The sequence below is a fragment of the Nonomuraea fuscirosea genome, assembly GCF_003001935.1.
Classification (GTDB): Bacteria; Actinomycetota; Actinomycetes; order Streptosporangiales; family Streptosporangiaceae; genus Nonomuraea; species Nonomuraea fuscirosea.
In genome coordinates this window covers 57,672-171,798 of sequence record NZ_PVNG01000020.1, presented here as the reverse complement: position 1 = coordinate 171,798, position 114,127 = coordinate 57,672, and the positions used below count along the sequence as shown (strand labels likewise).

General features: G+C 70.3%; 109 protein-coding genes (1 of these 109 running past the window's edge). 39 read left to right on the top strand and 70 right to left on the bottom strand.

The window, feature by feature from the left end; all coding sequences use genetic code 11:
• Positions 1-229, top strand: the 3' end of a protein-coding gene (locus tag B0I32_RS38960) for an ABC transporter ATP-binding protein (RefSeq protein WP_245956300.1). The gene continues 524 nt to the left of window position 1, outside the view; 229 of the gene's 753 nt are visible here — the last part of the coding sequence; the start codon falls outside the window, past its left edge; the stop codon is at positions 227-229.
• A 42-nt stretch (positions 230-271) separates the two neighbouring features.
• The gene (locus B0I32_RS38955; RefSeq protein WP_106248274.1) at positions 272-2,761 is read left to right on the top strand and encodes an ABC transporter permease; all 2,490 of its coding nucleotides are present in this window, start codon (positions 272-274) and stop codon (positions 2,759-2,761) included.
• Between the two features lie 119 nt (positions 2,762-2,880).
• Here B0I32_RS38955 and B0I32_RS38950 read toward each other — a convergent pair whose 3' ends face one another.
• The 5 genes from B0I32_RS38950 to rph form a co-directional block, all read right to left on the bottom strand.
• Positions 2,881-3,150, bottom strand: coding sequence for a hypothetical protein (locus tag B0I32_RS38950; protein ID WP_106248272.1), 270 nt, complete (start codon positions 3,148-3,150; stop codon positions 2,881-2,883).
• A 35-nt stretch (positions 3,151-3,185) separates the two neighbouring features.
• Positions 3,186-4,079 (bottom strand): toxin glutamine deamidase domain-containing protein, encoded by an 894-nt coding sequence (locus tag B0I32_RS38945; protein ID WP_106248270.1) that lies wholly within the window; start codon positions 4,077-4,079, stop codon positions 3,186-3,188.
• Positions 4,080-4,197: 118 nt separating this feature from the next.
• Positions 4,198-5,880, bottom strand: coding sequence for a molybdopterin-dependent oxidoreductase (locus B0I32_RS38940; RefSeq protein ID WP_425438132.1), 1,683 nt, complete (start codon positions 5,878-5,880; stop codon positions 4,198-4,200).
• Positions 5,881-5,927: 47 nt separating this feature from the next.
• Complete coding sequence (gene rdgB / locus B0I32_RS38935) at positions 5,928-6,518, bottom strand: RdgB/HAM1 family non-canonical purine NTP pyrophosphatase (RefSeq protein ID WP_106248267.1); 591 nt, start codon at positions 6,516-6,518, stop codon at positions 5,928-5,930.
• Positions 6,515-7,234 (bottom strand): ribonuclease PH, encoded by a 720-nt coding sequence (gene rph / locus B0I32_RS38930; protein ID WP_106248266.1) that lies wholly within the window; start codon positions 7,232-7,234, stop codon positions 6,515-6,517. The genes rdgB and rph overlap by 4 nt, the downstream gene beginning before the upstream one ends.
• Before the next feature lie 53 nt (positions 7,235-7,287).
• Between rph and B0I32_RS38925 the strand changes: the two genes are divergently transcribed.
• On the top strand, positions 7,288-8,541 hold the full coding sequence (locus B0I32_RS38925) for an MFS transporter (RefSeq protein ID WP_106248264.1): 1,254 nt from the start codon (positions 7,288-7,290) through the stop codon (positions 8,539-8,541).
• 79 nt (positions 8,542-8,620) lie between these two features.
• Here B0I32_RS38925 and B0I32_RS38920 read toward each other — a convergent pair whose 3' ends face one another.
• The 3 genes from B0I32_RS38920 to B0I32_RS38910 form a co-directional block, all read right to left on the bottom strand.
• Complete coding sequence (locus tag B0I32_RS38920) at positions 8,621-9,373, bottom strand: MBL fold metallo-hydrolase (protein ID WP_106248262.1); 753 nt, start codon at positions 9,371-9,373, stop codon at positions 8,621-8,623.
• Positions 9,370-10,194, bottom strand: coding sequence for a glutamate racemase (murI, locus tag B0I32_RS38915; RefSeq protein ID WP_106248261.1), 825 nt, complete (start codon positions 10,192-10,194; stop codon positions 9,370-9,372). The genes B0I32_RS38920 and murI overlap by 4 nt, the downstream gene beginning before the upstream one ends.
• Before the next feature lie 103 nt (positions 10,195-10,297).
• Positions 10,298-11,089, bottom strand: a complete 792-nt coding sequence (locus tag B0I32_RS38910; protein ID WP_106248259.1) for a thioesterase family protein — start codon at positions 11,087-11,089, stop codon at positions 10,298-10,300.
• A gap of 103 nt (positions 11,090-11,192) precedes the next feature.
• Between B0I32_RS38910 and B0I32_RS38905 the strand changes: the two genes are divergently transcribed.
• Together B0I32_RS38905 and B0I32_RS38900 are read left to right on the top strand one after the other, a co-directional pair.
• A complete protein-coding gene (locus B0I32_RS38905; RefSeq protein WP_146178480.1) occupies positions 11,193-11,519 on the top strand; it encodes a hypothetical protein in 327 nt (108 codons plus the stop codon).
• An 85-nt stretch (positions 11,520-11,604) separates the two neighbouring features.
• Positions 11,605-13,548: a hypothetical protein gene (locus B0I32_RS38900; protein ID WP_106248256.1), complete on the top strand. Its 1,944-nt coding sequence runs from the start codon at positions 11,605-11,607 to the stop codon at positions 13,546-13,548.
• Positions 13,549-13,753: 205 nt separating this feature from the next.
• Here B0I32_RS38900 and B0I32_RS38895 read toward each other — a convergent pair whose 3' ends face one another.
• From B0I32_RS38895 to clpS, 5 genes are all read right to left on the bottom strand, one after another.
• The gene (locus B0I32_RS38895; RefSeq protein ID WP_106248255.1) at positions 13,754-14,701 is read right to left on the bottom strand and encodes a PLP-dependent cysteine synthase family protein; all 948 of its coding nucleotides are present in this window, start codon (positions 14,699-14,701) and stop codon (positions 13,754-13,756) included.
• Position 14,702: 1 nt separating this feature from the next.
• Complete coding sequence (locus B0I32_RS38890; protein WP_106248253.1) at positions 14,703-14,975, bottom strand: MoaD/ThiS family protein; 273 nt, start codon at positions 14,973-14,975, stop codon at positions 14,703-14,705.
• 140 nt (positions 14,976-15,115) lie between these two features.
• Positions 15,116-15,517 (bottom strand): M67 family metallopeptidase, encoded by a 402-nt coding sequence (locus tag B0I32_RS38885; RefSeq protein WP_106248252.1) that lies wholly within the window; start codon positions 15,515-15,517, stop codon positions 15,116-15,118.
• 9 nt (positions 15,518-15,526) lie between these two features.
• On the bottom strand, positions 15,527-16,051 hold the full coding sequence (locus B0I32_RS38880; RefSeq protein ID WP_106248398.1) for a DUF2017 domain-containing protein: 525 nt from the start codon (positions 16,049-16,051) through the stop codon (positions 15,527-15,529).
• Positions 16,052-16,094: 43 nt separating this feature from the next.
• Complete coding sequence (gene clpS, locus B0I32_RS38875; protein WP_106248250.1) at positions 16,095-16,388, bottom strand: ATP-dependent Clp protease adapter ClpS; 294 nt, start codon at positions 16,386-16,388, stop codon at positions 16,095-16,097.
• Between the two features lie 46 nt (positions 16,389-16,434).
• Here clpS and B0I32_RS38870 point away from each other — a divergent pair, with 46 nt between their 5' ends.
• Together B0I32_RS38870 and B0I32_RS38865 are read left to right on the top strand one after the other, a co-directional pair.
• Positions 16,435-17,718 carry a nicotinate phosphoribosyltransferase gene (locus B0I32_RS38870; protein ID WP_425438131.1) on the top strand — a complete coding sequence of 428 codons (1,284 nt, stop codon included), beginning with the start codon at positions 16,435-16,437 and terminating at the stop codon, positions 17,716-17,718.
• 15 nt (positions 17,719-17,733) lie between these two features.
• Complete coding sequence (locus B0I32_RS38865) at positions 17,734-18,303, top strand: nicotinamidase (RefSeq protein ID WP_106248247.1); 570 nt, start codon at positions 17,734-17,736, stop codon at positions 18,301-18,303.
• Positions 18,304-18,326: 23 nt separating this feature from the next.
• On the opposite strand, the gene B0I32_RS38860 is transcribed toward B0I32_RS38865, so the two are convergent.
• Positions 18,327-18,704 (bottom strand): STAS domain-containing protein, encoded by a 378-nt coding sequence (locus tag B0I32_RS38860; RefSeq protein ID WP_106248246.1) that lies wholly within the window; start codon positions 18,702-18,704, stop codon positions 18,327-18,329.
• Positions 18,705-18,897: 193 nt separating this feature from the next.
• Positions 18,898-19,122, bottom strand: a complete 225-nt coding sequence (locus B0I32_RS38855) for a hypothetical protein (protein ID WP_146178479.1) — start codon at positions 19,120-19,122, stop codon at positions 18,898-18,900.
• Positions 19,123-19,743: 621 nt separating this feature from the next.
• Between B0I32_RS38855 and B0I32_RS38850 the strand changes: the two genes are divergently transcribed.
• From B0I32_RS38850 to B0I32_RS38835, 4 genes are all read left to right on the top strand, one after another.
• Complete coding sequence (locus tag B0I32_RS38850; protein WP_342751830.1) at positions 19,744-20,751, top strand: hypothetical protein; 1,008 nt, start codon at positions 19,744-19,746, stop codon at positions 20,749-20,751.
• A gap of 4 nt (positions 20,752-20,755) precedes the next feature.
• Positions 20,756-21,907: a hypothetical protein gene (locus B0I32_RS38845; protein ID WP_106248242.1), complete on the top strand. Its 1,152-nt coding sequence runs from the start codon at positions 20,756-20,758 to the stop codon at positions 21,905-21,907.
• Positions 21,908-21,939: 32 nt separating this feature from the next.
• A complete protein-coding gene (locus B0I32_RS38840; protein WP_219912224.1) occupies positions 21,940-22,464 on the top strand; it encodes a GNAT family N-acetyltransferase in 525 nt (174 codons plus the stop codon).
• 102 nt (positions 22,465-22,566) lie between these two features.
• Complete coding sequence (locus tag B0I32_RS38835; protein ID WP_106248240.1) at positions 22,567-23,676, top strand: helix-turn-helix domain-containing protein; 1,110 nt, start codon at positions 22,567-22,569, stop codon at positions 23,674-23,676.
• 62 nt (positions 23,677-23,738) lie between these two features.
• Here B0I32_RS38835 and B0I32_RS38830 read toward each other — a convergent pair whose 3' ends face one another.
• The 6 genes from B0I32_RS38830 to B0I32_RS38805 form a co-directional block, all read right to left on the bottom strand.
• Positions 23,739-25,487, bottom strand: a complete 1,749-nt coding sequence (locus B0I32_RS38830; protein WP_181308270.1) for a DEAD/DEAH box helicase — start codon at positions 25,485-25,487, stop codon at positions 23,739-23,741.
• A gap of 124 nt (positions 25,488-25,611) precedes the next feature.
• Positions 25,612-26,133 carry a hypothetical protein gene (locus B0I32_RS38825; protein WP_146178478.1) on the bottom strand — a complete coding sequence of 174 codons (522 nt, stop codon included), beginning with the start codon at positions 26,131-26,133 and terminating at the stop codon, positions 25,612-25,614.
• An 868-nt stretch (positions 26,134-27,001) separates the two neighbouring features.
• A complete protein-coding gene (locus B0I32_RS38820; RefSeq protein WP_245956298.1) occupies positions 27,002-28,405 on the bottom strand; it encodes an MFS transporter in 1,404 nt (467 codons plus the stop codon).
• Positions 28,406-28,431: 26 nt separating this feature from the next.
• Positions 28,432-29,361, bottom strand: coding sequence for a zinc metalloprotease (locus B0I32_RS38815; protein WP_106248237.1), 930 nt, complete (start codon positions 29,359-29,361; stop codon positions 28,432-28,434).
• Between the two features lie 75 nt (positions 29,362-29,436).
• Entirely contained in the window at positions 29,437-29,697 is a 261-nt protein-coding gene (locus B0I32_RS38810; protein WP_106248236.1) for a DUF3039 domain-containing protein, read from the bottom strand.
• A gap of 163 nt (positions 29,698-29,860) precedes the next feature.
• The gene (locus tag B0I32_RS38805) at positions 29,861-31,456 is read right to left on the bottom strand and encodes an MFS transporter (RefSeq protein ID WP_106248235.1); all 1,596 of its coding nucleotides are present in this window, start codon (positions 31,454-31,456) and stop codon (positions 29,861-29,863) included.
• Positions 31,457-31,607: 151 nt separating this feature from the next.
• On the opposite strand from B0I32_RS38805, the gene B0I32_RS38800 reads away from it, so the two are divergent.
• Entirely contained in the window at positions 31,608-32,222 is a 615-nt protein-coding gene (locus B0I32_RS38800) for a TetR family transcriptional regulator (protein WP_146178477.1), read from the top strand.
• Positions 32,223-32,272: 50 nt separating this feature from the next.
• On the opposite strand, the gene B0I32_RS38795 is transcribed toward B0I32_RS38800, so the two are convergent.
• On the bottom strand, positions 32,273-32,851 hold the full coding sequence (locus tag B0I32_RS38795; RefSeq protein WP_106248232.1) for a YqgE/AlgH family protein: 579 nt from the start codon (positions 32,849-32,851) through the stop codon (positions 32,273-32,275).
• A gap of 112 nt (positions 32,852-32,963) precedes the next feature.
• Here B0I32_RS38795 and B0I32_RS38790 point away from each other — a divergent pair, with 112 nt between their 5' ends.
• Positions 32,964-33,476, top strand: coding sequence for a hypothetical protein (locus B0I32_RS38790; protein WP_106248231.1), 513 nt, complete (start codon positions 32,964-32,966; stop codon positions 33,474-33,476).
• A 13-nt stretch (positions 33,477-33,489) separates the two neighbouring features.
• Here B0I32_RS38790 and B0I32_RS38785 read toward each other — a convergent pair whose 3' ends face one another.
• Positions 33,490-34,101: a TetR/AcrR family transcriptional regulator gene (locus tag B0I32_RS38785; RefSeq protein WP_326629487.1), complete on the bottom strand. Its 612-nt coding sequence runs from the start codon at positions 34,099-34,101 to the stop codon at positions 33,490-33,492.
• Positions 34,102-34,356: 255 nt separating this feature from the next.
• On the opposite strand from B0I32_RS38785, the gene B0I32_RS38780 reads away from it, so the two are divergent.
• The 4 genes from B0I32_RS38780 to B0I32_RS38765 all read left to right on the top strand — a co-directional run bounded on the left by B0I32_RS38780 (position 34,357) and on the right by B0I32_RS38765 (position 38,735).
• The gene (locus B0I32_RS38780; protein WP_106248228.1) at positions 34,357-35,106 is read left to right on the top strand and encodes an IclR family transcriptional regulator; all 750 of its coding nucleotides are present in this window, start codon (positions 34,357-34,359) and stop codon (positions 35,104-35,106) included.
• A gap of 74 nt (positions 35,107-35,180) precedes the next feature.
• The gene (gene glpK, locus B0I32_RS38775; RefSeq protein ID WP_106248226.1) at positions 35,181-36,656 is read left to right on the top strand and encodes a glycerol kinase GlpK; all 1,476 of its coding nucleotides are present in this window, start codon (positions 35,181-35,183) and stop codon (positions 36,654-36,656) included.
• Between the two features lie 10 nt (positions 36,657-36,666).
• Entirely contained in the window at positions 36,667-38,217 is a 1,551-nt protein-coding gene (locus tag B0I32_RS38770; protein WP_106248225.1) for a glycerol-3-phosphate dehydrogenase/oxidase, read from the top strand.
• Between the two features lie 20 nt (positions 38,218-38,237).
• Complete coding sequence (locus tag B0I32_RS38765) at positions 38,238-38,735, top strand: hypothetical protein (RefSeq protein ID WP_106248223.1); 498 nt, start codon at positions 38,238-38,240, stop codon at positions 38,733-38,735.
• Between the two features lie 195 nt (positions 38,736-38,930).
• Here B0I32_RS38765 and B0I32_RS38760 read toward each other — a convergent pair whose 3' ends face one another.
• Genes B0I32_RS38760 through B0I32_RS38745 form a run of 4 tightly spaced genes read right to left on the bottom strand, consistent with a single transcriptional unit; the run spans position 38,931 to position 42,512 of the window.
• On the bottom strand, positions 38,931-40,340 hold the full coding sequence (locus B0I32_RS38760) for an NAD-dependent malic enzyme (protein ID WP_106248221.1): 1,410 nt from the start codon (positions 40,338-40,340) through the stop codon (positions 38,931-38,933).
• Positions 40,341-40,396: 56 nt separating this feature from the next.
• Positions 40,397-41,026 (bottom strand): cytidylate kinase-like family protein, encoded by a 630-nt coding sequence (locus tag B0I32_RS38755; RefSeq protein ID WP_106248220.1) that lies wholly within the window; start codon positions 41,024-41,026, stop codon positions 40,397-40,399.
• 9 nt (positions 41,027-41,035) lie between these two features.
• A complete protein-coding gene (locus B0I32_RS38750; protein WP_106248218.1) occupies positions 41,036-41,977 on the bottom strand; it encodes a tetratricopeptide repeat protein in 942 nt (313 codons plus the stop codon).
• Positions 41,961-42,512: a MarR family winged helix-turn-helix transcriptional regulator gene (locus B0I32_RS38745; protein ID WP_106248216.1), complete on the bottom strand. Its 552-nt coding sequence runs from the start codon at positions 42,510-42,512 to the stop codon at positions 41,961-41,963. The genes B0I32_RS38750 and B0I32_RS38745 overlap by 17 nt, the downstream gene beginning before the upstream one ends.
• A gap of 231 nt (positions 42,513-42,743) precedes the next feature.
• Here B0I32_RS38745 and B0I32_RS38740 point away from each other — a divergent pair, with 231 nt between their 5' ends.
• From B0I32_RS38740 to B0I32_RS38730, 4 genes are all read left to right on the top strand, one after another.
• Positions 42,744-44,471, top strand: a complete 1,728-nt coding sequence (locus B0I32_RS38740) for a hypothetical protein (protein WP_106248214.1) — start codon at positions 42,744-42,746, stop codon at positions 44,469-44,471.
• Between the two features lie 61 nt (positions 44,472-44,532).
• Positions 44,533-45,204: a DUF4230 domain-containing protein gene (locus tag B0I32_RS38735; protein ID WP_106248213.1), complete on the top strand. Its 672-nt coding sequence runs from the start codon at positions 44,533-44,535 to the stop codon at positions 45,202-45,204.
• A gap of 149 nt (positions 45,205-45,353) precedes the next feature.
• A complete protein-coding gene (locus B0I32_RS58180; protein WP_181308268.1) occupies positions 45,354-45,506 on the top strand; it encodes a hypothetical protein in 153 nt (50 codons plus the stop codon).
• A gap of 251 nt (positions 45,507-45,757) precedes the next feature.
• Entirely contained in the window at positions 45,758-46,243 is a 486-nt protein-coding gene (locus B0I32_RS38730; protein WP_106248211.1) for a hypothetical protein, read from the top strand.
• Positions 46,244-46,289: 46 nt separating this feature from the next.
• Here the strand turns inward: B0I32_RS38730 and B0I32_RS38725 are convergent, their stop codons facing one another.
• A complete protein-coding gene (locus tag B0I32_RS38725) occupies positions 46,290-47,477 on the bottom strand; it encodes an acetyl-CoA C-acetyltransferase (RefSeq protein ID WP_106248209.1) in 1,188 nt (395 codons plus the stop codon).
• An 85-nt stretch (positions 47,478-47,562) separates the two neighbouring features.
• On the opposite strand from B0I32_RS38725, the gene mce reads away from it, so the two are divergent.
• The 3 genes from mce (at position 47,563) to B0I32_RS38710 (ending at position 50,833) form a co-directional block, all read left to right on the top strand.
• Positions 47,563-47,985 carry a methylmalonyl-CoA epimerase gene (mce, locus tag B0I32_RS38720; protein ID WP_106248208.1) on the top strand — a complete coding sequence of 141 codons (423 nt, stop codon included), beginning with the start codon at positions 47,563-47,565 and terminating at the stop codon, positions 47,983-47,985.
• Between the two features lie 204 nt (positions 47,986-48,189).
• On the top strand, positions 48,190-49,494 hold the full coding sequence (locus tag B0I32_RS38715; RefSeq protein WP_106248206.1) for a DivIVA domain-containing protein: 1,305 nt from the start codon (positions 48,190-48,192) through the stop codon (positions 49,492-49,494).
• Between the two features lie 142 nt (positions 49,495-49,636).
• The gene (locus B0I32_RS38710) at positions 49,637-50,833 is read left to right on the top strand and encodes an AI-2E family transporter (protein ID WP_245956297.1); all 1,197 of its coding nucleotides are present in this window, start codon (positions 49,637-49,639) and stop codon (positions 50,831-50,833) included.
• A 135-nt stretch (positions 50,834-50,968) separates the two neighbouring features.
• Here B0I32_RS38710 and B0I32_RS38705 read toward each other — a convergent pair whose 3' ends face one another.
• Positions 50,969-51,718 (bottom strand): alpha/beta fold hydrolase, encoded by a 750-nt coding sequence (locus B0I32_RS38705; RefSeq protein ID WP_281262651.1) that lies wholly within the window; start codon positions 51,716-51,718, stop codon positions 50,969-50,971.
• A 253-nt stretch (positions 51,719-51,971) separates the two neighbouring features.
• Between B0I32_RS38705 and B0I32_RS38700 the strand changes: the two genes are divergently transcribed.
• Positions 51,972-52,421, top strand: a complete 450-nt coding sequence (locus B0I32_RS38700; RefSeq protein WP_146178476.1) for a CAP domain-containing protein — start codon at positions 51,972-51,974, stop codon at positions 52,419-52,421.
• A 50-nt stretch (positions 52,422-52,471) separates the two neighbouring features.
• Here B0I32_RS38700 and B0I32_RS38695 read toward each other — a convergent pair whose 3' ends face one another.
• The 4 genes from B0I32_RS38695 to B0I32_RS38680 form a co-directional block, all read right to left on the bottom strand.
• Complete coding sequence (locus B0I32_RS38695) at positions 52,472-53,230, bottom strand: SDR family NAD(P)-dependent oxidoreductase (protein ID WP_106248203.1); 759 nt, start codon at positions 53,228-53,230, stop codon at positions 52,472-52,474.
• A 183-nt stretch (positions 53,231-53,413) separates the two neighbouring features.
• The gene (locus B0I32_RS38690) at positions 53,414-56,668 is read right to left on the bottom strand and encodes a LamG-like jellyroll fold domain-containing protein (protein WP_106248201.1); all 3,255 of its coding nucleotides are present in this window, start codon (positions 56,666-56,668) and stop codon (positions 53,414-53,416) included.
• A gap of 173 nt (positions 56,669-56,841) precedes the next feature.
• Complete coding sequence (locus B0I32_RS38685; protein WP_106248389.1) at positions 56,842-57,546, bottom strand: alpha/beta hydrolase; 705 nt, start codon at positions 57,544-57,546, stop codon at positions 56,842-56,844.
• An 11-nt stretch (positions 57,547-57,557) separates the two neighbouring features.
• Positions 57,558-57,848: an ATP/GTP-binding protein gene (locus B0I32_RS38680; protein ID WP_106248199.1), complete on the bottom strand. Its 291-nt coding sequence runs from the start codon at positions 57,846-57,848 to the stop codon at positions 57,558-57,560.
• Between the two features lie 91 nt (positions 57,849-57,939).
• Between B0I32_RS38680 and nucS the strand changes: the two genes are divergently transcribed.
• From nucS to B0I32_RS38665, 3 genes are all read left to right on the top strand, one after another.
• Entirely contained in the window at positions 57,940-58,602 is a 663-nt protein-coding gene (gene nucS, locus B0I32_RS38675) for an endonuclease NucS (RefSeq protein WP_106248198.1), read from the top strand.
• A gap of 302 nt (positions 58,603-58,904) precedes the next feature.
• A complete protein-coding gene (locus B0I32_RS38670; RefSeq protein WP_106248196.1) occupies positions 58,905-60,374 on the top strand; it encodes an aldehyde dehydrogenase family protein in 1,470 nt (489 codons plus the stop codon).
• A 144-nt stretch (positions 60,375-60,518) separates the two neighbouring features.
• The gene (locus tag B0I32_RS38665; protein WP_245956296.1) at positions 60,519-61,061 is read left to right on the top strand and encodes a TetR/AcrR family transcriptional regulator; all 543 of its coding nucleotides are present in this window, start codon (positions 60,519-60,521) and stop codon (positions 61,059-61,061) included.
• 113 nt (positions 61,062-61,174) lie between these two features.
• Here the strand turns inward: B0I32_RS38665 and B0I32_RS38660 are convergent, their stop codons facing one another.
• From B0I32_RS38660 to B0I32_RS38645, 4 genes are all read right to left on the bottom strand, one after another.
• A complete protein-coding gene (locus tag B0I32_RS38660) occupies positions 61,175-61,492 on the bottom strand; it encodes an STAS domain-containing protein (RefSeq protein ID WP_106248193.1) in 318 nt (105 codons plus the stop codon).
• An 82-nt stretch (positions 61,493-61,574) separates the two neighbouring features.
• Positions 61,575-62,768: a sensor histidine kinase gene (locus B0I32_RS38655; RefSeq protein ID WP_106248191.1), complete on the bottom strand. Its 1,194-nt coding sequence runs from the start codon at positions 62,766-62,768 to the stop codon at positions 61,575-61,577.
• Positions 62,769-63,881 carry an ABC transporter permease gene (locus tag B0I32_RS38650; protein ID WP_106248189.1) on the bottom strand — a complete coding sequence of 371 codons (1,113 nt, stop codon included), beginning with the start codon at positions 63,879-63,881 and terminating at the stop codon, positions 62,769-62,771.
• Entirely contained in the window at positions 63,878-64,774 is an 897-nt protein-coding gene (locus B0I32_RS38645) for an ABC transporter ATP-binding protein (RefSeq protein WP_106248188.1), read from the bottom strand. Before B0I32_RS38645 ends, B0I32_RS38650 begins: the two co-directional genes overlap by 4 nt.
• Positions 64,775-64,996: 222 nt before the next feature.
• On the opposite strand from B0I32_RS38645, the gene B0I32_RS38640 reads away from it, so the two are divergent.
• Entirely contained in the window at positions 64,997-65,587 is a 591-nt protein-coding gene (locus tag B0I32_RS38640; protein ID WP_106248186.1) for a cob(I)yrinic acid a,c-diamide adenosyltransferase, read from the top strand.
• Between the two features lie 31 nt (positions 65,588-65,618).
• On the opposite strand, the gene B0I32_RS38635 is transcribed toward B0I32_RS38640, so the two are convergent.
• The 24 genes from B0I32_RS38635 to thrC form a co-directional block, all read right to left on the bottom strand.
• Complete coding sequence (locus tag B0I32_RS38635) at positions 65,619-65,999, bottom strand: DUF2550 domain-containing protein (RefSeq protein ID WP_106248184.1); 381 nt, start codon at positions 65,997-65,999, stop codon at positions 65,619-65,621.
• 30 nt (positions 66,000-66,029) lie between these two features.
• Positions 66,030-66,431 carry a F0F1 ATP synthase subunit epsilon gene (locus tag B0I32_RS38630; protein ID WP_106248183.1) on the bottom strand — a complete coding sequence of 134 codons (402 nt, stop codon included), beginning with the start codon at positions 66,429-66,431 and terminating at the stop codon, positions 66,030-66,032.
• A 69-nt stretch (positions 66,432-66,500) separates the two neighbouring features.
• The gene (gene atpD, locus B0I32_RS38625) at positions 66,501-67,949 is read right to left on the bottom strand and encodes a F0F1 ATP synthase subunit beta (RefSeq protein ID WP_106248181.1); all 1,449 of its coding nucleotides are present in this window, start codon (positions 67,947-67,949) and stop codon (positions 66,501-66,503) included.
• A 1-nt stretch (position 67,950) separates the two neighbouring features.
• Complete coding sequence (locus B0I32_RS38620; protein ID WP_106248180.1) at positions 67,951-68,853, bottom strand: F0F1 ATP synthase subunit gamma; 903 nt, start codon at positions 68,851-68,853, stop codon at positions 67,951-67,953.
• Positions 68,854-68,856: 3 nt separating this feature from the next.
• Positions 68,857-70,506: a F0F1 ATP synthase subunit alpha gene (gene atpA / locus B0I32_RS38615; protein WP_106248179.1), complete on the bottom strand. Its 1,650-nt coding sequence runs from the start codon at positions 70,504-70,506 to the stop codon at positions 68,857-68,859.
• A 23-nt stretch (positions 70,507-70,529) separates the two neighbouring features.
• On the bottom strand, positions 70,530-71,339 hold the full coding sequence (locus tag B0I32_RS38610) for a F0F1 ATP synthase subunit delta (protein WP_106248177.1): 810 nt from the start codon (positions 71,337-71,339) through the stop codon (positions 70,530-70,532).
• Complete coding sequence (locus tag B0I32_RS38605; RefSeq protein ID WP_219912223.1) at positions 71,339-71,899, bottom strand: F0F1 ATP synthase subunit B; 561 nt, start codon at positions 71,897-71,899, stop codon at positions 71,339-71,341. Before B0I32_RS38605 ends, B0I32_RS38610 begins: the two co-directional genes overlap by 1 nt.
• A gap of 31 nt (positions 71,900-71,930) precedes the next feature.
• Complete coding sequence (gene atpE / locus B0I32_RS38600) at positions 71,931-72,161, bottom strand: ATP synthase F0 subunit C (RefSeq protein ID WP_106248174.1); 231 nt, start codon at positions 72,159-72,161, stop codon at positions 71,931-71,933.
• A 70-nt stretch (positions 72,162-72,231) separates the two neighbouring features.
• Positions 72,232-73,029, bottom strand: coding sequence for a F0F1 ATP synthase subunit A (gene atpB / locus B0I32_RS38595; RefSeq protein WP_106248173.1), 798 nt, complete (start codon positions 73,027-73,029; stop codon positions 72,232-72,234).
• Between the two features lie 67 nt (positions 73,030-73,096).
• Positions 73,097-73,312, bottom strand: a complete 216-nt coding sequence (locus B0I32_RS38590; RefSeq protein WP_245956295.1) for an AtpZ/AtpI family protein — start codon at positions 73,310-73,312, stop codon at positions 73,097-73,099.
• A gap of 65 nt (positions 73,313-73,377) precedes the next feature.
• Positions 73,378-73,800, bottom strand: coding sequence for a Cg1360 family ATP-synthase-associated protein (locus B0I32_RS38585; protein WP_106248169.1), 423 nt, complete (start codon positions 73,798-73,800; stop codon positions 73,378-73,380).
• Positions 73,801-73,930: 130 nt separating this feature from the next.
• Entirely contained in the window at positions 73,931-75,223 is a 1,293-nt protein-coding gene (locus B0I32_RS38580; RefSeq protein ID WP_106248168.1) for a glycosyltransferase family 4 protein, read from the bottom strand.
• Between the two features lie 57 nt (positions 75,224-75,280).
• Positions 75,281-76,546 (bottom strand): serine hydroxymethyltransferase, encoded by a 1,266-nt coding sequence (locus B0I32_RS38575; RefSeq protein WP_106248166.1) that lies wholly within the window; start codon positions 76,544-76,546, stop codon positions 75,281-75,283.
• A 327-nt stretch (positions 76,547-76,873) separates the two neighbouring features.
• Positions 76,874-77,233 carry a hypothetical protein gene (locus B0I32_RS38570; protein WP_106248165.1) on the bottom strand — a complete coding sequence of 120 codons (360 nt, stop codon included), beginning with the start codon at positions 77,231-77,233 and terminating at the stop codon, positions 76,874-76,876.
• Positions 77,233-80,640 carry a hypothetical protein gene (locus B0I32_RS61140; RefSeq protein ID WP_181308262.1) on the bottom strand — a complete coding sequence of 1,136 codons (3,408 nt, stop codon included), beginning with the start codon at positions 80,638-80,640 and terminating at the stop codon, positions 77,233-77,235. The genes B0I32_RS38570 and B0I32_RS61140 overlap by 1 nt, the downstream gene beginning before the upstream one ends.
• 88 nt (positions 80,641-80,728) lie before the next feature.
• Positions 80,729-81,376, bottom strand: a complete 648-nt coding sequence (locus B0I32_RS38545; RefSeq protein WP_106248158.1) for an L-threonylcarbamoyladenylate synthase — start codon at positions 81,374-81,376, stop codon at positions 80,729-80,731.
• A gap of 119 nt (positions 81,377-81,495) precedes the next feature.
• Complete coding sequence (prmC, locus tag B0I32_RS38540) at positions 81,496-82,350, bottom strand: peptide chain release factor N(5)-glutamine methyltransferase (RefSeq protein ID WP_106248156.1); 855 nt, start codon at positions 82,348-82,350, stop codon at positions 81,496-81,498.
• On the bottom strand, positions 82,347-83,399 hold the full coding sequence (gene prfA, locus B0I32_RS38535; protein ID WP_106248154.1) for a peptide chain release factor 1: 1,053 nt from the start codon (positions 83,397-83,399) through the stop codon (positions 82,347-82,349). Before prfA ends, prmC begins: the two co-directional genes overlap by 4 nt.
• A gap of 85 nt (positions 83,400-83,484) precedes the next feature.
• Complete coding sequence (gene rpmE, locus B0I32_RS38530; RefSeq protein WP_106248153.1) at positions 83,485-83,703, bottom strand: 50S ribosomal protein L31; 219 nt, start codon at positions 83,701-83,703, stop codon at positions 83,485-83,487.
• 154 nt (positions 83,704-83,857) lie between these two features.
• The gene (locus tag B0I32_RS38525) at positions 83,858-84,493 is read right to left on the bottom strand and encodes a response regulator (RefSeq protein ID WP_106248151.1); all 636 of its coding nucleotides are present in this window, start codon (positions 84,491-84,493) and stop codon (positions 83,858-83,860) included.
• A 59-nt stretch (positions 84,494-84,552) separates the two neighbouring features.
• Positions 84,553-85,821, bottom strand: coding sequence for a sensor histidine kinase (locus B0I32_RS38520; RefSeq protein WP_219912222.1), 1,269 nt, complete (start codon positions 85,819-85,821; stop codon positions 84,553-84,555).
• Between the two features lie 143 nt (positions 85,822-85,964).
• Positions 85,965-88,022 carry a transcription termination factor Rho gene (rho, locus tag B0I32_RS38515; RefSeq protein ID WP_106248149.1) on the bottom strand — a complete coding sequence of 686 codons (2,058 nt, stop codon included), beginning with the start codon at positions 88,020-88,022 and terminating at the stop codon, positions 85,965-85,967.
• 457 nt (positions 88,023-88,479) lie between these two features.
• Positions 88,480-89,385, bottom strand: a complete 906-nt coding sequence (gene thrB, locus B0I32_RS38510; protein ID WP_106248148.1) for a homoserine kinase — start codon at positions 89,383-89,385, stop codon at positions 88,480-88,482.
• 39 nt (positions 89,386-89,424) lie between these two features.
• The gene (gene thrC, locus B0I32_RS38505; protein WP_106248146.1) at positions 89,425-90,483 is read right to left on the bottom strand and encodes a threonine synthase; all 1,059 of its coding nucleotides are present in this window, start codon (positions 90,481-90,483) and stop codon (positions 89,425-89,427) included.
• A gap of 246 nt (positions 90,484-90,729) precedes the next feature.
• Here thrC and B0I32_RS38500 point away from each other — a divergent pair, with 246 nt between their 5' ends.
• A complete protein-coding gene (locus tag B0I32_RS38500; RefSeq protein ID WP_245956294.1) occupies positions 90,730-92,130 on the top strand; it encodes a glycosyltransferase family 2 protein in 1,401 nt (466 codons plus the stop codon).
• A gap of 34 nt (positions 92,131-92,164) precedes the next feature.
• On the opposite strand, the gene B0I32_RS38495 is transcribed toward B0I32_RS38500, so the two are convergent.
• From B0I32_RS38495 to B0I32_RS38470, 6 genes are all read right to left on the bottom strand, one after another.
• Positions 92,165-93,922 carry a glycosyltransferase family 2 protein gene (locus B0I32_RS38495; RefSeq protein WP_106248143.1) on the bottom strand — a complete coding sequence of 586 codons (1,758 nt, stop codon included), beginning with the start codon at positions 93,920-93,922 and terminating at the stop codon, positions 92,165-92,167.
• Positions 93,919-95,004, bottom strand: coding sequence for a glycosyltransferase family 2 protein (locus tag B0I32_RS38490; RefSeq protein WP_106248141.1), 1,086 nt, complete (start codon positions 95,002-95,004; stop codon positions 93,919-93,921). Before B0I32_RS38490 ends, B0I32_RS38495 begins: the two co-directional genes overlap by 4 nt.
• A 191-nt stretch (positions 95,005-95,195) precedes the next feature.
• Entirely contained in the window at positions 95,196-96,485 is a 1,290-nt protein-coding gene (locus B0I32_RS38485) for a homoserine dehydrogenase (RefSeq protein WP_106248140.1), read from the bottom strand.
• Positions 96,482-97,864 (bottom strand): diaminopimelate decarboxylase, encoded by a 1,383-nt coding sequence (gene lysA / locus B0I32_RS38480; protein ID WP_106248138.1) that lies wholly within the window; start codon positions 97,862-97,864, stop codon positions 96,482-96,484. Before lysA ends, B0I32_RS38485 begins: the two co-directional genes overlap by 4 nt.
• A 124-nt stretch (positions 97,865-97,988) precedes the next feature.
• A complete protein-coding gene (locus B0I32_RS38475; protein ID WP_106248137.1) occupies positions 97,989-98,612 on the bottom strand; it encodes an anticodon-binding protein in 624 nt (207 codons plus the stop codon).
• Positions 98,613-98,622: 10 nt separating this feature from the next.
• A complete protein-coding gene (locus tag B0I32_RS38470; RefSeq protein ID WP_245956293.1) occupies positions 98,623-100,467 on the bottom strand; it encodes a hypothetical protein in 1,845 nt (614 codons plus the stop codon).
• 70 nt (positions 100,468-100,537) lie between these two features.
• Between B0I32_RS38470 and B0I32_RS38465 the strand changes: the two genes are divergently transcribed.
• Positions 100,538-102,172, top strand: coding sequence for an asparagine synthetase B family protein (locus B0I32_RS38465; protein ID WP_106248135.1), 1,635 nt, complete (start codon positions 100,538-100,540; stop codon positions 102,170-102,172).
• Between the two features lie 263 nt (positions 102,173-102,435).
• Positions 102,436-104,148 carry a maltose alpha-D-glucosyltransferase gene (gene treS, locus B0I32_RS38460; protein WP_106248134.1) on the top strand — a complete coding sequence of 571 codons (1,713 nt, stop codon included), beginning with the start codon at positions 102,436-102,438 and terminating at the stop codon, positions 104,146-104,148.
• On the opposite strand, the gene B0I32_RS38455 is transcribed toward treS, so the two are convergent.
• The 3 genes from B0I32_RS38455 to B0I32_RS38445 are packed head-to-tail and all read right to left on the bottom strand — an operon-like array spanning position 104,135 to position 107,630.
• Positions 104,135-106,402 carry an ABC transporter permease gene (locus tag B0I32_RS38455; protein ID WP_106248132.1) on the bottom strand — a complete coding sequence of 756 codons (2,268 nt, stop codon included), beginning with the start codon at positions 106,400-106,402 and terminating at the stop codon, positions 104,135-104,137. The genes treS and B0I32_RS38455 overlap by 14 nt on opposite strands.
• On the bottom strand, positions 106,399-107,127 hold the full coding sequence (locus B0I32_RS38450) for an ABC transporter ATP-binding protein (protein ID WP_106248131.1): 729 nt from the start codon (positions 107,125-107,127) through the stop codon (positions 106,399-106,401). The genes B0I32_RS38455 and B0I32_RS38450 overlap by 4 nt, the downstream gene beginning before the upstream one ends.
• Positions 107,124-107,630, bottom strand: coding sequence for a PadR family transcriptional regulator (locus B0I32_RS38445; RefSeq protein ID WP_106248129.1), 507 nt, complete (start codon positions 107,628-107,630; stop codon positions 107,124-107,126). Before B0I32_RS38445 ends, B0I32_RS38450 begins: the two co-directional genes overlap by 4 nt.
• 129 nt (positions 107,631-107,759) lie before the next feature.
• Between B0I32_RS38445 and B0I32_RS38440 the strand changes: the two genes are divergently transcribed.
• The 7 genes from B0I32_RS38440 to B0I32_RS38410 all read left to right on the top strand — a co-directional run bounded on the left by B0I32_RS38440 (position 107,760) and on the right by B0I32_RS38410 (position 114,120).
• Positions 107,760-109,007, top strand: coding sequence for an ABC transporter substrate-binding protein (locus B0I32_RS38440; protein WP_245956292.1), 1,248 nt, complete (start codon positions 107,760-107,762; stop codon positions 109,005-109,007).
• An 8-nt stretch (positions 109,008-109,015) separates the two neighbouring features.
• Complete coding sequence (locus tag B0I32_RS38435; protein ID WP_106248128.1) at positions 109,016-110,341, top strand: ABC transporter substrate-binding protein; 1,326 nt, start codon at positions 109,016-109,018, stop codon at positions 110,339-110,341.
• A 12-nt stretch (positions 110,342-110,353) separates the two neighbouring features.
• Positions 110,354-111,730, top strand: a complete 1,377-nt coding sequence (locus B0I32_RS38430; protein ID WP_106248126.1) for an ABC transporter permease — start codon at positions 110,354-110,356, stop codon at positions 111,728-111,730.
• A complete protein-coding gene (locus B0I32_RS38425; RefSeq protein ID WP_106248125.1) occupies positions 111,727-112,626 on the top strand; it encodes a carbohydrate ABC transporter permease in 900 nt (299 codons plus the stop codon). Before B0I32_RS38430 ends, B0I32_RS38425 begins: the two co-directional genes overlap by 4 nt.
• Before the next feature lie 84 nt (positions 112,627-112,710).
• Positions 112,711-113,388: a uracil-DNA glycosylase gene (locus tag B0I32_RS38420; protein ID WP_106248123.1), complete on the top strand. Its 678-nt coding sequence runs from the start codon at positions 112,711-112,713 to the stop codon at positions 113,386-113,388.
• 10 nt (positions 113,389-113,398) lie between these two features.
• A complete protein-coding gene (locus tag B0I32_RS38415; RefSeq protein WP_106248121.1) occupies positions 113,399-113,719 on the top strand; it encodes a hypothetical protein in 321 nt (106 codons plus the stop codon).
• 110 nt (positions 113,720-113,829) lie between these two features.
• Positions 113,830-114,120 (top strand): MTH1187 family thiamine-binding protein, encoded by a 291-nt coding sequence (locus tag B0I32_RS38410; RefSeq protein WP_106248119.1) that lies wholly within the window; start codon positions 113,830-113,832, stop codon positions 114,118-114,120.
• The last annotated feature ends 7 nt before the right edge of the window (positions 114,121-114,127 follow it).

Below are 114,127 nucleotides of genomic sequence, written 5' to 3'. Positions count from 1 at the left end.
CGACGAGCCGACCGGGAACCTGGACTCGCGCAGCGGCGCCGAGGTCCTGTCGTTCCTGCGCACGTCCGTGCGCGAGCTGGGCCAGACCATCGTCATGGTCACGCACGACCCGGTGGCGGCCGCGTACGCCGACCGGGTGGTGTTCCTGCGGGACGGCGAGCTCGTCACCGAGGTCAACGCGCCGACGCCGCAGTCCGTCCTGGACACCCTCGTCCGGCTGGAGGCATGAGATGCACCGCGTCGGAGACCCTCGTCCGGCCGGAGGTGTGCGGTGCTGAGGGCCGCGCTGGCCGGGCTGCGCGCGCACCGGCTCAGGCTGCTGCTCACGTCCCTGGCGATCATGCTAGGGGTGGGCTTCATCGCGGGCACGTTCGTGCTGAACGACACCGCCCAGGCCGGCTTCGCGCAGCAGGTGACGGCGGACGCGGACAAGGTGGACGTGGCCGTGCTGCCCGGATCGGCGGGCGGCAGGCTGCCGGAGAAGGTGCTGGAGCGGATCCGGGCGCTGCCCGGCGTGACCCGGGCCGAGGGCCTGATCCGCGGCGGCGCGCCCGTGCTCGGTAAGGACGGCAAGACGGTGGGCGACGTCCCCACCACCGCCCTGTCGATCGTCACAGGCCCGCTCGACCGCACGAACGTCGTCGCCGGCACCGGCCCGGGCACCGACGACCAGGCCGCCGTGCTGGACGAGAACACCGCCGCGGCCCAGGGCTTCCGTCTCGGCGACACGATCACGGTGCTGGACCGCAAGGAGACCGCGCATCAGTTCAGGCTGGTCGGCCTGATCGACACCGGCGTGGACCAGACGCTCGGTTACACCGGCGCGGTCGGCTTCACCACGGACGTGGCCCGGCGCATGACCGGCGCGAAGGGGTACGCCGAGATCGACGTCGCGGGCGGCGGGCCGGGGCTGAAGGCGGCGGTGGCGGCGGCCGCCGGCGGCGCGTACCAGGTCAGGACGGGCGCGGAGCTGGCCGGCGACCTGGCCAGGGCGGCCGGGACGGAGATCGGCATGCTGACGACGGGGCTGCTGCTGTTCGGCGTCGTGGCGATGCTGGTGGCCGCGCTGGTCATCTACAACACCTTCGCCATCCTCGTCGCCCAGCGGACGCGGGAGATGGCGCTGCTGCGCTGCGTCGGGGCCACGCGGGGGCAGGTGTTCGGCTCGATCGTGCTGGAGTCGGCCGTCGTGGGCGCGCTGGCCTCGGCGCTGGGCCTGCTCATCGGGTACGGCCTGGCCGCGGCCACCCTGGCCGTGCTGCGCGCGTTCGACTCCCCGCTGCCCACGAACGCGGACATCGCGCTCACGCCGGCCACGATCGCGAGCGGCCTGGCCGTCGGCCTGCTGGTCACGGTCGGCGCGGCGCTGCTGCCGGCCAGATCGGCCACGCGGGTGCCGCCGATCGCCGCCCTGCACGGTCAGAGCGAGGAGCCGGCGTTCCGCGCCGGTCCGGCACGCGGCGTCCTCGCCGCTGTCCTGCTGCTGGCGGGGCTCGGCACGACCGCGGCGGGCGCGTTCGTCCTCGTGCCGGGGCAGCAGGTCTCGATGCTCGTCGTCATGGCCGGGGGCGCGCTGACGTTCCTGGGGGTGCTCGTGCTGGGCCCGGTGCTGGTCAGGCCGCTGAGCGCGCTGGTGGGCTGGATCCCGCGCCGGCTGTTCGGGGTGCCGGGCCGGCTGGCGGTGGACAACTCGGGCCGCAACCCGAAGCGGGCCGCGACCACCACGGTGGCGCTCACCATCGGGGTGACGCTGATGACGCTGATCTCGGTCGTGACCGCCTCCACCCGGCTGACGATGACGGCCAAGCTGGACGAGCAGTTCCCGATCGACTATCTGCTGGCCAGCCAGCAGCGCGACGCCGTCATCCCGCGCTCGGTGGCGGAGGGGCTGCGCGGCCGGCCGGAGCTGGCGTCCGTGACGCAGATCCGCCAGGCCGACGCGACGGTGGCGGGCCGGAGCATGACCGTCGGCACCTTCAGCGGGCCCGTCGAGCCGTACGTCGTCTCCGGCTCCATGAGCGGTTTCGGCGCGGGCCGGGCCGCGCTGGAGGACTCCTCGGCCGCCCGGCTCGGCGTCGGGGTGGGCGACACGGTGGCGCTGCGGACCGAGCGGGCCGGGACGGTGTCGCTGGAGGTGGTCGCGCTGCTCGACGGCGACCAGTCGTCGCTGCCGCCGGTCACGGTCGCGGAGCGCTCCTTCGACGCCTACTTCGGCGCGGTGCCCGACTCGCTGGTGATGATCGGCATCGGGGACGGGGTGGCGGCCGAGCGGGCCCGCGCGGTGGTGGACGCCGCCGTCGCCGCCTATCCGACCGTGCGGGTGAGCAGTTCGACGGAGGTACGCGGGCAGTTCGACGAGGCCCTCGACATGCTGCTCATGATCATCACGGGGCTGCTCGGGCTGGCGGTGCTGATCTCGCTGCTGGGGATCGCGAACACGCTCTCGCTGTCGGTCCACGAGCGGACCAGGGAGTCGGCCATGCTGCGGGCCCTGGGGCTGACCCGGCCGCAGCTGCGCCGCATGTTGTCCATCGAGGCGCTGGTGCTCGGGCTGGTAGGGGCGCTGGTGGGCGTCGTGCTCGGCGTCGTCTTCGGCTGGGCGGCGATGCGGGCGATGTTGGACGGGGCCCGGCTGGCGGTGCCCGTGACGTCGATCGTGCTGCTCGTGGCGCTGTCGGGGGTGGCGGGCGTGCTGGCGGCGGTGCTTCCGGCCCGGCGCGCGGCGCGGGCGTCGATCGTCGCGTCCCTCGCGGCGGGGTGAGACGGACGAAAGCCCCGTAGTCGAATAAAGCAGAAATATCCGGATAGAAGGCACAGGGAGGTCGGGCGTCTCATGGGGGCGGCGCCCGGCCTCGATCTCACCCTGACCTACGATGGGAGTCAGCGTGGGGTGCGGCCCGGCCAGAGTTCGGCCACGGTCTCCGGGTCGAGCAGCGGCCTGGCCACCACCTCGCCCGTCGCCCGGTCGATGACCACGCATCCGCCCCCGGCCGTCTCGGGCAGCCTGGCGGGATCGTCGGGCTCCAGGTCACGGATCCAGGCCACGTAACCGCCGTCGAACGCGTACACGCCGACCGGCAGGGGCTCCTCCCGCACGCGGGCCCCGTTGAAGTACTCCTCGGCCAGCGCCCTGGCCTCCTCCATGGTCATCGCGCCTCCCCCGTCGTCATCGCGCCATCCCGTGGTCATCGCGGCCGGCCCGCGCGGTCGAGGATCACGCAGAACACCCCGGTCACGGTCCGGTACGGCGGCTCGACCGACATGTGACCCCGCTGAGCGTCGATCCAGATCACCTCTCCGTCGAAGTTGACCGCGTTCCAGGCGTGCGAGCCGCCCCCGGGCCAGCGCACCACGATGACCGCGGCGGCTCCGTGGCCCGCGTCCAGCAGACGTCGTTCGATCATCGGGTACGCGTGCCGCCCCTGGCCCGCGTACTGCAGCCGCTGGCCGGCCCAGCGCTCGATCCTGGCCACGCTGCCCCGCTCCCCGGTGAGCGCGGGCCGCCCGATCCGGTCGTACTCGGGCAGCCTCGGCGCGGCCGTCGCGGGCTCGCCGTGCCAGGTGGACAGCACGGCCAGCGCGCAGTCGGCGGCGTTGGAGGCGCGGAACGGGTCGTCGGCGGGCCCGGAGCCGTTGATCAGCCGCACCCAGGTGCCGCGCGGGTCGGGGAAGCGGGCTCCCGGCCGCAGCGCGTCGGCCAGGTCCCGTTCCACCTGCGGGTCGGGCTCGGCGAGCCCTCCCGGCACCCCGTACGGGCGGCTGCGGGCCAGGCTGGGCGGGCGGTGCGGCAGGTCGAACCAGTCGTATTCGGGCGGCTCCAGGACGGACAGGGCCTCGCCGCCCTCGGAGCGGCACTCGTGCGGCCCGGGAACGCGCTCATGGGACCCATGGCGACGCTCATAGGGCCCGATCTCGGGCCCGGCGTCGGGTTGGTGGTCGTCGGATGCGGGATGGCGTTCGTCGGGGGCGGGCTCGGCGGCCCGCTCGTAGTCGAGCCACCGCACCCCGTCCGCCACCATCGGGTTGTAGGCCACCCCCGGAAGGGCGCGCGGGACACTCGGCTTGCGCTCGCGGAACACGGCCTGCCTCCTGTCATGCTCGACGAACGATCGTAGAGGCGACACGGAGGCGAGGAGGCGGAGTCGGCGAAATCCTCCGCCCCGATCATCCCGCTTACCTGGGCAAACGCCGCAAACCTCAGCGCACCTGGACGGTGACGGTGTGCCAGCCGGTCGCCCCGTCGGGTGCGGGCGGCGCCGGCCGGTCGGTCTGCGTACGCCCGTGGGCGTCGGTCGCCCGCACCTCGAGCGTGTGCTCCCCCGTCGTCGCGTCCCAGTCGATCGACCACTGCCGCCACGTGTCGGGCCCCGGCACGGCGGCCAGCTTCGCCTGCCGCCACTCCCCCCGGTCCACCCGCACCTCGACGGCGTCCACGCCGGTGTGCTGCGCCCAGGCCACGCCGGCGATCGTGGTGCGGCCGGCCTGCAGCGAGTCGCCGTAGCCCGGCACGTCGATGCGCGACTGCGTCTTGATGGGGCCCTTCTCGGACCAGCCTCTGGGCGTCCAGTACGCCTCGTCGGCGTCGAACCTGGTCACCTTGATGTCCACCACCCACTTGGTGGCCGAGACGTATCCGTACAGACCGGGCACCACCTGACGCACGGGGAAGCCGTGGTCCACCGGCAGCACCTCGCCGTTCATCGCGACCGCGAACAGCGCGTCGCGGCCGTCCATCACCACGTCGGCCGGGGTGCCGCAGGTGAAGCCGTCGGCCGAGGTGGACAACAGCATGTCGGCGTTCGAGCGCAGCCCCGCCTGGCGCAGCACGTCGGCCATGCGCACGCCCAGCCAGCGGGCGTTGCCCGCGTAGGGGCCGCCGACCTCGTTGGAGACGCAGGTCAGCGTGACGTCGGCCTCGGTGAGAGGCATCTTCAGCAGGTCGGCGTAAGTGAGCTCGACCGGGCGGTCCACCAGCCCGTGGATGCGCAGGCTCCAGTCGTTCGGATCGACCTGAGGGACGACGAGGGCGGTGTCGACGCGGTAGAAGTCACTGTTGGGCGTGACGAACGGCGACAGGCCCCGGATGCCGAGGTCCGTGCCCGCGGGCAGCGGCTTGGCGGGGGTGGCCGGCTTGGGCAGCGCCACGCCCACCCGGGCGGCGTCCACGGCCTGACGCCCGCCGAACTGCCGGCCGAGCAGGGCCGCCGCGCCGGCGACCGCCACTCCTCCCACGGCCCCGGTGATGAGCCGCCGCCGATCGAACGCACGCAGCCCGTCACCCGCCCGCATCACGGCGGGCCGCTCCACCACCGGCTCGTCCTCCGGCCGGCCGTCAGCCGCCGCGGGCCCGGCCACCGGAGCTCCCACCGTGGCGGCGGGGGCCGGAAGCGTGGCGGCCGGGGCGAAGGCGGTGTCCGGAACGTTCGCCGGGATCGGGCCGCCGGACGCGCGGCGTACCAGCCAGGACAACGCCCAGCAGCCGACGGCCACGCCGATCACGGTCGGAACGGCGTCGAGGGGCCCGGCGTCCGGCCGGGTCAGCACCGCGAGGAGCCCGACCACCCCGAACGCGGCCAGCCCCGCGAAGCCGTAGGCGAGCCGGCGGCGGGCCAGCACTCCGATGAGCGCGGCCACGGCGGCGAGCACGACCAGCACCCCGCCGATGAGCACGGCCTTGTCGTTCTCGCCGAACGTCCTGATCGCGAAGTCCTTGAGGGGGGCGGGCGTCAGGTCGACGGCCGCGTCGCCGACGGCCACGACGGGAAACGTCGCAGGCCCGACGAGCCCGGCCGCGAGCTGCGCGATCCCGAGGGCCACGCCTCCGGACACCAGTCCCGCGAGGGCTCCCGCCCAGGCCGGCACCATTACATTCCTCTGCACACTTCCGAAGGTACGTCTCCTGCGGCGACGGACTTCTTACGCGATGGTTACGAGCCGAGCACCTCGCGCACGATCGGCGCCAGCCCGCGGAAGGCCCGGCCCCGATGACTGATCGCGTCCTTCTCCTCCGGCGGCATCTCGGCCGTCGTGCGCTCGTCGCCGTCGGGCACGAAGATCGGGTCGTAGCCGAACCCGTTGGACCCTCGCGGCGTCGTGACGAGGCGGCCCGGCAGCGTGCCCTCCACCACCCGGTGCTCGCCCGACGGCAGCGCGAGCGCGGCGGCGCAGGCGAAGTGGGCGCTCAGCTTGCCGGCCGGCACGTCGGAGATCTGGGCCAGCAGCAGGTCGAGGTTGGCGCGGTCGTCGCCGTGGCTGCCGGCCCAGCGGGCGGAGAAGACGCCCGGCATGCCGTTGAGCACGTCGACGCAGAGCCCCGAGTCGTCGGCCACCGCGGGCAGGCCGGACCCCTTGGCCACGGCGTGCGCCTTGAGCAGGGCGTTCTCCTCGAACGTGACCCCGGTCTCGGCGACCTCGCCGATCGCGGGGAACTCCTCCAGCCCGACGACGTCGAACCCGGACAGGATGCGCCGCAGCTCCGCGATCTTGCCCGCGTTACGGGTGGCCAGCACGATCCTCATGACCCCAGGGCCTCCTGCTGGATCAGGGTCAGCTCCTCGCAGCCGGCCACGGCCAGGTCGAGGAGCCGGTCGAGGGCCGCGCGGTCGAAGGGCGCGCCCTCGGCGGTGCCCTGCACCTCGACGAAGCTGCCTTCGCCGGTCATCACCACGTTCATGTCGGTCTCGGCCGCGACGTCCTCGGTGTAGCAGAGGTCGAGCATCGGCACCGTGCCGACCACGCCGACGGACACGGCCGCGACCGAGCCGATGAGCGGCTCTCCCGGGCACATGCGGCGCTCGCGCATCCAGGCGACCGCGTCGGCGAGCGCGACGTAGGCGCCGGTGATCGCCGCCGTCCGCGTGCCGCCGTCGGCCTGAAGGACGTCGCAGTCGAGCAGAATGGAGTTTTCTCCCAACGCCTTGTAATCGACGCAGGCGCGCAGCGAACGCCCGATCAACCGGGAAATCTCGTGGGTCCGGCCGCCGATTTTGCCGCGGACCGATTCACGATCGTTACGAGTATTGGTCGCTCGCGGCAACATCGCGTATTCGGCCGTAACCCACCCCTGGCCACTGCCTCTGCGCCAGCGCGGCACGCTGTCCTGGACCGACGCCGCGCACAACACCCGGGTGCCGCCGAATTCGACCAGCACCGAACCTTCGGCGTGGGTCAGCCATTGCCTGGTGATGGTAATGGGGCGGAGCTGGTCAGGGTTGCGGCCATCCTGTCTGGACATGCAGATCACCCTATCTCCGCGGCACGACACCCTTGACCAAATGTGTCGGTCACATGGATCCTTACGCAATGACAACGGGGGTGTTGCGAAACCCTGACTTCCTCCGATTCCTCAGTTCGCACGTCGCGAACGAACTCGGAGCGAATATTTCCCGCGTGGCACTTCCGCTGGTGGCCGTGCTGGCTCTGCATGCCGGTCCCGCGGAGGTGGGGGTGCTGTCGTCGTTACAGACGGCGGCGTTCCTTCTGCTCGGGCTGCCCGCGGGCGTGTGGGTCGGGCGGATGCGCAAACGCCGGGTGATGATGGTGTCGGACCTGGCGAAGTTCGTGCTGCTCGGCAGCATTCCGGTGGCGTCGGCGCTGGGGCTGCTGACGATCGAGATGATGTTCGTGGTCGCGCTGCTGGCGGGCGTGGCCCAGGTGTTCAACGACGTGGCCGACCAGACGTACCTGCCCGATCTGATCAGCGCCGCGCAGCTGACCGACGGCAACGCCAAGCTGGAGGTGGTCCGCGCGGGGGCGTTCCTGGCCGGGCCCGGCGTGGGGGGCACGCTGGTGCAGCTGCTGAGCGCTCCGCGCACGATGCTGGCCACCGCGCTCGGCGCGCTCGCCTCGGTGCTGCTGCTGTCCACGATCAGGGCGCCGGACAAGCCGCCCGCCGACGTCGAGCGCACGCCGCTGCTGCGGGGCATCGGCGAGGGGCTCGCGTACGTGTGGCGCAACCGCCTCTTACGGGCGTTCGTGGCCTCGTCGGCGATCGGCAACATGTGCGTGAGCGGCGTGCTCGCCCTGTCGGTGCTGTTCCTGGCCGAGACCGTCCAGCTGAGCCCCGGCGCCGTCGGGGCGCTGCTCATGTCCGGTGGCATCGGCGGCCTGCTGGGCGGCCTGACCAGCAACTGGGTGGCGCAGCGGGTAGGCAGCGCCAGGATGACCTGGCTGGCCGTCACCGTCGGCGCGCCGTTCGGCCTGCTCCTGCCGATGACGCAGGCCGACTGGCGGGTGGTGTTCTTCGCGCTCACCTCGATCATGATCTCTTGGAGCGCGACACTGATGAACGTCGGCCAGATCACCTACCGCCAGCTGGTCACCCCCGAACAGCTGCTCGGCCGGGTCAACGCCTCGGTGCGGTTCATGACCTGGGGCATCATGCCGCTGGGCGCGCTGATGGGCGGGCTGGTCGCGCAGCAGGTGGGGGTGCGGCAGACCCTGTGGGTGCTCATGGCCGGGCGGCTGCTGGCGTTCGTGCCGCTGCTGTTCTCGCCGCTGCCGCGGATGCGCGAGTTCTCCGAGGCCCGGGCCAGATCCTGAACGGCCGCTCCGTGACCGGCCTCGGCTTCGCCGCGGCTCGGCTCGGGGGCTTCACGACTCGGCTCGGGGGCTTCGCGGCTCAGCTCAGGTCGTAGACGACCCCGCTGCGGGCCAGCTCGACCGGGCCGCCGTAGCCGCCGCCGCACGCCTCCTCCAGGACGGTGGCCTGGTCGTTCCAGGGGACGAGGTGGGTCAGCACCAGCTGGCCGACGTCGGCCTTGGCGGCGTGCTCGGCCGCCTGGCGGCCGGTCAGGTGCAGGCCGGTGGGCAGGTCGGGGCCCTCCACGAACGACGCCTCGCACAGCAGCAGGTCGGCGCCGGCCGCCAGCTTGACCAGCTCGTCGGTCTCGCCCGTGTCGCCGGAGTAGGCGACGCTCGTGGTGCCGTTGGCGACGCGGAAGCCGTAGGCCTCGACGGGGTGGTTGACCAGGCCGGCGGTGAGGGTGAACGGCCCGATCTCGAACGCGCCGGGCGTCAGCGTCCGGAACTCGAAGGCGGTCTCCAGGCCGGGCTCGTCCGGCATGCCGTACGCCGCCCCGAGCCGCCGGGGCGCGTCGGCGGGCGCGTAGACGGGGATGAGGGGATAGGGCGCTCCCGGCCCGTAGGTGCGGGCCACGTGATAGCCGCAGATGTCGAGGCAGTGGTCGGCGTGCAGGTGGGACAGGCAGATCGCGTCCACGTCGTAGATGCCGACGTGCCGTTGCAACGCGCCCAGCGACCCGCTGCCGAGGTCGAGCAGCATCCTGAACCCGTCCGTTTCGAGGAGGTAGCAGGACGCTGGGCTGTCGGGGCCGGGGTAGCTCCCGGAACAACCGACGATGGTCACCTTCATGTGGGCCTCCCGTTATAGGTAGTACCCCCCACTGGTGCGACTTCGACCACGTCGATCTCCGGGCCCAGGAACCGTCGCCCGAGCCGGGCGAAGAGCAGGGAGTCGCCGGTGGCGCGGAAGCGGTGCCGGGGGGTGGCTCCGCCGCTGGCCGCCAGGTCGCGGTCGTGCAGGATGCGGTAGACGTCCTTGGCCGTCTCGTCGGCGCTGGAGATCAGCGTGACCCCGTCACCGGCGACGTACGAGATCGCGCCGGTGAGCAGCGGGTAGTGGGTGCAGCCGAGGATGATCGTGTCGCATCCCGCGGCCCTGACGGGCTCGAGATACTCGCGGACGACCTCGATGAGCTCGTCGCTCATCGTCTCTCCCCGCTCGACGTACTCCACCAGGCGTGGGGCGGCCACGCCGGTGAGCTGTACGTCGGGCGCCGCGGTGAAGGCGTCGTGATAGGCCATCGAGGCGATGGTGGCCCTGGTGGCGATCACGCCGACCTTGCCGTTGCGGGTGGCTCGCACCGCGCGCCGGGTGGCCGGCATGATCACCTCGACGACGGGCATGTCGTAGCGCTCGCGCGCGTCGCGCAGCACGGCGGCACTGGCGCTGTTGCACGCGATCACGAGCATCTTGACGTTCTGCTCGACCAGGTGGTCCATGACCTCCAGTGCGTACGCGCGAAGCTCGGCGATCGGCTTCGGCCCGTACGGCTGGCGAGCCGTGTCGGCCACGTAGGTGATGGACTCGTGAGGCAACTGGTCGATGATCGCCCGGGCGACCGTCAAGCCGCCGACCCCGCTGTCGAAGATCCCAATACTCGCGTCCGGCACGCATAAGAGGGTAGGCGACCTGCACGATCAACACTGCGTAAGAATGCTCACAGGTACGAGCCGTGAGCCTGACGCGGTGTTGTCTTGGTCACATCATGGCCGGTCAGCCCCTGCCCACCCGGGCCAGCTGGCGGGCTTGCGCGACGAGGCGGCCGGTGGAGTCGCGCACCTCGACCTCCTCGTCGAACCAGCCGTCGGAGACCAGCCGGCCGCTGCCGAGCAGGGTGAGCCAGCCGGGTGCGGGCAGGGCGCGCAGGTGCCAGGTGAGGTCCACGGTGGGCGCCCAGCCGCGCGCGCCGGCGGAGAAGACGACAGGTGGGAGCGCGTCGACGGCCAGGGCCAGCACGTACGGGTCGGGGTCCTGGGGCTCGGTCATCCTGAAGTAGGCCCGCGACTCCGGCCGGCCGGAGGGCTCGCCCTTGAGCCAGCCGATCGTGGGCGGGTCGAAGCGCAGCTCCATCTGGGCGTTCAACGTCATCCCCGACTCGGGCTTGGGGTCGGGCAGTTTGGCGCACTCGTCAATGTGAGGCATCTCATAAGTTGCTCTATCGCTATAAATCGGCTCGACGTCGTTCAGCGTGGCCGTGGTGATCAACCCCTCGATCTGCGCGACGCCGTCCTGCACGAGGGTCGCCCGGGCGAACGCGACCGTCCGGCCCGCCTTGAGCGGCTCGATCCTGACCTGCGCCGGGCCCGCGACCGGCGCCTTGAGGAACTGCGCCGTGGTGCTCACCGGATGCTCGAACGGCGAGGCGTCCACCGCCGCGCGCAGGATCACGGCCATCAGGTAACCGCCGTTGAGCGGGCCGCCGATCGCGTACCCGGGGTCGAGGCACACGTCGTAGGTGTTCTCGTCGGCCCTGATCGCCTGTGTGGCCTCGTCGAACTTGGTCATTCCCGCCCGCCTCCAGTCTGGAACCATGTTCTAGAGACTCTAGAGCATTCGCCCATCAGCGCGCCTACCTGCGAAAACATGATTCGGCTGACAACGTTTGATCATGGCAAGTGTCACCGAACTCCTGGGTCAGTCCGTTTGGGACTCCAACGGGGTGTGGGTCGGATTCGTGGTGGACATCCGGGTCGTCAGGCACAGGGGCGAGCTCCAGCAGAGCCACACCGTCTACGGGCTGGTCGTCTCCATGCGGCGGGCGCCGCTGCTGCTCGGCCTCACCCGCGATCGCCAGGGCCGATCGGCCTGGTTCTCCCGGACGCTGGCCCGCATCGTGTACGCGGGATGCACGTTCGTCCCGTGGGAGAACGTCCTGGATTACGGGGGCGGGGAGGTCCACATCGACGTGCTGAGGAAAGAACTCAACCGGGTCTAATTTCGACTTCAGCACATTGCAAGCGCCCGTCTAGCAACATCAGCTACCTTCTCTGTGGTCAAAAGTCCACATTGTGAGTTGAGTGATGTCTGCGAACAATCCCCCCTATGGCCAGGATCCTGACCGGACCACGGCGTACAACTGGAACCAGGGGCAGCAGCCGGAGAGCGCGCCGACGGCGCAGTATCCGGGGCAGCCGTACCCGCCGCAGCAGCCGTACCAGCAGCAACAGTACGGCCAGCAGCAGGCGCAGGGGCAGGGTGCCTACGGGCAGCAGGCGTCCTACGGCCAGCAGCCCTCTTCCGGTAACCAGTACGGCCAGCAGCAGCCCTCTTATGACGCCCAGTACGGCCAGCAGGGCCAGTACGGCGGCCAGCAGGCCCAGGGCGGCGGCTGGCAACAGCAACCGCAGCAGGGCTGGCAGCAGGAGCAGGGCGGCTGGCAGCAACAGCAGCAGCAGCAGGGACAGCAGGGCGGCTGGCAACAGCAGCCCCAGCAGGGCTGGCAGCAGGAACAGGGCTGGCAGCAGCAGGACCAGTACGCCCAGGGCGGCTGGCAGCAGCAGGGCCCCGAGGGCTTCGGCCCGGCCGAGCCCGCCAAGAAGGGCCGCAAGAACTGGGTGATCGCCATCGCCGCGGCGCTCGCTGTGGTGGTTCTGGGCGGCGGCGCGGTGTGGGCCGTGGGCGCCTTCGGCGGCGGCGGCACGCAGCCGAACGACGTCCTGCCCGCCAACTCCATCGCCTACGCCCGGCTCGACCTCGACCCGGCCGCGAACCAGAAGCTGGCGCTGTTCCAGCTGGCCAGGAAGTTCACCGTCACCAAGGACAGCTTCTCCGGCGAGGACCCGCGCAAGGCGCTGTTCGACACGCTCAACTCTGACGGCGACAGCAAGGTCGACTTCGCCAAGGACGTCGACCCGTGGCTGGGCAGCCGGGTCGGCTTCGCGGCCGTGCCCTCCGGCAAGGAGGAGCCCGACTTCGCGGTGGCCATCCAGGTCAAGGACCAGGAGCTGGCCAAGGGCGGCATCGCCAAGCTGATGAAGGGCGAGAAGTACGGCATCGCCTTCCGTGAGGACTACGCGCTGCTGAGCACCACGCAGGCGCTGGCCGACAAGTACGCGCAGGGCGAGGGCAGCCTGTCCGACAACGCCGAGTTCAGCGACGACATGGGCGCCGTCGGCGAGCAGGGCGTGCTGTCGTTCTGGGCCGACATGGGCGGTCTGCTCGACCTGGCCAAGAAGGAGGTCACCACCGACCAGCAGGCGGCCCTCGACATGATCAAGGACGCCAGGTTCGCCGGCGCGCTGCGCTTCGACAGCGCCTACGTCGAGCTGGCCGGTCTCGTCAGGGGCGCCAAGGGCATGACCCCCGAGGGCGACCTGCCCAAGGCGGCCCTCGGCACCCTGCCCGCCACCACGGCCGGCGCGCTGTCGATCTCCGGCCTGGACCAGGTCGTCAAGAAGCAGTGGGCCGAGATCGAGAAGCAGGCCGCGGCGGCCGGCGGCACGCAGGTCAAGCAGCTGCTCCAGCAGGCCGAGACCTCGCTGGGGTTGAAGCTGCCCGACGACCTGGCCACGTTCGTGGGCCAGAACCTCACCGTCGCCGTCGACAGCGAGGGCCTCGACAGCGACCAGATCAAGGGCGGCGTGCGCATCGTCACCGACCCGGCCAAGGCGCAGGCCGTGCTCGACAAGGTCACGAACGCGCTGAGCCAGAGCGGCCAGCCCGCTCCCCAGATCGCCAAGGTCGCCGGTGACGGCGTCCTCGCGGTGGCGACGACGGACGAGTACGCCAAGAAGCTGGCCGGTGAGGGCACCCTGGGCGACTCGGAGACGTTCCAGACGGCGATCCCGAACGCGGACGACGTGAACTACGCGCTCTTCGTGGACCTGGACAAGGTCGAGAAGCTCTACCTCGCGTCCATGCAGGGCGACGACAAGGCCAACGCGCAGGTGCTGCGGGCGGTCGGCCTGAGCGGCACGCAGAGCGACACCGAGGCGACGTTCTCGCTGCGGCTGCTGTTCAACTGACCCGCTCGTCCCCTGGACGACGAGAGGCGGCCGGTCCTGCCGGACCGGCCGCCTCTTCGCGTTCCGGACGAAGCCGTCTGTCCGGGGAAGCGCGCCTTCGCGAGGATCAGGCCGCCTTCGCGAGGGTCAGGTCGCCTTCGCGAGGGTCAGGTCGCCTTCGCGAGGGGGAGGCCGCCTTCGCGAGGGGGAGGCCGCCTTCGCGAGGTCAGGCCCAGAGCTGGCCTTCGAGGCGGTCTTCCGCTTCCTCCAGCGTCCCCTCGTACGCGCCCGTGGACAGGTATTTCCAGCCACCGTCGGCCACCACGAACGCGATGTCGGCGCGTTCGCCCGCCTTGACCGCCTTCGCGGCCACGCCCAGCGCCGCGTGCAGCGCGGCCCCGGTGGAGACGCCGGCGAAGATGCCCTCGGTGGCGAGCAGTTCGCGGGTGCGCCGCAGCGCGTCGGCCGAGCCCACCGAGAAGCGGGTGGTCAGCACGGACTCGTCGTAGAGCTCGGGGATGAAGCCCTCGTCCACGTTGCGCAGCCCGTACACCAGCTCGCCGTAGCGCGGCTCGGCCGCGACGATGCGCACGCCGGGCACCCGCTCGCGCAGGAACCGCCCGACCCCCATCAGGGTCCCCGTCGTGCCCAGCCCGGCCACGAAGTGGGTGATGGTGGGCAGGTCCTCCAGCAGCTCGGGGCCGGTGCCCTCGTAGTGGGAGCGCCAGTTGGCCGGGTTGCCGTACTGGTAGAGCATCACCCACGACGGGTTCTCGGCCGCGAGGCCCTTGGCCACCCGCACGGCCTCGTTGGAGCCGCCCGCGGCCGGCGAGGAGATGATCTCCGCGCCCCACATCCGCAGCAGCTGGCGGCGCTCCTCCGAGGTGTTCTCCGGCATCACGCAGATGAGCTTGTAGCCCTTGAGCTTGGCCGACATGGCCAGCGAGATGCCGGTGTTGCCGCTGGTGGGCTCCAGAATCGTGCAACCCGGCGTGAGCCGGCCGTCCTTCTCGGCCTCCTGAATCATCCACAGGGCCGGCCTGTCCTTGATCGACCCGGTCGGGTTGCGGTCTTCGAGCTTGGCCCAGACCCGCACGTCGGCGGAGGGCGACAACCTCGGCAGCCCGACCAGGGGCGTGCGGCCGACCGAGTCGATCAGCGAGTCGAACCGCATGTCATCCGCCGGCGACGGCGGGAAGGACGGTCACCGTGTCGCCGTCGGACACCGGCGTGCCGAGGCCGCCGAGGAAGCGCACGTCCTCGTCGTTCAGGTAGACGTTGACGAAGCGGCGCAGCGCGCCCTGGTCGACCAGGCGGTCCTTGATGCCGGGGTGGGCCGACTCGAGGTTGCTGATCAGCTCCTCAAGGGTGGCGCCCTCGGCGTTCACGGCCTTGGCCCCGTCGGTGTAGTTACGCAGGATGGTCGGAATGCGAACCTCGATGGCCATCGCGGTCAGTCTCCTCAGAAAGGTCGTCGTCCCATCGGCATGCAACGCCGACGGCTGGGTGCGGATTCCAGCTCAGGAACAGTCGTAGAGGACGACAACCGGAGTGTGTGCGAACAGGAAGCTCTGCACAGGTCTGGCCATCATGGGAGAAACCTTACCTCTTCCTCCGTGATCGCACCTTCGAGGATGCGGTAGGAGCGGAACTCCACCTCGTTCTCGTCCCGCGTGGAGACCAGGACGTAGTGGGCGCCGGGCTCGGAGGCGTACGAGACGTCGGTGCGCGACGGGTAGGCCTCGGTGGCGGTGTGGGAATGGTAGATGACGACGGGCTCCTCGTCCCGCTCGTCCATCTCGCGCCAGACCTTGAACTGCTCCATCGAGTCGAAGCGGTAGAAGGTGGGCGAGCGCTCGGCGTTCTCCATGGGGATGAACCGCTCAGGCACCCCGTCGCGGCCCGCGATGACGCCGCACGCCTCGTCGGGATGGTCGGCCCGCGCATGCGCGACGATCTTGTCCACCAGTTCCTGCGAGATCGACAGCATGCCCGGAAGCTACCAGAGGGCCCGGACCAGGCTGTCCTGGAGGTAGGTCAGCCAGTCGTAGGTGACGTAGGCCGGGTAGCGGGGGTCGTCCTCGGACATCACGGCGACCTCGTCGTGGACCTCCTCCGTCACGTCGAGCTTGGTGCCGAGCGTCAGGCGCAGGTCGTTGAGCGCGCGCAGCCACGCCTGCGCCTCCTCAGGCGTCAGCTCGGCCCGCCCCGCCCTGGCCGTCTCGTGGACGGTCCGCGCGTCGGCCCGCTTGCCGTCGCGCAGCGTCGCCTCGGTGTAGCGGCGGAACTCGGCCGCCTCCTTCTCGTCCTGGTACGCCGACGGGAACAGCCTGGCCAGCACCGGATCGGACGGCACCGCGCTGTCGCCGATGCCGAGCGCCCGTTCCAGCGGGTCCTCGGAGGTCTGCCCCGGCGAGACGATGCCGAGCATCATGGAGACGAGCGAGCGCAGCAGCGAGACCTCCGCCGGCTCGAACACGGTGACGACCGCGCCGTCCTTGCCGCGTGAGAATCCAGAAGTCACCAGTGCCACCTCACTGACCCCGACGCCGGCCGCGACGCGCGCCTCATTTGTTCGAGTCCGGCTGGACCGTCGCCCACAGGCCGTAGGAGTGGAGAATCTGCACATCCCTTTCCATCTCCTCGCGCGTGCCGCTGGACACGACCGCCTTGCCCTTGTGGTGCACGTCCAGCATCAGTTTCTCTGCCTTCTCCTTCGGATAGCCGAAGACCGTTTGGAAGACATAGGTCACGTAGGACATGAGGTTGACCGGGTCGTTCCAGACGATGGTCACCCACGGCAGATCGGGCCGGACGTCCGATGACGGACGCTCGACGGTGATTGGAGCGGTGCTACCCACATCCCCGAGTCTGCCCTATCTGGGCCGTAGTCTTCGAGTCGTGACAATGACCATGAGCACTGCGTTGCTCACAGATCACTATGAGCTGACGATGTTGCAGGCCGCCCTGCGCAGCGGCGCGGCGCACCGGCGCGCGGTTTTCGAGGTGTTCGCGCGCCATCTGCCAGGTGGGCGCCGCTACGGCGTCGTCGCAGGAACGGGACGTGTCCTCGACGAGCTCGAACGCTTCCGTTTCGGTGACGAGGAACTCACCTTTCTGCGAGAGCATCGTGTCGTCGACGACAGCACTCTGGCGTTTCTCGCCGATTACCGGTTTTCCGGGAACGTCTACGGCTACCGCGAGGGCGACGTGTACTTCCCCGCCTCCCCGATCATGGTGGTGGAGGGCACGTTCGCCGAGGCCGTGCTGCTGGAGACGGTCACGCTGTCGATCCTCAACCACGACTGCGCGATCGCCTCCGCCGCGTCCCGCATGACGAACGCGGCCGGCAAACGGCCGCTGATCGAGATGGGCTCGCGGCGCACCCACGAGGCCGCCGCCGTGGCCGCCGCCAGGGCCGCGTACATCGCCGGGTTCGCCTCCACCTCCAACCTGATGGCCGGGCACCTGTACGGCGTGCCCACGGCCGGCACGGCGGCGCACGCGTTCACCCTGCTGCACGACTCGGAGCGGGCCGCGTTCGAGGCCCAGATCGCCACGCTCGGGCCCGAGACGACGCTGCTGGTCGACACGTACGACGTGGCGGAGGCGGTACGCACGGCCGTGGCGCTGGCCGGCCCGAAGCTGGGCGCGGTCCGGATCGACTCGGGCGACCTCGCGGCGGCGGCGCAGGAGGTGCGCGAGCAGCTCGACGCGCTCGGCGCCTTCGACACCCGCATCCTGGTCACCTCCGACCTCGACGAGTACGCCATCGCCGCCCTGGCCGCCGCCCCCGTGGACGGCTACGGCGTGGGCACCTCCCTGGTGACCGGCTCGGGCGTGCCGACGGCGGCGCTGGTGTACAAGCTGGTGGCCAGGGAGACGGCCGGCGGCAAGCTGGAGGCCGTGGCCAAGCGCTCGGTGGGCAAGCCGTCGCGCGGGGGCCGCAAGGAGGCGTACCGGCTGCTCGACGAGGCGGGCCACGTCGAGACCGAGCTGATCACCACCGGTGGCCTCGTCCCAGAAGGCGGCATCCCCCTCCTGCACGAGCTGGTCCGCGACGGCGAGGTCATCGGCCGCGAACCCCTGAACGCCGCCCGCGAACGCCACGCCGCCACCATCGCCGCCCTCCCCCAGGAGGCCCTCCACCTCGGCCGGGGCTATGCGGCCATCCCCACCGAATTCGCCTGACGTATCGTTTTCCCCATGGGCAACGCGCTGATCATCGTGGACGTGCAGAACGACTTCTGCGAGGGCGGGAGCCTGGCCGTGGCCGGGGGCTCCGAGGTGGCGGCGGCGATCACCCGCCACGTGACCGACCACGGCTACGACCACGTCGTGGCGACCCGCGACCACCACGTCTCCCCCGGCGACCACTTCTCCTCCGCCCCCGACTACGTCTCCACCTGGCCCGCCCACTGCGTGGCCGGCACCCCCGGCGCGGACTTCCATCCCTCGTTCGACGTGTCCGAAGTCGAGGAGGTCTTCAGCAAGGGCGCCTACAGCGCGGCCTACAGCGGCTTCGAGGCCACGTCGGGCGACGGGGTCCCGCTGGCCGACTGGCTGCGCGAGCGCGGGGTGCACGAGGTGGACGTGGTGGGCATCGCCACCGACCACTGCGTCCGTGCCACCGCGCTCGACGCCGTCCAGCACGGGCTCGCGGTCAGAGTCCTGCTCGACCTGACGGCCGGGGTGGCGCCGGCCACCACGGAAGCGGCGGTCGCGGAGCTGCAGGCGGCGGGCGCCGTCCTGCACGGCGCTCCCCTCGTGGGCTGACCTTCTACGACGGGACGGCGGGATCACGATGAGACGGCGGTCACCCTCAGCGCGTCGTCAAGCTGGGCGAACACCTCGAAGGCATGCCGCAACCCGGTGATCGACAACACCCGCGCCATGACCCCCTGCACCCCGCCGAGCAGCAGCCTGGTGCCCCTCGCCTCACAGCGCTGCATGATGTCGACCAGTTCGTTCAGCCCCATGGAGTCGCAGAAGGAGACCTCACTCAGATCCAGGATCAGAAACGCTTTGGGAGGAAGGTCCCAGATGCGCTGCAGATGCTCCCTGAAGATCGGCAGCGCGGTGACGTCCAACTCGCCTTCGAGCCGGACGATGATGGCGTTTCGAGAGAGCCCGGAAGCGACGGTGAGGGTCGACCTTCCGGTGGCCTCGAACGACATGGGAAAAATCCTTCTCTTTGTCGCGAAACGGCTCTCAGAACGGCCAAGGTGGTTGTTGCCGCTTCCACCGAGCTTCTAACAGGAGGCCACTGCTCTGTGTCCAAAAGCACAGAGTCACGCATCGTGACCATCGGCCCGGCACCCGCCATGTGCCCCCTGAGCTGGGACTCTCGAATCGCCGGGCCGTGCCGCCTCAGACGGGCCGCAAGGTGATCAGGTAGGCGAGGGCCAGCACGATGAGGAACACGAGCAGGACGCTCGTGCCACTGATCATCACGATGATGCGGGCCCGGCGGACGAGCTGGCGGATCGCCGCGAGCACCAGAGCCATCATGGTCCCCAGGGCGAGGAGCGTGAGGCTTCTGGACTCGAGCGAGCCCGACATCACCACCGAAAGGTGAAGGTGAAGCATGGTCATGAAAGTCATCCTCGTGAGTGACGTGACAGGACGAGAAACGTTCGCGAGCAGCCGGATGCCGGTCGGGCATATCATCATGCGTTCGCCATGACAGCCTCGCCTTCAAGCCTTTGAATGATTCTGCCGGACGGTGCCGACAAGGCGAGTGTGCGTTCGCACGGCAAGTGAAGACAAGTTCAAATGATCTACGACCGGCAATTCATATGAAGACCTGGATTCAATGACCGGCCGATGCCGCTTTTCTGCCGCCGGTCGAAGTTCAGTGCGATTTCGAAAGTGACGGCGCGCCCCGGCCGGCGACGTCCGCCTGTATGCATCGCTCCAACCCCACGAGCAACTGCTCATTGAACTTCAGCCGAAGTCAGCTGAATCGGCGCACGTACTCTCCGGCCTGCGACCGGCCCTCCGCGCGGTGCGATTCAGCGGGCCGCCTGATGAGCGTGAAGACAACCCTCCCTCGACTCGCATGCTCAGGAGATGTTTACTGAAGGCTGAAGTACAGGCGATAGGGGTCTGAGGGTGGGAGACGAGCCATCGGGCGGACTGGCTGGCCGACTATGTGACCTTCGGGAACGCCGCTGGCCGGGGCGGAGAATCACCCAAGCCGAACTGAGCCGTGCCTTGCGGGTGAGCGTCCCGTCGATCTCTTCGTGGGAGACCGGAACACCGCCGAAGATCCCGCCTCAGCACTGGCTGGAGAAATACGCGATCTTCTTCGCCACGAAACGATCGGTCGCCAACGGCGTGGCCCGTGTGCTGTCGCTCGACGAACTGACCGCGAAGGAGCGTGAGGAGCACTCGAAGCTGCGGACGGAACTGCTCCGCCTGCGCAACAAGGCTTTGCAGTGGCAGAGCTCGGAGAAGGTGGCGGAAAGCCGCGTCCCGACCGATCAGGAAACGTCGTTCAGGAATCCGTGGCACTTCCCCGAGGGGGAGCCGATCACCATCATCTGTTCCCAGGTTCCCGAGGAGGACCGGGCCAAGATCCCCTATGCCTCGCCCGCCTCCGCCGATTACATCTCACTCTACAAATATTCCGACCTGGACTCGTTGTTCGAGCTGCACGGCCACCTCAGGGCCTCGAACCCGAGCAGCGAGGTCACTCTCCGCGCCACCGAGGATCTGCATCCGAACGACCTCACCACGCATATCGCCCTGCTGGGCGGCGTGGACTACAACGAGATCACCGCTTCGATGGTCCGGAGGATAAGACTTCCGGTGCAGCAGGTACCCGACTGGGACGGCGAGAACGGGCCGTACTTCGAGGTGGACGAGCACGGCGAGAGTTCCAGGTACTATCCCGACACCCTTGGTTCGGGCGATGGTCTGCGCTTGATCGAGGATGTCGGGTTCTTCTATCGCGGAGTCAACCCCTATAACACCGAACGCACTTTGACCATCTGCAACGGCATGTACGCCAGAGGCGTGTACGGCGCGGTGCGCGCGCTCACCGACCTTCGCTTCCGCGACAGGAATGCCGCCTTCCTGCGCAGGCGTTTCGGCGCCGCGGCGACCTACAGCATCCTCATGCGGGTCAGGATCGCGGGCAGGGTCGCCGTCACGCCGGACTGGACCTCTGACGAAGACCGCTTGCATGAATGGCCGGAGGCACTCGTAGATGACGGTTGACCCTGTGTTGAGCAGAACCGAACATCACCACCATTCGCACCGCCATCTGGTGGACATGTTCGACGCCGGCGAACGGGCGGACGAAGCGGGAGCCGTGGACGCCATCGTGGTGCCCACGATCCGCCACCCCCGATGGCTGACGCACGCGATCCACCTGGCCGGCGCCATCTCCTGCCCCCTCGTTTCGCTGCACAGCCGCTGGAGCGACGCCGGGCAGGCGGCCGGCTGGATGCCGCACAACGTGGACTTCCTCGCGATCGACATCGGCGATCCCGACGGCCTGAACCTGCCGGATTTCGCGACCACCGCCCTGCTGCGCGGCACCCCCTTCCCCCGGACCACCGACCTCAGCGCGAAGCGGAACACGGCGCTGGTGCTCGCCCGTCTCATGGGCTGGCGGCGCATCGTCTTCCTGGACGACGACATCGAGGTGGGCAGCCCGCAGGACGTCACCCGCGCGGCGGAGCTGCTGGACAGCTATGACGCGGTGGGCATGCAGATCGACGGCTATCCCGACAACTCCGTGGTGTGTCACGCGCACCGGGAGACCGGAGGCTACCAGGACTCCTTCGTGGGCGGCGGCGCGCTGGCGGTCGAGACGACCCGCAGCCCGTCCTTCTTCCCGAACGTCTACAACGAGGACTGGTTCTACCTGCTGACCGATGCCTCGTTACGTCGGCTCGCGGTGACGGGCAAGGTCAAGCAGCGGCCGTTCGACCCGTTCGACCAGCAGGTCCGGGCGCGGGACCAGGAGCTCGGCGACGTGCTCGCCGAGGGCGTCTACTGGCTCCTGGACAAGGATCCGCAGCAGGGCTGGAAGCCCGCCACCGACCCGGCGCACTGGATCTGTTTCCTCGACGCGCGTGACCGCTTCATCGCCGACATTCTCGATCGCGTACGACAGCTCCCGGTGGACGACCGCAGACGGCGGGCGATGGAGAGCTCCCTCCTGGCCGCCCGTGGCCGCCTGCACCGGATCGAACCCGACTTCTGCGTCGCCTACCTCAAAGCCTGGCTGGAAGATCGTCGCCGGTGGGGCGACCATCTTAATGCGATTCCGCAACTGGGCCCTCATCCCCAAGATGTCATGAAATGGCTGATCAAAGACGGCGCAACGACATTGCGCTGGTGGAAGTCCCTGAGATTTGCTTATTGATTCTCTGAAGCGGCACCGGAATTCTGTCCTGTGTGGGAACTTGCGACATCCGTACAGCAGCGCCTGAGGATCTGCCCGCCCTCATCAGATCGCTCGGGCAGAAGCACTATTTCGAGGACCGGCTGGCCCGGCAGCGACGCGGGGACGGGATCCTCCTGGTGGCCTGGAGACACGGCGAGCCGATCGGCGACGTCTATCTCTGGCTGGAGCGGGCCGAGGAACCGGAGCTGACCACCCACCTGCCGGATGCCGCGCTGCTCACCCACCTCGAAGTCCTGCCCGCCCACCGCAACCGGGGAATCGGCAGCGAACTGATGCGAGCGGCGGAGGAACTGCTCTTCTCGATGGAATACAAGCAGGTGGCACTCGGGGTGGGCCTGGACAACCTCGACGCGTGCCGCCTGTACGAACGCAGGGGTTATGTCGAGTGGCCCCATGGGAATGTGCCGACGACCAGCGTGCTGTACCTACCCGACGGCCGGCGCGAACTGCGGGCCGAACTGTGCCGGATCATGGTCAGGCAACTCGGCCAGGACCGCTACGAGCATCGCTGGTAGCGCCCGCCGTGCGAGCCGTCCGCGGTTCGCCCGCCGGCCCGGAAACCCCTCTCCCCTCCTATTAACTGGAAATCACCGAAGTTCACTGAATGAGAGCACGGCATGAGCGGCGATGATCGGGCACAGACCGCGCTGGCGCGCCGCCTGCGCGAGCTCCGTAACAGCCGATGGCCCGACCTGCGGATCACCCAGGCCCAGCTGCGCCAGGCGTTCGAGGTCAGCCTGGCGCTGATCTCCTCGTGGGAGTCCACTCGCGCGGCCAAGATCCCGCCGCCGCATCGCCTGGAGAAGTACGCCACCTTCTTCGCGACCAGACGCTCGATCGTCAACGGGCACGCCCGCGTGCTGCCGCTCACCGACCTGACGCCGGACGAGCTGGACGAGCAGCGCGAGCTGTTCGCGGAGCTGACCCGGCTGCGCCGGGAGGCGCTCAGAGCCCAGCTCTCAGGCGAAGACTCCGAGCCGTCGTCCGGCCGAGACATCTACCGCGACAACCCGTGGCGCTTCCCCGACGGGGAGCCCATCACGATCATCTGCTCGCAGCTCCCCGAGGATCAGCGGACCACGATCCCGTACCCCTCGCCGGACGGCCTCGACTACATCGAGCTTTACAAGCACTCCGACCTCGACTCGCTGTTCGAGCTGCACGGCCACCTCAGAGCGGCGAACCCGCGCAGCCTGGTCACGCTGCGCGCCCCCGAGGACTTACGCTCCGACGACTTCACCGCGCATCTAGTGCTCCTCGGCGGCATCGACAACAGTGAGGTCACCACGTCCCTGCGGGAGCGGATCCAACTTCCGGTACGAAAGGTGCCCGACCGGGACGGCGAGCTCGGCCCGTACTTCGAGGTCCACGAAGGCGGCGACACGCCGGCCAGACATCACCCGCGCCACACCGGGTCGGGCGCCGACATTCGACTGCTGGAGGACGTCGCGTTCTTCTACCGGGGAGTCAATCCTGACAACGTCGAACGCACCCTGACCATCTGCAACGGGATGTACGCCAGAGGCGTGTACGGAGTGGTGCGAGCGCTGACCGACGAGCGCTTCCGCGACAGGAACGCGGCCTACCTGCGCGAGCGCTTCGGCGACGCCACCTCTTACAGCATCCTCACCCGGGTCCTGATCGTCGGCCGGGCCGTCGTCACCCCCGACTGGACTCGGGACTACGTACGGCTCCACGAATGGTCGCAGCCCCCTCCTGGAGACTGAGGAGTGGATGGACCCCGGCCCCGGCGACGCCAGGCCGGGCCTGGGCGTCGCCGGGGTGTGGGCTAGCGGCGTTGGGTGGCCCAGCGGCGGATCATGGCGATGCGTTCCGTGATCTGCTCCGCCGTCGCCTGGGCGATCGGGGGGCCGCCGCAGGCGCGGCGCAGCTCCGAGTGGATCACCCCGTGCGGTTGGCCCGTGCGATGGTTCCAGGCGCCCACCAGGCCGTTGAGCTCGCGCCTCAGCTCGGCGATCTGCTCGTGCGGGGCCAGCGTCTCCCGGGGCTCCTCCGGCTGCTTGCGGCGGGCGGCCTGCTGGTCCGACTGCCGTTTGCGGAGCAGGGTCGCCACCTGGTCGGGCTCCAGCAGGCCGGGCAGGCCGATGAAGTCCTCTTCCTCGGCCGAGCCGACCTCAGCGCCGGTGCCGAACTCGCCGCCGTCGAAGAGCACGCGGTCGAAGGTGGCCGTGGTCTCCATGGTCTCGAACGGCAGCTCGTCGCCGAGGACGTCGGGGTTGTCCTTCTGGCGGTTGGCCTGTTCGAGGAGGGTGTCGTCGAGGCCGTCCTCCGGCGGTCGCTTGTTGAGGACGTGGTCGCGCTCGACCTCCATCTCATTGGCCAGCCCCATGAGGGTGGGCACCGAGGGCAGGAAGACCGAGGCGGTCTCGCCGCGTTTGCGGGCACGCACGAAGCGGCCCACGGCCTGGGCGAAGAAGAGCGGGGTCGAGGTGGAGGTGGCGTAGACGCCGACGCACAGGCGGGGGATGTCGACGCCTTCCGACACCATGCGCACGGCCACCAGCCAGCGATCCTCCGAGGCCGCGAACTGCTTGATCTTCTTGGACGCGCCGGGGTCGTCGGACAGGACGACCGTGGCGCCCTCGCTGGTGATGTTGCGCAGGTGGCGGGCGTAGGCCCGGGCGGTCTCGTGGTCGGTGGCGATCACCAGGCCCCCCGCGTCGGGCACTCCCCTGCGCACCTCGGTGAGGCGGCGGTCGGCCGCCTGCATGACCTGGCGGATCCAGTCGCCCTTCGGGTCGAGCGCGGCCCGCCACGCCTGGGAGAGCTGGTCCTTGGTGAGCGGCGTGCCCAGCGTCGCGGCGATCTCGTCGCCGGCGCGGGTGCGCCACTTCATCTCGCCCGAGTACGCCAGGAAGATGACCGGACGCACGACGCCGTCGTCGAGGGCGGGACCGTAGCCGTAGGAGTAGTCGGCGATGCTGCGCTTGAAGCCCTCCGCGTCCTCCTCGTAGCCGACGAACGGGATCGGGTTGTCGTCGGACCGGAACGGCGTGCCGGTCAGCTGGAGCCGGCGCGCGGCCGGCTCGAACGCCTCGCGCACCCCGTCGCCCCACGACTTGGCGTCGCCCGCGTGGTGGATCTCGTCGAAGATGACCAGCGTCTTGCGGTTTTCGGTGCGCGCCCGGTGCAGGGCCGGGTGCATGGCGACCTGCGCGTAGGTGACCGCCACCCCGATGTAGTCGCGCGAGGTCGCGCCCTGGCTGTTCTTGAACTCGGGGTCGATGCCGATGCCGACCTTCCCGGCGGCGTCGGCCCACTGGCGCTTGAGGTGCTCGGTGGGGGTCACGATCGTGATCGCCTTGATCACCCCGTTGGCGAGCAGCTCGCTGGCGATGCGCAGGGCGTAGGTCGTCTTGCCCGCGCCCGGCGTCGCCACGGTGAGGAAGTCACGCGGCTCACGCCGGGAGTAGAGGTCGAACGCCTCCTGCTGCCAGGCGCGCAACTTCGGGGCGGTGCCCCACGCGGCCCGGTCGGGATAGGAAGGCGAAAGGTGGGACGCGGCGAACGTGCTCACCGCATCACCTCTGGGGTTCGTGTGCTTCGCTTTCTCACAGTGACCCAAGAGTAATCGGGCCCACCGACAAGACGTGCCGTGAGCCGGGGATTCTGGCCAAGGTCTTCCTCACGTGCTATGCGGCTTATCGGACGCTCGCCATGACCTCGTCCAACGCCTGTCTGCGGCTCTCGTCCTCGGGTTGCAGCAGTCCGACCAGCAGGACGGAGCGGTCCGTACGAGTGACCAGCATCACTCTGAGGAACGCCGGCCGGTTCACCACGTCCTTGTACTCGGCGCGCAGGGCGCGGGTGTGACCGTCGGCCGTCCGCCGGTCGTCGACGACGCTCACCCGGTCGCCCATGAGCAGCAGCCGGGAGTACAGCTCGGCCGCCTCCGCCGTGGCCTTCCTGACGTCGCCCACCGGGCCCGGCACCGGCCTGGCCATCACGAGCGCGCCCCGCCCGTCGCGTACGACCGAGGTGAACCCCGTGACTGGGGCCACCGCGCCCGTGCTCCAGCCCTGCGGCAACGTCGCCGTCACCCCGGCCTGCGCGTCGCGCATCAGCCCCGTCCGCTCCGGAGGCGCGGTGAGCCGCAGCGCCGCCACCGCCGCGCCCGTCACCAGGCCCGCTCCCGCGATCAACGCGGCCAGCACGACCGCCACGCGCCGCCACATCCGCCCGCCCGCCGGGCTCCCCCTGCGCGGCCCGGGGTCGGCGGGAGAGCCGTGCAGGCGGGCGGAGGGGGGCAGGTCCTCCCATGCCTCTCCTCGCCCGCGGTCGGGCTCTCTGGGGACGGCTCCGCGGATCCTGGGGCCCCATGCGGGCTCCTCAGGCTCCCCCTGGTCCAGATCCAGCGGATGCCCCCGCCTCCCCCACCGGCCATCATGATCCGGCCCGGCGTCCATCCGGCCCCAGCCAGGGTCATGACCGTTCGCGTCGTCCCGCCCCCAGCCAGGATCATGACCGTTCGCGTCGTCCCGCTGCAACCCAGGGTCATGGCCGCTCGCGTCGTCCCGCCCCCATCGGGGCTCGGGTTCGGCGAGATCGTCCCGCCCCCACCGGACGTCACGACCTGCGGGATCGTCCCGTCCCCAGCGAGAGTCTCGCTCGGCGGGCGCGTCCCGCTGCCGGCCCGAATCCGGGTCCGCCGGGGGTTCGGGTCGCCGGGCGGGCTGCTGGTACGGCCGCTCGCGCCGGCCGAAGGCCGGTGGCGGGTCGGGTGGCGGGTCGGGCGGGTCGGGCGGGCGGCCCCGGCCGCCCTCGTCCCGCGTCCGAGGCTGTTCCGGTACGTACGGCGCCGCCCCGGCAGCGTGCCTGGGACCCGCCCGCCCCCGCGGCACCCCTTCGTCCCGATCCGCGTCGCCCCGCGCGGACGCCGAGTCCTCTGGAGGTGTACGGCGATGCCCGGGCCCCGGTTCAGGGGGCCAGACACGGTGATCATCCTCCATGGCACCTCCTTGCCCGCTGTCCTATCACTCCTGGCGACGACGCTCAGGCGAACAGTGACGGGTGTGACGGGAGGTGCGGAATTCAGCGGGTGCGACCGGCGAGCACGCTGCCGGTCACCGCGATGACCCCCATGAGGCAGGAGATGACCAGGAACCCGGTGGCGATCTGGGACGAGGAGTGCCCGATGACGTTCACCAGCGCTCCGCCGATGCCGATCGACAGCGCGGAGCCGAGCTGGTCGGACACCGACAGCGCGGCCGAGTTGGCCCCCTGCTCGTGGACCGGCGACTGCTTCATCGCCGTGACGCTGACCGTGGTCAGGCCGAAGCCCATGCCGAAGCCGGCCACGATCCAGGCGGGCACCGCGATCCATCCGGTGACCCCGGGAAGCACGGAGAGCAGGCACAGCACGATGCCCGTGGCCACGCCCGCGGCGCCCAGCCTGATCCGCAGGTGCGCGTGACCGGAGCCCTTGCTCTGGATGTAGGCCCCCGCCGACCAGCCCAGGGCTCCGGTCGTGAGCGCGACCCCGGCGGACGTGGTGTCGAAGGACTTCACCTCCTGCAGCGCGAGGGGGATGAAGGCGTTCACGCCGAAGAAGGAGGCCGAGAAGAACCCGCGCATGACGATCGTCGTGGGCAGCCCCCGCGCGAAGCGCAGTGCTCTGGGCGGCAGCAGCCGGTACAGGCCCCAGAGCAGCAGCGCCAGCCCGGCGGCCGTCTCCAGGCTCCCCGGCACCAGGTCGCGGTGCAGCCGGTCCACGCCGTGCAGCAGCAGCCCGGCGCCGCCGGCGGTGCAGGTGGCGGCCAGGGTCATCGCCACCGGCCTGGACCGGGGCCCGGTGCCGGGCTGGGGCGCGTCGGCCTCGGCGGCCTCGGCGGCCGAGCCCTTGCGCAGCGCCGGTACGAGCATCACCAGGGCGGGGATGACCAGCGGGATGATCCCGTAGAAGACGTAACGCCAGCCCCAGTGCTGCCCGACGAACCCGGCCACGGACGGACCCACCATGGCGGGCACCACCCAGGCGGCGGAGACGGAGGCGAACGCCTTCGGCCGCACGTCCACCGCGTACACGCGGGCAATCATCACGTACAGCGCGACGATGGAGGCGCCGGCGCCGAGTCCCTGCACGGCCCGCGCGGCCAGGAACATCCCGGCGGTGGTCGCCGCCCCGGCCAGGGCCATGCCGATGACGAACAGCACCACGCCGGCCAGGAACGGCACCGGATATCCGCGCCGGTCCGACCACAGGCCGGCCACCACGTTCATGAACAGGCTGGCGATGAGGAAGGCGGAGAAGCTGAGCCCGTACAGGTCGAGGGCGTCCAGTTCGTCGGCGATGGCCGGCATGACGACCCCGACCGACATGCCCTCGAACGCGATCAGCGTGACGACCAGCAGGATGCCGAGGCTGGCCGTGCGGTACTCGGGGCCGAAGAGACCCGTGGATCTGTGGGGAGCGTCGAGTGCCTTTGGTGCTGTCACCTGCACATCGTAATTTGTCGGAAATACTAGGCGTCGGCGGTGTCCCGGTAGGCGGCCCACATCTCGTGCATCCGGTTCGCCTGTCCCTGGGTGAACTCCCACATGCACCGGTCGTGGGCGTAGTCCATGTAGTTGTGGGCCGGGTCCTTGCCCTCGTGGGCGGTGCAGGTGTCCTTGTCCAGCGGGCACGCCTCGGTCGGGCGGGCCTCGCGGGGCGTGTCGTCGATGCCGTCGCCCGGCTCCTTGCAGCCGTTCTCGAAGGTGTGGAAGAGCCCGAGCCAGTGGCCGATCTCGTGCACGCCGGTGAAGCCCCGGTTGTAGTCGGCCATCGCGCCGCCGGGCAGGCTGCGCCAGTCGATCACGACGCCGTCGAGGCGGGGGGAGCCGGCGTACCAGTACGGGTAGCTGGCGAAGCCCAGCATGAGCTCGCTGAGCTGGGCGACGTAGAGGTTGAGCGTGCCCGCCCCGCCCTCGTGCAGCGCCTGCTTCATGGCCTTCTCGTGGCCGATGGGGTCGGCGAACCAGGAGGCGTTCTCCTCGACGGAGATGATGTCGAGGCGGAAGCGCACGCCGGTGTCCACGCCGCCGAACTTGCCGGCGTACGCGGAGTTGAGCGTGTCGATCTGGGCCCTGACGGCCTCGTCGGACACCTTCCGTTCGGGCCCCTTGGTGAGGACGTGCACCCGCGTGGGCACGGTGATCTGGCTCGGCGGCGTGATCCCCGCGAGCCGCTCGCCGAGCTCGGCGAGAACCTTGGCCACGTCCTCCGGCTTGGGCGAACGCGGCCCGGGCGTGCGGGACGCGGGCGCGCGTTCGGCACACCCGTCGGCCGTCATGGATCCGGCCGCCGGAACGGTCCCAGCGGCGACAGTCAGAGGAGCGCCCGGCCACGGCGGCCGGATGGCCCCGGCCACGAGCAGGCATGCCGAGACGACAGCGGTCGCGCGCCGGGCCATGCGAACCCCCTACGATTTGAGCCGGTCTGGCTACAGACCGTAACTCTCCGTAAGGGGATTACCGCTCAGCAACACTCACTGCTTGTCGTCGCCGCCCTCGCCGCCACCCGGCGGCAGGCCCTCGTAGATCTCCTTGCATTCCGGGCAGACCGGATATTTCTTGGGATCGCGGCTGGGCACCCAGATTTTGCCGCACAGAGCGCGGATGGGCGTGCCGGTCACCATGCTTTCGGTGATCTTGTTCCTGTCCGCGTAGTGGGCGAACCGCTCGTGATCGCCGTCGCCGTGCGACGTCCGCGGAGTGGTCTCCTGCTCTGGGAGGATCTTCGTGCTCACCCCACGAGTTTATGCCCGCCCGCGACCCCGGAACACGGAACGACCCCCGCCACGGGGGCGGGGGCCGCGACATCGAACACAGGCCGGAGCACAGCGCCGCCGACGGCTCCGAGCGCTGGTCAGAGCACGGATCCGCCGGTCAGCGCGCAGGCTCTGGCGCCGGTCAGCCCACGTGGACGGCAGCGCCCTCGGTCTTCCGGCCGGCCTTGACGAACAGCGTGAGCAGCGCCGTCAGCACCGCGATGCCGGTGCTCACCAGGAAGGCGACGTGCATGCCGTCCATGAACGAGTTGTGCAGCGCGTCGGCGACCTGCTGCGGCACCCCGGGAGGCGCCTGGCCGAACGCGGCGATCTTCTCCAGGGCCGTCATCTGCTCGGCCGGGATCGCCTGCGCCGCCGGGCCGAGGTAGCCGGGCAGCCTGCTGGAGATCTCACCGGCCATCACCGCGCCCAGGATCGCGGTGCCGAGCGCGCCGCCGACCTGCATGGCCGACTGCTGCACGCCACCCGCGACCCCGCTCAGCTCCACCGGCGCGTTGCCCACGATGATCTCCGTGGCGCCCACGAAGACCGGCGACAGGCCGAAGGCGAGCAGCACGAACGGGATGGCGCTGGCCATGAACGAGGCGTCGATGCTGAGCTGCGACATGAGGAACATCGAGAACGCGGTGATCAGCAGACCCGCGGCCATCGTGATCTTCGGCCCGAGCTTGCCGAGCAGCATGCCCGCCAGCGGCGAGGCGACGATCATGCCGGCGCTCATCGGCAGCATGCGCAGGCCGGCGTCCAGCGGGCTGAGCCCGTGGACCCCCTGGAAGAAGAAGCCCAGGAAGAACATCGCGCCGAACATGGCGAAGGCCACCATCATCATCAGGAAGGTGCCGATGGAGATGGACGGGTTGGCGAACAGCGACAGCGGCACCAGCGGCTGCCTGGCCCGGCTCTGCCAGAAGATGAACGCGGCCATGAGCACCACGAAGGCGCCGATGAAGGTCAGGGTCGTGCTGTCGCCCCAGCCCCACTCGGGAGCCTTGATGATCGTCCAGACCAGTGAGAACATCGCGCCGGACAGCAGCAGCACGCCGAGCCAGTCGATGCGCGCCAGCGTCTGCGAGCGGTTCTCCTTGATCAGGAAGATGCCGAGGACGAGCGCGATCACGCCGACGGGCGCGTTGATGAAGAAGACCGACTCCCAGCCCCTGCTCTCGACCAGCAGCCCGCCCACGATCGGGCCGGCGGCGCTGGACAGGCCGATGATCGCACCCCAGGCCCCCATCGCCTGGTTCAGCTTCTCGCCCGGGAACGCTCCACGCAGCAGCGCCAGGGCGGCGGGCTGGAGCAGGGCGCCGAACAGGCCCTGCAGCACGCGCAGGCCGATCAGGGCGCCGGCCGGCGTCGCACCTGGAATGATCTCGGCCAGGTCGGCGCTCAAGCCGATGCCCACCGAGGAGATGGCGAAGCCCCCCACACCGATGAGAAACACGCGCTTGTGCCCGAACAGGTCGCCGAGCTTGCCCGCGGTGATCAGGAAGACCGCCAGCGCCAGCAGGTAACCGCTGGTCACCCACTGCAGATCGGAGAGCGTGGCCTTCAGGTCCACCTGGATGACCGGGTTGGCGATGCCCACCACGGTTCCGTCGAGCATCACCATGATGACGCCCAGGCTGACCGCCAGCAGCACCAGCCACGGGTTGCCCCCGGTCCCCGTCTTCGCCGGGCCGGGCGATGACGGCGCGTCGACCGCCTTCGCTTGAGCCATGAGTCCCCCTCAAACATGCCGCCCCACACCGGGGCATAAGCCTCGTAAGCCTCGGTAATCTATGGCAGAGCATGACACATGACAAATGACTTTCAACAGTCGCCCTATGACTTATGGCACACTGTGACAACATGGTTTCGAGGGAGTGACGGTGGGGCTACGAGAACGCAAGAAGGAGAAGACGCGCCTGGCGATCATGGACGCCGCGCTAGAGCTCTTCCTCGAACAAGGATACGAGTCGACCACCGTGGAGCAGATCGCGGGGGCGGTCGAGATCTCCCCCCGCACGTTCTTCCGCTACTTCACCAACAAGGATCACCTGGCGATGTGGTTCCACGACCACGGCGAGGAGATCATGCTGGAGACGCTGGCGGAGCGCCCGGCGGACGAGCCGCCGTTCACGGCCCTGATGCACGCGCTGCGCGCGGTCCTGACCGACGTGCAGAGTTCAACGCCGGACGACGCGAGCAGGTTCCTGAAGTTGCGGAAGTTGCTGGACGGCAATCCGCACCTGGTCGGCAAGTCGGTGGCCAGGGGTGCGCGGACGGAGCGGCGCCTGGCCGAGGTGATCGCCGCCCGCCGGGGCGTGGATCCCGACGAGGACCAGCTCACGCACCTGATCGTGGCGTTCGCCATGTCCACCATGCGCGTCGGCTTCGAGTGCCCGCGCCGTGACGGCACGATGGAGGAGATCCAGCGGCGGATGGCCGAGAGCATCGAGCTGGCCGAGCGCTGCCTGCGGCCCGGCTGGGACCTGCGCCACTGAGGCCCCTGCAGCACTGAGCCCGACGATCCGGTCCGAGGGGCGGCGGGCGTTCAGTTGAGGGTCGGGTCGTCCGGGCAGGTCGCCACGAACGCCAGCTCACCCCGCTGGCGCCGCAGCACATGACGCCACAGCGCGGACGGGTCGGCGTGGAAGGTGTCGCCGACCTCGGAGTCGACGACATACCAGGCGCCCTCGGCTATCTCGCTCTCCAGCTGCCCCGACGTCCACCCCGCGTACCCCGCGAAGATGCGCATCTGCGCGATCTCCCCTTGCAGGATCTCCGGCGGCGCGTCCAGGTCGACCGTCCCCAGGCGGGCCACCGCGTCGGTGCCCGCGTGCAGCCGGCGCCAGCCGAGCGGCTCCTCGCCGCTCGGGACGGCGGCCAGCGCGAGCGCGCTGTCGGTCTGCACGGGACCGCCCTCGAACAACACCGGCGGCCCGGTGATCAGCGGGTCCCATACGGGCAGCACCTGCGTCACCGATATGTCGCTCGGCCTGTTGAGGACGACGCCGAGGGTGCCGCCGTCGTGGTCGTGTTCGAGGATCAGCACGACGCTACGCCGGAAGTTGGGGTCGTCGAGGAGTGGCGTCGCCACCAGCAACCCGCCGACGTAGATCGCTTCCGCCATACATCCATCATGAAGTACCTGCGGGGGTGCGCGCTCCCCCCGGTGGCCGATGTTACTTTTCGTGCCCGCTTGGGCACTTTATGTAGCGAAGATCGTGTCCGGGGGAAGCACCATGCGCATCGGTTTCCGTCTCGTCCTGGCCGCCCTGCCGGTGGGCGCCGTCCTGCTCCTTCCGGCCGCGGCCGAGGCGTGGCCGCTGCCGGACTCCGGCGACCCGTTCACGATGACGGTCGACGACGTGGGCTGCCGCTCGGGCCGGGCGTCCGTCAGGCTGCACAACCAGACCCGCCAGCTCGTACGCTTCGATCTCAAGGCCGACGGCGTCAGCATGGCCAGCGGCTCCATCCCGGCCAGGAAGACCGTCGTCCGGCAGATCCCCGTGAACAAGGGCAGCAGATCCGAGATCGAGGCCTACTCGGTCAGCGAGCACCAGCCGGAAACGCTGATCGACTCCAGCCACGTCGAGAACGACTGCCCCTGGGGCCACCACCGGCACGGCGGCCGGCTACCCTACACCGGACCGCCCGCCGACCTCATGGGCAAGCTCGCCACGGCGGGCGGGCTCGTGGTCATGGGCGGGATCCTGTGGTGGTACGGCTCGATCTGGCCCCGTTCATCCATGTGAGCCCCCGAACCGCTCATCCCGGCGCGCCGCCCGTCACCAGGGCGCCCGTCACGAAGGCGCCCGCCCTGGCGGCGGCCAGCGTGCGCGCCACCGACCACTCGGCGGCCTCGGCCGTCACCGGCTCCCTCGTGATCATCAGCCGGTAGTAGAGCGGGGCCGCGATCGCCCGGATCACCTCGCCCCCGTCGGTGCCCACCGGCAGCTCACCCCGGGCCACGGCCAGGTCCACGACGCTGGTCCACTCTTCGATGCGGCGCAGGTAGAAGGTGCGCAGCGCGAGAGAGGCCTGCTCGTCGCAGGTGGCGGCGGCGATGACCGCCTGGAACGTGGCCCCGAGGCGCCCGTCGTTGAGCGCCTCGACCACGGCGAGCGCGTTGACGCGCAGGTCACTTTCGATGCCGCCCGTGTCGGCGTGGGGCGAGGACTGGTTGGCCAGCTCGGTCATGAGGTCGGCCACCAGGCCGGGGGTGCTCCCCCAGCGCCGGTAGACCGTCGTCTTGCCGACGCCGGCCCTGGCCGCCACCTGGTCCATGGTCAGCCCATGGAACCCGTGCTCGACCAGCTCGTCCTGGGTGGCCTCCAGGACGGCCGCGCGTACTCTCGCGGTGCGGCCCCCAGGCCGCACGGTTCCCGCAATACGGGAAGGTTGTTCCATTTAGTCCCCTCTTTGCCGGCAATCCATGGGAAATTGGTGCCTTTAGCGGGAAGTCCTCGATCAAGAGACGCACCCGGCGCCGGTGCGGTTCCCGAGCGACGTGGAGTGCGCGACTGCGCGTGGCGGCCCCGGGTTGCCCGCGCCCGCGGCAGATCCCGGACCGGCGTACAGACTCAAGCGCCAGCGTTCGGCAATACCGAACGATTCGCTGCTAGTGTCGTCGGCGTGGGAGACACGATTCAGTCGGTGGAACGGGCCGCCGCCATCCTGCGGCTGCTCGCCTCCGGCCCCCGGCAGCTCGGCGTCGCCGAGCTCGCCAGGGCGCTGGGCCTGCCGAAAGGGACGCTGCACGGCATCCTGCGCACGCTGGTCCACGTCGGGTTCGTCGAGCAGGACGACACCACGGGCAAGTACCGGCTCGGCGCCACGCTGCTCCACCTCGGCAGCAGCTACCTCGACGTCAACGAGCTACGCACCCGCTCCATCAACTGGGCCGACGCGCTGGCCGGGCGCAGCAGGGAGAGCGCCTGGATCGGCACCCCGCACGAAGGCCACGTCCTGGTGATCCACCACGTGTTCCGCCCCGACGACAGCATGCAGACGCTGCAGGTGGGCACCTATCTGCCGCTCCACGCCAGCGCGCTGGGCAAGGTGCTGCTCGCCTACGACCCGTACGGCGAGTCGATCACCCCGCCGCTGCAGGCCCACACCAAGCGCACGCTCACCGACCCCGCGCGGCTGGAGGCGGAGCTCGCCCAGGTCAGGGCGCGCGGCTGGGCCGCCGAGATGGAGGAGCTGACGGAGGGCGAGGTGGCCATCGCCGCCCCGATCAGGGACGCGCGCGGCCTGGCGGTGGGCGCCATCGGCATCCGCGGCGCCGTCGAACGGCTCGCCCCAGGCGGTGACCTGCACATGGAGTTCGTCTCCTACGTACGCGACGCCGCCCGCGCCATCACCCGTGACCTCGCCCGATGACACTTGAACAGCCACCTCCTTCCACATACGATTCGTTCGGCATTGTCGAACCACGAGCACTAGCGAGGAACCCAGTGCCTCGACCGCACTACGTCGCAGCCATCGACCAGGGCACTACGTCCAGCCGGTGCATCGTCTTCGACCAGGCCGGCAACATCATCAGCGTCGCCCAGCGCGAGCACCGCCAGATCTTCCCCAAGCCGGGCTGGGTCGAGCACGACGCCACCGAGATCTGGCAGAACGTCGAGGCCGTGCTGGCCGAGGCGGTGAGCGGCGCCGGCCTGGAGGACGGCCAGATCGCCGCGCTGGGCATCACCAACCAGCGCGAGACCACGGTGTTGTGGGAGCGCGCCACCGGCCGCCCCGTCCGCCCGGCGATCGTCTGGCAGGACACCCGCACCGACGCGCTCACGCACGCGCTGGCCGAGCACGCGAGCCTGTTCAGGGAGAAGGCCGGGCTGCCGCTGGCCACCTACTTCTCCGGGCCCAAGATCCGCTGGCTGCTGGACCAGGACCCCGGCCTGCGCGAGCGGGCCGAGCGCGGCGAGGTGCTGTTCGGCACGATGGACAGCTGGCTGCTGTGGAACCTCACCGGGCGGCACCTGACCGACGTGACCAACGCCAGCCGCACGATGCTGATGAACATCCACACGCTCGGATGGGACGACGACCTCCTGGCCGCGATGGGCGTGCCGCGCGCCATGCTGCCCGAGATCCGCCCCTCCGCCGAGGTCTACGGCCACACCCGGGACGGCGTCCCCGTGGCCTCCGCGCTCGGCGACCAGCAGGCGGCGCTGTTCGGGCAGACCTGCTTCGCGCCCGGCGAGACCAAGAGCACCTACGGCTCGGGCAGCTTCCTGCTGATGAACACCGGTCAGGAGCCGGTCGTGTCCAAGCACGGCCTGCTGACCACGGTCGGCTACCGGATCGGCGACGGCCCGGCCACGTACGCGCTGGAGGGCGCCATCGCGGTCACCGGCTCCCTCGTGCAGTGGCTGCGCGACAACCTCGGCCTGATCTCCAGCGCGGCCGAGATCGAGACCCTGGCCAAGACGGTCGACGACAACGGCGGCTGCTACTTCGTACCGGCGTTCTCGGGGTTGTTCGCGCCGCACTGGCGCTCGGACGCGCGCGGCGTGATCGCCGGGCTGACCGGTTTCGTGAACAAGGGGCACATCGCCCGCGCCGTGCTGGAGGCCACCGCGTGGCAGACCCGCGAGGTCGTCGACGCGATGAACGCCGACTCCGGGCTCGACCTGACCACGCTGCGCGCCGACGGCGGCATGACCGCCGACAACCTGCTCATGCAGACGCTGGCCGACGTGCTGGCCGTGCCGGTGATCCGGCCGATGGTGGCCGAGACCACCGCGCTCGGCGCCGCCTACGCCGCGGGACTGGCCACCGGCTACTGGCCCGACCTCGACAGCCTGCGCGCCAACTGGCACAAGGCCGCCGAGTGGCGCCCCGCGATCGACGAGGCGGCCCGCGAGCGCGAATACCGCAACTGGAAGAAGGCCGTGGCCCGGACCCTCGACTGGGTCGAGCAATAGGAGTATGGCAATGACGACCGCGATCGGCACCGACCGGGCCGAGATCCGCCACGAGCTGTCCACCACCGGCTACGACCTGCTGGTCATCGGCGGTGGCATCCTGGGCACGTCGGTCACGTGGATGGCCGCCCAGGCGGGGCTGCGGGTGGCGATGGTCGACTCGGGCGACTTCGCCGGCGCCACCTCCAGCGCCTCCTCCAAGCTGGTCCACGGCGGCCTGCGCTACCTGCAGACCGGCAACGTCAAGCTGGTGGCCGAGAACCACCGCGAGCGCCGCGCCCTGGCCGGCGACATCGCCCCCCACCTGGTCAAGCCGCTGACGTTCCTGGTGCCGATCTACAAGGGCGGGCCGCACGGGGCCGCCAAGCTCGGCGCCGGCGTGTTCCTGTACTCGGCCCTGTCCGTGTTCGGCGACGGCATGGGCAAGGTGATCACTCCGCATCAGGCGCTGGCCAAGGTGCCCGCGCTGCGGACCGAGGGGCTGCGCGCCGCCGCCGTCTACGGCGACCACCAGATGAACGACAGCCGCGTCGCCGTCATGACCGTGCGCGCCGCCGTGGACGCGGGCGCCACCGTGCTCAACCACGCCGAGGTCGTCGGGCTGCGGACGACCGGCGGCAGCGTCACCGGCGCCGACCTGCGCGACCGGCTCGGCGGCGCCGAGTTCGGCGTCTCCGCCCGCCTCGTCCTGAACGCCACCGGCCCCTGGGTCGACCACCTGCGTCGCATGGAGGACCCGGACGCGGCCCCCAGCATCCGGCTGTCCAAGGGCGCCCACCTGGTCATGCGCCGGCACGAGCCGTGGAAGGCCGCGCTGACCACGCCGATCGACAAGTACCGGGTGTCGTTCGCGATCCCGTGGGAGGACCACCTGCTGCTCGGGACCACGGACGAGGCGTACGAGGGCGATCCTGGCCTGGTCGGCGCCACCGAGGCCGACATCTCCCAGATCCTCGACGAGGCGGGGCATTCCGTCCGCGACTCCCAGCTCCGCCGCGAGGACATCACCTACGCCTTCGCCGGCCTGCGCGTCCTGCCCGGCGGTCCTGGGGAGGTCACGGCGGCCAAGCGGGAGACGGTGCTGACCCGGGGCGCGGGCGGCATGTTGTCGGTGGCCGGCGGCAAGTGGACGACGTACCGCCACATCGGCAGGCACGTCTTCGACACCCTGGCTCACCTGCCCGGACGTCCCCTGGGCGACGACCTGGCCGACATCCTGCCCGCCGTGCCGCTGCCCGGCCTGGCCAGCCCCGACGCGGTGGCCATGCGGCTGTGGACCGACCGCGACCCGAGCGCGCGCATGGATCCGCTGGTGGCCCGGCACCTGGCCTCGCACTACGGCTCGATCGCGTTCGACCTGGCCCGGCTCATCCGCGAGGACCCCGCGCTCGGCGAGCGCATCCACCCGGACGGGCCGGACATCTGGGCCCAGGTGGTCTACGCCCGCGACCACGAGTGGGCGGCCACGGTGGACGACGTCGTACGCCGCCGCACGACCCTCACCGTACGTGGCCTGGACACCCCCGAAATCCGGACCAGGATCGCCGGCCTGCTCACCTGAGCCCGGGGAAGGGGGAGGGCATGGGTACTCCGATCAACCAGGCTCTGCTCCGCCACTTCACCGACCTGCGTGACGGCGACCACGGCGACGCCGTCACGCGGGAGGACAAGGAACGCGTGTTCGCCAGAACCGTCGAACTGCTGGACCCGGTGGCCCGCCAGGTCCTCGAGGAGGCCAACGCCGACCTGCTGCTCGGCACCGGGGAGGTGGTCGCGAGCGGGCTCACCAGGTCGCACGAGGGCGGCCTCAACGCCATGTGGTCGCTGACCTGGCACGAGCAGCGCCAGTGCGGCGCGCAGCCGATCGCGGTCGTCGCCCACTACGGCTGCGACTTCCACCACCCACACCTACGGGGCAACACGGTAGGCGACTGGCCCCTCAACGTCTTCTCGGAGACGGACGCGACCGGCCAGCTCGACACCATGCGCGTGATCGCCGCAGCCGACGCCCACAACCTGGTCTTCCAGGAGAGCTACCGCGTCATACCAGCGATCACCACACGAACCACAACGCCGTAGCCGGTGCCGCGAACCTCGCCATTGCCGGGCTTGTCCGCATTGCCGTAGCCGGTGCCGGGGGTTGAGCCCGTAACCGGCCCACCATGCGCCGTAGCGGCGGCCCGCCGTGTGCGGGTCTAGAAGCGTCCCCCTGGAGGCCGCGAGCCCCGCACGACGGTTGGAGTGCCGCCGGCACCGCCGTAAAAGATGATGGACTCAGGCTTCGGTGAAGCCTCGCGCGCGACCACCAGCAGACTCTCTTACGGCTGCGGCGACGGCAGTGGCAACGTCGGGGTGGAACACGCTGGGGATGATGTAGTTGGGACCCAGCTCCTCCGGCGTGACGACGGCGGCCAGCGCGCCGGCGGCGGCCAGCAGCATCTCCTGCGTCACCCCGCCCGCCTGCGCGTCCAGCAGCCCCCTGAACACCCCGGGGAAGGCCAGCACGTTGTTGATCTGGTTGGGGTAGTCGGAGCGGCCCGTGGCGACCACCGCGGCGTGCTCGCGGGCGTCGTCGGGCGACACCTCCGGCTCCGGGTTGGCCAGCGCGAACACCACCGCGTCCTTGGCCATCGTCGCGATGTCGTCGCCGGTGAGGATGCCGGGCGCGGACACGCCCACGAAGACGTCGGCGTCCTTGACGGCTCCGCGCAGGTCGCCCGCGTAGCCTTCTGCGTTGGTGTGCTCGGCGATCCACAGCAGCGACTCGTCGAGGTCGTCGCGGCCCTTGTGCACGGCCCCGAGGTAGTCGCACACGATCACGTTGCGCGCCCCGGCGGCCAGCAGCAGCCGCAGCACCGCGTTGCCCGCCGCGCCCGCGCCCGCCATGGTGATCTTGACGTTCTCGATGTTCTTGTCGACGACCCGCAGCGCGTTGGTGAGCGCGGCCAGCACGCAGATCGCGGTGCCGTGCTGGTCGTCGTGGAAGACCGGGATGTCGAGCAGCTCGCGCAGCCGCCGCTCGACCTCGAAGCAGCGCGGCGCGCCGATGTCCTCCAGGTTGATGCCGCCGAAGCCGGGCGCGATCACCTGCACGGTGCGCACGATCTCGTCGACGTCCTGGGTGTCGAGGCAGATCGGCCAGGCGTCGATGCCCGCGAACCGCTTGAACAGCGCCGCCTTGCCCTCCATGACGGGCAGCGCCGCCTCGGGCCCGATGTTGCCCAGCCCCAGCACGGCGGAGCCGTCGGTGACGACCGCCACGGTGTTGCGCTTGATGGTCAGCCGCCGCGCGTCCTCCTTGTTGCGCGCGATCGCCATCGACACGCGCGCCACGCCCGGGGTGTAGGCCATGGACAGCTCGTCGCGGTTGCGCAGCGGCACCTTGGAGACCATCTCGATCTTGCCGCCGAGGTGCATGAGGAAGGTGCGGTCGGACACCTTGTGGATGACGACGCCCTCGACCGCCTCCAGCTGGTCGACGATGGCCTGCGCGTGGTCGGTGTCCCTCGCGGCGCACGTCACGTCGATGCGGAGCTTCTCATGCCCGGCATTGGTGACGTCGAGGGCGGTCACCACACCCCCGGCCGACTCTACGGCGTGGGTGAGCTGGCTGACGGCCTTGCCGCCGGCCGGCACCTCGAGACGCACAGTGATGGAGTACGACACACTCGGGACGGTCGCCACGTCAATCGCTCCTTCGGGACTGACCAAGAATGCCTCCTATGTTAGGGGGAGTTGGGTCAATCGAGTGCCTCGGCGGCGAGGACGATGAGCTCGGCGCAGGTCGCGACCGGAATCGTGGTGCTGTCGAGCACGAGCTGGTAGTGGCAGGGGTCGGCGGGGTCGGCCCGGTAGAAGTGGCGCACGTAGGCGGTCCTGGCCCGGTCGTTGTCCTCGACGATGCGGCGGGCCTCGCGTTCGCCGACCTCGCTCATCGTGGCCACCTGCCGGATTCTGCGCCCGGCGGGCGCGTCGAGCCGGACGTGCAGCGCGCCGGGGTGGCCGGCCAGGACCATCGCCCCGCCCCGGCCCAGGAAGACGCCGCCCTGGTCGCGGGCCATGTCCTTGAGCATGCGCTCGGTACGGCGGACGAACTCCTCGGGGGCGAGCGGCATCGCGCCGGGAACGTACATGTCGACGCCGCCGAACGTGACGGTCGGCAGGCGCATCGCCCCGGAGAACAGCCGGCTCAGGCCGTGATCGGCCCGGTCGTCGTGGGCCAGGGCCTCTTCGATGGTGCAGCCCAGCTCCTCGGCCACGGCGCTGGGGATGGCTCGGTCGACGAAGGGCACGCCGAGCCGCTCGGCCACGGCCGGGCCGATCTGGTTCCCGGCCGTGCCGTAAGTGGCGGATATGGTGACGACCCGCATATCCCCAGGTTAGAACAGGGCGCTCGCCAATGCTCTACGTGCTTTCGCCAAAGATGGGTCTTCCGCCGGCAACGCGTCGAAAAGTCCGAGCAAATGGCGCCGCACCCGGTCGCGCTCGTCACCCGAGGTGCGCTTGACCACGGCGATGACCCGGTTGAACGCCTCGTCCACCGAACCGGACAACATCTCCAGGTCGGCCGCGAGCAACTGGGCGTCGATGTCGGCCGGGTCCTCCATACGACGCTGCACCTCGGCGGGGTCGACCTCGGACGTGCGCTTGATCAGGTTGACGCCGGCCAGGCCCATCTTGGCGTCCTCGTTTCCGGGCGCGCGCGCCAGCAGTCGCTGGTAAGCCTCGATCGCCGCGTCGAAGTCGCCGTGCTCGATGGCCTGCTCGGCCGCGACGAGGTCGGGGTCGACGGGCGGCCCCGCCGGCTCCTCGGCCGCGTCGCCGGGCTCGGCCGGCGGCCGGGCACCGGGATTGGCCTGGTAGAACTGCTCGACGGCGCCCATCAGCTCGTCGAGCCAGCGCCGCACCTCCTGCTCGGGCAGCACCTGCTGGAAGCCGGTGACCGCCTGGCCCTGGAAGATCGCCAGCACCGTCGGCACGGCCTGCACCCGCAGCGCCTGGGCGATCTGCGGGCTGGCGTCGACGTTGACCTTGGCCAGGATCGCCTTGCCGCCGAGGTCGCCGACGACCTTCTCCAGCACCGGGCTGAGCTGGGCGCTGCCCGGCGCCCTGGGAGACCAGAGGTCGAGCACGACCGGCACGGTCATCGACCGGTCGATCACGTCCGTCGTGAACGTCTCCTCGGTCACGTCGACGACAGAAGCCGACGAGGCCGCCTGGGGACCTGCCGCCTCCCGCCGGGTCTGCGCCTCCAGTGCCTGCTTGCGCGCGCCCAGGTCCACTGCTCCGTAGAGTGACCCGGGCCTAGAGAAGTCCGCCATGCCCTTCATCTTGCCGCATGACCGAGGCTGGGAAGTCACCAGCCGCCACCCGTAGCGTGCGCAACTGGTCGAACATGTGCTGGAGTTCGTCCTCGGCGTACATCGTCAGGCCGAACTCGGCGGCCATGAGGTCGGCGGTGGCGCGGCGCACGACGTCCTCGCCCGCGGCGGTGATCTCGGCGAGCACGCCGCGGCCGTCGCGGGGATTGGGCAGCCGGCGGACGAACCCCGACTTCTCCAGCCTGTCCACCGTGTTCGTGACGCTCGTGGGATGAACCATCAGTCGCTCCCCGATCTTGGACAGCGGCAGCGCGCCCGTCTTGCTGAAGGTCAACAGAACGAGTGCCTCGTATCTGGCGAAGGTCAAGTCGTACGGCTTCAGGAGCGAGTCAAGTTGCGACAGCAGGATCTGGTGCGCTCTCATGACCGAGGTCACGGCGGCCATGGCGGCCGACGGCCCGAAGTGGGCGCGCCAGCTCTCGGCGGCGCGGTCGATGGGGTCGAACGACAGGTTGAGCGGCTTCTGCTGCGACACAGCGCTACGGTAGCGCGCCCCTCGTCCCGGTTCGTCGGGTCACCCTCCGCGACAGGACCCTTCGCTTGACCAAGAATCCGGACATCAATCATCACGCTCAGTTATGGTTCTCCTACGTATGGTGACGCGGAAGCCAAGTCCATGGGCCTGTGGGGACCGGCCGGGACCGAGCGCCTCCGCCTCACCGAGGGGCACGGGGGGTGCGCTTGATGAACGTCAACGGGGAAACGGGTGCGTGAGCACGCGGGCGTTTCACGAGAGGAGCTGAAGCAGAGCGCGGCCGTCACGGTTGCCGTGCTGCTGGCTGTCGGCCTGGTCGCCGCGTGGAACGTCCTGATACCCGGGGTAGACGCGTGGGAGAACATCGTGGCCGCGGTCATCGGCTCGCTCCGGCTGACCGGGCCCGTGGCGGCGGCCTTCGCCGCCTGGGTGGCGCTGCGCAAGCGGCGCGCGCTGCGCGGCCGTTCGCTCACGACCTGGCGGGCGCTCAAGGCGCCGCTGGCGATCGTGATGGTGGTGCTGGGGTCGTTCGCGGCCACGGTGCTGGTGCTGGCCGTCAAGACGGTGCTCACCGACCAGGCCGGCCGGCTGAGCCTGTCCGGGCTGGGGATGGGGATGGCGGGGCTGGCCCTGTACTCGGTGATCGGGTGGGTGGCCGGGTGGGTGCTGCCGCGGCCGTACACGCCGCCGATCGCGGGCCTGGCCTGCTACGGGCTGTTCACCTGGCTGGCCGACGACCGCGGCTGGGCCGACCGGCTGGCGCCGGGGACGGGCGAACCGTACGACCTGTTCCAGGGCTGGAACGGCGCGCCGTTCTTCGACCAGACGATCTGGCTGCTCGGCATCACGGCGGCGCTGCTGCTCGGCTGGGCGGCGCTGGTGACCAGGCAGGCCCTGGTGCTGGCGTGCGCGCTGCTGTCGGTGCTGGCCGCCGCCATGGGCGTGTCGCGGGTGCTGGCGCAGCCGAAGCCGGCCGCGGCCGTGGACATCGCCTACAGCTGCCAGGAGTGGCCGATCACGGTGTGCGTGCATCCGGGGATGCGGGCGGGGCTGACCGAGCTGGGGGCGGCGTTCACGCAGATCGCCTCCCGGCTGGCCGGGACTCCCGCCGCGTTCACGCGGGTGGAGCAGCGTCCGCTGGACGACGCGCTGAAGCCGGCGAACGGGCTGGCGCCCGTGCACGTGCCCGACCTGTCGGCGGGGTTCGCCGAGGAGGCCGCGTACGAGTACATCGAGGCCCTGTCCCCCAGATGCCAGAGCACGGTCGCGGAGGGATACCGGCAGATCGTGGTGGCCTGGCTGCGCGGTGAGCCGCTGCCCGGCACGCCGCTGGCCGAGCACCAGTACGCGACGTCGTGGTTCTCCTCCCTGAGCGAGCCCCAGCGCAGGGAGTGGCTGCGCATGTTCTACAGCGACTTCCAGGGCTGCCGGCTGTCGAGCACGCACTTCGGCGGCGGCCCCGGGCACGCGCAGGTCGCGCCGTCCGCGCGGCCCACCCCCGAGTCGAGCCACGCCTACCCCGTCTATCCGGGGCCCAGCGGCACCGCGACGGTCGGCTCGGCGTCGAGCGCTCCCGGGACCGTGACCACGCCGGACGCGCCTCAGGTCAGCTGGACGCCGGACACCCCGGCCGCCGGCTGGGCCTCGTCGCAGCCGGCGGGAGCCTGGACGCCCGACACGTCAGGGGAGGGCTGGCCGGTGCACGCTTCCGAGGCGTCCGCGGGCGTCGCGCCCGGATCGGGCGCCTACCGTCAGGCGTCGCCGGTGTCGGAGACCTCTCCCCAGACCGCCCCGGTTTCGGGCACGGGTTCGGGCACGGTTTCGAGCACGGGTTCCGCGCCGGTTTCGGCTCCGGCGCCGGCGCCGGTCGCAGAACCCGTGTCGGCGCCGGTGGAGGGGCCCGCGGCCGCGCCGGCGCGGGTCCCCGAGGAGGAGCCGGCCACGGAGCAGGCCGGCTGAGGATCGAAGATGTCACCGAAGAGCTGGCACTGATGATCGCCGAACGGGTAGTCATGCTCGCATGACGACTTCGCGAACGACGCTGCCCGAGGCGAGCCCCGGGCGGCGTCGCCGATGGCGATATGTGGCGGGCCTGCTGGTCCTCGCCGTGTTACTGGTGGTCGGCGGCCGCCTGGCCTGGTCCTGGCTCAACCCGCTCGGCGAGCGGAGCATCGACCGCAGCCAGCCGGTGCTGCTGCAGTCCATCAAGGACATGAGCAGGTTCGAGGCCGCGACCGGCACCTTCCAGGTGGTCGTGGACCTGGAGAAGGACGCCAACTTCCTGCCCGACGCGGTCAAGGGCACGCGCACGCTGTTCGTCGGCGCGGGCGGGGTCGACGCCTACGTCGACTTCTCCGCCATCGCGGCCGACGGCGTGACGGTGTCGCAGGACCGTACCGAGGCGACCATCCGCCTGCCGCGCGCCCAGTTGGAGAAGCCCAACCTCGACAACAGCCGCTCGTACGTGTTCGCGCAGCAGCGCGGCCTGCTCGACCGGGTCCAGGACTTCCTGTCCGGCTCGCCGGGTGACCAGCGGGAGCTCTATCTGCTGGCCGAGAAGAAGATTACCGAGGCGGCGGTGGCGAGCGACCTGCGGGCCAGGGCGGACGCCAACACCAAGGCGATGCTGACGGGCATGCTCAAGTCGCTCGGCTTCTCGAAGGTGACGGTCAAGTTCACCGACGAGGCTTAGCCGCCTCACCCATGCCTTAGGGACGCGGTGAGCCGTCCTAGGTATCTCCTCAGCGTGCCCGTGCCGAGAGATAAGGCATACGCCCGATGTGTCACCAGGGGCCTTAGGCCGAGTCTTGAGAGTGCGGGAAAACGAACAAGGAGAACACCGTGAACGCCGAACTCGAATACAGCATCATGCAGCACCACGCCTCCGAGCTGCGGCAGGCCGCCGCGGAGCACCGCCGCGCCCGTCAGGCGCGCAGGGGCGACCCGACCGAGCGCCGTCACCGCTCGGTCATCGCCCGGCTCTTCGCCTCATGACCGCCCACAAGCAGCCCGGCCGCAACCTCCCTCGCGGCCGGGCTGAGGCGCCTCCTTAGGGGGCGTCGGCGCTCGCGACCCGAATTCCTGGTCAGGTCGCGGTGCCACATGCACGAAGCCCCGGTCCATTCCTGGTTGGGCCGGGGCATCGTGCTGTCTTCAGGCCGCATGAACGTCCGCCCATGGCGTCGGGCCTGTCCGGTCGTGGGATTTCGCTTGTGGGGCCTGGTCGCCGGGGTGATGATGCCCGTATGCGCAAGCAGATGCTGGTCTGGGGCGGGGCCGTGGTCGCGGTGGCCGCCGTCGTGGCGCTGGCCGTCCACCTCGCCCGGGTGGGGCTGGACGACGCCGACAAGCTGGCCAGCGTGATCGGGCTGTTCGTGGCGCTGGCCGGGCTGGGCGTCTCGATCCGCGGGCTGACCGGCGGGCGGCGGGGCGACGACCCGTCCGCACCGCCACCGCCCGCGCCGGACGTCGCGGCCTCGGGATCGGCCGCGTCGGCGCCCGTACCGGATGGCGCGACGTCGCAGCCGGACGTGCCGGCGGCGCAGCCGGACGGGTCGGCGCCCGAGCCCGGTGTCTCGGCGCCGGGGGCGAGGTCGGTCGCCGTCGGCGGCGACAACTCGGGGATCATCAGCACGGGCGACGGTACGACCAACGTGCGGATGCGCGCGGAGGCGTCCGGGCAAGGCCGCGTCTACCAGGCGGGCGGCGACCAGACGATCAACGAGAAGTAGGGCCGCGCGCGGCACGACCCAGGACGCCGGGAAGTGCCGCCGTGCGTCAGGACTTGGGGACGCTGATGAGCAGGGCGTCGCCCTGACCGCCGCCGCCGCACAGCCCCGCCGCGCCCAGGCCGCCGCCCCGGCGCCTGAGCTCGTACGCCAGCGTCAGCACGATCCGCGCCCCCGACGCCCCGATGGGGTGCCCCAGGGCGATGCCGCCGCCGTTGACGTTGACGATGTCGAGCGGCACGCCGAGCTCCTTGGCCGACTGGACGACCACGCTGGCGAAGGCCTCGTTGATCTCCACCAGGTCGAGGTCACCGGCCGTGACGCCCTGCTTGGCCATGGCCTGCTTGATGGCGTTGGCCGGCTGGGACTGCAGGGAGGCGTCGGGCCCGGCCACGTTGCCGTGGCGGCCGATCTCGGCCAGCCAGGGCAGGCCCAGCTCCTCGGCCTTGGACCTGGACATGACGACCACCGCGCAGGCGCCGTCGGAGATCTGGGAGGCCGAGCCGGCCGTGATGGTGCCGTCGGCGGCGAAGGCGGGGCGCAGCTTGGCGAGGGTCTGCGCGGTCGTGTCGCCGCGTACGCCCTCGTCCTCCTTGACGATCACCGGCTCCCCGCGCCGCTGCGGGATCTGCACCGGGACGATCTCGTCCTCGAAGACCCCGTTCTTCATGGCCGCGGCGGCGAGCTGGTGGGAGCGGGCCGACAGGGAGTCCTGCTCCTCGCGGCCGATGCCGAGCCGGGTGTTGTGCCGCTCGGTGGACTCCCCCATCGCGCACTGGTCGAACGCGCAGAACAGGCCGTCGTGGGCCATCGAGTCGACGACCTGGGAGCCGCCGTACTTGACTCCTTTGCGCAGCCCTGGCAGCAGGTGGGGGGCGTTGGTCATGGACTCCATGCCGCCGGCCACCACGATGTCGAACTCGCCCGCCCTGATGAGCTGGTCGGCCAGGGCGATGGCGTCGAGGCCCGACAGGCACACCTTGTTGATGGTGACGGACGGGACGGTCATGGGGATGCCGGCGTTGACGGCGGCCTGACGGGAGGGGATCTGCCCGGCTCCGGCCTGGAGGACCTGGCCCATGATGACGTATTCGACGGATTCGGGCGCGACCCCGGCACGCTCCAGAGCGGCCTTGATGGCGACGCCGCCGAGCTCGACGGCCGACAGTCCGGACAGGGAGCCGAGCAGTTTGCCGATGGGGGTGCGAGCTCCGGCGACGATGACGGAACTGGACATGACAACGGCCTCCTGTGCTCGCGCGTCCGGTCTTTGACACCATACCCACGAGTACGCCGTCGCTCGCCATGGAGGTAGGCCACACATGTTCATGCGGATCGACCACATCGGGATCGCCTGCCGCGATCTCGAGGAGAAGATCGAGCTCTTCTCGAGGACGTTCGAGCTGACGGTCGTGGCGCGGGAGGTGAACGAGGAGCAGGGCGTCAAGGAGGCCATGCTGCACATCGCCGACGGCGACGGTGGGGGCTCCTACATTCAGCTCCTTGAGCCTCTCTCCGACGACTCACCTGTGGGAAAATTCCTGGCTAAGCGGGGCGAGGGCGTCCATCATGTGGCGTTCGGGGTGCCCGATGTCGCGGAGGCCATGACCACGATCGGCGAGAAAGGTGTGAGGCTGCTGGACGAACGCCCCCGGCACGGGTCGATGGGCTCGCGGATCGCGTTTCTGCACCCCAAGGATGTAGGCGGAATGCTGACCGAGCTAGTCGAAGCCCCCAAACCCTGACAAATCACCACAAAACGCAAAAAACGTTCATATGTAACTAGTCACGCAGAAAGTTGGACGGGGCTTCGCACGCGGCACCAGCGGAGTACGCTTGACCTTCCACCGGACATGGGGCCTGCCGAGAGGCACAGGCTCCTGGTACGGATGCCCCGAACCCCCCGTCCGGCCCGTGTAGCCGTCTCGACAACCCAGGATCGAGCCTCCATGCAGTCCGACATCGACGCCCAGCTCAACAACTTCTTCGAGGACGCCCCAGCCCGCGAGTTCGACGTGGTGCTCCGTGGTTACGACCGGCACCAGGTCCATGATCATCTCAAGCAGCTCGACGGGGAGCTGCGGCAGGCCCGCGAGCAGGTCGTCGGCCTCCAGCGTGATCTGTCCGACTCCCAGCGCCAGTTGCAGGAGCAGGAGCGCCCCACCTACTCCGGTCTCGGCGCCCGGATCGAGCAGTTGCTCCGGCTGGCCGAGGAACAGGCGACCGAGCTCGTCCAGGCCGCCAGGTCCGAGGCCAACGAGATCAAGGCCGCGGCCAAGGTCGAGGCCGCCGACCTGCGCGCCGCCGCCGAGGCCGAGGCCGCCGAGAAGCGCGCCCAGGCCACCCGCGAGAGCGACGAGATGCGCACGAGCGCCGAGCGGGACGCCGAGGACATCCGCTCGACCGCCCGCCGCGAGGCCGACGAGCTCACCAACACGACCGAGCGCGAGGCCGCCAAGCTGCGCGCCACGGCCGATCACGAGGTGGCCGAGAAGCGCGCCGACGCCGAGCGCGAGATCGCCAAGCTCCGCACCACCACCGAGCGCGAGGTCGCGCAGCTGCGCGCCTCGACCAAGCGCGAGCGCGACGAGGTGCTGACGACGGCCAAGCGTCAGGCCGACGAGATGCGCGCGCAGGCGCAGCGGGTGCTGGAGGAGTCGGAGGCCAAGCGGGCGCAGGACGAGGCGGAGTTCGAGATCCAGCTCGCCGCCCGCCGCGAGGAGGCCGAGCGCCAGGAGGCCGAGCGCCACGCCACCGCGCAGGCCGCCACGCAGAAGCTGGTCGCCGAGGCCGAGCAGCGCGCCGCCACGGCCGAGTCGCGGGCCACGAAGGCCACGCAGCAGGCCGAGCAGACCCGCCGCGAGGCCGACCTGCACGCCAAGCAGCTCGTCGCCAACGCCCGCAAGAGCTCCGAGACGATCGTGGCCGAGGCCAAGTCGAGCGCGGAGACCATCGTCACCGAGGCGAAGAACGAAGCCGAGCGCACCCGTACGGCGATGCAGCGCCAGGTCGACGAGCTCACCCGCCAGCGCGACAGCATCACCAGCCACCTGGCTCAGCTCCGCCAGCTCCTCGGCGGCGCCGCCCTGCCGGGCATGGAGCCGGAGCCCGCGGTCGCCGCGGCCGCGCCGAAGCCCGCGCTCGCCGCACCCACGCCCGAGCCTCCGGCTCCGGCGCCCGCGCCGGCCGCCACGCCGGCGCCCAAGGCGACGGCCGCCAAGTCCGAGGACGACTCGGAGTGGTGGCAGGAGTAACGCCGACGGACACGCACGGGGGCTGAAAGACGGCTGAGAGAGCCTGGCGATCGAATGGTCGCTAGGCTCTCTCTTTGCCGCCGGGCATGTACGAACCGATTCCGGTCCGTCATCCTCTGTCGTCGACCCCCTTGGAGTCCCCTTGTCCGCAGACGTCGAGTCCACGGCCGAGCAGGAAAAGACCGAGCTCCCCCAGCCGCCCGAGGACAGGGCGCCCGAGGACAGGGCGCCGGAGGAACAGCCGGCCGGGGAACCGGTGTCCAGGCGGGCGGTCAAGGGCGAGGAGGGCGGGCAGCCGTACGGACTGCCCGGCAAGCCGTTCGCCCGCGGCCCGTTCCTGTTCGGCCTGGTCGGCGGGCTGGGCGTGCTGACGGCGATCGCGATCGCGCAGATGGTGGTCGCCTCGCTGAGCACGATCGTGCTGGTCGTGGTGGCGATGTTCCTGGCCGTCGGGCTCAACCCGGCCGTCGAGTCCCTGCAGCGCAGAGGGGTGACCAGGCGGGGCGCGATCACGATCGTGTTCGCCGGGGTCATCGTCGCGTTCGTGCTGTTCGGGCTGGCCATCGTGCCGCCGGTGAGCAAGCAGCTCACGGAGTTCGTCAACGCGGTGCCCGGCTACATCACCGAGCTGAGCAACCATCCGACGCTGCGCCAGCTCGACGCCGACTACCAGATCCTCCCGCAGCTGCGCACGTTCGTGACGAGCACGCTCGGGCCGTCACTGGCGACCGGCATCATGGGCGCGGGGCTGGTGGTGCTCAACGGCGTGTTCACCACGGTGACGCTGCTGGTGCTCATGCTGTACTTCCTCGGCTCGCTGCACACGATCAAGGACTACCTGCTCAAGCTGGTCCCGGCCTCGCGCCGGCCGCGTACGCGGGCGATCAGCGAGGAGATCCTCGGCGGCATCGGCGGCTACGTGGCGGGCAACGTGCTGATCTCCGTCATCGCGGGCGTGCTGACCTGGATCTTCCTGTCCATCGCCGGTGTCCAGTACGCGCTCGCGCTTGCTCTCGTGGTCGCGCTGACGGACCTGATCCCGCTGGTGGGCGCCACGATCGGCGCGGTGCTCGTGACCGGCGTGGCGCTGCTGGAGTCGCTGCCCGCCGGGATCGCGTGCGCGATCTTCTTCGTGATCTACCAGCAGATCGAGAACTACTTCATCTATCCCCGGGTGATGAAACGCTCGGTGGACGTGACTCCGGCGGTGACCGTGATCGCCGCGCTGTTCGGCGGCGCGCTGCTCGGCATCGTGGGCGCCCTGCTGGCCATCCCGGTGGCGGCGGCGATCTCGTTGATCATCCGCGAGATCGTGCTGCCACGCCAGGACCACGCCTGAAGCTTCTCCCCGCCCAGAACCCCCGCGCTCAGCGCCCGAGCCTCGCGATGACGTGGGTGCCCCGCGCTCAGCGCCCGAACCTGCGCTCTGTCCGCACCTGCGCTCTGTCCGCGCCGCCCCCGCCGGGCCTCGCGTTCAGCGTCCGGGGCCGGTGGCGCCCAGCTCGGTGCGCAGGAACTCGGTCACCGCCGCGTTGAACGCCTCCGGCTGCTCGACCGCGCTGAGGTGGCCGGCCTTGGGGATGATCTCCAGCTTGCCCTCGGGCACCGCGCGTACCATGGCGTCGGCGTCGGCGGGCGGTGAGAGCTCGTCCTCCTCGCCCACGATGATCAGCAGCGGGACCTTGAGCGCGCTCAGCGTCTCGAACGAGTCGGGACGCGCGGCCATGGCCCGTTGCGCCCAGGCCACCGCGCCCGGCGGGGCCGACTGCACCAGCCCCTTGACCCGGCCGAACACCATGGCCCGCCGCTCCTTGGTGGTCTGGCCGATGAGCGCCGGAAGCACCTCGCTGACCAGTACGTCGCTGCCCTCCGACAGCACGGCCCGCGCGATGCGTTCCCTGTTGTCCCTGGCCGGCGGCGGGTCGGGAGTGGCCTTGGTGTCGGCCAGGATCACGCCGAGCACCCGGTCGGGGTGGCGGCGGCAGAAGGCCATGGTCACGTAGCCGCCCATCGACAGCCCGCCGACCACCGCCCTGTCGATGCCCTCCTCGTCGAGCAGCCTGGCGACGTCGTCGGCCATCAGGTCGATCGACGGATCATCCTCGCCCAGCCGCGACCCGCCGAAGCCGCGCAGGTCAGGAGTGATGACCCGGCAGACCCTGGCCAGCCCTTCCCGCTGGGCCAGCCACATGGCCGACGAGAGCGGGAACGCGTGAAGCAGCACAACCGGGAGCCCGGTCCCGGCAGATCTCGTGTAGAGCTGCACGGACCACACGGTAACGCGGTTCACGGGAACAATCACTCAATGACGTATGCCGATATCCCCCGACAGTCCTGACCGCTTCTCCGATAACGCATCCCCGAAGCCCCGCCCCGAAAATGCCGGCGACTTATACAACATTGCCTGACCTGGCATTTCCGCGCACAATCCAGACACGGATCCAGACCCGGATACCGTGCACCCCGAGGTGACGAGCATGGCAGGCACCGGAACCACAGGCACCCGTCCCGCCCTCCCCGACGCCACCAACGGCGCCTTCCTGCTTCAGGCGCTGAGCGAGGCGAACGCCCACCGCGCCGCGCACGGCGCGCCGCCCCTGGTGATGGACCCGCTGCTGGTCGAGTACGCCAAGACCAGGGCGGCCGGCCTCTCCCGGCACGAAGGACTGCGGGCCGGGCACGAGGGTCTGCGCGCGGGCACCGGCGAGAGCGTGTTCTGGAGCGAGGGCGAGGAGATGCGCGGCGCCGCCGACGCGGTGGCCTCCTGGTACGACGGCCGCGAGGAGCGCGACGATCTCGACCGGCTGCTCCGCCGAGCCTGCACGGCCATGGGCGCGGCCCGCGTGTCCGGCCAGGGGCCGAAGGCGTGCGAGACGTACATCGTCTTCGTGTTCGAACCCCTGGGCGACGACCCGCCTCCCGGCTGACCCCCGGCGACGACGCGACGCGCGCCCGCCCCCGAGCGACGTCCGCCTGATCAGACGGCGGTGGCGCCGCCGTCCACGAACAGCACCTGCCCGGTCATGTACGCCGACGCCGGACTGGCCAGGAAGACGGCCGGCTGCGCCATCTCCTCCGCGCTCCCCCAGCGCCGCATGGGCACGTTCGCCACCGTGGCGGCGGAGGAGGTCTCGTTCTCCCAGAGGTTGCGGTTGAGGTCGGTGGCCGTCCAGCCGGGGCACAGGGCGTTGACCCGCACACCCGCCCCCGCCCACTCCACGGCCAGCGTCTTGGTCAGCGCCACCAGCCCGGCCTTGGCGGCGGCGTACGGGGCCAGGAAGGGCGCGCCGAGCGCCGCCACGGACGCCACGTTGATGACGACCCCGCCGCCCCGCCCGAGCAGGTGCGGCGCGACCGCGTGGCAGACCGCCATGGCGGAGTCGAGGTTGAGCCGCATCAGCTTGTCCCAGCCCGACAGCCGCAGGTCCTTGAACTCGACCAGGAAGTTCGACCCGCCGGCGTTGTTGACCACGATGTCGAGGTGCCCGAGCGCGTCGATCGCCGCCGCCACGGCGCCCGCCGCGGCCTCGCGGTCGGTGAGGTCGGCGGGGATGACGACCGCGCGCCGGCCGAGCGCCTCGACCTCCTTGCCGACCCCGGCCAGGAGCTCGGCCGAGCGGGACACGAGCGCCACGTCGGCCCCCGCCTCCGCGTACGCGAGCGCGATGGCCCGCCCGATCCCCTTCGACGCCCCGGTGACCAGAGCCTGCTTCCCGCTGAGATCGAACGCGCCCACGCCGCCTCCTCTGACGACCGCCCCAGAACCGAACAAGATTCTAATGACACCAGACCCTGGAACGCCACCGGCGCGGAGCCGCGAGGACTCCACGCCGGGGATGGACGGCCAAGTGGCGTCCGGGAAGGCTCCACGCCGGGATGGATCACCCGGGCGGAGCCGCGAGGGGCTCCGCCCGATGGATCACTGGGCGGCCAGCTGGGCGATCTGCTCGGCGCTCAGCACACCGTCATAGGTACGGACGTCGTCCACGGTCCCCGGCCAGTAGCCGGTGAAGGCCCCAGCGGCCTTGGTCCGGCCGAGTTGCAGCGGCCCGGTGGCGTTCCAGGCGCTCAGGTGGTCGGTGATCGTGCTGGTGGACAGGCGGCCGTTGACGTAGATGCGCAACTCGCCCGCCAGCGGGTCGTACACGCCGGCCACATGAGTCCACTCCAGCGCGTTCGGGATGGCGTCGGAGCGGGTGCGGACGAGAGCGGCCGTGTCGGTGTCGGCGGCGGCCATCCCGAGGGTCCACCTGCCCTGCTCCTTGTCGAAGCCGAGCTGGAACCCGGCCGCCCGGCTGCCCGGCTGGGCCACGGCCGCGGTGTCGCGGGTGGGCAGGTAGTCGAGCTGCGTCCACGCGGTGACGGTGAAGCCGTTCCTGGTGTTGACCGCGGGAGCGGTCGTCTGGGCGAAACCATTGACGCCGTCGAGCGCCAGTCCTCCGTCCAGCCAGCCGGACGTCCACGAGGCGGCTCCGGACAACGTCGCCGCGCCGGCGCGGCCCGAGGAGTCGGCCGCCGAGGTGCCGGACTCCTCGTCCAGGCGCCAGTGGCCGACCAGCGTGGCAGCGCTGTTGACCAGGTCGGCGACCTCGTCGGCGAACATGGCGCGGCCGTAGGCGCGCACCTCGTCGACGTCTCCCTGCCAGTTGTCCGCAGCCGCCCCGCCGACCTTTCCGCGGCCGATCGTCAGGGGGCCCGTGGCGTTCCATGGTTGCGGAACGTCGACCGTGGACTCCGGCCGTCCGTTCACGTAGAGCGAGATCTGGCCGGCCGCGCTGTCGTAGACGCCGGTGAGGTGGGTCCATTCGTTCAGCCGGGGCGCGGCGGCGGACTTGGCCCGCACGGTGGCCGCGCCGTCGGCGTCGGAGCCCGTCACGCTCAGCGCCCACCGGTCGTCGGCCTTGGAGTACTGCAACGCGAACGCGCCCGTCCTGCCGCCCTCCTGGGTGACGGCGGTGGCGGTGGCGCCGTTGCCGCTCAGCCTGGCCCAGGCGGAGACGGTGAAGTTGCGGCTGGTGTCGATGACGGGGCGGGCGGTCTGGCCGTAGCCGCCGGTCAGCTTCAGCCCGCCTCCGGTCCTGCCCGACGTCCAGGTGGCCGAGGTCAGGGTGGCGGGATGGGCGCCGGTGGCGTCGGCGGCCACGCTGCCCTGGCCGTCGTTCATCGGCCAGTGGCCGCTGGGACCGCGGCCGGCGTTGATGTTGAAGACGTAGGTGCGGATGGGGCCGAGCTGGCCCGCGCGGTCCTTGCTGCGCACGACGAGCACGTTGGGGCCGTCGTGGCGCGGGGTCAGCGCGATCGTGGCCGTGCCGTCCTGGCCGGCCGCCACCTCCGTCTTGGGCGTGGTGTCCAGGCCCCAGACGTAGGAGGTCACGTCGGTGATCCCGTTCGGGCCGAACGCGAAGGTGCCGGGCAGGCCGACGCCGTCGCTCCAGCCGTTCTCCGTGAAGGTGGGCGAGGAGACCAGGGGCTCGCGGCCGGGGGCGGTGGCGTCCACGGTGGCCTCGCACCAGGGGCTCCACGCGCTGCTGGCCTTGCCGTCCTCGGCCCGCACACGCCAGCGGATCAGCTGGCCGTCGGCGTACAGGGTGGTCGGGATCGACGCGGAGAAGGCGGTGCCGGTGGAGCCGAGCGGCGTGACGTACTCGCCGATCTTGGTGCCGTCGGCGTTGTACCACTCGAAGCGGCCCTTGACCGAGTTGTCGGCGTCCTTCAGCTTCGCCCACAGTTTGGGCGCCTGCGTGCTGATGACCGGCCGGTCGTCACCCGAGACGCAGGGGCCGCCCGGGTCGGACCACACGTCGGCGGCCACGGGGACGGTCGGCAGCGAGTTGTACTCGATGACCAGGCTCGGGTTGTTCTTGAACTTCTTCCAGGCGTAGACGTCGGTCTCGCTGGTGGCCCGCAGGCCGATGGTGACGTTCGCCCAGTTCTTGGCGGCGGCGTCCACGACCTGCGGGGTGACGTCGAACTCGACGCCGCCGGGCAGGCAGGACGCGCCCCAGCCCTTGGCCACGTTCACGGTGGAGAGCTTGGTGACCCAGGCGGGCTGCTTGTTCCAGGTCGTGCTCTTGCTGATCGTGTTGGTCGCCCACGCCTCGACCTTGCGGGCACTGCACGAGTACGACCACGTCTCGTACGTCCGCAGCGTGGCCTTGATGATCTGCTTGCCGTGGATCGTGGAGCCCGTGTTCATCTGGTAGAACGTGCGGTTCTTCTGCGACTCCACGTGCCCCACCCGGGCGACGTCGCTGGAGTTGAGGTAGTTGGAGTTGGGCCAGTTGCTCCAGACCGCGGTCCAGGCGTTGCGCGCGGCCGAGAAGTAGGGGTCGAGGTAGACGGGGAACTTCGTCTTCGGGTCCGTCATCATCTCGCGGTCGGGCTTGAGCCGCAGTTGCCTGCCTGACAGCTCCACGCCCATCGTGGCCTCGCGGGCCTCGGGCGAGCGGCCCTCCTTGAGCGCCTGCGGGCTGGAGATCCCCTCGGAGTCCCACATCTTGGGGGTGGGGGCGATGAAGATCGTGCCCTCGTTCTTGTCGGTGGCCTCCAGGTTGCCCGCCTTGTCCGACTCCAGCGTCAGGCCGGTCGCGGACAGCGGGAAGTTCAGCTCGGTCAGCTTCGCCGCGGCGTCCCTGTCCTTGACCACGAGGACGTGCGAGAAGCCGTCCACGTCGGCGGTGACCTGGAGGTCCACGCCCGGCATGACCTCGGCGTAGGTGGCGGTGTCGCCCTTGAGCGTCGGGGTGGGCAGCGTGCCCGTCCAGCCGAGCTGCATCGCCTTGGCGCCGCGCGACAGGCGGGCGAGCGGGGCAGATCCGCCGCCGGAGAAGGTCAGGCCGACCGCCGTGGCCACCGGTTCGACGGCGCCGTCGGGGCGCAGGCGCAGCGTGGTGTCCACGGGCACCCAGCGGTCGTCCTTGCGCACGCGGATGGGCCTGACGTTCAGCTCCATGGACAGCGTGCCGTCGGGCTTGGCGAAGACCGTGCGGGTCTCGCTGCGCATCGACTCGATCTCGACCGGCCGGCCGGCGCCGCGCGCCTGGGCGACCGCGGCCACCTCCCGGTCGGGAGGTGGCTGCGTCGTCTGTGGTCGTTCCTCCGCCACCACCGGCCGCACCACCGCCAGGGTGGTGAGGGATAACGCCGCCGCGACCAGTCCATGCACGACCCGCATACGTGACCACCCAAGCTGAGCAGGAGCATTACGCGCGAGCAGCGCTCACCCGGCGTCTCCACGATCTTCGGTTGACGATCGGATTCTCACCCTGGGCGGAGGCGGAGGTCCAGAGTTTTGTGCATTGTGCTCAAAATATCTTTCATGTCCGGAACCCGGCAGGGAGATAACCGTCAGACCTCGGTCGGGAGCGGATGAGCGGCCGGATTGACCCGCTTGACGATCTCGTCGAGGGCGATGCGCACGTACGGTTCACCGACCCAGAGGTGCTTGGCGCCCTCCACCCCGATCACCTCGGCCTGCGGAACCCGGGCGAACCGGGTGCGCGCCTCCTCCGGCCGCAGGTAGTCGTCGAACTCCGGCACCAGCGCCACCAGCGGCCGGCCGAAACGGGCCCAGGCGTCCAGATCGGCGTCCTTGGCCCTGTGCAGCGGCGGCGAGAGCAGGATCGCGCCCTCCACCAGCGGGTCGTGCGCCCACTTCAGCGCCAGCTCGGTGCCGAACGACCAGCCGACCACCCACACGTGCGGCAGGTCGTGGTATTCGGCGTATTCCAGCGCCGCGACCACGTCGAACCGCTCACCCTCGCCCCCGTCGAACTCCCCCTGCGAGGTGCCCCTGTCGGAGGAGGTGCCGCGGGTGTTGAAGCGCAGCACGGCCAGGTCGGCGAGCGCGGGCAGCCGGTTGGCGGCCTTCTTGTAGACGTGGCTGTCCATGAACCCGCCGTGGGTGGGCAGCGGGTGCAGGGTCACCAGCGTGGCGACCGGGGGGCGGTCGAGCGGCTGAGCCAGCTCGCCGACCAAAGTCAATCCGTCGCCCGTGTGCAGTTCGATCGGCTCGCGCCGGGCGGGCAGCACGGTCGCCGCGCGAATCTCCACCATGGATCCCTTCAGTAGCGGCTGCGGCCGGGGCCGCGGTCGAGTCTCTTACGCCAGCAGGTCTGGTGCCAGTGTCGGCGCTCCTCGTCGCCGCCCGGCCAGTTGGGCCAGGCCACCACGTGCGGCTGGCCGCTGCGGATCTCCTGGTCGCAACCGGGGCAGCGGTAGTTCTTGGCGGAGGAGGCGCCGGTGAGCATACGGACTTTCCACTCGCCGTCGGGCCACTCCTCCACCTTGTCCAGGCCGGTCGGGAAACCGAAGGGACGGGAGGACTCCCTGCGGCGGGCGCGGCGGGGGCTCATCGCGGACTCATCGTGGAAGGAGCCCAGCCGTAGGTCTCACCCGTTCAAACGCCATGCGTCCAGTTTTCCAGAGGCACTAAGGTGGATGGTCATGCGGCTGGTCATCGCGCGCTGCAGCGTGGATTACATCGGACGGCTCACGGCACACCTGCCGATGGCGCCCAGGCTCGTGCTCATCAAGGCGGACGGCAGCGTGAGCATCCACGCCGACGACCGCGCCTTCAAGCCGCTCAACTGGATGAATCCGCCGTGCAAGCTCAAGGAGGACGGCGCCACCTGGACGGTCACCCACGGCAAGACCGGCGAGAAGCTGGTCCTGACCATGGAGGAGGTCCTGCACGACTCCAGCCACGAGCTGGGGGTGGACCCGGGGCTGATCAAGGACGGCGTGGAGGCCCACCTGCAGGAGCTGCTCGCCGAGCACATCACGACGCTGGGCGACGGCTACTCGCTCATCCGCCGCGAATACATGACGGCGATCGGCCCGGTCGACATCCTGTGCCGGGACGCCTCGGGCGCGACGGTGGCGGTGGAGATCAAGCGGCGCGGCGAGATCGACGGGGTGGAGCAGCTGACCCGCTATCTGGAGCTGCTCAACCGCGACCCGCTGCTGTCACCGGTGCGCGGGGTCTTCGCGGCCCAGGAGATCAAGCCCCAGGCCCGCGTGCTCGCCACCGACCGCGGCATCTCCTGCCACACGCTCGACTACGACGCTCTCCGCGGCATCGAACCCGAGAATCCCACCCTCTTCTGATCTTTTACGGCTCCGCGGCGGCCGGCCTTCCGCCTCACTCCGGCTGAGGGCCCTCCAGGGAAACGCCCTCTGACCCTTCAGTGGTGGCCCGCCGCGACGGAGCGCCCTGTGGGCCCCCTCCGTGGTTCAGCGGCCCCTGAGAGCGCGAGTCGTCCCGGTATGCCCCAGGGGCACCTCTTGCCCCTGTGCGGCGTTCCATGGCCCGATCAGGCGCGTGCAGGCCCATCGTGGCGGCCGCGCCCCTGCTCCCTGAGAGCTTCAGCGGCCTAGTAAGTAGGGAGTTACCGGATTATCGTGGCGACATGACGACGACGTTCGACTCACTGAATCCGGCGACCGGCGAGGTCGTCGGGAGTCATCCCAAGCACTCGCCCGACACCGTGCACGAGGCCGTCGGGCGGGCGGAGGAGGCGGCCGCGTGGTGGGGCGGGCTGGGGCACGCCGAGCGCAGGCGCAGGCTGCTCGACTACAAGGCGGTCCTCACCCGGCACATCAGGGAGCTGACCGGGCTCGTGCACCAGGAGACCGGCAAACCGGTCGGCGACGCCACCCTTGAGGTGGTGCTGGCGATCACCCACCTCGACTGGGCCGCCCGCAACGCCGCCAAGGTGCTCGGCCGCCGCCGCGTCTCCACCGGCATGATCGGCCTCAACCTGGCGGCCACGCTCGAATACCTCCCGCTCGGCGTCGTCGGCGTCATCGGACCGTGGAACTATCCGGTCTTCACTCCCATGGGCTCCATCGCCTACGCGCTCGCCGCGGGCAACGCCGTGGTGTTCAAGCCCAGCGAGCTGACGCCGGGCATCGGCGTGCGGCTGGCCGAGCTGTTCAGGGAGTCGGTCCCGGAGCACGAGGTGTTCCAGACCGTCACGGGTCTCGGCGAGACCGGCGCGGCGCTGGCCGCCGACCCCAGGGTGCGGAAGGTCGCCTTCACCGGCTCCACCGCCACGGCCAAGCGCGTCATGGCGGCCTGCGCCGAGAACCTCACGCCCATCGTGGCCGAGTGCGGCGGCAAGGACGCGTTCATCGTGGACGCCGACGCCGACCTCGCGGCCGCCGCCGACGCCTGCCTGTGGGGCGCCCTGTCCAACGCCGGGCAGACGTGCGTGGGCGTCGAGCGGGTCTACGTCGTCGACGCCGTCTATGAAACTTTCATGCGTGAGCTGTCCGAAAGGGTGACAAAGGTGAGGGCCGGCGAGGACTACGGCCCGATCACGATGCCCGGCCAGGTCGACATCATCAAGCGGCACATCGACGACGCCACCAAGTCGGGGCGTACGGTCGCGGGCGGCCCCGCGTCGGTGCGGGCCCCGTACGTCGATCCGGTGATCGTGGAGGACGTCCCCGAGGACTCGCCCGCGGTGCGCGAGGAGACGTTCGGTCCGACCATCACCGTGCGCCGCACCCGCGACGCGCAGGAGGCGCTGGAGCTGGCCAACGCCTCGGCGTACGGGCTGGGCGGCACGGTCTTCAGCCGCAACGCCCGCCGCGCGACGGAGCTGGCCCGCCGGATGCGCAGCGGCATGACGGCGATCAACTCGGTCATCTCCTTCGCCGGGGTGCCCGCCCTGCCCTTCGGCGGAATCGGCGACTCGGGATTCGGCCGGATCCACGGGGCCGACGGACTGCGGGAGTTCGCCAGGCCCAAAGCGATCTCGCGGCAGCGCTTCGCCATGCCCGGCATGAACCTGACCTCGTTCACCAGGGGCCCCGCCGAGCTTGAGCGGCTGATCAGGCTTGTCACGTTCTTGCACGGCCGACGTAAAAGATAATCTTCTTGCCCTTTCCCAAAACGGATCATCCGTCCATAATTGTGTGCTCTGGGGGCCACGATCATGTTGGACGGGTGGAATGTGAACCGGTCTTACCGGGGAATGTCGGCTGAGCAAAGGCTGGCGGACAGACGCGAGCGGCTGATGACGGCCGCGTACACGCTATACGCGAAGCCAGGTTTCGCGGCGACGACCATCGAAAGGCTGTGCTCGGAGGCGCGGATCTCCAACCGCGCCTTCTACGAATGTTTCGGCGGGCGCGAGGAGCTGCTGCAGGCGTTGCACGAGCGCTGCGTCGAGGAAAGCCTCGCGGTCGTCGCCAAGGCGCTGGACGAGGCGCCGGCCTCGATCGAGGGACGGGCCAAGGCGGGGATTCGCGCCTATATCGAGTTCGCCACCGCGGACTGGCGGCGGGCCCGCATCATGCACGTCGAAGTGCGGAGATCGGGTGATGTCCTGGCGGTGTCGCGGCAGCGCGCGGTGGACGCGTTCGCGCGTCTGGTGCAGGACGCCTCCGCCGATTTCCCGCAGGCCGTCCCGGTGAATCCGCGGCTGCTGGCACTCGGCGTCGTCGGGGCGTTACAAGAGTTGCTGATCGAATGGCTCCTGTCGGAAGAGCAACCGGAGATCGACGAGTTGGTGGCCGCGGCCGTGCACATCTTCAACCGAAGTCTCGGCGACGCGTGACCGGGGCAAGAATGCCATTCCGCTTTTGCGCAATCGGACATCCGTAATCGCCATTTTGTCTATCCAAAGAAAGAGCGGGCGACGGCTGATCGTCGCCCGCTCGATATGTCACATCAGGCCACCGCGGCCGCCGGAGCCTCCACGTGCAGCACCCGATTCAGCCGGGTCACCGCGAGTATCCGCATGATCCTCGGTGGCACCCCCCGAAGAACGAGGCGGCGCTGCACGCTCAGCGCGCGCCTATGCGCGCCCACGAGCACCCCGAGCCCGGTCGCGTCGATCATCTCCAGCTTGGAGAGATCGAGGATGAGGTCACCCTCGCCAGAGTCCAGAGCCTCGTGCAGCCGCTCACGCACTCCCGCCGACGTGCCGGCGTCGAGCCGGGCGCCGATCCGCACCACCTGGGCTCTCGGATTGCCCCGGACGCGCATGCCACCTCCTCAGTCACGCACGTAGCGTAGTCATCTGCCTGCGCCAAGCGCTCACAGGGGTTGAAACCCCCATATGAGTCCCCTACCCATCTATCGGCAATGACACGACTGCGTGGAGCAGGAACTCCCGGTCCTCGACCAGCCGGGCCTTCACCGTGCCGCCCACGGCGCCCAGTCGCTCGGACATCCCCGTCAGGCCGCTGCCCAGATCGTCGGCCTGCCGCCGGGCCACACCGTCGTTGCGCACCGTCAGCTCCGCCTCCTTCTCGGTGAAGCGGATCGTGATGTCGCAGAAGCTCGCCGTGCTGTGCTTGAGCACGTTGGTGACCGCCTCGCGCACGGCGTAGGCGAACACCGGGGCCACGCCCGCGGGGAGCTCGCGGTAGGGCAGGCGCACCTCACAGCGGACCCCCGCCGCTTCGAGCACACCTTTCACGCTATTCAGCTCAGCGGCCAAGTCAAGCTCGCGGTAGCCCCGTACGGCCTCGCGCAGCTCCTTGAGCGCCTTCCTGGTCAGCCGGTTGACCTCGGCCATCTCGTCCTTGGCCCGGCCCGTGTCCACGTCGGACAGCCGCACGGCCAGCTCGGTCTTCACCGCGATGGCCGACAACTGGTGCCCGACCAGATCGTGCAGGTCCCTGGCGAACCGCAGCCGCTCCTCCGCCAGCGCCAGCCTGGTGTGCGCCTCCCTGCCCCGGTGCGCCTCCACGGCCAGCCGCCAGATCCACACCCAGATCCGGTTGGAGGGGGGCACGATCAGGCAGAAGAGGCCGAAGGCGAGCACGTGGTAGGTCAGCGACTGCCAGCCGGCCGGATCCACGTCCATGCCCGTCAGCGCGGCCCGCACGCCCAGCGTCCCCGTCTGCCAGGGCAGGGTGCTCAGCCCGAGGCAGAGCACGAACGTGCCGGCCTGCAGCAGCCGGACCGCGCGCTTGGGGATCTCCAGCGTGGCGACGCCCAGCCAGCACAGCGCCACGAAGCCCCAGCCGAACGGATCGGCCCCGCCGAGGCCGGTCGCGAATACGGCGAGGACCGCCGCCACCGCCACCTGCTTGGTGGGGTAGTGACGGCGGTCCAGGATCAGGCTCATGATGCGGATGCAGAGCCAGGTGAAGCAGACGGCGGCGGCCAGCGCGGGCCCGATCCGCCACCATCCGTCGAACCGGCCCGCCCAGAGGGGGGTCAGGACGCTGACGGCGATCAGCACCCACATGGCGACGACGTTGACGACCAGAACCCTCCAGGTCGTCCGCCGCGCCTGCTCGATCGTGTCCATCTATCGGCTACGCAGCACGTCGCCGAGTTTCAGCCGGGCCCCCGTCCGCAGCACGGCCCGCTCGTACACCTTGGCCCCGAAGGCCAGCGCGGCGAGCACGCCCAGCACCATCGCGGCCATCGACAGGCCCACCTGCCACATCGGCACCTCCGTCGCCGCCATCCGCACCGGCATGATCATGGAGGAGAACGGCGGGATGTACGACATGACCGTGGCCAGCGTACCCGTGGGATCGTTGGTGGAGTAGAAGCTGACGAAGTACGTGCCCATGATGACCATGGTGAGCGGCGTCAGGACGCTGTTCACCTCCTCCTGGCGCGAGACCAGGGAGGCGAAGGCCGCCGCCAGCGTGGCGAAGAAGGCATAGCCGAGCACGAACCAGGCCAGCACCGCCGCCACCAGCCCGGGGATGCCGGGCGGGAACTCGGCGGCCAGTCCTGAGGCCATCGCCGCGCCGAGCCCGACCGCCAGGATGACGACCAGGTTGATCATGCCGAGCACGCCCAGCCCGACGATCTTGCCGCCGAGCAGCTGCCACGGCCGTACGGAGGAGAGCAGGATCTCCACGATCCGGCTGCCCTTCTCCTCGACCACGCCCATGGCGACCATCACGACCTGTCCGATGATCAGCATGAAGAGCACCAGGACGAGCACGGTGGCGATGCCCCTGCGAGCCGATTCGTAGCGGGTGTCGGCCCCGACGGACTGCATCTCCAGCGGCGGGATGGCCACGCCGGCCGCGCCGAGCTTGAACTCCCGGTTCACGCTCTGCATGAGCACACCGAGCTCGGTCTCGATCTCACCGTCCGTGAGCACCCTGGCGTCGTCGACCAGCACCGCGTCCACGTCGCCGTCCAGCACGGCCTGCTTGGCGGCCGGCTCGTCGGCGAACTTGCGCCACTCGAACTCGATGTCGGGCGCGGCGGTGTGCAGCGGCAGCTGCTGGGAGTTGACCAGGCCGATCTTGTACGTGTCGCCGTCCCCGCCCAGCACCTTGGGGGCGAAGGAGAGCGCCGCCACCAGCAGGCCGGTGACGATCAGGCCGATCACGAACGCCCGCGTCCTGATCTGGGTGGCCACCTCGCGGCGGGCCACCAGCAACAATCCGTTCACGCCACGGCCTCCTTGAAGATCTCGGTGAGCGTCGGCTGCTCGACGCCGAAGTGCTCGACCCGCCCGGCCTTCACGGCGCGGCGCAGGATCTCCTGGTCGTCGCCGCCGGCCGTACGCAGGGTGTGGCGGTCGCCGTGCACGGTGACCGTGCCGGGCAGTCCGTCGGCCCAGCCGGGGGCCGGGTCGCGGACGACCACGCGCAGCGTGTTGCTCTCGGCGGCGCGCAGGTCCTCCACCGTCCCGGTGGCCACCATCCGGCCGGCCGAGACGATGCCGACGGAGTCGCACAGCCGCTCGACGAGTTCCAGCTGGTGGCTGGAGAAGATCACCGGCACGCCGCCCCTGCACCGCTCCTGCAGCACCGTGGCCAGCGCGTCCACCGCGATCGGGTCCAGCCCGGAGAACGGCTCGTCCAGGATGAGCACCTCGGGGTCGTGCACCAGCGCCACGGCGAGCTGCACGCGCTGCTGGTTGCCCAGCGACAGCGCCTGCACGGTCTCGCCCTTGCGCTCGGTGAGCCCGAGCCGCTCCAGCAGGTCGTCGGTGGCCTTCTTGGCGACCGGGGCGGCCATGCCGTGCAGCCGGCCGAAGTACTCGATCTGCTCGGCGACCCGCATCTTCTGGTACAGGCCGCGCTCCTCCGGCATGTAGCCGAAGCGCTGACGGTCGTCGTAACCGAGGGGCCTGCCCTGCCAGCTCACCGAGCCGGAGTCCGCCTGGAGCACGCCCATCACGATGCGCATCGTCGTGGTCTTGCCCGCGCCGTTCGCGCCCACGAAGCCGTACATCTCGCCCGGTCGTACGGTGAAGCCGATCCCGTCGAGGGCGACCTTGCCGCCGGGGGCGTCGGGGCCGCCCGCGAAACGCTTGCGCAGCTCGTTGATCTCGAGCATCAGGTCATCTCCTTCATCATGGGTCCATAGTGGCTTTCGGGGCGTTCGGCCTGGTAGTCGCTGAAATCATCCGCCCGATATGGATCCCGCGTCCGATCGCGATGACATTTGTCATGCCACGGCGATCACCGCGGGCTTTCTCCAGGCCGCACCTCGCTCAGGGCCGGACGCGACCGCAGGCCGTCCGCGGGTGCCGTCGGCGGGGGCCGTTACGCTGGGGCCATGACGCGCGCCGACAAGGACAAGCCGGTCGTCCTCTCGAAGATCTACACCCGGGCCGGTGACGACGGCACCACGGGGCTGGTCGACGGGAGCCGCACCGCGAAGACCGATCCCCGGCTGGCCGCCTACGCGGACGTGGAGGAGGCCAACGCCCACCTCGGCCTGGCGCTCGCGCACGGCACGCTCCCGGCCGACCTCGTGGCGATGCTGATCCGGGTGCAGAACGAGCTGTTCGACGTCGGGGCCGACCTGGCCACGCCGGTCGTGGCCGATCCCGAGTTCCCGCCGCTGCGGGTGGAGCCGTCGTACATCGACTGGCTGGAGGAGCAGTGCGACCGCCTCAACGCTGATCTCAAGCCGCTGCGGAGCTTCATCCTGCCGGGCGGCGATCCCGCCACGGCGGCGCTGCACGTGGCCCGGGTGACCGTCCGCAGGGCCGAGCGTACGGCCTGGGCGGCGCTGCAGGCGCACGACGACGTCAACCCGCTGACCGCGAAATACCTCAACCGCCTGTCGGACCTGCTCTTCATCGCCTGCCGGGTGGCCCACGCCGGCGACGAGATCCTCTGGAAGCCCGGCGGCACCCGCTGATCAGGGCCGCTCCCGCCCTATGCGGCGATCGCTAGGCGACGTCGAGGTAGGCGCTGGGCGGGGCGGACTCCAGCCAGGCCAGGAACCCGGTGAGCGCGTCGGCGCTCATGGCGAGGGAGATGCCCCGCGTGGTGCCCCCGCAGTCGACCGCGTAGAGGCCGCCGTCGATCTCACGACGGGCGGAAACGACGAGGCCGCGCCTCGCGATAGCGTGGCGCGGCCTCAGTCGGACGCCCAGGAGCGGAATCCAGTGGAGCTCCCCGTCGGCGTAGCGGGCTATCCCGCTCTGCCATCCGTGCTCCGCTACGCGCAGGCGACAGGGTACGCTCCCGCGCGAGCGCGTCAGCATGACCGCGCGCAACATGACGAGGGCGGCCAGCAGCACCACGAGAATCACAACCGTCGCTACCATGCCGCCCCCCTGAGCCCCGACTTACCTGTATTAAACCTCTTCGCCCGCCGCGCGCAGGCGTGCCCTGGCACGCTTGGCCTCGACAGCCGCGTCGGCGTCCTCCTGGTCGGCCTCGATCGAGGCCTGGGCCCGGTCGAGAGCGTCACGGGCCGCCGCGACGTCCACCTCGGAACCTAGCTCGGCCACCTCGGCCAGCACGGAGACCTCGTCGTCGGCGACGGAGATGAAACCCCCGTGCACCGCGGCGACCAGCTCCTGCTCGCCTTCCCGCTTCACGCGCAGCACGCCGCCCTCGACGAGGACGCCGAGAACAGGTGCGTGTTGCGGCATAATACCGATCTCGCCGTCCACGGTCTTGGCAATCACCATGTCGGCCTCGCCCGACCAGATCTCACGCTCGGGTGAGACAACCCCTACGCGTAGCTTCGCCACCTTTGTAGGTTCCTTTCCGATCAGGTAACGGCGCGGGCTCCGCGGAGCCCGCGCCGCCACCATGGGCGATTAGCGGCCCTCGAGTTCCTTGGCCTTGGCGATGGCCTGCTCGATGCCACCGACCATGAAGAACGCCTGCTCGGGCAGGTGGTCGTACTCACCCGCGCACAGGCCCTTGAACGAGGCGATGGTCTCGTCCAGCGGCACGGTCTCGCCCGGCTGGCCGGTGAAGGCCTCGGCCGCGTACATCGGGTGCGACAGGAAGCGCTCGATGCGGCGGGCCCGCTGCACGGTGACCTTGTCCTCTTCGGACAGCTCGTCGATACCGAGGATCGCGATGATGTCCTGGAGCTCGCGGTACTTCTGCAGGATCCGCTTGGTCTCCTGGGCCACCCGGTAGTGCTCCTCGCCGACGATCTGCGGGTCGAGGATCCGGGAGGAGGAGTCGAGCGGGTCCACCGCCGGGTAGATGCCCTTCTCCGAGATCGGCCGCGACAGCACGGTCTGCGCGTCGAGGTGCGCGAACGCGTTGTGCGGGGCCGGGTCGGTGATGTCGTCGGCGGGCACGTAGATCGCCTGCATGGAGGTGATCGAGTGACCGCGCGTCGAGGTGATGCGCTCCTGGAGCACACCCATCTCGTCGGCCAGCGTGGGCTGGTAACCCACGGCGGAGGGCATGCGGCCGAGCAGGGTCGAGACCTCGGAACCCGCCTGGGTGAAGCGGAAGATGTTGTCGATGAACAGCAGCACGTCCTGCTTCTGCACATCGCGGAAGTACTCCGCCATCGTCAGCGCCGACAGGGCGACCCGCAGACGGGTGCCCGGCGGCTCGTCCATCTGGCCGAAGACGAGCGCGGTGTCCTTGAGGACGTCCGCCTCCTCCATCTCCAGCCAGAGGTCGTTGCCCTCACGGGTGCGCTCGCCCACACCGGCGAAGCACGAGGTGCCACCGAAGTTACGGGCGACCCGGCGGATCATCTCCTGGATGAGGACGGTCTTGCCGACGCCGGCGCCGCCGAACAGGCCGATCTTGCCACCCTGCACGTACGGGGTGAGCAGGTCGATGACCTTGATGCCGGTGACCAGCAGCTCGGTGCGCGACTCGAGCTGGTCGAAGGGCGGGGACGGACGGTGGATGCCCCACCGCTCCTCGATCTTCAGCGACGCGGTCGGCACGTCGAGCGTCTCGCCCAGCGCGTTCCACACGTGACCCTTGACGACGTCGCCGACCGGGACCGAGATCGGCGCACCGGTGTCGGCGACCGCCTGGCCGCGGACCAGGCCGTCGGTGGGCTGCATGGAGATGGCGCGGACGAGGTTGTCACCCAGGTGCTGGGCGACCTCGAGGGTCAGCGCCTTGGTCTCGCCGCCGAGGGTCACCTCGACCTTGAGCGCGTTATAGATGTCGGGCATCGCCTCGACGGGGAACTCCACGTCGACGACGGCGCCGGTGACTCGGGCCACGCGGCCAGTGCCGGCCGCGGCGGCTTCTACAGTTTCAACAGCCTCTGCAGTCATTTCACTCTTTCCCCGCTGCGGCGTCAGCCAGCGCGTTGGCGCCACCGACGATCTCGCTGATTTCCTGGGTGATCTCGGCCTGGCGAGCCTGGTTCATCTGCTGGGTGAGCACCCGCATCAGCTCGTTGGCGTTGTCGGTCGCGGACTTCATCGCGCGCCGCCGCGCGGCCTCCTCGGAGGCCGCGGACTGGAGCAGCGCGGTGAAGATGCGCGACTCCACGTAACGCGGGAGCAGCGTCTCCAGCACGTCGCCCGCGGTCGGCTCGAACTCGAAGTACGGCGGGATCCCGGTGGACTCCGACGCCTCGGTCTCCTCGACCTCCAGCGGCAGGACCCGCTTGACCACGACGTTCTGCGTGAGCATCGAGACGAACTCGGTCGAGACGATGTGGATCTCGTCGATGCCGTTGTCGTCCTTGAACGAGTCGATCAGCGTGTTCGCGATCTCCTTGGCGTCGGCGTAGGCCGGCTTGCGCGAGAACCCGACCCAGTTGCCGCCCATCTCCCGGTTGCGGAAGGTGTGCCAGGTGACACCCTTGCGCCCGGTGACGAACGGCACCACGTCGAGACCGCGGCTCTCCAGCAGCCCGCGCAGGGCCTCGGCCTCGCGCAGCACGTTGGCGTTGAAGCCGCCGCAGAAGCCGCTGTCGCTGGTGACGATGAGGACGCCCGCCTTGGCGGGGTTCTCCTTCGCCACGGTCAGCGGATGGTCGACGCTCGCGGCGTTGCTGACGACGCCCGTGACGGCGCGAGTGATCTCACGCTCGTACGGCAACGCCGCCTGCATCCGCTGCTGCGCCCTCACGATCCGTGAAGAGGCGATGAGCTCCTGGGCGCGCGTGATCTTCGCGGTCGACTTGACCGAGTTGATCCGCCGCCGCAGCAGCCTTAGCTGGGCACCCATGTCCTACTTCTTCTCCGCCGGCCGGACGACCTTCTTGATCTTCTCCTGGCCGACCTCTTCGGCCGCCAGGGGCGCCACCGGCTCGTCCTTGACCAGCAGCTCACCCGAGGAGGTGGTGAAGCCCTTCTTGAACTCCGTGATGGCGTCCTTGAGAGCGGTCACCGTGTCGTCGACCAGTTCCCTGGTCTCCCGGATGGTGTCGAAGATGCCCTTGTGCGAGGACTGGAGATAGTCCAGGAACTCGGCCTCGAAGCGGCGGACGTCCTCGATCGGCACCTCGTCCAGCTCGCCCGTCGTGCCGGCCCAGATCGAGGCCACCTCGCGCTCCAGCGAGAACGGGCTGTACTGGGCCTGCTTGAGCAGCTCGACCAGCCGCTGACCGCGCTCCAGCTGAGCCTTGGAGGCGGCGTCCAGGTCGGAGGCGAAGGAGGCGAACGCTTCGAGGTCGCGGTACTGCGACAGCGACAGACGCAGCGTGCCCGCGACCTTCCGCATGGCCTTGGCCTGGGCGGAACCACCGACTCGGGACACCGAGACACCGACGTTGATGGCCGGGCGCACACCGGCGTTGAACAGGTCGGTCTCGAGGAAGACCTGGCCGTCGGTGATGGAGATGACGTTGGTCGGAATGAAGGCCGAGACGTCGTTGCCCTTGGTCTCGATGATCGGCAGACCGGTCATCGAGCCACCGCCCATGTCGTCGGAGAGCTTGGCGCAGCGCTCCAGCAGCCGGGAGTGGAGGTAGAAGACGTCGCCGGGGAAGGCCTCACGGCCCGGCGGGCGGCGCAGCAGCAGCGAGACGGCGCGGTAGGCGTCCGCCTGCTTGGTCAGGTCGTCGAAGACGATCAGGACGTGCTTGCCCTGATACATCCAGTGCTGACCGATGGCCGAGCCGGCGTAGGGGGCGATGTACTTGAAGCCCGCGGCCTCGGACGCGGGCGCGGCGACGATGGTGGTGTATTCCATCGCGCCGGCCTCCTCCAGGCGGGCGCGCACCTGCGCGACGGTCGAGCCCTTCTGGCCGACCGCGACGTAGACGCAGCGGACCTGCTTGGCGGGGTCGCCTGAGGCCCAGTTCTCGCGCTGGTTGAGGATGGTGTCCACGGCGATCGCGGTCTTGCCGGTGCCGCGGTCGCCGATGATCAGCTGACGCTGACCGCGGCCGATCGCCGTCATGGCGTCGATCGCCTTGATGCCCGTGGCCAGCGACTCCTTCACGGGCTGGCGCTGGACGACCGTGGGGGCCTGAAGCTCGAGGGCACGAGTGGCCTCGGCCTCGATGGCGCCCTTGCCGTCGAGCGGGTTGCCCAGGGGGTCGACCACGCGGCCGAGGAAGTTGTCGCCGACGGGCACGGACAGGACCTCGCCCGTCCTGCGGACCGTCTGGCCCTCCTCGATACCGCTGAACTCACCCAGGACGACGACACCGATCTCGCGGGTGTCGAGGTTGAGTGCCAGGCCGCGCGTACCGTTCTCGAACTCCAACAGCTCGTTCGCCATCGCCGAGGGAAGGCCGGAGACATGGGCGATACCGTCGCCGGCGTCGACGACGGTCCCGATCTCCTCGCGCGCGGCGCCTTCCGGTTCGTACGCCTGGACGAAGCGCTCAAGCGCGTCCCGGATCTCGTCCGGCCGGATCGTAAGCTCCGCCATCTCTACTCTGTCTCCCTCTTCGCCTAGCCGGCCAACCGGCGGCGGACTTCTTCGATTCGTCCCACAATGGTGGTGTCGATGATCTCGTCGCCGATGCGGACCGAGAATCCACCGAGCACTCGCTTGTCCACCTCGACGTTCAGGTGCACGTCACGCCCGTAAGAGGTGCTCAGCCACGTCACCAGGCGCGTCTTCTGCGCCTCGCTCAGCTCGACCGCACTGCGCACCACCGCCACGAGGCGCTGGCGCTGCTGGGCCACGAGCTGGCCGACCTCTTCCAGGCCTGTCTCCAGGCTACGCCCGCGCGGGTGCACAACCAGCTGCGCGATGAGACGCAGGCTGGACTGGGCCACCTTGCCCTCGAGCAGGCCGCGCAGCAGTTCGCGCTTGCCCTCCTCGGGGGCGGCCGCGTCGGCGAGCGCGCGACGCAGTCCGGGGTTGCCGGCGACGATGCGGCCGAAGCGGAAGAGCTCGTCCTCCACCTCGTCGAGCCTGCCCTGGCCCTCGGCCTCCGCCGCGGCGGCCACGACACCGAGCCGTTCGAGCACGTCGGCCAGGTCACCGGCCCGCGACCACTTCGCCGAGACCGCGGCCTCGGTGGTGGCCAGGGCCGCCGCGCCGACCTTGCCGTCGAGCAGGTTGTGGACGACGCGCGCCTTCTGCTCGGCCGCCCTGGCCGGGTCGGACAGGGCGCGGCGCAGGCCGTGCTCGCGGTCGAGCAGATCCGCGACCGCGAACAGCTCGTCGGAGAGCGCACCGAGGTCGGCACTGCCGGCGACCGCGTTGAACCGCTCTTCGACTTCGGCCAGCGAGGCCCTGCTCAGACCGCGCATCAGCGCACCGCCTGCGCGTTCGGGCTCTCCAGCTCGTCGAGGAACCTGTCGACGATGCGGCTCTGGCGGGCCTCGTCCTCAAGGGACTCGCCGACGATGCGGCCGGCGAGGTCGGTCGACAGGCGGCCGATCTCCGTGCGGAGCTGGGCGAAGGCCGCCTGGCGGTCCGCCTCGATCTGCGCGTGCGCGGCCTCGACGAGGCGGCGCGCCTCGGCCTGGGCCTCCTCGCGCAGCTCGGCCTTGATCTGCGCGGCCTGCTCGCGAGCCTCCTCGCGCAGCCTGGCGGCGTCGCGACGGGCCTCTTCGAGCTGCTCGGTGTAGCGCTTCTGCAGGGCCTGAGCCTCCGCCTGCGCCTCCTCCGCCCGCTTGATGCCGCCTTCGATGGCGTCGGTGCGCTCGGCCAGCGTCTTCTGGATCCGCGGGATGAGCATCCGGCCGACGACGAAGAAGACGACGGCGAACGCGAAGATACCGACGACGAGCTCGTACGTGTGCGGGATGAGCGGGTTGCTCGAGTGCTCCTCCGGCGCGGCGAGAAGCCTAGCTGCCATGGATGTCATGAGTGCAGCCTTTCGTCAGAAGGGCGGTCTATCAGATGCCCTGGAAGATGAACGGCGCGACGAGACCGATCAGGGCGAGGGCCTCGGTGAGGACGAAGCCGAGGAGCATGTTCTGGCGGATCAGACCGTAAGCCTCCGGCTGGCGGGCGATGGCCTGCACGCCCTGACCGAAGATGATGCCGACGCCGATGCCGGGGCCGATGGCGGCGAGACCGTAACCGATGGCGGTGACGTTGCCGGAGACCTCAGCGAGAATGCTCATTGCTGTTATTCCTTTACTGAACGGCCGGCGACTCGGTGTCACCGGTCATGGATATTCCGGTATGTGGATCTCAGTGCTCTGCGTGCAGCGAGCCGCCGATGTACATCGCGGCCAGCATCGCGAACAGGAATGCCTGCAGGAACTGGATGAACATCTCGAAACCCGTGAGGATGATGGTCATCACCACGCCGACGACACCGATCGGGGCGCCCAGCGGCGAGAGCTTTTCGAACAGGAACCAGAAGCCGACCATGCTGAAGAACGCCAGCAGCATGTGGCCGGCGAACATGTTGGCGAAGAGTCGGACCGCGTGCGTGAACGGCGCGATGATCAGGTTCGACAGGAACTCGATCGGCGACAGCAGCAGGTAGATCGGCTTCGGCAGCCCGGGGGGGAACATCATGTTCTTGAAGTAGCCCCAGGCGCCCTGGTGCTTCATGCCGAGGTAGACCTTGAGCACGTAGATCGACAGCGCCAGCACGGCGGGGAAGGCGATGTGCGAGGCCACCGGGAACTGCAGGATCGGGACGACGCCCATGAGGTTCCAGACCAGGACCATGAAGAACAGCGTCACCAGCAGGCCCATCCACCGGTCGGCGTCCTTCCCCAGGAAGGGGCGGGCGACCTGGTCGCGGACGAACATGTAGCCGTACTCGACGACGTTCTGCACACCCCTCGGCACGACCTTGGGGTTGGCGAAGGCGGCCCAGCAGATGCCGATCACGAACACCGCGCTGAGCAGCGCGAGCAGGACCGGCTTGGTGAACCATTCGACCCCGGGAATGATGGGCGGCAGGTTGAACAGCTCTTCAGGCGTAGGCGCCCCGAACTGGTCGGCTGGTGGAGCGAGGACCGTCAGCGCGTTCACGCGGCGTTCCCTTCAACGTCGTAGTGATTCACAAGGGTTTCCTCAGCGAAGCGATCGCTGCGTCGGGCTAGCGACCGGACTTCCGGTAGGCCAGATAGCCACCGAGCACGACCCCCAGGACGACGCCTATGGGGAAGAACGCGGACATGTCCAACCAGCGGTCCAGCAACCAGCCGAGACCGCCGTAGAAAGCCATCCCTGCGAGCAGATAGCTGGGGACTGACCACATGGCGTCGGCGAAGTCGCGACCGTCTTCTTCCGGTCGGCGTTCCTGTGCGCTCATCGCGGCCCCGACGATAGCAGGCGAGTGGAGGACTAGTCATATCGGACCCCGTCCGGGAGTCGGCCTCATGAGTCGCCCTTACCGGGGACCCGGGCCTCGGGGTCGACGTAAAGCATCTTCGTCTTGATGAAAGCGCGCACCTCGAAGCCGGTCCACACCAGCGTGCAGACGACGACCGTCCAGGCGAAGGCCCGGGAGTTCCAGGCCGTGGTGTCGCCGAAGGCGGTCAGCACGAGCATGATGACGACGACCTTGACGAGATAACTGAGCATCGCGGCGATCGCCATCATCTGCGGGGAGACGCGGGCGGCGTACGACACCGCGACCACGCTGATGCTGAAGAAGATCCCGACGAGCAGGGCGCCGATGCCGGCGCCGAGCGCCCCCTTGCCACCTGCCGCCAGCAGCGCCACGACCACGGCGACCACTCCGACCGCCAGGGTCGGGATCGCGGCGCTCTTGAGTACGCGCACGTCGTTGGCCTGCATCACAGCTCCATCAGCAAGTTATCAAGCGAGCGTTTGCTACCCCCAGAACCGGTACGTCTGGAGTCCTTGCTCGTGAAAGATATCACAAGCTCACGGAAGACCGCTTTTACCTGCCGTTTCTAGTTCGCGATCAAGAACGGCTCGGGAAGACGGGAATGACCGGATTGCCGTCGGCCGTCGCGCGCTGCGCGGACGGGCCGCCCTCCGCGGGCGGCGGCTGCCGTCTGACCTGCGGCTCCGGCAGGATCGGCGGCATCGGCCCGGTCGGCGGGCCGTCGTCGTCTTCAGGGTGCTTGCCTCTCGGCGCGGAGTGGGAGCCGCCCCTGCCCCGCCAGCGCGGGGCCGCCATCAGGACCAGCACGGCCACGGCGAGGATGATGACCACCGGGAACATCAGCACCGGCACACCCTGGCGGGACATCAGCACCACGCCGAAGGCGAACAGGAACGCCCACGCGTACATGATCAGCACCGACTGGCGCATCGAGTGGCCGATGTCGAGCAGCCGGTGGTGCAGGTGACCGCGGTCGGGCGCGAACGGCGACAGGCCCTGCGAGGTGCGCCGCACCACGGCGGTGATCAGGTCGATCAGCGGCAGCACCAGCACCGCGGCCGGCAGCATCAGCGGCAGCAGCACCGGGACCTTGTTCATGTCCTCGATGGCCGCCGGGTCGAGCGGGGTCACGGTGACGATCGAGGAGGCCAGCACGAGGCCGATCAGCATCGCGCCGGTGTCGCCCATGAAGATCTTCGCCGGATGGAAGTTGTGCGGCAGGAAGCCCAGGCAGGTGCCGATCAGCACGGCGGCGATGGCGGCGGTCGTGGTGATGTTGCCGACGCTCATGCTCTGCGCCAGGAAGATCGAATAGGCCCAGGTGGCCATGGCCGCGATGCAGACGATCCCGGCCGCGAGCCCGTCGAGGCCGTCGACGAAGTTGACCGCGTTGATGGTGACCACCACGACCAGGATCGTGATGATCGTGCTGAGCGTGTAGTCGAGGCTGGTCGAGCCGCCCCAGTCCTTCGGCAGCGGGATGTAGAGCAGGCGCAGGTCGAAGGAGACCAGCACCCCGGCCGCCGCGATCTGGCCCCCGAGCTTGATGAAGGCGTCCATGCCCCACCAGTCGTCGAGGAACCCGGTCACCGTGATCAGGCCGCCCGCGACGATGAGCGCCGTGACCGCGTTGGCCTCGGACTGGGCCAGCGCCTGGCCGGTATGGGTGAGCTGGCCGGCCGTCAGCAGGCCCACCACCAGCCCGCCGTACATCGCCAGCCCGCCGAGCCTGGGCGTCGGCGTGGTGTGCACGTCGCGCTCGCGAACCTCGGGCATGGCGCCGATACGGATGGCGAAGCGACGCACCAACGGGACCAGGAGATAGGTCACCGCTGCTGAGATGAGCGCCATGAAGAGGTATTCGCGCACGTACCTAGTTTCCCGGATGCTCCGGCCGACTGTGACCGGAAAACGACACAGACCCGCTTAAAATTCGCTCAGATATGGCTGATGGATGGCGAGAAGCGCCGCCACCCTTGCCCTCACCTCCCCTGCGCAGGCCGGGTCCAGCACCGCCCGCGCCACCAGGGCGCCCACCTCTTTGAGATCTTGGGGCCCCATCCCCTGCGTGGTCACGCACGGGGTGCCGACCCTGATCCCCGAGGTGACGGCCGCCGGCTCGGGATCGTACGGGATCACGTTGCGGTTGAGCGTGATGCCCGCCGCGGCGCACCTGCGCTCCGCCTCGGCCCCCGGCACCCCGGCCCCGCGCAGGTCGATCAGCGCCAGATGGGTGTCCGTCCCACCGGACACCGCCCGCATCCCCCGCACCGCCAGCGCCTCCGTCAGCGCCCGCGCGTTCACGATCACCTGCCTGGCGTAGCCGGCGAACTCCGGCCGCATCGCCTCGCCGAACGCCACCGCCTTGGCCGCCACCACGTGCATCAGCGGCCCGCCCTGCACGAACGGGAACACCGCCCGGTCGATCCGCCCGGACAGCTCCTCCGTGCACAGGATCGCGCCGCCGCGCGGCCCGCGCAGCGCCTTGTGCGTGGTGAAGGTCACCACGTCCGCGTACGGGACCGCCGACGGGATCGCGCCGCCCGCCATCAGCCCGATCGGATGCGCCACGTCGGCCAGCAACCACGCCCCCACCTCGTCCGCGATGCCGCGGAACGCCGAGTAGTCGATCAGCCTCGGGTACGCGGTCGCGCCGCACACGATGAGCTTCGGCTGGTGGCGCAGGGCCAGGTCACGCACCTCGTCGTAGTCGATGAGCTCGGTGTCGCGGCGCACGCCGTACGAGACGACGTCGAACCATCGTCCCGAGAAGTTCACCTTCGAGCCGTGGGTGAGGTGACCGCCGTGCGGGAGCGCCATGGCCAGCATCGTGTCGCCGGGCTGCAGCAGGGCGGCGTAGGCGGCCAGGTTCGCGGAGGCGCCCGAATGGGGCTGCACGTTGGCGTGCTCGGCCCCGAACAGCTCGCGCGCCCGCTCGATCGCCAGTTCCTCCGCGCGGTCGACGACCTCGCAGCCGCCGTAGTAGCGCCGTCCCGGGTAGCCCTCGGCGTACTTGTTGGTCAGGGTGGAACCCAGGGCGGCCATGACGGCGGGCGAGGTGAAGTTCTCGCTCGCGATCAGCTGGATGCCGCCGCGGACCCGGTCGAGCTCGTCGACCAGGATCCGGGCGATCTCGGGATCCCGCTTCCGCAGCAGCCCGAAGTCCGGACCGTAGTAGGGCTCCGTACCCATTTCCCCACTGTACGACCGTATGTCCGTTTCTCCCATACACCGGTCATGCCCGGAAATCTCCCCTCATGCCAGCCACTGACCGGGAAGGCACGTCTCACGACGACCAGACACGCCCCAGGACGGGCAGGCACGTCCCGGCGTCTCGGACGGGCAGGCACATCCGGGCCCGGGCGAGCGCCTTCCGGGCGGGGTGGACGCCTCCCAGGCGGGGAAGGTCCACCACCCCCGGCCGCGCGGACGTGTCTCATACGGGGACGACCCGCCCCTTGACCACGCAGACGCGTCTCATACGGGGAAGGTCCGCCCCTCCGGCCGCGCGGACGTGTCTCAGGCCGGAAAGGCGTGTGGTGCGTCCGCCTTTGACGGCACCCATCGGGGCGTACCGGCCGCTTCGTCGCTGATCGCCGTGAGCACCGAATGGCGGTAGAGAGACAACCTCGTCCGCCACTCGCGCATCTCCTCGACGTAACGCTCCCCCACCGGGGCGTCCCACGTCTGAGGGCTGCTGGCCAGGCCGTACGCCTTGTCGAGGGCCGCTCTGAGCGCGTCAAGCTGGGGCAGCACGGCCTTCCACGCCACGACCAGGCGCTCGTATTCGGGATTGAAGTACTGAGGGGCGGCCAGCGGGCCACCGGGCGGAGCCTCGGCGAGGCCCTTCTCCCGGGGCGCGGGCGGGTCGGCGTACATCACGAACTCCTCTCCGGCTGGCCCGGACCGACCTCACCCGGCGGACCGTCCGGCCTGATGTCCTCGGGGGCCCACTCGCCCTTGCCGTACTCGCCCGGCGGGATCTGCACGGACGGCATCTCCTGGGGCGGGATGTCACGGTGATCCTCGATCACGGTCCTGAGCGCATCGAGATCAAGCGGCGCCGCCTCGGCCGACACGACATCACTGCCGTCATTCGCCCATGGGCCGCCCTGGGTGGCCGCGGTCTCGGGACCGGGGTTCACGTCGTAGGCGATCGGCAACACCCGAACGGGACTCCCGGCCGACTGCCCGGCCGTCTCCCCAGGCCCGATGCCGTACACCGCCGCACCATCACCCGCCCTCAACCCCGGCCCGGCATCCGGCTTCTCACCCGGCCCGATGCCGTAAGCGGCCGTACTGTCACCCGCTCTCAGGCCCGGCCCGGCATCCGCCTTCTCACCCGGCCCGATGCCGTACACCGCCGCACCGTCACCCGCCCTTTCACCTGCGACTGTGCCGTACACGGCCGTGCCGTCACCGGTTCTTTCGCCCGGTCCGATGCCGTATACCGCCGCGCCGTCGCCCGCCCGGACGCCGCCGGTCCTGGAGTCGGGCTCCGTCGGCGTTCCTGAGCCGCCGGTCGTCGAGCCGTCGGGGGGATCGACGGACGGGTTGGTCGGTGGGATCGTGACGGGCCGATCCTGACCGCCCGTGCCACGATCACCTGTGCCCTGACCACCAGCACCCTGGCCACCGGCCCCCTGACCTCCTGCGCCTCGATCTCCAGTGCCCTGACCACCGGCACCGTGGTCACCGGTCCCCTGACCACCGGTACCTCGATCTCCAGTGCCCTGGTCGCCGGTGCCTTGACCGCCTGCGCCTCGATCGCCCGCTCCTCGATCATCAGTGCCCTGACCACCGGCACCGTGGTCACCGGTCCCTTGACCACCAGCGCCCCGGTCACCGGTCCCCTGACCACCAGCACCCTGATCGCCGGTCCCCTGACCTCCCGCACCACGGTCACCGGTGCCCTGGTCGCCGGTGCCCTGACCGCCTGTGCCTCGATCGCCCGTTCCCCGATCACCCGTTCCGCGCTCGCCGGTGCCGGGGTCGCCGGTGCCCTGGGCGTCGCCCGTGCCCTGGCCTGGTCGGTCTCCTGTCGGACTGTCGGGGGTGGTGTCCTTGCCCGGCTCGCATGTGCCGTCGGTGCCCGTGCCGCGTGGGTCGTCGGTCGGCGCGGGGGTGCCCGAGGCGCCCGACGCTGTGCTGTCACCCGAGGCCGAGCCACCGTGCCAGCCCGTTCCCTCCGATGAGGAGCCGCCACCGTAAGAGGCGTCCGTTGACCTGGAGCCACCGTCGTAGCCGGCGTCATCTGGTGCGGAACCGCCGCCATAGGTCGTCGTGTCCACTGATGCGGAACCGCCACCGTAGGTCGTCGTGTCCGCTGTCGCGGAGCCCCCGCCGTAGGACGTTGTCACAGATGTGGAGCCGTCGCCGTAGGACGTTGACGTGGTTGTTGAGTCGCCGGCGTAAGGCGTGTTCGCCGTGGTGGGGGTGCCGCTCACGGTCACGTTCGCTGTGGTGGAGGTGTCTGTTGCCGGGGTGTCTCTTGGGGGAAGGGGCACTGATTCGCTGCCCGCGTGGGGTCTGCCGGCGTCGATCGAGCCGGCGGGGCCGTCCGGGCGGATCGTGCGTTCCGACCACTCGCCCTTGCCGTACTCGCCGGCCGGGACCTCCACGCTCGGCATGTCCTGCGGCGCTATGTCCCGGTGGTTCTCGATCACCGTTCTCAGTGCGTCCAGGTTCGGTGGGTTCGCTGCGGCGGAGACCACGTCGCTGCCGTCGTTGGCGTACCCGCCGATGTTCGTGACGTCGGGACGGTCGGCCGTGACCTTCGGCATGTCGGCCGGTTGGACGTCCCTGGAGTTCTCCAGCATGTCCTCGACCGCCGCGGCCGTGGGCGGGTCGAGCGGCACCTGCAGCACCTTGACCCCGTCGACCACCACCACCTGCGGCTTGGTGGCCTCATGGCCGTCCCCGACGGGAGTGCCCGTCGCAGCGCCACCGGTCTCACCACCGGTGCCCTGCCCGGTGTCGCCGCCCTGGCCGACCCCACCATCCCGCCCGGCACCGGTGTCGCCGTCCTGACCTATGCCACCATCTCGCCCGGTTCCGGTGTCCTGACCGGTTCCGCCGTCCTGACCGGTGCCAGTGCCCTGGCCGTTCCCACCGCTGCCGTCGCCCTGACCGATGCCGGTGCCCTGGCCCATGCCATCGCCCTGGCCGGCACCCGTACCCTGGCCGGCGCCGTCACCTCGGCCGACGCCTCCGCCTTGACCGGCACCGTCACCCTGGCCGGCTCCCGTGCCCTGACCGACTCCTGTGCCCTGGCCCGTTCCCGTGCCCTTGCCGGTTTCGCAGTCCTGGCCGGTGCCCGTGCCCTGGCCCGTCCCGCCGTCCTGGCCGGTGCCCGTTCCGGTTCCCGTTCCCTGGTCGGATCCCGCGCCCTGACCGCCGCCTACTCCCTGACCTGCTCCGTCGTCCCGCCCGGTGCCCCTGCCCTGACCCGCGTCGTCGATCTGGCCGACTCCCGTGCCCTGGCCGACTCCTGTGCCCGTCCCCGTCCCGGTGTCCTTACCCGTCCCACGATCCTGGCCGGCCCTCGCGCCATCGTCGTCGTCGCAGGTCTTCCCGTCGGAGTCGCCTCTTCCGTCGGCACCCGTGTCCCCATCGGCGCCCGTATTGCCGTCATTGCCAGGTCTGCCGTCAGTGCCGGTTCTGCCATCCGCGTCGGGCTTGCCGTCCGCACCGGTGCCCGTCTTCCCGTCCGTGCCGGTGCCCGTCTTCCCGTCCGCACCGGTGCCCGTCTTCCCGTCCGTGCCGGTGCCGGTCCTGCCGTCACTACCGGTCTTGCCGTCCGTATCGGTGCCAGTCTTGCCATCGGTACCGGTCTTGCCATCCGTGTCGGTGCCGGTCCTACCGTCCGTACCGGTCTTACCGTCCGTACCCGTCTTACCGTCGGTACCGGTCTTGCCGTCCGTGTCGGTGCCGGCCCTGCCGTCCGTGCCCGTCTTACCGTCGGTGCCGGGCTTGCCGTTCGTGTCCGGGTTTGTTTCGGTGCCTGTGCCGGGGCCGCCTGGGCGGGGGGTGTCGGGGCCGGTGCCCGTCTTGCGGGGGTCGACCCGTTTCTCCAGCTCCCCCAACCGCCCGTTGACGTCCTTCACCATCACGTCGATCCGTTCGGCGATCTGGACGGGACGGTGCGTGGTCTGGGTGGGCAGCCCAGCGGTGCGCATGGCGCCCCTGACGCGGTCCTCGACCTCGCGCATCCGCGTGGCCGCCTGTCTCACCTCGGCCAGCAGTTCGCGGACCAGCTTGGGATCCATGCCGTCGTACTTGCCCATGGGCCACTCCCCGACGTATCGCCGCTCCGGGCCTCACCGTAATGTCGGCCCGAGCGCGATAGCGGCCGGAATAAGCAGCGGGTATACCTCAGTCGTCGGTGGCGACGTAGCCGATGATGCCGCGCAGCTTCTCCACCGGGATGGCCCCGCGACGCAGCAGCCGGGGCACGGCCGTGGTGAGGTCGAGGATGGTGGAGGGCGTGTTGTCGGTGGTCTTGCCGGCGTCGAGGTAGACCGCGACCGCCTCGCCGAGTTGCTCCTCGGCCTCCTCCGCGGTGGTGGCGGCGGGCGAACCGGAGCGGTTGGCGCTGGAGACGGCCATCGGCCCGGTCTCCTTGAGCAGGTCGAGCGCCACCGGATGCAGCGGCATGCGTACGGCCACCGTGCCCTTGGTGTCGCCCAGGTCCCAGGAAAGGGCCCTGTTGGCCTTGCAGACGAGCGTGAGCGGCCCGGGCCAGAAGGCGTCGATCAGGTCCTGCCCGTACGCCCCCATGTCGTCCACGAGCGCTGTGGCGGCTCTGACGGTGCCCACAAGCACGGGCGGCGGCATGTCGCGGCCCCGGCCCTTGGCGTCCAGCAGGGAGTTGACGGCGGCGGGGGTGAAGGCGTCGGCGCCGATGCCGTAGACGGTGTCGGTCGGCAGCACCACGAGCTCGCCGCGGCGAACGGCGGCCGCCGCCTCCGTCAGGCCCTCGGTCCGTTGCTCGGCGTTGGAGCAGTCAAAACGTCGTCCCACGATCTCATCGCCTCGCTCCGCTCGGCGGGGAGCGGCGTTCGCGAGGCCTCCTCCTTCCTCCTGGTACGGTCGCCGGGCTTCCTGCTGGTCAGGAGGGGGCCGCGCCGCTGGCGTGAATCCTAGTCCTGGCCCAGCCTGGCCGTGACGAAGCGGTCTCTTCTCGTGAGGTCCTGGCGCAGGCGTACGTCACGCCATCCGTTGTCCTCTGGGAAGGTCAGATAGACGGCCCGGCCCTGCTCGTCGGCGTGTTCGACGGCCACCCAGCCGCCGGGGCGCAGCAGCCGGCGCGCGGTGCGCTCGACCGCGCGGACCTCGCCGAGCCCGTCGTCGCCCGAGCCGAACAGGGCGCGGGACGGGTCGTAGTCGCGCACCTCGGGATCACGCGGGATCGCGCCGGGCGGGATGTAGGGCGGGTTGGAGATGACCAGGTCGACCTTGCCGTTGAGCTCGGGCAGCGCCTCGGCGAGGTCTTCCGGATGCAGGTGGGTACGGCCCTGGCCGTGCTCGGAGATGTTGCGCTTGGCCCAGGTGTAGGCCCCGGGATCGACCTCGACGGCGTGGACCTCGGCCAGCGCCACCTCCTGGGCGATCGACAGCGCGATGGCGCCCGACCCGGTGCCGAGATCGACGACGAGCGGGGCGGTGACGTCCATCTCCCGCAGCGTCTCGATGGCCCATCCGGCCATCACCTCGGTCTCCGGCCTGGGCACGAACACGCCGGGCCCGACCGCGAGCTCCAGATAGCGGAAGTAGGCGTGGCCGGTGATGTGCTGCAGCGGCTCGCGGGCCTCGCGCCGGGCGACGCCCTCCCAGAACAGCGCGTCGAACTCGGAGTCCCTGACGGTGTGCAGCTCACTCCTGCGCACGCCGTGGACGAATGCCGCGATCTCTTCCGCGTCGGTGCGCGGTGAAGGCACACCTGCCTCGGCCAGCCGGGCGGTGGCGAGCGCGATCTCGTCCAGCAGAAATGTCATGAGTGTTGTGCGAGCTTCTCCGCCATCTCGGCGTCGATGAGGGCTTGGGTGACGGCGTTGAGCTCACCGTCGAGAACCTGGTCGAGGTTATACGCCTTGAAGCCGACGCGGTGGTCGGAGATGCGGTTTTCCGGGAAGTTGTAGGTGCGGACCCGCTCGGAGCGGTCGACGGTGCGTACCTGCGACTTGCGCTCGGCCTGGGCCGCGGCCTCGGCCTGCTCCTGGGCGATGGCCAGCAGCCGGGCGCGCAGGATGCGCAGCGCCGACTCCTTGTTCTGGAGCTGGCTCTTCTCGTTCTGGCAGGAGACGACCACGCCGGTGGGCAGGTGGGTGATGCGGACCGCGGAGTCGGTGGTGTTGACGCTCTGGCCGCCGGGGCCGCTGGAGCGGTAGACGTCGATGCGCAGGTCGTTGGCGTCGATCTGGACGTCGACCTCCTCCGCCTCCGGGTAGACGAGCACGCCGGCGGCGCTGGTGTGGATGCGGCCCTGCGACTCGGTGACGGGCACCCGCTGCACGCGGTGGACCCCGCCTTCGTACTTGAGCCTGGACCACACGCCCTCGTCGCCCTTGGCCCGGATGCCGACCGTGACGTCTTTGTAGCCGCCCAGGTCGGAGGGCTGGCTGTCGATGACCTCGGTCTTCCAGCCGAGCCGTTCGGCGTAACGCAGGTACATGCGCAGCAGGTCGCCGGCGAACAGCGCGGACTCCTCGCCGCCCTCGCCCGCCTTGATCTCCATGATGATGTCCTTGTCATCGTTGGGATCGCGCGGGATGAGCAGGTGCCGGAGCTTCTCCTCCAGCTGCGGGATGCGCTCCTCGATCTCGGCGGCCTCGGCGGCGAACCCCTCGTCCTCGCCGGCCAGCTCCTTGGCGGCCGTCAGGTCCTCGCGGGACGATTCGAGCTCACGGTAGGTGCCGACGATCGGCGTCAGCTGCGAGTAGCGCCGGCCTAGGGTGCGTGCCTTGTTCTGGTCGGCGTGCACGGCGGGATCGGCGAGCTTCAACTCCAGCTCGGAATACTCCTTGAGCAACTCGTCGAGATTCACCGTGGTCCCTTTTCGTGGAGTGTGGCCGTTTCACCAACAACGCCGACCCGGCGCACGCGGTGCGTCCGGGCCGGCGTGGGTGGAGCTACTTGCCCGTGGCCTTCTTGCCGAAGCGCTTCTCGAAGCGGGCCACCCGGCCGCCGGTGTCGAGGATCTTCTGCTTGCCCGTGTAGAACGGGTGGCAGGCGGAGCACACGTCGGCGTGGATCACGCCGTTCTTCGCGGTGCTGCGGGTGGTGAACGTGTTACCGCAGGAGCAGGACACCTGCGTCACGTTGTAGTCGGGGTGGATGTCGCGCTTCATCGCTGTCCTTTCGGGGTGCGGCCGCCGGGTCGCCTTCACGCGTGGCGGGAACCGGAACCGCAAAATGGTCAGCTACCAGTGTGCCAGATCGTGCAACCATCCCAGGCCATCCGGCATTCCCTCGCGGCCCGGCGCCGGGGTGACACCAGCCCTTTCAGCGACCCAGGTACGTCAGCACGGCGAGCACCCGCCGGTGGTCCTCGGGCGCCGGCCCCAGCGCCAGCTTGGTGAAAATTCCGGAGATGTGCTTCTCCACCGCGCCCTCCGTGACGACCAGCCGGGCGGCGATGGCGGTGTTGGAGCGGCCCTCCGCCATCAGCGCCAGCACCTCGCGCTCGCGGGGCGACAGCGAGTCGAGCGGAGCGCCGCGCCGCTGCCGGCTCAGTAACTGCACGACCACCTCGGGGTCGATGACGGTCCCGCCGGAGGCCACCTGACGCACCGCCTCCAGGAACTCGGCCACGTCGGCGACCCGCTCCTTAAGCAGGTAACCGACGGCCCTGCCGATGAGCTCGCCGGCGTAACGCTCCTCGACGTACTGCGACAGCACGAGGATCGGGAAGTCCGGCCTGGCGGCGCGCACCTGCAGCGCCGCCCGCAGCCCCTCGTCGGTGTGGCTCGGCGGCATGCGGACGTCGACGATCGCCAGGTCGGGCTCGTGTCGCAGCACCGCCGTCACCAGCGCGGGCCCGTCGGAGACGCTCGCCACCGTCTCGATGCCGCCGTCGGCGAGCAGGCGCGCGAGCCCCTCGCGCAGCAGTACGGAGTCCTCGGCGATGACCACGCGCATGGCCCCATGACTACAGGGGACGACGGCAGGCTGTCCACCTCCGTCCGCCCCGGGCCCGGCTACCACTCGCAGGGCAGCTCCGCGCGGATCAGGGTCGGGCCGCCCACCGGGCTGTGCACGACCATCACCCCGTCGATGGTGGCGGCCCTGTCGGCCAGCCCGGACAGGCCCCCGCCCGGGCTGAGGAGCGCGCCGCCGATGCCGTTGTCCCAGACGTCCACGACCACGCCGCGGTAGTCCCTGATCAGGGTGACGGACGCCTCGGTGGCGCCGGAGTGCTTGGCCATGTTGGCCAGCGTCTCGGCCACGATGAAGTACGCGATGCTCTCGACCGCGGGCGGCGGCCGTTCGTCCAGTTCGACCGACACGTCCACCCGGATGGGCGCCCGCGCGGCCAGCCCCGACAGGGCGGCGTCGAGGCCGCGGTCGCTGAGGATGGCCGGGTGGATGCCTCTGGCCAGGTTGCGCAGCTCGGCGATGGCCGCCTTGGTGCCCGCGTGCGCCTGGGCGATGAGCATCCTGACCTCGTCGGGCTCGCTGTCGAACTTCGCCTGGGCCCGTCCCAGGTCCACCGCGACCGACAGCAGCCGCTGCTGGGCGCCGTCGTGCAGGTCGCGTTCGATCCTGCGCCGCTCGGCCTCGGCGGCGTCGATCCCTCTGGCCCTGCTGGCGCGCAGCCGTTCCTCCTCGTTGCCGCCGAGCAGCACCGTGGCGAGGGTGCCGTGCAGCCAGGCCATGCCGCGGACGAGGTAGGCCGTCAGCACGAGGAGCAGGCCGCCGAACAGCGCGGCGATCCAGGCCCCCGGCGCCCAGTCGCCGACCATCAGGTCGCTGTAGCCGCCGCCGGTCGCGTACACGAGGTACAGCAGCGGTTGCACGAGGAACGTGATCGAGGCGAACCACAGCCCGAACGACAACGCCACCTCGACCGCGCCGAGCGGGAGCAGCATCAGCAGATAACCCAGGTCCTGCCAGGTGGCGGGGTCGGACAGCAGCCAGCGCAGGTGCGCGCCGACGCCGCGCTCGGGCCTCGGCCGGTACGGGTCGGCGATCCTGACGCCGAACGCCGCGTGCAGCAGCCGGCGTTCCAGCATGGCCCCGCCGCGCCACATCAGCACGGTGGCCATGATGAGCGGCACGCCCACCCAGACGATCGACAGCGTGAGCGAGGCCGGGATCGTGATGCTCAGCACCATGAACCAGCCCAGCCCGACGATGCCGGTGACGAGCAGGTAGGGGGCCGCCCGCCAGGTCATCGGGTCGACCAGGACGCCCAGCGGCCCCTTGGGCCCGAGCGGGACGCGGTCCTTCAACGCCACAGAACGCATGTAGTTCAGACTGCACGCGAAGGGCCCTCGCGGTGAATACGGATGACTCCCGTCACCGGGGTAGGGCTAGCCCCAGTGCCAGGCCCGCACACGAAAGGGGCGGCGGGGAAGACCCCCACCGCCCCTTCGGTGAAACGCGGACGCTAGTCGCGGTCGTTGCTCACCGTGGTCTTCTGGACCTGAAGGAGGAACTCCGCGTTGGACTTGGTCTCCTTCATCTTCTCCAGGAGCAGTTCGAGCGCCTGCTGCATGTCGAGCGCGTGCAGCACGCGACGCAGCTTCCAGACGATCTGGAGCTCGTCCTTGCCCATGAGGATCTCTTCCTTACGGGTGCTGGACGCGTCGACGTCCACCGCGGGGAAGATCCGCTTGTCGGCCAGGGAGCGGTTGAGCTTGAGCTCCATGTTGCCGGTGCCCTTGAACTCCTCGAAGATGACCTCGTCCATCTTGGACCCGGTCTCGACCAGGGCCGTGGCGAGGATCGTCAGCGAGCCGCCGTTCTCGATGTTGCGGGCGGCGCCGAAGAACCGCTTCGGCGGGTAGAGCGCCGTGGAGTCGACACCACCCGACAGGATGCGCCCGGAGGCCGGGGCCGCCAGGTTGTAGGCGCGGCCGAGGCGGGTGATCGAGTCGAGCAGCACGACCACGTCGTGACCCAGCTCCACCAGGCGCTTGGCGCGCTCGATGGCGAGCTCGGCAACGGTGGTGTGGTCTTCGGCCGGACGGTCGAAGGTCGAGTGGATGACCTCGCCCTTGACCGACCGCTGCATGTCGGTGACCTCTTCGGGCCGCTCGTCCACGAGCACGACCATCAGGTGGCACTCGGGGTTGTTGCGGGTGAGCGCGTTGGCGATGGCCTGCAGCACCATCGTCTTGCCGGCCTTGGGCGGCGAGACGATGAGACCGCGCTGGCCCTTGCCGATCGGCGAGACGAGGTCGATGATCCGCGTGGTGAGGATGTTCGGCTCGGTCTCGAGGCGCAGGCGCTCCTGCGGGTAGAGCGGCGTCAGCTTGTTGAAGTCGGGCCGGCTGCGGGCCTGCTCCGGGTCCATGCCGTTGACGGTGTCGAGGCGGACCAGGGCGTTGAACTTCTCGCGCCGCTCGCCGTCGCGCGGCTGGCGGACGGCGCCGGTGATGACGTCGCCCTTGCGCAGGCCGTTGCGGCGGATCTGGGCCAGCGAGACGTAGACGTCGTTGCTGCCCGGCAGGTAGCCGCTGGTCCTGACGAACGCGTAGTTGTCGAGGATGTCGAGGATGCCGGCGATCGGGATGAGCACGTCGTCGTCGCCGATGACGGGCTCGCTGCTGTCGAAGCGGTCGCGGCCACGGCCACGGTTGCGCTCCCTGAAGCGGCCCCTGCGGCTGCGCCCGCCGCGGTCGTCGTCGTCGCCCCCGCGCTGGTCGCCACGCTGGTCGCCACGCTGGTCACCGCGCTGGTCACCGCGGTCACCGCGCTGGTCGCCACGGCTGCCCGCGTCGGCGGCGGTGCGGTCGCGCTGCTCGCCGCGGTCACGGCCGCCGTCACGACCGTCGCGGCCGTCGCGGCCGCTGTCGCGCCCGCCGTCACGGCTCTCGGAGCGACCGCCCTCACCGCGGTCGCCGGAACGGTCACGGTCGCCGGAACGGTCGCCGCGGTCGCCACGCTCACGACGCTCGCCGCGGCTGCGGCGCTCGCGCCGGCTCTCGCCGCGCTCGGAGCGCGTGTCGCTCTGACCGGCCTCGACCGGCTGCGCCTGCTGCTCCACCACGGTCTCGACCGGGGCCGCGACCGGCTCGGGCGCGACGGCCACGGGCTCGGCGGCGGCCGCCGGGGCCGCGGCGGCGGGCTGCGGAGCGGAGTCCTCGGCGGGCTTGGAGCGGGAACGTTCCCTGCGTGCACGGGTGGGCCGCTCCGTCGCGGGGGCCGCCTCCGTCGAAGCCGGGGCGGGCGCCTCAGCCGCGGGTGCGGCGGTCGCTGCGGCGTCTCCGGAACCGCCACCCTGCTTCTCCTGGATGGCCGCGATCAGCTGGCTCTTCCGCATGCGCCCGGTCCCGCTGATGCCCAGCTCCGCGGCCATCTTCTGCAGCTCGGGCAGCACCTTGGCGGACAGGCCGGTGCCGGAGCGACGCGCACGCGGCTTGGCCGCTGCGCGGGTGGGGGTGTCGCCGGACGCCGGCTCAGCGCCTGATGCGTCGGAGAGGAGTTCGGTGGTGTCGCTCAACTAAAAGGTCCTTCCCAGGGGTCGGGCGCCGGTTTCGTTCTCCCGGGCGTCCCGGAGGTGCTTGCGATCCGGCGGGACAGACCGGGTCGGGGTGCACTCTGCGATCTTCGGCTGTCGTCTCAGACAGCCGCCACTCTTGGGGAGGGGTTCGTCCACGCCGCCGATGGCCCTTGGCGCGTGGCTGACACCCCCCAGATTGCTGTCGCCAACCAGATGTCGAGATGATTCGAACGCGCAGATCCCCGTCGTCGCCACCTCACGTTGAGCCAACCGGGTGTGGGCCAACCGGAGGCAACGGATTCCGGGGAGACAGCCGCGCTGCTTCCGCCTCGCGACGTGAAGCATGATGCAGCGATGTATGGCTGACAAGCACGCACCCACCAAGGGGGCATCTGGTGCGGCTATCAGCCTAACATCACCAGCGCACACGGCTATTCCCTGAAGGTCTAAAGAGGTATCAGCGTGTCTCGGGGAACTGAACGTCCGCCCCAACCGGGTCGACGTCCATTTGCTGGATGTGCCAGTCATTACCCACTTCTGGCGCGATCAAATCCTGCGTATCCGAGGTCGAAAACGCAAGAACCGTGGGACCCGCTCCCGAAACGACCGCGGGCACGCCCACTGCACGGAGACGTTCTACCAGATCCGCGCTCTGCCGCATGGCAGGCGCGCGGTAGTGCTGGTGAAGGCGGTCTTCCGTGGCGGCCAGCAGAAGCTCCGGCTCCGGCCGCTGGGTCAGCGCGGCGATCAGCAGCGCGGCCCGGCCGGCGTTGAAGGAGGCGTCCTCGTGGGGCACGTCCTTCGGCAGGAGCCCCCGTGCGGCCTCCGTGGACAGCCGCGTCGACGGAACGACGACGACTGGACGGACGCGCTGGTCGGCAGCCAGTTTCACCATACGCGCAACCCCGGCGTGGTCGAACCAGGCCACGGTCAGCCCGCCGGCCAGGCAGGGCGCCACGTTGTCCGGATGACCCTCCATCTCGGTGGCCAGCGCGTAGACGTCGTCGTCGGAGAGCTCACCATCGGCCAGGGCGCGCGCGGCGAGAATGCCCGCGCACACGGCGGCCGATGAGGATCCGAGCCCGCGCGCGTGCGGGATCCGGTTGTGGCAGTGCAGGCGTATCCCCTCCGGCTGGGGCACCCCCATGCGGCCGAACGCCGCGCGCATCGCCTTGACGACCAGATGCCCCTCGCCTAGATCCACCTCCCCCGCGCCCTCGCCTGCCACGGTGACGTGGACGCCGCGCTCGTCGCTGAGCGTGGCCCTGACCTCGTCGTGCAGGTTCAGCGCCAGCCCCAGCGCGTCGTATCCGGGGCCCAGGTTCGCCGAAGTGGCGGGCACGCGGATGTCAACGGTCCTCATGCGTTCACTTTTCTCTCGTCACTCCCCCGTGCGCCCCCGTCAGGCGAGGTTGAGCGCCGCCGCGGCGGCGTGGACGTCGATGGGGATGACCACCGGCGCCGGAGCCCCCGAGATGGCCCAGTCGGGGTCCTTCAGTCCGTTGCCCGTGACCGTGCAGACGATGCGCTGCCCCGGCTCCACCATGCCCTGCGCGTGGGCCTGCAGCAAGCCCGCGACGCTGGCGGCCGAGGCGAGCTCGACGAACACGCCCTCCTCCTGCGCCAGCAGCTTGTACGCCGCCGCGATCTGCCGGTCGGTCACCGCCTGGATGGTCCCGCCGGAATCGTCGCGGGCCGCGGTGGCCAGCGACCACGAGGCCGGGTTGCCGATGCGGATCGCGGTGGCGATCGTGTGCGGATGGGCGACGGGCGCGCCCTCGACGATCGGCGCCGAGCCGCTGGCCTGGAAGCCGAACATGCGCGGCCGCCTGGTGGCGACCCCGTCGTCGAAGTATTCCTGGTAGCCCATCCAGTAGGCCGAGATGTTGCCCGCGTTGCCCACCGGGATGCAGTGGATGTCGGGGGCGTCGCCGAGCGTGTCGACGATCTCGAACGCCGCCGTCTTCTGCCCCTGCAGCCGGAACGGGTTGACCGAGTTGACCAGCGCGATGGGATAGCTGGACGACAGCTTGCGGGTCATCTCCAGGCAGTCGTCGAACGACCCCTCGACCTGCAGCAGCGTGGCCCCGTGCACGAGCGCCTGGGCCAGCTTGCCCATGGCGATCTTCCCCCGCGGCACCAGCACGGCGCAGGTGAGCCCGGCGCGCACGGCGTAGGCCGCCGCCGAGGCCGAGGTGTTGCCGGTGGAGGCGCAGATGACCGCCTTGGCCCCCTCTTCCACCGCCTTGCTGATGGCCATCGTCATCCCGCGGTCCTTGAAGCTGCCCGTCGGGTTGGCCCCCTCCACCTTCAGGTAGACGTCACACCCCGTGAGGGCCGAGACGCGGTGCGCGGGCACCAGCGGCGTGCCGCCCTCGAGCAGCGTGATGACCGGCGTCTTCGCGGTGACCGGAAGACGCTCGCGGTACTCCTCGATGAGGCCACGCCACGACCTGCTCATGATGACTCCCTACCTGCGCTGTTGGGCACCGAGTGTACGGGGTGCGGGAGACCGTCGCTGAGCCGTGTCCACGGGTCGGACTCGTCCATTGGACAGGGGCACTATTCAGGAAATTCTCAGCATCTCCCGATAAGGTCTCGGCAGGGGGTCACGACCATGAACGCGCGTCCTGCTCTGAGGCAGAACGACTATTCACCAGTGGCGGCACCGCAGCTCGGCGCCTGGTCACCCGCACTTTCCTTGAGCGTGGTGATACCCGCGCACGGCGGGCAGGACAAGCTCGATCTGACGCTGGCCGCACTGTCCGTACAGACGTATCCGGAGCACCTCATGGAGGTGCTGGTCGTCGACGACGGCAGCAGGCCGCCGATCCGGCTGCCGGAGCTGCGCCCGGTCAACACCCGTCTCGTACGGGTCCGCGACGGCTGGGGCATCTCCAACGCGGTCAACACCGGCGCCAAGGCGGCCGACGGCGAGATCATCCAGCGGCTCGACGCCGACATGGTGGCCTGCCGCGAGCACCTCGAGGCGCTGGCCCGGTGGCACCACGTGACGGACTACCTGGTCACGATCGGGATGAAGAAGTTCGTCGAGCTGCCGCCCGTCACCGCCGCCCAGGTCGCCGCGGCCAAGCGGCTGGACGAGGTGTTCGACCTCGAAGGGGCCAGGGCGAGCTCGACCGAGGCCACGATCGCCAAGACCGATGGGCTGCGCAAGAGCCGCAATCCGTACCACGTGTGCACCGGACCGACCTTCGCCCTGCCCAGGGAGGTCTTCCACGCCGTGGGCGGTCTCGACCCGAACGTGGCGCGGGGCGAGGACACCGAGTTCTCCTACCGCCTCGCCATGCACGGCGTCGTCTTCGTGCCCGACGCCGATGCCCAGGCCGTGCACCTGGGGCTGCCGGCCCAGCACCGCGACAGGGAGCGGGCGGTGCGGGCGGTGGAGCCGTACCTGGCGCACCGCATCCCGCTGCGCAGGGACCTGCGCAAGGACCGGGGGCGGCGGTGGCTGGTGCCGTACGTGGAGGTCGTGCTCGACGTCACCGACACCTCGGAGTCCGTGGTGCGGCAGGCGGTCGCGGCGGCGCTGGACGGCAAGCTCCAGGACGTCGTGGTGACGCTGGTGGGGCCGTGGTCGCGGCTGGACGACTCGCGCCGGTTCGCACTGTCCGACCCTTGCTTCGAGCTGCGGCTCATGCGTGACCTGTTCGCGCACGACGACCGGATCCGCCTCATCGACGAGGCCGCTCCGACGCCCGCGCCGACGCCGTTCCGCTACCGGGGGCCGGTGGACGTGCCGCTGCACCGGGCGACGCTGGAGCGGATGATCGAGTCGGTGCAGAAGGACCTCACGGGCGTGCTCGTCGTGGACCTGCCCGACGGGCGCACGGCCCGCCTGGAGCGCACCTCGGCGCTCGGCCGCGCCGTACTGCTCACCGAGCCCGGCGACGACCTCGACGAGGTCATCGACACCACGCACGGGGTACGCCACGAGCCGCCGGACCGCTTCTGGCCCGCTCCCGCGCAGCCCGAGCCGGTCACCATCCCCGCACCGGTCAAGGTCGCGGTGGAACCGCCGGTGACGGTGGAACCACCGGAGAAGACCCTGCTCCGCCGCCTGAAGTCCGCCCTACGCCCGAACTGACCGCGCGCCGCTCCGCACGCCCTGCGCGAAGGCGTCAGCCGCGCAGGCGTTTGCGGAGGGCGCGTTTGGTGGCCGACACCACCGTGCGCAGGCTCTGCTGGGCCTGGGCGGCGCGTTCGGCGGCGGCGACCCCGCGGCGCAGCGTGCCGACCTCGCGGCGCAGCTCCACGGCCGACTTGCGCCAGCGGCCCGCCTCCTCCTTCCACTTGGCGATCTGCCCGCGCAGCCGCTCGGCCTCCGCGGTCAGCCGCTCCACCTCCGCCCGCGCCTCGATCCCGGCCCGGTACGCCCCCCGCCGGCCCTGCGGCGTCCGCGCCTCGGTGGCGGTGAAGGTGGTGAAGCCGTAGGTGTCGCCGTCCACCCAGACGACGCCCGACACCGTGTCCACCGCGTCGTCCAGGTCCTCCCCCGGTGCGGCGACCAGGCGGGCCCTGGCGAAGGCCGCGGCGCGTTCCAGGCGGGCCGTGACGACCCCTTCCGCCGACTCGCGCAGCAGCACGTTGACCAGGCCGAGGCCCTCGTCGCGGGCCAGGTCGAGCAGGCGGGCGAGGGTGTCCTCGCCGGGGATCCAGCCGGCGGGCAGGCGCAGGACGTAGGGGACGGCCGGGTCCACGGCCCCGTCGGCACCGGCGTGTCCCCCGCCGTCGCCGCTCGCGGCCAGGCGTACCCGGCCCTCGTGCTCGTAGTGGCCGTGGACCAGCACCAGTTCCAGCGCCGGGTCCTTGAGCGGGGCGCGGCGGTCGCGGTCGAGGGTGTCCCAGGGGCCTGTCAGCAGCACGGACACGTCGGGGACGGTGCCGGCCAGCAACGCGTCCACACTGGCTCGTACGGGGTCGTATCCGGCCGTTCCGTCCACGACCGCGGTGACGTACGGGACCTTCCACTGCCGTCCGGGATGGCCCCTCAGCCAGCGGTAGGCCGGGATGCGGTCGGCCACGAACGCGTGGCTGACCCGGTCGACGGGCTGCTTGTCGCGCATCCGCATCGTCGGCCCGAGATGGTAGGCGCGGGCCGCCGGCTCAGGTACGAAGACCGCGCCCGCCTGCCACAGCCGGTAGCCCATCTCGGTGTCCTGGCCGAGGACGAGATCGTCGTCCATCGGCCCCGCCGCCGCGATCAGCCGGGCGTTGACCGAGGTCGCGCCGCCGACGTGCAGACTGAAGGGGCGCTGCGGGTTGGCGGTGAGGCCGTCGGTGCGATCGACCAGGTCCACGATCCAGGCGTGCGGCTCGGCCGGCTCGAAGTACGCGTCGAGGTCGGCGGGCAGTTCGGCGGGCAACACGGCCTCGGTGAACCTGAGGTAGCCGGTCACCACCGCGTAGGGCACCGCGTGGTGCCAGCGCATGTGCGCCTCGATCGCGCCCGGCGTCAGCACCACGTCGGAGTCGAGCCAGTGGATCACCTCACCGCTCGCCGCGGCCAGTCCGGCGTTCCGCGCGGCGGCCCGGCCGGGGCGTTCGCAGCGGATCAGCCGGGTGGCGGCGGGGCGTTCGGCGGGCAGTCGGAGCGGCGGCTCACTGCCGTTGTCCACGACGACGACCTCGGTCAGCTCCGCCGGGTACGTCTGCCTGGCCAGCGCGGCCAGCACCAGATCGAGCTCACGCCGGCCACCGTAGGCCGGGATGACCACGCTGACCGTCATGGCCGGTGTGAAGTCCTCCCCCGGTACGTCGAGTACCCGATAGTCGTTGCCCCGCACCCGCCCGGCCGACGCTGACCGGCCCGCCGGTAACCGGCTCTCGTCACCCTGCTCCTCCGGGTGCTCTGCGGAGCCGTCTCGGACGGTGGTCATGCGGCTTCCATGAGCAGGCTCGGGCGGAAGCCGCGCCACTGGTTGACGGCCACCTTGAGGAAGTGGGCCAGGGGCAGTTGCCAGGTGTGGTCGCCGCTGAGGCCGCGGCGCAGGACGTAGCCGAGACCGTGGGTGCGGTAGATACGGGCTCCGGCCTGCTCGGCCGCCTTCAGGAACTCGCGATCGACGGCTTGCGGCAGAGCGGGAAAGCCGCCTATTTCGTGAAATTTCGCCCGAGGCACCATGATCGTGCCACCGGCGACATGGTCGGAATAGACCTCACTCGGATAACTCGCCCCACTGGCGAACGTCGTGCGCCTGATCGTCGCCCGCAACGGCTCCAGGTAGAAGAACTCCGCTGTCGTGCCCACCACGTCGGCCCCCGCGTACGTGAGCGCCATGAACAGGTCGGCCAGATGGCGCGGCCCGTACCAGTCGTCGTCGTCCCACTTCGCCACGAGGTCGCCGCCCGCGAGCGCGGCGGCCTGGTTGAGCACCTCGCCGAACGGCACGGACGCGTCCGCCTCGACCCACCGCACGGGCAGGGAGCAGGACTCGACCGCCTCGCGCACCTGCTCGAACGCGACGCCGTGCAGACCCAGCAGCACCTCCGCCGAGACGTCGCGCTGACGCTCCATCTGCGCCAGCGCCGCGCCGACGAACGCGGGCCGCCTGGTGGCCATCACGATGCTCACCTGCGGCACCGCCGCCAGAGGATGGGCGAGGCGGCGCAGGCGTACGCTGTGCTCCTCGCGGCGCAGGTCGGCCAGGCAGCGGGCGGTGCCGTCGGCGGTGTGGGCGAGCCACTCACGGTCGGTGAGCACGTCGGCCAGGCCGGCGGGGACCCAGGGCGCGGCGCGCTCGGCGGTGAGCGGCACGCCGGCGGCGGCCAGGCTCAGCAGGCCGTCGAGCGGCACCGGCGCGTCCGGCCACTCGATCTCCAGCCCGCGCAGCGGACGCAGGGCGGCCACGTCGGGTGGCTGCCCTTCGACCGCCCAGCCGGCCCCGAGGTCGCCCGCCCAGTGCAGGCGGGCCGGCTCCTTCTCCGGCGAACGCGCGAAACCGCAGGGGGTGGGGGACATGGACGAGGCGCTCCTGACCGCTCGGCAACCGATCGGCGCCTACCCTACGCCCGTTCCACCACCCGGCGGACCCGGACACCGCCGTCGTTCACGACCGGTGAACGCGACCGCCGTCTCGCTGCGCGAACCGGTGCGTGCGGACGCCACTTCTCTCCGCGCAACCGGCGAACACGGGCCGCGGGACCCGCGCGTTACTCGTCGCCCTCGACCCGCATCACGCTCGCCACCGCCCGCACGATGTCGAGCTCGCGCAGCCCCTCCATGGTCGCCGTCAGCGCGGCGTCCGTGGCGCGGTGGGTGACGATGACGAGCTGGGCGTCGTCGCCGTGCCCCTCCTGACGCACGGTCTGGATCGACACGTCGTGCTTGGCGAACAGCTCCGCCACCCGCGCCAGCACGCCCGGCTTGTCGGCGACGTCGAGCGCCACGTGGCAGCGCGTGACGGTGTCGCCCATCGGGTGGACGGCCAGGTCGGCGTAGGTGGACTCCTCGGGCCCCCGCGTGCCGGCCAGCCGGTTGCGGCCGACGGCCACCAGGTCGCCGAGCACGGCGGAGGCGGTCGGCGCCCCGCCGGCGCCCTTGCCGTAGAACATGAGCTGCCCGGCCGACTCGGCCTCCACGAAGACCGCGTTGTACGCCTCGCGCACCCCGGCCAGCGGGTGGGAGCGCGGGATCATCGCCGGGTGGACCCGTACGCCGAAGGAACGGCCGTCGTCGGAGCGGGCGCAGATGGCCAGCAGCTTGATGACGTAGCCCATGGCCTTGGCGGAGGCGACGTCGGTGGCGGTGATGTCGGTGATGCCCTCGCGGTGCACCTCTTCGGCGCGCACCCGGCTGTGGAAGGCGAGCCCGGCCAGGATGGCGGCCTTGGCGGCGGCGTCGAAGCCCTCGACGTCGGCGGTCGGGTCGGCCTCGGCGTAACCGAGCGTCTGGGCCTCCTCCAGGGCGTCGGTGAAGGAGGCGCCCGTGGAGTCCATCTTGTCGAGGATGTAGTTGGTGGTGCCGTTGACGATGCCGAGCACCCGTTTGACGTGGTCGCCGGCCAGCGACTCGCGCAGGGGGCGCAGCAGCGGGATGGCCCCGGCCACGCTGGCCTCGAAGTAGAGGTCGCCGCGGCCGGTCCTGGCGGCCTCGTGCAGCGTGGCGCCGTCGGCGGCCAGCAGCGCCTTGTTGGCGGTGACCACGGACTTGCCCCTGGACAGGGCGGAGACGATCAGCGAGCGGGCGGGCTCGATGCCGCCGATGACCTCGATCACGATGTCGACGTCGTCGCGGGTGACCAGCGCCTCGGCGTCGGTGGTCAGCAGCGCGGGGTCGACATCGACGTCGCGTTTGCGGCCGAGCCTGCGCACGGCGACGCCGGCCAGCTCCAGCGGGGCCCCGACGCGGGCGGCCAGGTCGCCGGCCTGCTCGTGCATGAGCCTGATGACCTGAGACCCGACGACGCCGCAGCCCAGCAGAGCCACTTTCAGCGGTTTCACAGCTGCCCCCTCAACAAGTCGTCCTCGGTCTCGCCCTGCACGATCACGCGGGAGACGCCGCCTGAGACGGCGACCACGGCGGGCCTGGGCAGGTAGTTGTAGTTGTTGGCCAGCGAACGGCAGTAGGCGCCGGTCGCGGCCACGGCGATCAGGTCACCGGGGGCGAGGTCGGCCGGGAGGTGGAAGTCGCGCACGATGATGTCGCCGCTCTCGCAGTGCTTGCCGACCAGGCGGCTGAGCATCGGCTCGGCCTCGCTGGCCCGGCTGGCCAGCGCGGCGGTGTATTCGGCGCCGTAGAGCGCGGTGCGCACGTTGTCGCTCATGCCGCCGTCGATGCTCACGTAGGTGCGCAGGCCCTCGACGTCCTTGATGGTGCCGACCTCGTAGAGGGTGATGCCGCCGGGGCCGACGATGGTGCGGCCGGGCTCGACGGTCAGGCGGGGCACGGGCAGGCCGGCGTCCACGCAGACCTTGGCCACGATCTCGCGCAGGCCGTCGGCCAGCTCCTTGATGTCGGGGGCCTCGTCGCCGTCGACGTAGGCGATGCCGTAGCCGCCGCCGAGGTCGAGCTCGGGCAGCACGACGCCGTGTTCGTCCTTGATCTGGACGAGCAGCGTGGCCAGCCGGCGCGCGGCCACCTCGAACCCGGCCGTGTCGACGATCTGGGAGCCGATGTGGGAGTGCAGGCCGACGAGCTGGAGCTGCGGCATGGCGAGGATGCGGCGCACGGCCTCGGCCGCCGCCCCCGAGTTCAGCGACAGGCCGAACTTCTGGTCGTCGTGGGCCGTGGCGATGAACTCGTGCGTGTGGGCCTCGACCCCGGTGGTCACCCTGACCATCACCTTGGGCCGCTCGCCCATCTGCTCGGCGAGGTAGCCGAGCCTGGCGATCTCGTCGTAGGAGTCGACCACGATGTGGCCGACGCCGGCCTCCAGGGCCTTGGCCAGCTCGGCCTTGGACTTGTTGTTGCCGTGCATGGTGATGCGCCCGGCCGGGAAGCCGACGCTCAGCGCGACCGCCAGCTCGCCGCTGCTGGCCACGTCGAGGCCGAGGCCCTCGTCCTGGAGCCAGCGCACGATCTCCTTGCACAGGAACGCCTTGCCGGCGTAGTGGACCTCGGAGCCGGCGAACGCCGTCGCGTAGTCGCGCATGCGCGAGCGCACGTCGTCCTCGTCGATGACGTAGAGCGGGGTGCCGTGGTCGCGGGCCAGGTCGCGCACGTCCACGCCGCCGACGGTGAGCGCGCCTTCCGCCCGGCTCGACGTTCGGGGCCAGATCGAGGGGTTGATCCGGTTGAGGTCGGCGGGCGCCAGCGGCGGGCGCTCGTGCGGCAGCATCTCGGCGTGCCGGTCCCCGGCGGGGTGGGCGAATCGACTCACCCGATCGAGGCTATCGGAAGCGCCAGTGAGCCATGACCCTGTGACCACGTATCGAGACGCGATCACGCCCTGGAAGGAATATTTTTACGCTTTTTCGCCGTTTAACCGGATATTTTGTGATCCTTTACAGACGGTCCGGGCCCGGCAGGACCTCGCGCACGGCCGCCGCCACCCGCACCCGCGCCGTGTGCACAGGACCCGGCTCCTCGTCCCCCACCGGAACGGCCGGAGCCCGCTCGTGAGCGTCGTGGTAGGCCAGCGCCAGCCGCAGCAGGTAGCTCTCCCAGCCGGGCTCCCTGCTGACCAGCCGTCCGGGCAGCTCGGCCAGCGCCCGCAGCACCCGGCGGTGCCAGGGGTCGTCGAGCAGCCCGGCCGCGAACCCGGACTCGGGCACCCCCAGCTCGCGGGCCCACCTCAGCGCGGCGCTGGCGCGCGCGTGCCCGTACCGGACCACGAATCCGGGGTTGTCCCACGTACGGGGAAAGTCCGGCCACGCGGGCGAGAACGGCGGGCGTACGGGCGCCGACCGCAGCAGGTCGCCCGGCACGGTCACGACGATCCGCAGGAACCCCTTCCCGCGCACCTCCACCGAGCCGACCCCGCCGAGCGCCCGCACCCGTTCGGCCAGTTCCGCCGCGTCCAGGCCCCGCCGCAGCGCGGCGGCCGAGACGTAGACGGCCTCGCGCTCCCACGTGCCCTCGGGCGCCGGCGGCTCCCCGAGCACCGCGGCCAGCTCCTCGGGCGTCATGCGGACGACTCTAGATGAGCGCGTGCGGCTCGGCCGAGCCGTATTCGACCAGGTGGGCCGCCCCGAGCAGCCAGCGGTCCTCGTCGCGCACCCGCACGTAGCCGAACCGGTCCGCGGAGAACACCTTGATCCCGTCCGTACGGCACTGCCGCATCAGGACCTCGTCCCAGCCCTCCGTGAGGTCGGCGAAGCCCAGCTCGCGCAGGGTGTTGCGCCTGGCCAGGAGGGTGCCGCCGGTGATCTCGGGCAGGTAGGAGTACTCGGCGTCCGGCTGCTTGAGCAGCGTGGCCTGGGGCTTGCGCAGGTGGGCGTAGAAGGCGGCCTTGCCGACGATGTCGGCGGTGCTGAACAGGAAGGCCCGGCGCAGGTCCGACAGGTAGTGGGGGCCGTAGACGTCGCGCGGGTCCATGACCGCGACGAGGTCGGCCTCGCACAGGTCGATGCCGGCGTTGAGCATCGCGCCCTCGGTCATGGCCGGCTGCGGGCGGCGGTAGACGACCTCCACGTCCGGCAGCACGTCGCGGGCCCGCAGCTCGGCCTCCGGCGGCCCGATGACGATGAGCTGGTCGACGCCCGACTGCCTGGCGACCTGGGCGAGCGCGTGCTCCATCAGGAACGGGTCGAGGATGGGCAGCAGCACGGAGGTGTTGAGCGTGGGCCGCGCGCTGGGCAGGCCGACGGCGTCGAGCAGCTCGTCGATGCGCTCGCTCATCGTGCCCATCGAGTACGCCCGCCGCAGCGCCACGTGCGCCCGCCGCGAGTCGTCCTCGGTGCCGATGGGCGTGCCGCAGGCCGCGATCTCGGCCAGCCGCCACTGCGGGGTGCCCGGCGGGCAGTCGGCGGCGGCGGGCCAGCGGTAGGAGGTCAGGACGTCGGGGTAGGCCAGGTGGCCCGGCAGGAGCTGGTCGAGCGTGAGCACGCGGTCGATGCGGCCCCCGGCCAGCGGCAGCGGGTTGTGCACCCGGGGCTGCACCCCGAACTGCAGCCGCGGCCAGGCCACGGTCAGGTCGGTGGTGAAGCGGTGCTCGAACAGGTCGGCCGCGGCGGCGTAGGCGGCCACGTCGCCGCCGGTGTGCCAGAAGACCGTGCGGATGCCGCGCTCGGCGCACCAGGCGAGCAGCGCCTTGAGCCCCTCGCCCGGCTCGCCGGTGATCTCCCCGGCCCACGGGCCCTGCGTGACGGACTCGACGACCAGCAGGTGGGGCACTTCGAGGGGCAGCACCCTGGCGAAGTCGCGGGGCGTGAACCCGGTGGTCTGCCGCCACTCGTAGCGCAGCAGCGCCTCGGCGTGCGGGTCGGCGATCACCGCGGCGGTCAGGTGCGGGCGCGTGTTGGGGCCGGTCGGCACCCGGAACGGCTTGAGCTTGAAGGAGGCGCCGCCGAGCGTCCTGGTGGTGCTGGTGGCCTGGAACGCCGCGCCTGGGCGCTCGTCCTTGGGCTTGCCGGCGGCCACGGGCCTGCGCTTGGGCGCGCTGGGCCGCTTGACCGGCTTCGCGGCGCCCTTGAGGCCCTTGGCCAGGCGCACCGGGTTGCTCTTGCCGCTCTTGATCGCGTCGCCGAGCCGGTTCCAGCGGGCGACCTTGATCGACGACAGCTTCCAGTTGGCCACCTCGGCCTGGAAGCGCTGCTCGGCCAGCTCCTTGCGCAGCTTGTCGGCCGCCGCCTGCTCGGCGGCGAGCCGCTCCTCGGCCTCGCTCAGCTGCTCTGCCAGCGCCTTGACCTCCTCGGCGTGCTGCTCCGCCGCTGCCAGCCTGGCCTGGGCGGCGTCCAGCAGCCTGGCCAGCTCGGCCGCCCGTTCGGCCTGGGACACGGCCTCACGCAACGCCCGGCGCGTGCTTTCAAGCTCTGTGGACACTGGACCTCCGCTCTCTCAGCCCGGCAAAGGATACTCTTTTGCGGGAAGCGTCTCGAAGGGATGAGATCCGGTGCAGTTCAATGTAAGGCCCTATATCTGTGGCGCTCTCGGCCGGATCGACGCCGCCGTACTCGGCAAGCTGACAGCCTCAGGGCCGAAGGTGCTTCCGGCCCTGCAGTCGCCCGAGGCGACGCTGTACAGCTCCATGCCGCTGCCGCCGTACCACCGCGCGGGCCACGCCTTCGCGTTCGCCTGGGGCGAGCGCAGGCCCAAGGCGGCCGACGAGTGGATGACGGTCGCGGAGACGTACGAGACGCCTGGGCTGATCGGCGACGGGCGGCGGGTGACGCTGCACACCGGCGCGCTGGGCCTGGTCGACCTCTACTACGTGCGCCTGGGCGAGGCGGTCTACTTCTCCTCCCTGATCCAGCCCCTGCTGAATTTGGTGCCCGTCGCGATCGACTGGTCGGCGTGGGCCTCGATCCTCCAGGTCACCTTCCCGCTGGGCGAGGCGACGCCGTACAGCGAGATCAAGCGCCTGCCGGGGGCGAGCGCGCTGGTCTGCGAGGACGGCCGGCTGTCCACGGAGCGGCTGCTGCCGCGCTGGCTGCGCACGGAGCCGTTCGAGAGGTGGATCAGCCCGGAAGAGATCGTCGAGCTGCTGCACCGGGTCTACGAGGACTACGACGGCCGCAAACTCCTGGTGCCCGTCAGCGGCGGCTACGACTCGCGGCTGCTGGCGAGCGTGGCCAGCGCCAGGGGCATGGACGTGGAGTCGTGGACGACCAGTCCCGACGACGGCACCGACACCGACATCGCGTTCGCCAGGTCGATCACCAGGGAGCTGGGCATCGCGCACCGGGTGATCACCCAGGACGCGGCCGCCTACCCCGAGGACGCGATGGAGGTGGCGCGCAGGCTCGAATACCTGACGCCGCACCACGCCTGGTACGCGCCCTTCGCCAAGGAGGTGCACGGCGCGGGCCGCATCCTGGTCGACGGCCTGGCCGGAGGGCCGCTGCTGAAGAACTTCATGGTCAGCGGGGCCGCCCTGGAGGCCACCACGCAGGAGGAGCGCTCGGCGGCCGTGCTGGGCTCCCTGTCGCTCGGGCAGCCGACGCAGCCGTTCCTGTCCAAGGCGGCGGCCCAGTGGATGGAGGAGACCGTACGCGAGCAGTTCGCCACCGCCACCTCCATGCTGCACGGGCACCGGGCCGAGCTGCCCCTGTCGGTGCTGCACACCAGAACCGTGCGGGGCATCGCGCGCTCGGCGGTCAACCTGGTGGGCCCTGAGGCGTCGTTCGCGGCGCCGTTCATCCATCCGGAGTTCTTCGACGCGGCGCTGTCGGTCGGCGTGGCCCGCAAGGACAAGGGCCGCTTCTACCGCGAGGTGCTGCACGCGGCCAACCCGCGGGTGGCCGCGCTGCCCTCCACGAACGTGGTCAAGCAGCCGCTGCGGCGGGTGCCGCTGCGTTCCACGGCGGCGCCTGCCCGAAATTATGCGCACCGCATGCTGGAGGTCGTGGTGAGCCGGGTGCCGGGGCTGCTGTCGGACGAGCTGCACGAGGTGGTCGCCGGCGGGCCGGACGCCCTGACCAGGTTCAACGGCTGGAACGATCGATTCTGGGTGCGCGGTCTTGTGCTGTTCGGACTGTGGCTGAACGACTTCGAAGGCGACCTCTCGGACCTGGCCACACCTTTTTAGTGAACTCTCGGTAACAGGGCGATTACATACGGATCTCCCGGGTATTAACCGTCGCACAGCAGAAGCGGGTTCCGGAAAGCCAACGGGCTGGTAGTGTTCGGCCCGTAAGCGCCGCACAAACGGGCACCAGATCACAAATCAGGTTCCGTCCGAGGGCATGGAGTTCGCAGGGATGACGACTCCACGCGGCGCGGTCACCAGATAACAACGCCGGGGCAACCGGTGACTTCGTCCTGCCCACATCTCTTCCTGTGAGCGACATAATGATCAACGCATCCCCAATATCAGAGCCGATCTCCGAGGCCTTCGTCTCGGAGGATCCAGCCTGGTACAAGCGGGCGGTGTTCTACGAGGTTCTCGTCCGGGGGTTCAAGGACTCCAACGGCGACGGCACCGGCGACCTGCGCGGCCTCATCGAGAAGCTCGGCTATCTCGAGTGGCTCGGCGTGGACTGCCTGTGGTTGCTGCCGCTGTACGAGTCCCCGCTGCGCGACGGCGGATATGACATCTCGGACTACATGAAGATCCTCCCGGACTTCGGGGACCTGGGGGACTTCGTGCAGCTGATCGAGGCGGCGCACGAGCGCGGCCTGCGGATCATCACCGACCTCGTGATGAACCACACCAGTGACCGGCACCCCTGGTTCCAGGCGTCCCGGCACGACCCCGAAGGGCCGTACGGCGACTTCTACGTGTGGTCGGACCATCCTGGTGGCTATCCCGACGCGCCGATCATCTTCATCGGCGCCGAGGAGTCCAACTGGACCTACGACCCGGTGCGCAAGCAGTACTACTGGCACCGTTTCTTCCACCACCAGCCGGATCTGAACTATGACAACCCGGCGGTGCAGGAGGCCATGCTGGAGGTGCTGCGGTTCTGGCTGGACCTCGGCATCGACGGCTTCCGGCTGGACGCGGTGCCCTATCTGTTCGAGCGGGAGGGCACGGCCTGTTCCGGGCTGCCGGAGACGCACGCGTACCTGAAGAAGGTGCGCTCCGAGGTCGACCGCCTCTACCCCGACCGGGTGCTGCTGGCGGAGGCCAACGGCTGGCCGGAGGACGTGGTCGAGTACTTCGGCGACCCCACCACCGGGGGCGACGAGTGCCACATGGCCTTCCACTTCCCGCTGATGCCGCGCATCTACATGGCGGTGAAGAAGGAGACCAGGGAGCCGATCTCCGAGATCATGTCGCTCACCCCCAAGCTGCCCGAGCACGCGCAGTGGGGCATCTTCCTGCGTAACCACGACGAGCTCACGCTCGAGACGGTGACCGAGGAAGAGCGCGACTACATGCACAAGGAGTACGCCAAGGACCCGCGGATGCGGGCCTACCTGGGCATCCGCCGGCGGCTGGCCCCGCTGCTCGACAACGACAGGGACCGGATAGAGCTGTTCACCGCGCTGCTGCTGTCGCTGCCGGGCTCGCCGATCATCTACTACGGCGACGAGATCGGCATGGGCGACAACATCTGGCTGGAGGACCGCGACTCGGTCCGCACGCCGATGCAGTGGAGCCCCGACCGCAACGCCGGGTTCTCCTCCGCCGACCCGGGGCGGCTCTACCTGCCCGCGGTCATGGACCCGATCTACGGGTTCCAGGCGGTCAACGTGGAGGCCCAGCAGCGTCATGAGGGGTCGCTGCTGCACTTCACCCGCAAGATGCTGGAGATCCGGCGCAGGCACCCGGTGTTCGGCGTCGGGGCGTACACCGAGATGTGGTCGTCCAACCCCTGCGTGCTCACCTACGTGCGCGAGGACCGCGACGACGTGATGTTGTGCGTCAACAACCTGTCGAAGTTCCCGCAGCCGGTGGAGCTGGACCTGCGCCGGTTCGAGGGCATGACGCCGGTCGAGGCGCGGGGCGGGGTGCCCTTCCCGTCGATCGGGGAGCTGCCCTACCTGCTGACGCTGCCGGGGCACGGCTTCTACTGGTTCGCGTTGAAGAAGCCCGAGGACAACCTCACCGAGAAGTGACGGGCACCTGGGCACGGGCCGCGCGGCGCGCCGGGATGAGCGCGACCGCGAGCGCCGTGCCCACGGCCACCAGCACCGTCACAGTCACCGTCAGCGGCGACGGCGCGCGGCCGATGCCCGCGCCGACCCCGCTGGTGTGGCCCTGAAGGTCGATCAGGCCGGTGACGACGGAGACACCGGCCGCGGCGCCCACGCCGATGCCGAGCACGACCAGCAGGCCCGTGCCGGTCACGAGCGTGGCCATGACCTGTCGCGGGGTCAGCCCCATGGCCTTGAGCACGGCCAGGTCGAACGCGTGGTCGCGCAGGCCGAGCGCGCTGGCGGTGAGCAGGTTGGCCAGGCCGATGAGGGTCAGCACGGCGATCAGCGCCACGATCACCACTCTGATGATCGCCAGCCGGTCGGCCGGGTTGACCGCGGCCTGCACGTCCAGACCCTCCTTCGACTCCGCCAGCAGCCGGCCGCGCACCTCCGACGGGTCGGCGCCCGGCTTGAGGGCCAGCGCGTAGAACTCCGGCGGCACCGAGTCCTTGGCCGCCAGGCTGTCCAGCCCCACCGAGAGCACCTCGCCGTCCTGCTCGGGCTCGACGGTCCTGCCGACGATCCTGACGATCAGCGGGGTGCCGCCCACGGTGAGCCGCACCCGGTCACCGATCCTGACCCCTAACAGGTCCAGCAGGCCCTGGCCGGCCACCGCCTCGCCCTGGCGGCCGTACTCGCGGCCCTCGACCACGGGGAACGGGTACGGCTGCGTCGAGCTGCCGATCGCCCGCACCCTGACCGACCGGGCCTCGCCCGGGGCCAGCGCGTTGACGTCGGTGCCCGGATAGACGGCGGCCACGTCCTTGTCGGCCCTGACGAGCCGTTCGGCCTCGGCCGCCTCGATCTTGCCCGGCCTGGCATAGAGGCCGGCGTGCTGGCCCACCTGCTCGGGATGGGCCAGGAAGTTGTCCAGCGTGGCCCACACGCCGAGCCCGATGGTGATCATCATCATCGGCACGGCCAGGCCGAACGCGGTCAGGAAGGCCGGCACCCGCCGGGTGAAGGCGTCTCTGGTGCCGAGCACGAGGGCGGGAGGCAGGCGGACGAGCAGGGCCAGCCGGGCCAGCCGGGACAGGCGGCCCCTGGGCGGCGCGGTGGGCACGTCGGGGATGGGCGGCGTGCGCCCGCCCCGCAACGCCGGCACTCCGACGGCGGCCAGCACCGTCAGGGCCGTGCCCGCGACGATGGCCAGCACGGGGATGGGCGCCACGGAGGTCGCGCCGAGCATCGCCGCCATCACGCCCCAGCCCGCCAGCGCGCCGATCGCCACCCCCAGCAGGCCCAGGGCGCCGTGCTCGACCAGGAGCAGCAGCGCGATCTGGCCCCGGGTGAAGCCCATCGACTTGAGCGTGGCCAGGTCACGCAACTGGCCGAGCACCCGGCCGCCGGCCGCGTTGGCCAGCGCGAGCGCGGCGGCCACCAGGCCGACCACGCCGAACAGCGCGAGCAGGGTGCCCAGCAGCCGGTTGTCCAGCTCCATGGCGGCTCTGACCTCGCGCCAGGTGTAGACGCGCTGGAGGCGGTCCTCCAGCATGACGACCACGCGCTGCGAGACCACCTGGGACGCCTCGGGGTCGGCCAGGCGCAGCCCGGTCACCCACTCGCTGCGGCCGAGCATGGGCTCGATCCGGTCGAGCATGATGGGCAGCACGTAGGCCAGGCCGGGCGTCCACTCGGGGTAGAAGCCCTGGTCGGCGGAGTCGGCGATGCCGCGTACGTAGAGGGTGTGGCGCTCGCCGCTGATCGCGATGATGGTGAACGACGCGCCGATCCGCAGCCCCAGCGAGGCGGCGAAGGAGCGCTCGACCACGGCCCCGTCGGGCTGGGCTGGGTCGAGCCACCGGCCCTCGGCCACCACGGGATGGGCCACCTGCGGCGGGGTGGCCGGCATCGCGCGCAGCGAGGCCGGCTCCTTCTTGCCGTCCTGCGCCACGGTGACGGGCGCCGACCGGTACGGGCCCACGGTCTGGGTGACGCCGTCGATGCCGCCCAGGGCCACCTGGGGGCTGTCCTTGGTGTGCAGCCAGACGTGGGCCCCGTCGGTCTGGGCGAACAGGGTGCGCCACGGGTTGGTGCCGTCTTCGAGCAGGGTCGCCGCGGTGATCAGCGCGGCGACGATCCCGGCCACGGTCAGCACGGTCAGCACCGCCTGGCCCTTCCTGGCCCGCAGGTCGGCCCTGATCCACCGGCTTCCCGCCAGAGACGCGCTCACCGGAGGTCGATCACTTCACCGGCCGTGCGGGTACGCCGGCGCGCGATGCGCCCGTCGTCCACGATCTCCCCGTCGAACAGCGACACCAGCCGGTCGGCCAGGCTCGCCACGCGGGCGTCGTGGGTGACCATGACGATCGTCTGGCCCTCCTTGTGCACCTCGCCGAGCAGGCGGAGCACGTCGCGGGTGTTGCGGCTGTCGAGGTTGCCCGTGGGCTCGTCGGCCAGCAGCAGGCTGGGCTCGTTGGCCAGTGCCCTGGCCAACGCCACCCGCTGCTGCTCGCCGCCGGAGAGCTGGGCGGGCGCGGCCTCGGCCCGGTCGGTCAGGTTGAGCGCGGCCAGCAGGCTCTCGCGGCGCTCGCGGGCGACCTTGGGCGAGGCGCCGGACAGCAGCGCGGGCAGCTCGACGTTGTCGCCGACCGTCATGTTGGCGACCAGGTTGAAGAACTGGAAGACGAAGCCGATGCGCTTGCGCCGCAGCAGCGCCCAGGCGCTCTCCGAGAGGGTGTCCACCCGCTTGCCGTCGAGCCAGATCTCGCCGCTGGTCCTGGTGTCGAGCCCGCCCAGCATGTGGACGAGCGTGGACTTCCCCGACCCGGACGGGCCCATGATCGCGACGAACTCTCCCGGCTCGACCTGGAGGTCCACTCCGCGCACGGCAGGCACGGGCACCGCGCCATCCTGGTAGATTTTGACCAGATTGACCGTTTTCACAACCGTGCTCATGCCAGATCCTCCTGGCATCGCTCCAGCCAGTCAAGGTCGGCCTGCAGGTGCAACATCGCCCCTTCGATGAGCAGCATCGCCACCCGATCCGTGTCGGGCGTACGGGCCAGGATGTCGTTGAGGTCGCTCATGAGCGACAGATAGTGGCGGCGCTGCCGGCTGATCAGCGCCATCCGGTCGGCGATGCCGGTGAGCGGGGCGAGCACGAGCTTCATGAAGAACTCGTCACGCACCCTCGGACCCTCGGTCGGCTCGTCGACCCAGGCTTCGAGCACCTCACGACCCTTGGCGGTCAGATAGTAGACCTTCTTGTTGGGCCGGTTGGACTGCTCGACGTCGACCACCCTGATCAGACCGTCCTTCTCCAGCCGGCCGAGGGTGACGTATATCTGACCGATGTTGGGGGAGGGATAGGCGCTGCCGAAGGTCTGCTCCAGGGCCTGTTTCAGCTCGTAGCCATGAGCCGGCTCCTTCGCCAGAAGTGCCAGCAGGTGCGGCCGCACCGCTCCACCTCCCCGCTCATGTTACGTACGCGTTACAGAGTTATCCGTTGACCTACAGATTACAGGTGTGCATAACATGAATGCATCTACCTAACACGTATGTAAACCGATCCCAATGCGGAGGTAACAGTGCTTCGCTCGCTGCCGGTGCTGCTGGCCGTCGCCCTGGCGGCCGGATGCGCGGCGACGGGCGACGAGGGCGGCGGCGAGACCGGGACGGGCGGCACAGGCCCGATCACGTTCGCCACCGGACGCGACACCACGGCGTACCTGCAACCCCTGCTGGATCGCTGGAACCAGGCCCACCCGGCCGAGAAGGTGACGCTGCTGGAGCTGCCCGAGGCCGCCGACGAGCAGCGCGCCCAGATCGGGGCCAACCTCCAGGCCCGCAGCAGCCGCTACGACGTGCTGGGGCTCGACGTCGTGTGGACCGCCGAATTCGCGGAGAACGGCTGGATCATCCCCCTGGAGCGCGGGTTGTTCCCGCTCGACAGGTTCCTGCCGCCCGTCGTGGAGACGGCGATCTACAAGAACAAGCTCTGGGCCGTCCCGTACACGAGCAACGCCGGGTTGCTCTACTACCGGACGGACCTGGTGCGCAAGCCGCCCAGAACGTGGGCCGAGCTTCGCCACCAATCCCGACAAATCACGAAAAAGCACAACATAGGGGGCTATGCGGGGCAGTTTCTTGCCTACGAGGGGCTCACGGTCAACTTCTCCGAGGCCGTGCAGTCGGCCGGCGGGCAGATCGTCAGCCAGGACGGAACCGAGGTCACCCTCGACCCCGTCAAGGGCGGCACCGCGCTCGACTTCCTGCTCCAGGGGTTGCGCGAGGGCTGGATCCCCAAGGAGTCGCTGAGCTACAAGGAGGAGGAGTCGCGCCTGGCCTTCCAGGAGGGCCGGCTGGCCTTCGCCAGGAACTGGCCGCACGCGTACGGACCGGCCAAGGCCGAGCTGGGCCGCAAGCTGGGCGTGACCCGGCTGCCCGGTCTCAACGGCCCCGGTTCCAGCACGCTGGGCGGCGCGAACCTCGCCATCAGCGCCTACTCCAAGCACCAGCACACCGCCCAGGAGTTCATCCGCTACTTCACGAGCCTGGAGAACGAGCGCCGGGTCCTCACCGAGGGCTCGTTCCCGCCCGTGTGGACCGAGCTCTACGACGACCCCGAGCTCATCAAGCGTTTCCCCTACCTGCCCGTCCTCAAGGAGAGCATCCTCGCCGCCAGGGCGCGGCCGGTGAGCGCCAACTACAACCAGCTCAGCCTGGTGATCGCCAGTTCGGTCGCCAAGGCGCTGGGCAACCCCTCTCCGGAGTCCGCCGACGACGTCGCGGCCTCCATGAAGTCAGAACTCGAAGAGATCATCAGAACCCAGTGAGGCAAGCCATGCGAAAAGGCAGAGCAGCAGCGATCCTGGCCGGGCTCGCGGTAGCCGTCGCCGCCTGCGGTAACGCGCCGACGACCACCGAGCCCACCGCGTCTGCGTCGGCGCCCGCCACCGGCGGAGGCGACAAGACGCTCCAGGGTGTGAAGCTCGAAGTCGCCGCCAAGTGGACCGGGGCGGAGCAGAAGAACTTCGAGCAGGTGCTCAAGGCTTTCGCCGACAAGACCGGCGCCGAGGTCACCTACGCCTCCACCGGCGAGGACACGGGCGCCTACCTGGGCCCGCGCATCCAGGGCAACAACCCGCCGGACGTGGCGATCCTGCCGCAGCCGGGCCTGGTGCAGCAGTACGCGGAGCAGAAGGCGCTCAAGCCGCTGTCCGCCGACGTCACCAAGGAGATCGACGCCAACTACACCCCGTACTGGAAGGAGCTCGGCTCCGTCGACGGGCAGGTCTACGGCGTGCTGATCAAGGCGGCGCACAAGTCGCTGGTCTGGTACCGCTCGTCGGCCTTCGAGGAGGCGGGCGTGCAGCCGGCCACCACCTGGGACGAGCTGGTGAAGTCGGCGCAGACCCTGGCCGACTCCGGCACCGCGCCGTTCTCGCTCTGCGGCGCCTCCGGCTGGACGCTGACCGACCTCTTCGAGAACGTCTACCTGTCCACCGCGGGCCCGGAGAACTACGACAAGCTCTCCAAGCACGAGATCCCGTGGACCGACCCGAGCGTGAAGACCGCGCTGGAGAAGATCGCGCAGATCGCGGGCAAGAAGGAGTTCGTCGCGGGCGGCTCGTCGGGCGCGCTCCAGACCGACTTCCCCACCTGCGTGAACGACGTCTACAGCACCAAGAAGGCCGCCATGGTGATCGAGGCCGACTTCGTGGCCGTCGAGGCCGTGCAGTCGGGCGCCAAGCTCGGCGAGGAGGCGAAGTACTTCCCGTTCCCCAAGGCCGGTGACACCGCCCCCGTCGTGCTCGGCGGCGACGTCGCGGTGGCCATGAAGGACTCCCCCGGCGCCATGGCGCTGGTGCAGTTCCTGGCCTCCAAGGAAGGCGGCGAGATCTGGGCCAAGCTGCCCGGCTACCTGTCGCCCAACAAGAACGTCTCCCCCGACAACTACCCCGACGAGCTGACCAAGCAGCTCGGCCAGACGATCGTCTCGGCCGGCGACGCCGTCCGCTACGACATGTCGGACCTGGCCCCCAGCGCCTTCGGTGGCACCGACGGCAAGGGCGAGTGGAAGGTGCTGCAGGACTTCCTGCGCAACCCCACCGACGTCAAGGGCACGCAGGACGCGCTCGAAGCCGAGGCCAAGAAGGCCTGGAAGTAAAGAGGTAAGGCCGTGACCGAACGGTTGGACGGCCGGCAGGACTCGCCCGCGGCGGAGGCCGCGGGCGAGCCCCCCACCGGACCGGCTGATACCCCCCGCAAGAGAACACGCCTAGGCCCCTCGCCGACGGTCGCCATCTTCTTCCTCCTGCCCGCGGCGCTGCTGCTGGGCATCTGGGTGATCTATCCGATCGTCTTCTCCATCTTCCGGAGCCTGTTCGACTCGGTGGGCACCGGATTCGTGGGGCTGGGCAACTACGCCACGATCTTCAGCGATGCGGGCATGCTCACCACGATCCGCAACAACCTCATCTGGGTCGTCGTCGCGCCGATCATCGTCACCACGCTGGGCCTGATCTTCGCGGTGCTGACCGAGCGGATCAGGTGGGCGACGGCGTTCAAGCTGATCGTGTTCATGCCGATGGCCGTCTCGCTGATGGCCGCCGGCGTCATCTTCCGCCTCGTCTACGAGGAGAACCCGGACAAGGGCCTGGCCAACGCCATCCTCACCACCGTCCACGACACGTTCTCCTCCTCGCAGGGCTACCCCGAGGCGCGCCCGCGTGAGGGCGACCAGTCCCAGGTGGCCGCCCAGGACGGTGGCGTCGTCACCAAGCAGCCCGCCCAGGCGGGCCGGCCGGTGCTGATCCCGATCGTCGGCGTCAAGCCGGACGTCATGCCGTCCAACGCGCAGGCCGCGCAGGCTCCGGCGGGCGACGGGCTGTCCGGCACCGTCTGGTTCGACTTCACACCGGGTGGCGGCGGCCAGAGCGGCGCGATCGACGGCACCGAGAAGGGCCTGCCCGGCATGACCGTCGAGGCGGTGCAGAACGGCCAGGTCGCGGCGACCGCCACGACCGCGGAGAACGGCTCGTTCCGCTTCGACGGCCTGGCTCCCGGGTCCTACGTCGTACGGCTGCCGCAGTCGAACTTCGAGGCCTCGTACGGCGGTCTGACCTGGCTCGGCCCGGCGCTCATCACCCCTGCCATCATCGGCGCGTTCGTCTGGGTGTGGGCCGGGTTCGCCATGGTGCTGATCGCGGCCGGCCTGGCGGCGATCCCGCGTGACGCCCTGGAGGCGGCCCGCATCGACGGCGCCACGGAGTGGCAGGTGTTCCGCAAGATCACCGTGCCGCTGCTGTCGCCGGTCCTGCTCGTCGTCTTCGTGACGATGATCATCAATACCCTGAAGGTGTTCGACCTGGTCTTCATCATCGCCCCGTCCTCGGTGCAGCCACAGGCGAACGTGGTCGCGCTGGAGATGTGGCGCGTGTCGTTCGGCGGCGGCGGAAACCAGGGACTGGGCAGTGCGCTGGCCATCTTCCTGCTCATTCTGGTCCTTCCCTTCATGATCATGAACATCCGCAGGTTCAGGAGGGAAGACACGTGACCACGGCAACCGCTACGGCTCCGAAGGGGCTGGAGGCCGGGGCGCCGCGCAGGAGCCTGGCCAGCAAGATCGTCGATCGCATCGGCAGCGGCGCGGTCCAGGTGATCATGGTGCTGCTCGGCCTGTTCTGGCTGGTGCCCACGCTCGGCCTGCTGGTCGTCTCGATGCGGACCAACCAGGTCAACAGCGCCGAGGGCTGGTGGACGATCTTCACCAAGCCGGCCGAGCTGACCATCCAGAACTACGCCAACCTGCTGGGCAGCGGCTTCACCGCCTCGTTCTGGAACACCGTGCTGATCACCGTGCCGACCACGGTCCTGGTGATCGGCATCGCGGCCATGGCGGCGTACGCGTTCGCCTGGATGGACTTCCCCGGCCGCGACACCTCGTTCCTCATCGTCGTCGGACTGCTGATCGTGCCGATCCAGATCGCGCTGATCCCCGTCGCCTCCCTCTACGGCGGCGCCGGCATCTTCGGCTCGATCCCCGGCGTGGTGCTGTTCCACGTGGCGTTCGGGCTTCCGTTCGCGATCTTCCTGCTGCGTAACTTCTTCGTCGGCATCCCGTCGTCGCTGCTGGAGGCGGCGCGCATGGACGGCGCCTCGGAGTGGAAGATCTTCGCCTCGGTGGTCTTCCCGCTGGGCAAGCCGGCCATCGCCTCGCTGGGCATCTTCCAGTTCCTGTGGGTGTGGAACGACATGCTCATCGCGTTGGTCTTCGCCGACACCGGCAACCAGCCGATGACCAAGTATCTGCAGTCTCAGATGCGGCAGTTCGGGTCGAACGTGGACATTCTCTCGTCCGGTGCGTTCATGTCGCTGATCATTCCGCTGGTCCTGTTCTTCGCGTTCCAGCGGTACTTCGTCCAGGGCATGATGTCCGGCTCGGTGAAGTAGCCCGCCGCCTCGTGATCATTCTGGTACGGCTCGCCCCGACGTTTGGGGGACGAGCCGTACCAGACCTGGCTAAGCTCAACGGCCATGGCCGGTCGTCCACTGAATGAAGTCGTCGAAGCCGGATGGGCTCGCGCGCTCGAGCCCGTATCCGAGCAGATCTCCCTGATGGGCGAGTTCCTGCGCAAGGAAATCGCCGAAGGCAGACAGTACCTTCCCGCGGGCGCGAACGTGCTGCGCGCGTTCAACCAGCCCTTCGACGAGGTCAAGGTGCTGATCGTGGGCCAGGATCCCTATCCCACGCCCGGCCACCCCGTCGGGCTGTCGTTCTCGGTGGCCCCCGACGTGCGGCCGCTGCCGGGCAGCCTGGTCAACATCTACAAGGAGATGGAGACCGACCTCGGCCTGCCCAGGCCGGCGAACGGCGACCTGACGCCGTGGGCCGACCAGGGCGTGCTGCTGCTCAACAGGGTGCTCACCGTCATGCCCGGCAAGCCCGCCTCCCACCGCGGCAAGGGCTGGGAACAGGTCACCGAGCAGGCCATCCACGCCCTGGTGGCGCGTAACAAGCCGATGGTGGCGATCCTGTGGGGCCGCGACGCGCGCAACCTGGCGCCCATGCTCGGCGACGTGCCGCGGGTCGAGTCCGCCCACCCCTCCCCCCTGTCGGCGCGCAGCGGCTTCTTCGGCTCGCGGCCGTTCAGCCGGGCCAATGAGCTGCTCATCCAGCAAGGCGCGGCGCCTGTCGAGTGGAAGCTGCCCTAGCATCGTCGCCATGAGTGATGAATCGAAGTTCCTGCGCCTGACGGTCGAACTGACCGTCGAGGTGCTCGACATGGACGCGCTGCAGGCCGCGGCGCTGGCCGAGATCCGGCACCCCGACTCCGACCTCACCGAGGAGGAGCGGACCGAGCAGGCCGAACTGGTCTCGTCCGACGACTCCGGGGCCTCCGCGCTGCAGTGGCTGATCGAGCCGGACCACGTGCTCGCTCTCGTCGACCACATCAGCGAGATCGAGCCCCGCGAGGCCGTTCTCGGCGTCGAGCCGGCCGAGGAGCCGAGCGACGAAGAGGAAGACGAGCACGAGCACGCCTGAGGTTGAGCGGTGGCCACGACGTTGTCAGGCGTCGTGGCTTTTCGCTGTTCGCCGGTCGTTCTTCGCCTGTTGTCTAAGATCAGAACCTTCGTCAACCGAGAGGTTCTCCGATGATCGTCGCATTCTCCATCACCCCGCTGGGCGTCGGCGAAGGGGTCGCCGAGCCGGTCGCCCGCGCCGTCAAGGTCGTCCGTGACAGCGGGTTGCCGAACCGCACCGACGCCATGTTCACCACCGTCGAGGGCGAGTGGGACGAGGTCATGGACGTGGTCAAGCGCGCCGTGGACGCCGTGGGCGAGGTCGCGCCGCGGGTGAGCCTCGTACTGAAGGCCGATCTGCGTCAAGGGGTCTCGGACGGGATGACCTCCAAGCTCGAGTCCCTGGAACGCCACCTCTCCTAGAGATCTC

Coding starts and splice junctions, on each gene's coding strand:
- B0I32_RS38950 (WP_106248272.1), bottom strand. CDS start 3,150: ATGACCATGGAGGAGGCCAGGGCGCTGGCCGAGGAGTACTTCAACGGG.
- rdgB (WP_106248267.1), bottom strand. CDS start 6,518: ATGAGGATCGTGCTGGCCACCCGTAACGCGGGCAAGATCGCGGAGCTG.
- rph (WP_106248266.1), bottom strand. CDS start 7,234: ATGTCCAGACAGGATGGCCGCAACCCTGACCAGCTCCGCCCCATTACC.
- B0I32_RS38925 (WP_106248264.1), top strand. CDS start 7,288: ATGGATCCTTACGCAATGACAACGGGGGTGTTGCGAAACCCTGACTTC.
- B0I32_RS38920 (WP_106248262.1), bottom strand. CDS start 9,373: ATGAAGGTGACCATCGTCGGTTGTTCCGGGAGCTACCCCGGCCCCGAC.
- B0I32_RS38910 (WP_106248259.1), bottom strand. CDS start 11,089: ATGACCAAGTTCGACGAGGCCACACAGGCGATCAGGGCCGACGAGAAC.
- B0I32_RS38905 (WP_146178480.1), top strand. CDS start 11,193: ATGGCAAGTGTCACCGAACTCCTGGGTCAGTCCGTTTGGGACTCCAAC.
- B0I32_RS38900 (WP_106248256.1), top strand. CDS start 11,605: ATGTCTGCGAACAATCCCCCCTATGGCCAGGATCCTGACCGGACCACG.
- B0I32_RS38895 (WP_106248255.1), bottom strand. CDS start 14,701: ATGCGGTTCGACTCGCTGATCGACTCGGTCGGCCGCACGCCCCTGGTC.
- B0I32_RS38890 (WP_106248253.1), bottom strand. CDS start 14,975: ATGGCCATCGAGGTTCGCATTCCGACCATCCTGCGTAACTACACCGAC.
- B0I32_RS38885 (WP_106248252.1), bottom strand. CDS start 15,517: ATGCTGTCGATCTCGCAGGAACTGGTGGACAAGATCGTCGCGCATGCG.
- B0I32_RS38870 (WP_425438131.1), top strand. CDS start 16,435: ATGACCATGAGCACTGCGTTGCTCACAGATCACTATGAGCTGACGATG.
- B0I32_RS38865 (WP_106248247.1), top strand. CDS start 17,734: ATGGGCAACGCGCTGATCATCGTGGACGTGCAGAACGACTTCTGCGAG.
- B0I32_RS38860 (WP_106248246.1), bottom strand. CDS start 18,704: ATGTCGTTCGAGGCCACCGGAAGGTCGACCCTCACCGTCGCTTCCGGG.
- B0I32_RS38855 (WP_146178479.1), bottom strand. CDS start 19,122: ATGACCATGCTTCACCTTCACCTTTCGGTGGTGATGTCGGGCTCGCTC.
- B0I32_RS38835 (WP_106248240.1), top strand. CDS start 22,567: ATGAGCGGCGATGATCGGGCACAGACCGCGCTGGCGCGCCGCCTGCGC.
- B0I32_RS38815 (WP_106248237.1), bottom strand. CDS start 29,361: ATGGCCCGGCGCGCGACCGCTGTCGTCTCGGCATGCCTGCTCGTGGCC.
- B0I32_RS38805 (WP_106248235.1), bottom strand. CDS start 31,456: ATGGCTCAAGCGAAGGCGGTCGACGCGCCGTCATCGCCCGGCCCGGCG.
- B0I32_RS38795 (WP_106248232.1), bottom strand. CDS start 32,851: ATGGCGGAAGCGATCTACGTCGGCGGGTTGCTGGTGGCGACGCCACTC.
- B0I32_RS38790 (WP_106248231.1), top strand. CDS start 32,964: ATGCGCATCGGTTTCCGTCTCGTCCTGGCCGCCCTGCCGGTGGGCGCC.
- B0I32_RS38770 (WP_106248225.1), top strand. CDS start 36,667: ATGACGACCGCGATCGGCACCGACCGGGCCGAGATCCGCCACGAGCTG.
- B0I32_RS38765 (WP_106248223.1), top strand. CDS start 38,238: ATGGGTACTCCGATCAACCAGGCTCTGCTCCGCCACTTCACCGACCTG.
- B0I32_RS38755 (WP_106248220.1), bottom strand. CDS start 41,026: ATGCGGGTCGTCACCATATCCGCCACTTACGGCACGGCCGGGAACCAG.
- B0I32_RS38750 (WP_106248218.1), bottom strand. CDS start 41,977: ATGGCGGACTTCTCTAGGCCCGGGTCACTCTACGGAGCAGTGGACCTG.
- B0I32_RS38735 (WP_106248213.1), top strand. CDS start 44,533: ATGACGACTTCGCGAACGACGCTGCCCGAGGCGAGCCCCGGGCGGCGT.
- B0I32_RS38730 (WP_106248211.1), top strand. CDS start 45,758: ATGCGCAAGCAGATGCTGGTCTGGGGCGGGGCCGTGGTCGCGGTGGCC.
- B0I32_RS38725 (WP_106248209.1), bottom strand. CDS start 47,477: ATGTCCAGTTCCGTCATCGTCGCCGGAGCTCGCACCCCCATCGGCAAA.
- mce (WP_106248208.1), top strand. CDS start 47,563: ATGTTCATGCGGATCGACCACATCGGGATCGCCTGCCGCGATCTCGAG.
- B0I32_RS38715 (WP_106248206.1), top strand. CDS start 48,190: ATGCAGTCCGACATCGACGCCCAGCTCAACAACTTCTTCGAGGACGCC.
- B0I32_RS38700 (WP_146178476.1), top strand. CDS start 51,972: ATGGCAGGCACCGGAACCACAGGCACCCGTCCCGCCCTCCCCGACGCC.
- B0I32_RS38690 (WP_106248201.1), bottom strand. CDS start 56,668: ATGCGGGTCGTGCATGGACTGGTCGCGGCGGCGTTATCCCTCACCACC.
- B0I32_RS38680 (WP_106248199.1), bottom strand. CDS start 57,848: ATGAGCCCCCGCCGCGCCCGCCGCAGGGAGTCCTCCCGTCCCTTCGGT.
- nucS (WP_106248198.1), top strand. CDS start 57,940: ATGCGGCTGGTCATCGCGCGCTGCAGCGTGGATTACATCGGACGGCTC.
- B0I32_RS38670 (WP_106248196.1), top strand. CDS start 58,905: ATGACGACGACGTTCGACTCACTGAATCCGGCGACCGGCGAGGTCGTC.
- B0I32_RS38665 (WP_245956296.1), top strand. CDS start 60,519: ATGACGGCCGCGTACACGCTATACGCGAAGCCAGGTTTCGCGGCGACG.
- B0I32_RS38660 (WP_106248193.1), bottom strand. CDS start 61,492: ATGCGCGTCCGGGGCAATCCGAGAGCCCAGGTGGTGCGGATCGGCGCC.
- B0I32_RS38655 (WP_106248191.1), bottom strand. CDS start 62,768: ATGGACACGATCGAGCAGGCGCGGCGGACGACCTGGAGGGTTCTGGTC.
- B0I32_RS38645 (WP_106248188.1), bottom strand. CDS start 64,774: ATGCTCGAGATCAACGAGCTGCGCAAGCGTTTCGCGGGCGGCCCCGAC.
- B0I32_RS38640 (WP_106248186.1), top strand. CDS start 64,997: ATGACGCGCGCCGACAAGGACAAGCCGGTCGTCCTCTCGAAGATCTAC.
- B0I32_RS38635 (WP_106248184.1), bottom strand. CDS start 65,999: ATGGTAGCGACGGTTGTGATTCTCGTGGTGCTGCTGGCCGCCCTCGTC.
- atpD (WP_106248181.1), bottom strand. CDS start 67,949: ATGACTGCAGAGGCTGTTGAAACTGTAGAAGCCGCCGCGGCCGGCACT.
- B0I32_RS38620 (WP_106248180.1), bottom strand. CDS start 68,853: ATGGGTGCCCAGCTAAGGCTGCTGCGGCGGCGGATCAACTCGGTCAAG.
- atpA (WP_106248179.1), bottom strand. CDS start 70,506: ATGGCGGAGCTTACGATCCGGCCGGACGAGATCCGGGACGCGCTTGAG.
- B0I32_RS38610 (WP_106248177.1), bottom strand. CDS start 71,339: ATGCGCGGTCTGAGCAGGGCCTCGCTGGCCGAAGTCGAAGAGCGGTTC.
- B0I32_RS38605 (WP_219912223.1), bottom strand. CDS start 71,899: ATGACATCCATGGCAGCTAGGCTTCTCGCCGCGCCGGAGGAGCACTCG.
- atpE (WP_106248174.1), bottom strand. CDS start 72,161: ATGAGCATTCTCGCTGAGGTCTCCGGCAACGTCACCGCCATCGGTTAC.
- B0I32_RS38590 (WP_245956295.1), bottom strand. CDS start 73,312: ATGAGCGCACAGGAACGCCGACCGGAAGAAGACGGTCGCGACTTCGCC.
- B0I32_RS38585 (WP_106248169.1), bottom strand. CDS start 73,800: ATGCAGGCCAACGACGTGCGCGTACTCAAGAGCGCCGCGATCCCGACC.
- B0I32_RS38575 (WP_106248166.1), bottom strand. CDS start 76,546: ATGGGTACGGAGCCCTACTACGGTCCGGACTTCGGGCTGCTGCGGAAG.
- B0I32_RS38570 (WP_106248165.1), bottom strand. CDS start 77,233: ATGTACGCCGACCCGCCCGCGCCCCGGGAGAAGGGCCTCGCCGAGGCT.
- B0I32_RS61140 (WP_181308262.1), bottom strand. CDS start 80,640: ATGGGCAAGTACGACGGCATGGATCCCAAGCTGGTCCGCGAACTGCTG.
- prmC (WP_106248156.1), bottom strand. CDS start 82,350: ATGACATTTCTGCTGGACGAGATCGCGCTCGCCACCGCCCGGCTGGCC.
- rpmE (WP_106248153.1), bottom strand. CDS start 83,703: ATGAAGCGCGACATCCACCCCGACTACAACGTGACGCAGGTGTCCTGC.
- B0I32_RS38525 (WP_106248151.1), bottom strand. CDS start 84,493: ATGCGCGTGGTCATCGCCGAGGACTCCGTACTGCTGCGCGAGGGGCTC.
- B0I32_RS38520 (WP_219912222.1), bottom strand. CDS start 85,821: ATGCGTTCTGTGGCGTTGAAGGACCGCGTCCCGCTCGGGCCCAAGGGG.
- thrB (WP_106248148.1), bottom strand. CDS start 89,385: ATGAGGACCGTTGACATCCGCGTGCCCGCCACTTCGGCGAACCTGGGC.
- thrC (WP_106248146.1), bottom strand. CDS start 90,483: ATGAGCAGGTCGTGGCGTGGCCTCATCGAGGAGTACCGCGAGCGTCTT.
- B0I32_RS38495 (WP_106248143.1), bottom strand. CDS start 93,922: ATGACCACCGTCCGAGACGGCTCCGCAGAGCACCCGGAGGAGCAGGGT.
- B0I32_RS38490 (WP_106248141.1), bottom strand. CDS start 95,004: ATGTCCCCCACCCCCTGCGGTTTCGCGCGTTCGCCGGAGAAGGAGCCG.
- B0I32_RS38475 (WP_106248137.1), bottom strand. CDS start 98,612: ATGACGCCCGAGGAGCTGGCCGCGGTGCTCGGGGAGCCGCCGGCGCCC.
- treS (WP_106248134.1), top strand. CDS start 102,436: ATGATCAACGCATCCCCAATATCAGAGCCGATCTCCGAGGCCTTCGTC.
- B0I32_RS38450 (WP_106248131.1), bottom strand. CDS start 107,127: ATGAGCACGGTTGTGAAAACGGTCAATCTGGTCAAAATCTACCAGGAT.
- B0I32_RS38435 (WP_106248128.1), top strand. CDS start 109,016: ATGCGAAAAGGCAGAGCAGCAGCGATCCTGGCCGGGCTCGCGGTAGCC.
- B0I32_RS38420 (WP_106248123.1), top strand. CDS start 112,711: ATGGCCGGTCGTCCACTGAATGAAGTCGTCGAAGCCGGATGGGCTCGC.
- B0I32_RS38415 (WP_106248121.1), top strand. CDS start 113,399: ATGAGTGATGAATCGAAGTTCCTGCGCCTGACGGTCGAACTGACCGTC.
- B0I32_RS38410 (WP_106248119.1), top strand. CDS start 113,830: ATGATCGTCGCATTCTCCATCACCCCGCTGGGCGTCGGCGAAGGGGTC.